This is a genomic window from Streptomyces sp. WI03-4A (genome assembly GCF_033792105.1).
GTDB lineage: Bacteria > Actinomycetota > Actinomycetes > Streptomycetales > Streptomycetaceae > Streptomyces > Streptomyces collinus_A.
Window position 1 is genome coordinate 111816 of the sequence record NZ_JARAUO010000001.1, and the last position, 113446, is coordinate 225261.

At 72.8% G+C, this 113446-nt stretch carries 103 protein-coding genes and 1 pseudogene (2 of these 104 only partly in view); 51 read left to right on the forward strand and 53 right to left on the reverse strand.

Going from position 1 to position 113446, the window contains the following annotated elements:
* The 4 genes from PV343_RS00545 to PV343_RS00560 all read left to right on the forward strand — a co-directional run.
* Positions 1–2544 carry the 3' portion of a LuxR family transcriptional regulator gene (locus tag PV343_RS00545; protein WP_319144713.1) on the forward strand. Its footprint begins 324 nt before the window's first position, so only the last 2544 of its 2868 coding nucleotides appear in the window; its start codon lies off the left edge, out of view; its stop codon occupies positions 2542–2544.
* Positions 2545–2907: 363 nt separating this feature from the next.
* Entirely contained in the window at positions 2908–3522 is a 615-nt protein-coding gene (locus PV343_RS00550) for a hypothetical protein (protein ID WP_319144714.1), read from the forward strand.
* The gene (locus PV343_RS00555) at positions 3522–5765 is read left to right on the forward strand and encodes a bifunctional serine/threonine-protein kinase/ABC transporter substrate-binding protein (protein ID WP_319145157.1); all 2244 of its coding nucleotides are present in this window, start codon (positions 3522–3524) and stop codon (positions 5763–5765) included. Before PV343_RS00550 ends, PV343_RS00555 begins: the two co-directional genes overlap by 1 nt.
* Before the next feature lie 10 nt (positions 5766–5775).
* Positions 5776–7944, forward strand: a complete 2169-nt coding sequence (locus PV343_RS00560) for a bifunctional serine/threonine-protein kinase/ABC transporter substrate-binding protein (RefSeq protein WP_319144715.1) — start codon at positions 5776–5778, stop codon at positions 7942–7944.
* Between the two features lie 50 nt (positions 7945–7994).
* Here the strand turns inward: PV343_RS00560 and PV343_RS00565 are convergent, their stop codons facing one another.
* Positions 7995–8495 carry a hypothetical protein gene (locus tag PV343_RS00565; protein ID WP_319144716.1) on the reverse strand — a complete coding sequence of 167 codons (501 nt, stop codon included), beginning with the start codon at positions 8493–8495 and terminating at the stop codon, positions 7995–7997.
* A 1211-nt stretch (positions 8496–9706) separates the two neighbouring features.
* Here PV343_RS00565 and PV343_RS00570 point away from each other — a divergent pair.
* Positions 9707–10597, forward strand: a complete 891-nt coding sequence (locus PV343_RS00570) for a glycoside hydrolase family 19 protein (protein WP_319144717.1) — start codon at positions 9707–9709, stop codon at positions 10595–10597.
* A gap of 386 nt (positions 10598–10983) precedes the next feature.
* On the opposite strand, the gene PV343_RS00575 is transcribed toward PV343_RS00570, so the two are convergent.
* On the reverse strand, positions 10984–11688 hold the full coding sequence (locus PV343_RS00575) for a helix-turn-helix domain-containing protein (RefSeq protein ID WP_319144718.1): 705 nt from the start codon (positions 11686–11688) through the stop codon (positions 10984–10986).
* A gap of 89 nt (positions 11689–11777) precedes the next feature.
* Here PV343_RS00575 and PV343_RS00580 point away from each other — a divergent pair, with 89 nt between their 5' ends.
* On the forward strand, positions 11778–12830 hold the full coding sequence (locus PV343_RS00580; protein ID WP_319144719.1) for an alcohol dehydrogenase catalytic domain-containing protein: 1053 nt from the start codon (positions 11778–11780) through the stop codon (positions 12828–12830).
* 43 nt (positions 12831–12873) lie between these two features.
* Positions 12874–12969 (forward strand): annotated as a pseudogene (locus tag PV343_RS00585) (antibiotic biosynthesis monooxygenase); the annotation flags it as partial.
* A gap of 6 nt (positions 12970–12975) precedes the next feature.
* On the opposite strand, the gene PV343_RS00590 reads toward PV343_RS00585, so the two are convergent.
* The 6 genes from PV343_RS00590 to PV343_RS00615 form a co-directional block, all read right to left on the reverse strand.
* Complete coding sequence (locus PV343_RS00590; RefSeq protein ID WP_319144720.1) at positions 12976–15396, reverse strand: SpoIIE family protein phosphatase; 2421 nt, start codon at positions 15394–15396, stop codon at positions 12976–12978.
* Positions 15397–15866: 470 nt separating this feature from the next.
* Positions 15867–17144 carry an ABC transporter substrate-binding protein gene (locus tag PV343_RS00595; protein WP_319144721.1) on the reverse strand — a complete coding sequence of 426 codons (1278 nt, stop codon included), beginning with the start codon at positions 17142–17144 and terminating at the stop codon, positions 15867–15869.
* 5 nt (positions 17145–17149) lie between these two features.
* A complete protein-coding gene (locus PV343_RS00600; RefSeq protein WP_319144722.1) occupies positions 17150–18337 on the reverse strand; it encodes a branched-chain amino acid ABC transporter permease in 1188 nt (395 codons plus the stop codon).
* The gene (locus PV343_RS00605; protein ID WP_319144723.1) at positions 18334–19215 is read right to left on the reverse strand and encodes a branched-chain amino acid ABC transporter permease; all 882 of its coding nucleotides are present in this window, start codon (positions 19213–19215) and stop codon (positions 18334–18336) included. Before PV343_RS00605 ends, PV343_RS00600 begins: the two co-directional genes overlap by 4 nt.
* A gap of 5 nt (positions 19216–19220) precedes the next feature.
* Positions 19221–20030 (reverse strand): ABC transporter ATP-binding protein, encoded by an 810-nt coding sequence (locus tag PV343_RS00610; protein ID WP_319144724.1) that lies wholly within the window; start codon positions 20028–20030, stop codon positions 19221–19223.
* Positions 20027–20785 (reverse strand): ABC transporter ATP-binding protein, encoded by a 759-nt coding sequence (locus PV343_RS00615; RefSeq protein ID WP_319144725.1) that lies wholly within the window; start codon positions 20783–20785, stop codon positions 20027–20029. Before PV343_RS00615 ends, PV343_RS00610 begins: the two co-directional genes overlap by 4 nt.
* 187 nt (positions 20786–20972) lie before the next feature.
* Between PV343_RS00615 and PV343_RS00620 the strand changes: the two genes are divergently transcribed.
* Together PV343_RS00620 and PV343_RS00625 are read left to right on the forward strand one after the other, a co-directional pair.
* Positions 20973–22268 (forward strand): PucR family transcriptional regulator, encoded by a 1296-nt coding sequence (locus tag PV343_RS00620; protein WP_319144726.1) that lies wholly within the window; start codon positions 20973–20975, stop codon positions 22266–22268.
* Entirely contained in the window at positions 22265–22930 is a 666-nt protein-coding gene (locus PV343_RS00625) for a TetR/AcrR family transcriptional regulator (RefSeq protein WP_319144727.1), read from the forward strand. Before PV343_RS00620 ends, PV343_RS00625 begins: the two co-directional genes overlap by 4 nt.
* A gap of 320 nt (positions 22931–23250) precedes the next feature.
* Here PV343_RS00625 and PV343_RS00630 read toward each other — a convergent pair whose 3' ends face one another.
* From PV343_RS00630 to PV343_RS00655, 6 genes are all read right to left on the reverse strand, one after another.
* Complete coding sequence (locus PV343_RS00630; RefSeq protein ID WP_319144728.1) at positions 23251–24033, reverse strand: SDR family oxidoreductase; 783 nt, start codon at positions 24031–24033, stop codon at positions 23251–23253.
* 1 nt (position 24034) lies between these two features.
* Positions 24035–25264 (reverse strand): acyl-CoA dehydrogenase family protein, encoded by a 1230-nt coding sequence (locus PV343_RS00635; RefSeq protein ID WP_319144729.1) that lies wholly within the window; start codon positions 25262–25264, stop codon positions 24035–24037.
* Positions 25265–25396: 132 nt separating this feature from the next.
* Entirely contained in the window at positions 25397–26089 is a 693-nt protein-coding gene (locus PV343_RS00640; RefSeq protein ID WP_319144730.1) for a TetR/AcrR family transcriptional regulator, read from the reverse strand.
* A 94-nt stretch (positions 26090–26183) separates the two neighbouring features.
* Positions 26184–27710 (reverse strand): AMP-binding protein, encoded by a 1527-nt coding sequence (locus PV343_RS00645; protein WP_319144731.1) that lies wholly within the window; start codon positions 27708–27710, stop codon positions 26184–26186.
* A 114-nt stretch (positions 27711–27824) separates the two neighbouring features.
* Positions 27825–28451 carry an HAD family hydrolase gene (locus tag PV343_RS00650; RefSeq protein ID WP_319144732.1) on the reverse strand — a complete coding sequence of 209 codons (627 nt, stop codon included), beginning with the start codon at positions 28449–28451 and terminating at the stop codon, positions 27825–27827.
* On the reverse strand, positions 28451–29650 hold the full coding sequence (locus PV343_RS00655; RefSeq protein WP_319144733.1) for an acetyl-CoA C-acyltransferase: 1200 nt from the start codon (positions 29648–29650) through the stop codon (positions 28451–28453). The genes PV343_RS00650 and PV343_RS00655 overlap by 1 nt, the downstream gene beginning before the upstream one ends.
* A gap of 435 nt (positions 29651–30085) precedes the next feature.
* Between PV343_RS00655 and PV343_RS00660 the strand changes: the two genes are divergently transcribed.
* The 12 genes from PV343_RS00660 to PV343_RS00715 all read left to right on the forward strand — a co-directional run bounded on the left by PV343_RS00660 (position 30086) and on the right by PV343_RS00715 (position 42103).
* Positions 30086–30286 carry an alpha/beta fold hydrolase gene (locus PV343_RS00660; protein ID WP_319144734.1) on the forward strand — a complete coding sequence of 67 codons (201 nt, stop codon included), beginning with the start codon at positions 30086–30088 and terminating at the stop codon, positions 30284–30286.
* A gap of 445 nt (positions 30287–30731) precedes the next feature.
* Entirely contained in the window at positions 30732–31631 is a 900-nt protein-coding gene (locus PV343_RS00665) for a LysR family transcriptional regulator (RefSeq protein WP_319144735.1), read from the forward strand.
* Between the two features lie 191 nt (positions 31632–31822).
* Positions 31823–32287: a cobalamin B12-binding domain-containing protein gene (locus PV343_RS00670; RefSeq protein ID WP_319144736.1), complete on the forward strand. Its 465-nt coding sequence runs from the start codon at positions 31823–31825 to the stop codon at positions 32285–32287.
* Entirely contained in the window at positions 32284–33630 is a 1347-nt protein-coding gene (locus PV343_RS00675) for a methylaspartate mutase (protein WP_319144737.1), read from the forward strand. Before PV343_RS00670 ends, PV343_RS00675 begins: the two co-directional genes overlap by 4 nt.
* Positions 33631–33739: 109 nt before the next feature.
* On the forward strand, positions 33740–34678 hold the full coding sequence (locus tag PV343_RS00680; RefSeq protein WP_319144738.1) for a transporter substrate-binding domain-containing protein: 939 nt from the start codon (positions 33740–33742) through the stop codon (positions 34676–34678).
* Between the two features lie 36 nt (positions 34679–34714).
* Positions 34715–35707: a DMT family transporter gene (locus tag PV343_RS00685; protein WP_319144739.1), complete on the forward strand. Its 993-nt coding sequence runs from the start codon at positions 34715–34717 to the stop codon at positions 35705–35707.
* Complete coding sequence (locus PV343_RS00690) at positions 35704–36747, forward strand: aspartate-semialdehyde dehydrogenase (protein WP_319144740.1); 1044 nt, start codon at positions 35704–35706, stop codon at positions 36745–36747. Before PV343_RS00685 ends, PV343_RS00690 begins: the two co-directional genes overlap by 4 nt.
* On the forward strand, positions 36744–37883 hold the full coding sequence (locus PV343_RS00695) for an aspartate kinase (RefSeq protein ID WP_319144741.1): 1140 nt from the start codon (positions 36744–36746) through the stop codon (positions 37881–37883). Before PV343_RS00690 ends, PV343_RS00695 begins: the two co-directional genes overlap by 4 nt.
* 5 nt (positions 37884–37888) lie before the next feature.
* Positions 37889–38929 carry a TauD/TfdA family dioxygenase gene (locus tag PV343_RS00700; protein ID WP_319144742.1) on the forward strand — a complete coding sequence of 347 codons (1041 nt, stop codon included), beginning with the start codon at positions 37889–37891 and terminating at the stop codon, positions 38927–38929.
* Between the two features lie 256 nt (positions 38930–39185).
* A complete protein-coding gene (gene leuC / locus PV343_RS00705; RefSeq protein WP_319144743.1) occupies positions 39186–40586 on the forward strand; it encodes a 3-isopropylmalate dehydratase large subunit in 1401 nt (466 codons plus the stop codon).
* 15 nt (positions 40587–40601) lie between these two features.
* Complete coding sequence (gene leuD / locus PV343_RS00710; RefSeq protein ID WP_319144744.1) at positions 40602–41210, forward strand: 3-isopropylmalate dehydratase small subunit; 609 nt, start codon at positions 40602–40604, stop codon at positions 41208–41210.
* A complete protein-coding gene (locus PV343_RS00715; protein ID WP_319144745.1) occupies positions 41207–42103 on the forward strand; it encodes a LysR family transcriptional regulator in 897 nt (298 codons plus the stop codon). The genes leuD and PV343_RS00715 overlap by 4 nt, the downstream gene beginning before the upstream one ends.
* A gap of 46 nt (positions 42104–42149) precedes the next feature.
* Here PV343_RS00715 and PV343_RS00720 read toward each other — a convergent pair whose 3' ends face one another.
* Positions 42150–42560, reverse strand: coding sequence for a cupin domain-containing protein (locus PV343_RS00720; protein ID WP_319144746.1), 411 nt, complete (start codon positions 42558–42560; stop codon positions 42150–42152).
* 63 nt (positions 42561–42623) lie between these two features.
* Positions 42624–44492 (reverse strand): FAD/NAD(P)-binding protein, encoded by a 1869-nt coding sequence (locus PV343_RS00725; protein WP_319144747.1) that lies wholly within the window; start codon positions 44490–44492, stop codon positions 42624–42626.
* A gap of 141 nt (positions 44493–44633) precedes the next feature.
* Here PV343_RS00725 and PV343_RS00730 point away from each other — a divergent pair, with 141 nt between their 5' ends.
* Positions 44634–45287 (forward strand): cysteine hydrolase family protein, encoded by a 654-nt coding sequence (locus PV343_RS00730; RefSeq protein ID WP_319144748.1) that lies wholly within the window; start codon positions 44634–44636, stop codon positions 45285–45287.
* Positions 45284–46465 carry a pyridoxal phosphate-dependent aminotransferase gene (locus PV343_RS00735; protein WP_319144750.1) on the forward strand — a complete coding sequence of 394 codons (1182 nt, stop codon included), beginning with the start codon at positions 45284–45286 and terminating at the stop codon, positions 46463–46465. Before PV343_RS00730 ends, PV343_RS00735 begins: the two co-directional genes overlap by 4 nt.
* 22 nt (positions 46466–46487) lie before the next feature.
* On the opposite strand, the gene PV343_RS00740 is transcribed toward PV343_RS00735, so the two are convergent.
* Complete coding sequence (locus PV343_RS00740) at positions 46488–47963, reverse strand: MFS transporter (protein ID WP_319144751.1); 1476 nt, start codon at positions 47961–47963, stop codon at positions 46488–46490.
* Positions 47964–48027: 64 nt separating this feature from the next.
* Between PV343_RS00740 and PV343_RS00745 the strand changes: the two genes are divergently transcribed.
* Together PV343_RS00745 and PV343_RS00750 are read left to right on the forward strand one after the other, a co-directional pair.
* Positions 48028–48867, forward strand: coding sequence for an ArsR/SmtB family transcription factor (locus tag PV343_RS00745; protein WP_319144752.1), 840 nt, complete (start codon positions 48028–48030; stop codon positions 48865–48867).
* 113 nt (positions 48868–48980) lie between these two features.
* Entirely contained in the window at positions 48981–49988 is a 1008-nt protein-coding gene (locus PV343_RS00750; protein WP_319144753.1) for a TauD/TfdA family dioxygenase, read from the forward strand.
* A 32-nt stretch (positions 49989–50020) separates the two neighbouring features.
* On the opposite strand, the gene PV343_RS00755 is transcribed toward PV343_RS00750, so the two are convergent.
* From PV343_RS00755 to PV343_RS00785, 7 genes are all read right to left on the reverse strand, one after another.
* Entirely contained in the window at positions 50021–50746 is a 726-nt protein-coding gene (locus PV343_RS00755) for a response regulator transcription factor (protein ID WP_319145158.1), read from the reverse strand.
* 92 nt (positions 50747–50838) lie between these two features.
* On the reverse strand, positions 50839–52020 hold the full coding sequence (locus PV343_RS00760) for a LeuA family protein (RefSeq protein WP_319144754.1): 1182 nt from the start codon (positions 52018–52020) through the stop codon (positions 50839–50841).
* A 378-nt stretch (positions 52021–52398) separates the two neighbouring features.
* Positions 52399–53382: an enolase C-terminal domain-like protein gene (locus PV343_RS00765; protein WP_319144755.1), complete on the reverse strand. Its 984-nt coding sequence runs from the start codon at positions 53380–53382 to the stop codon at positions 52399–52401.
* 356 nt (positions 53383–53738) lie between these two features.
* The gene (locus PV343_RS00770) at positions 53739–54725 is read right to left on the reverse strand and encodes a helix-turn-helix transcriptional regulator (RefSeq protein ID WP_319144756.1); all 987 of its coding nucleotides are present in this window, start codon (positions 54723–54725) and stop codon (positions 53739–53741) included.
* Positions 54726–54882: 157 nt separating this feature from the next.
* Positions 54883–55566: an HAD family hydrolase gene (locus tag PV343_RS00775; protein ID WP_319144757.1), complete on the reverse strand. Its 684-nt coding sequence runs from the start codon at positions 55564–55566 to the stop codon at positions 54883–54885.
* Positions 55563–56678 carry an oxidoreductase gene (locus tag PV343_RS00780; protein ID WP_319144758.1) on the reverse strand — a complete coding sequence of 372 codons (1116 nt, stop codon included), beginning with the start codon at positions 56676–56678 and terminating at the stop codon, positions 55563–55565. The genes PV343_RS00775 and PV343_RS00780 overlap by 4 nt, the downstream gene beginning before the upstream one ends.
* On the reverse strand, positions 56672–57655 hold the full coding sequence (locus tag PV343_RS00785) for a ScbA/BarX family gamma-butyrolactone biosynthesis protein (RefSeq protein WP_319144759.1): 984 nt from the start codon (positions 57653–57655) through the stop codon (positions 56672–56674). The genes PV343_RS00780 and PV343_RS00785 overlap by 7 nt, the downstream gene beginning before the upstream one ends.
* 125 nt (positions 57656–57780) lie before the next feature.
* Here PV343_RS00785 and PV343_RS00790 point away from each other — a divergent pair, with 125 nt between their 5' ends.
* Positions 57781–58461: a ScbR family autoregulator-binding transcription factor gene (locus PV343_RS00790; protein ID WP_319144761.1), complete on the forward strand. Its 681-nt coding sequence runs from the start codon at positions 57781–57783 to the stop codon at positions 58459–58461.
* A gap of 388 nt (positions 58462–58849) precedes the next feature.
* A complete protein-coding gene (locus PV343_RS00795; protein WP_319144762.1) occupies positions 58850–60229 on the forward strand; it encodes an MFS transporter in 1380 nt (459 codons plus the stop codon).
* Positions 60230–60279: 50 nt separating this feature from the next.
* Here PV343_RS00795 and PV343_RS00800 read toward each other — a convergent pair whose 3' ends face one another.
* The 4 genes from PV343_RS00800 to lnt all read right to left on the reverse strand — a co-directional run bounded on the left by PV343_RS00800 (position 60280) and on the right by lnt (position 65340).
* Positions 60280–62232 (reverse strand): helix-turn-helix domain-containing protein, encoded by a 1953-nt coding sequence (locus PV343_RS00800; RefSeq protein ID WP_319144763.1) that lies wholly within the window; start codon positions 62230–62232, stop codon positions 60280–60282.
* Between the two features lie 76 nt (positions 62233–62308).
* Positions 62309–63127, reverse strand: a complete 819-nt coding sequence (locus PV343_RS00805; RefSeq protein ID WP_319144764.1) for a 3-hydroxybutyrate dehydrogenase — start codon at positions 63125–63127, stop codon at positions 62309–62311.
* Between the two features lie 54 nt (positions 63128–63181).
* The gene (locus tag PV343_RS00810) at positions 63182–63661 is read right to left on the reverse strand and encodes an NUDIX hydrolase (RefSeq protein WP_319144765.1); all 480 of its coding nucleotides are present in this window, start codon (positions 63659–63661) and stop codon (positions 63182–63184) included.
* Positions 63662–63729: 68 nt separating this feature from the next.
* Positions 63730–65340 carry an apolipoprotein N-acyltransferase gene (gene lnt, locus PV343_RS00815; RefSeq protein WP_319144766.1) on the reverse strand — a complete coding sequence of 537 codons (1611 nt, stop codon included), beginning with the start codon at positions 65338–65340 and terminating at the stop codon, positions 63730–63732.
* A gap of 325 nt (positions 65341–65665) precedes the next feature.
* Between lnt and PV343_RS00820 the strand changes: the two genes are divergently transcribed.
* Positions 65666–66631 (forward strand): O-antigen polymerase, encoded by a 966-nt coding sequence (locus tag PV343_RS00820; RefSeq protein ID WP_319144767.1) that lies wholly within the window; start codon positions 65666–65668, stop codon positions 66629–66631.
* A 40-nt stretch (positions 66632–66671) separates the two neighbouring features.
* Here the strand turns inward: PV343_RS00820 and PV343_RS00825 are convergent, their stop codons facing one another.
* Together PV343_RS00825 and PV343_RS00830 are read right to left on the reverse strand one after the other, a co-directional pair.
* Positions 66672–67217 carry a hypothetical protein gene (locus PV343_RS00825; protein WP_319144768.1) on the reverse strand — a complete coding sequence of 182 codons (546 nt, stop codon included), beginning with the start codon at positions 67215–67217 and terminating at the stop codon, positions 66672–66674.
* A gap of 94 nt (positions 67218–67311) precedes the next feature.
* Positions 67312–68106, reverse strand: coding sequence for a glutamate racemase (locus PV343_RS00830; RefSeq protein WP_319144769.1), 795 nt, complete (start codon positions 68104–68106; stop codon positions 67312–67314).
* A 39-nt stretch (positions 68107–68145) separates the two neighbouring features.
* Between PV343_RS00830 and PV343_RS00835 the strand changes: the two genes are divergently transcribed.
* Positions 68146–69339, forward strand: coding sequence for a glycosyltransferase (locus tag PV343_RS00835; RefSeq protein ID WP_415923435.1), 1194 nt, complete (start codon positions 68146–68148; stop codon positions 69337–69339).
* A 5-nt stretch (positions 69340–69344) separates the two neighbouring features.
* Here the strand turns inward: PV343_RS00835 and PV343_RS00840 are convergent, their stop codons facing one another.
* Positions 69345–70658, reverse strand: a complete 1314-nt coding sequence (locus PV343_RS00840; protein WP_319144771.1) for a TerD family protein — start codon at positions 70656–70658, stop codon at positions 69345–69347.
* Between the two features lie 286 nt (positions 70659–70944).
* Here PV343_RS00840 and PV343_RS00845 point away from each other — a divergent pair, with 286 nt between their 5' ends.
* The 4 genes from PV343_RS00845 (at position 70945) to PV343_RS00860 (ending at position 75626) form a co-directional block, all read left to right on the forward strand.
* A complete protein-coding gene (locus tag PV343_RS00845) occupies positions 70945–71391 on the forward strand; it encodes a DUF6643 family protein (protein WP_319144772.1) in 447 nt (148 codons plus the stop codon).
* Positions 71392–71433: 42 nt separating this feature from the next.
* Positions 71434–72258, forward strand: a complete 825-nt coding sequence (locus PV343_RS00850) for an MOSC domain-containing protein (protein WP_319144773.1) — start codon at positions 71434–71436, stop codon at positions 72256–72258.
* A 214-nt stretch (positions 72259–72472) separates the two neighbouring features.
* A complete protein-coding gene (locus PV343_RS00855) occupies positions 72473–73078 on the forward strand; it encodes a hypothetical protein (protein ID WP_319144774.1) in 606 nt (201 codons plus the stop codon).
* A 109-nt stretch (positions 73079–73187) separates the two neighbouring features.
* Positions 73188–75626 carry a right-handed parallel beta-helix repeat-containing protein gene (locus tag PV343_RS00860; RefSeq protein WP_319144775.1) on the forward strand — a complete coding sequence of 813 codons (2439 nt, stop codon included), beginning with the start codon at positions 73188–73190 and terminating at the stop codon, positions 75624–75626.
* A gap of 34 nt (positions 75627–75660) precedes the next feature.
* Here PV343_RS00860 and PV343_RS00865 read toward each other — a convergent pair whose 3' ends face one another.
* Positions 75661–77982, reverse strand: coding sequence for a hypothetical protein (locus PV343_RS00865; RefSeq protein ID WP_388235326.1), 2322 nt, complete (start codon positions 77980–77982; stop codon positions 75661–75663).
* A gap of 294 nt (positions 77983–78276) precedes the next feature.
* Here PV343_RS00865 and PV343_RS00870 point away from each other — a divergent pair, with 294 nt between their 5' ends.
* Both PV343_RS00870 and PV343_RS00875 read left to right on the forward strand, forming a co-directional pair.
* Positions 78277–79107 carry a DeoR/GlpR family DNA-binding transcription regulator gene (locus PV343_RS00870; RefSeq protein ID WP_133920711.1) on the forward strand — a complete coding sequence of 277 codons (831 nt, stop codon included), beginning with the start codon at positions 78277–78279 and terminating at the stop codon, positions 79105–79107.
* Positions 79108–79187: 80 nt separating this feature from the next.
* Positions 79188–79652 carry an SRPBCC family protein gene (locus PV343_RS00875; RefSeq protein ID WP_319144776.1) on the forward strand — a complete coding sequence of 155 codons (465 nt, stop codon included), beginning with the start codon at positions 79188–79190 and terminating at the stop codon, positions 79650–79652.
* 46 nt (positions 79653–79698) lie between these two features.
* On the opposite strand, the gene PV343_RS00880 is transcribed toward PV343_RS00875, so the two are convergent.
* Positions 79699–80823: a PLP-dependent cysteine synthase family protein gene (locus PV343_RS00880; protein WP_319144777.1), complete on the reverse strand. Its 1125-nt coding sequence runs from the start codon at positions 80821–80823 to the stop codon at positions 79699–79701.
* A gap of 382 nt (positions 80824–81205) precedes the next feature.
* Here PV343_RS00880 and PV343_RS00885 point away from each other — a divergent pair, with 382 nt between their 5' ends.
* Positions 81206–81529, forward strand: coding sequence for a hypothetical protein (locus PV343_RS00885; RefSeq protein WP_319144778.1), 324 nt, complete (start codon positions 81206–81208; stop codon positions 81527–81529).
* 206 nt (positions 81530–81735) lie between these two features.
* The gene (locus tag PV343_RS00890; RefSeq protein WP_319144779.1) at positions 81736–82371 is read left to right on the forward strand and encodes an ATP-binding protein; all 636 of its coding nucleotides are present in this window, start codon (positions 81736–81738) and stop codon (positions 82369–82371) included.
* A gap of 129 nt (positions 82372–82500) precedes the next feature.
* On the opposite strand, the gene PV343_RS00895 is transcribed toward PV343_RS00890, so the two are convergent.
* The gene (locus tag PV343_RS00895; RefSeq protein WP_319144780.1) at positions 82501–82782 is read right to left on the reverse strand and encodes an SHOCT domain-containing protein; all 282 of its coding nucleotides are present in this window, start codon (positions 82780–82782) and stop codon (positions 82501–82503) included.
* Positions 82783–83008: 226 nt separating this feature from the next.
* Between PV343_RS00895 and PV343_RS00900 the strand changes: the two genes are divergently transcribed.
* Positions 83009–83554 (forward strand): SMI1/KNR4 family protein, encoded by a 546-nt coding sequence (locus PV343_RS00900; RefSeq protein ID WP_319144781.1) that lies wholly within the window; start codon positions 83009–83011, stop codon positions 83552–83554.
* A gap of 27 nt (positions 83555–83581) precedes the next feature.
* Here PV343_RS00900 and PV343_RS00905 read toward each other — a convergent pair whose 3' ends face one another.
* Entirely contained in the window at positions 83582–84820 is a 1239-nt protein-coding gene (locus PV343_RS00905) for an ROK family protein (RefSeq protein ID WP_319144782.1), read from the reverse strand.
* A gap of 31 nt (positions 84821–84851) precedes the next feature.
* Here PV343_RS00905 and PV343_RS00910 point away from each other — a divergent pair, with 31 nt between their 5' ends.
* Positions 84852–84980: a hypothetical protein gene (locus tag PV343_RS00910; RefSeq protein ID WP_319144783.1), complete on the forward strand. Its 129-nt coding sequence runs from the start codon at positions 84852–84854 to the stop codon at positions 84978–84980.
* Here PV343_RS00910 and PV343_RS00915 read toward each other — a convergent pair.
* The gene (locus PV343_RS00915) at positions 84977–85627 is read right to left on the reverse strand and encodes an alpha-ketoglutarate-dependent dioxygenase AlkB family protein (RefSeq protein ID WP_319144784.1); all 651 of its coding nucleotides are present in this window, start codon (positions 85625–85627) and stop codon (positions 84977–84979) included. The two genes, PV343_RS00910 and PV343_RS00915, sit on opposite strands and share 4 nt — an antisense overlap.
* 78 nt (positions 85628–85705) lie before the next feature.
* Here PV343_RS00915 and PV343_RS00920 point away from each other — a divergent pair, with 78 nt between their 5' ends.
* A complete protein-coding gene (locus PV343_RS00920; RefSeq protein WP_319145160.1) occupies positions 85706–86842 on the forward strand; it encodes a methyltransferase in 1137 nt (378 codons plus the stop codon).
* Here PV343_RS00920 and PV343_RS00925 read toward each other — a convergent pair.
* Entirely contained in the window at positions 86829–87707 is an 879-nt protein-coding gene (locus tag PV343_RS00925; RefSeq protein WP_319144785.1) for a class II fructose-bisphosphate aldolase, read from the reverse strand. The two genes, PV343_RS00920 and PV343_RS00925, sit on opposite strands and share 14 nt — an antisense overlap.
* Before the next feature lie 25 nt (positions 87708–87732).
* Complete coding sequence (locus PV343_RS00930; RefSeq protein ID WP_319144786.1) at positions 87733–88614, reverse strand: SIS domain-containing protein; 882 nt, start codon at positions 88612–88614, stop codon at positions 87733–87735.
* 122 nt (positions 88615–88736) lie between these two features.
* Between PV343_RS00930 and PV343_RS00935 the strand changes: the two genes are divergently transcribed.
* Complete coding sequence (locus PV343_RS00935) at positions 88737–89516, forward strand: DeoR/GlpR family DNA-binding transcription regulator (RefSeq protein WP_319144787.1); 780 nt, start codon at positions 88737–88739, stop codon at positions 89514–89516.
* A gap of 108 nt (positions 89517–89624) precedes the next feature.
* On the opposite strand, the gene PV343_RS00940 is transcribed toward PV343_RS00935, so the two are convergent.
* Positions 89625–90020 carry a luciferase family protein gene (locus PV343_RS00940; protein WP_319144788.1) on the reverse strand — a complete coding sequence of 132 codons (396 nt, stop codon included), beginning with the start codon at positions 90018–90020 and terminating at the stop codon, positions 89625–89627.
* A 373-nt stretch (positions 90021–90393) separates the two neighbouring features.
* On the opposite strand from PV343_RS00940, the gene PV343_RS00945 reads away from it, so the two are divergent.
* A complete protein-coding gene (locus PV343_RS00945; RefSeq protein ID WP_319144789.1) occupies positions 90394–91560 on the forward strand; it encodes an MFS transporter in 1167 nt (388 codons plus the stop codon).
* Positions 91561–91695: 135 nt separating this feature from the next.
* Positions 91696–92436 (forward strand): maleylpyruvate isomerase family mycothiol-dependent enzyme, encoded by a 741-nt coding sequence (locus tag PV343_RS00950; protein ID WP_319144790.1) that lies wholly within the window; start codon positions 91696–91698, stop codon positions 92434–92436.
* A 69-nt stretch (positions 92437–92505) separates the two neighbouring features.
* Here PV343_RS00950 and PV343_RS00955 read toward each other — a convergent pair whose 3' ends face one another.
* Complete coding sequence (locus PV343_RS00955) at positions 92506–92916, reverse strand: MarR family winged helix-turn-helix transcriptional regulator (RefSeq protein WP_319144791.1); 411 nt, start codon at positions 92914–92916, stop codon at positions 92506–92508.
* 85 nt (positions 92917–93001) lie between these two features.
* Here PV343_RS00955 and PV343_RS00960 point away from each other — a divergent pair, with 85 nt between their 5' ends.
* On the forward strand, positions 93002–94498 hold the full coding sequence (locus PV343_RS00960; RefSeq protein ID WP_319144792.1) for an MFS transporter: 1497 nt from the start codon (positions 93002–93004) through the stop codon (positions 94496–94498).
* Positions 94499–94552: 54 nt separating this feature from the next.
* On the opposite strand, the gene PV343_RS00965 is transcribed toward PV343_RS00960, so the two are convergent.
* From PV343_RS00965 to PV343_RS00975, 3 genes are all read right to left on the reverse strand, one after another.
* A complete protein-coding gene (locus tag PV343_RS00965) occupies positions 94553–95218 on the reverse strand; it encodes a response regulator transcription factor (protein ID WP_319144793.1) in 666 nt (221 codons plus the stop codon).
* Positions 95215–96429: a sensor histidine kinase gene (locus PV343_RS00970; RefSeq protein WP_319144794.1), complete on the reverse strand. Its 1215-nt coding sequence runs from the start codon at positions 96427–96429 to the stop codon at positions 95215–95217. The genes PV343_RS00965 and PV343_RS00970 overlap by 4 nt, the downstream gene beginning before the upstream one ends.
* 141 nt (positions 96430–96570) lie before the next feature.
* The gene (locus PV343_RS00975) at positions 96571–97275 is read right to left on the reverse strand and encodes a TetR/AcrR family transcriptional regulator (protein ID WP_319144795.1); all 705 of its coding nucleotides are present in this window, start codon (positions 97273–97275) and stop codon (positions 96571–96573) included.
* 182 nt (positions 97276–97457) lie between these two features.
* On the opposite strand from PV343_RS00975, the gene PV343_RS00980 reads away from it, so the two are divergent.
* Positions 97458–98492: a medium chain dehydrogenase/reductase family protein gene (locus PV343_RS00980; protein WP_319144796.1), complete on the forward strand. Its 1035-nt coding sequence runs from the start codon at positions 97458–97460 to the stop codon at positions 98490–98492.
* 36 nt (positions 98493–98528) lie between these two features.
* Here PV343_RS00980 and PV343_RS00985 read toward each other — a convergent pair whose 3' ends face one another.
* Positions 98529–99224, reverse strand: coding sequence for a TetR/AcrR family transcriptional regulator (locus PV343_RS00985; RefSeq protein WP_319144797.1), 696 nt, complete (start codon positions 99222–99224; stop codon positions 98529–98531).
* Between the two features lie 146 nt (positions 99225–99370).
* Between PV343_RS00985 and PV343_RS00990 the strand changes: the two genes are divergently transcribed.
* Complete coding sequence (locus PV343_RS00990; protein WP_319144798.1) at positions 99371–99826, forward strand: nitroreductase/quinone reductase family protein; 456 nt, start codon at positions 99371–99373, stop codon at positions 99824–99826.
* On the opposite strand, the gene PV343_RS00995 is transcribed toward PV343_RS00990, so the two are convergent.
* Positions 99816–101057 (reverse strand): geranylgeranyl reductase family protein, encoded by a 1242-nt coding sequence (locus PV343_RS00995; RefSeq protein WP_319144799.1) that lies wholly within the window; start codon positions 101055–101057, stop codon positions 99816–99818. The two genes, PV343_RS00990 and PV343_RS00995, sit on opposite strands and share 11 nt — an antisense overlap.
* A 131-nt stretch (positions 101058–101188) precedes the next feature.
* Here PV343_RS00995 and PV343_RS01000 point away from each other — a divergent pair, with 131 nt between their 5' ends.
* On the forward strand, positions 101189–102544 hold the full coding sequence (locus PV343_RS01000) for a dipeptidase (protein ID WP_319144800.1): 1356 nt from the start codon (positions 101189–101191) through the stop codon (positions 102542–102544).
* 62 nt (positions 102545–102606) lie between these two features.
* Positions 102607–103323, forward strand: coding sequence for an MBL fold metallo-hydrolase (locus PV343_RS01005; RefSeq protein WP_319144801.1), 717 nt, complete (start codon positions 102607–102609; stop codon positions 103321–103323).
* Between the two features lie 62 nt (positions 103324–103385).
* Here the strand turns inward: PV343_RS01005 and PV343_RS01010 are convergent, their stop codons facing one another.
* From PV343_RS01010 to PV343_RS01020, 3 genes are all read right to left on the reverse strand, one after another.
* On the reverse strand, positions 103386–104441 hold the full coding sequence (locus PV343_RS01010) for an NUDIX hydrolase (protein ID WP_319144802.1): 1056 nt from the start codon (positions 104439–104441) through the stop codon (positions 103386–103388).
* Between the two features lie 135 nt (positions 104442–104576).
* Positions 104577–104768, reverse strand: a complete 192-nt coding sequence (locus PV343_RS01015; protein WP_319144803.1) for a hypothetical protein — start codon at positions 104766–104768, stop codon at positions 104577–104579.
* Between the two features lie 113 nt (positions 104769–104881).
* Entirely contained in the window at positions 104882–105835 is a 954-nt protein-coding gene (locus PV343_RS01020; protein WP_319144804.1) for an ROK family protein, read from the reverse strand.
* Positions 105836–106047: 212 nt separating this feature from the next.
* Here PV343_RS01020 and PV343_RS01025 point away from each other — a divergent pair, with 212 nt between their 5' ends.
* Both PV343_RS01025 and PV343_RS01030 read left to right on the forward strand, forming a co-directional pair.
* Positions 106048–107097: a LacI family DNA-binding transcriptional regulator gene (locus PV343_RS01025; RefSeq protein ID WP_319144805.1), complete on the forward strand. Its 1050-nt coding sequence runs from the start codon at positions 106048–106050 to the stop codon at positions 107095–107097.
* Positions 107098–107104: 7 nt separating this feature from the next.
* Complete coding sequence (locus PV343_RS01030) at positions 107105–107863, forward strand: hypothetical protein (protein WP_319144806.1); 759 nt, start codon at positions 107105–107107, stop codon at positions 107861–107863.
* 512 nt (positions 107864–108375) lie between these two features.
* Here PV343_RS01030 and PV343_RS01035 read toward each other — a convergent pair.
* From PV343_RS01035 to PV343_RS01055, 5 genes are all read right to left on the reverse strand, one after another.
* Positions 108376–109674 (reverse strand): DUF6986 family protein, encoded by a 1299-nt coding sequence (locus PV343_RS01035; protein ID WP_319144807.1) that lies wholly within the window; start codon positions 109672–109674, stop codon positions 108376–108378.
* Between the two features lie 184 nt (positions 109675–109858).
* Complete coding sequence (locus tag PV343_RS01040; RefSeq protein ID WP_319144808.1) at positions 109859–110821, reverse strand: electron transfer flavoprotein subunit alpha/FixB family protein; 963 nt, start codon at positions 110819–110821, stop codon at positions 109859–109861.
* 54 nt (positions 110822–110875) lie between these two features.
* Complete coding sequence (locus tag PV343_RS01045; protein ID WP_319144809.1) at positions 110876–111661, reverse strand: electron transfer flavoprotein subunit beta/FixA family protein; 786 nt, start codon at positions 111659–111661, stop codon at positions 110876–110878.
* A 218-nt stretch (positions 111662–111879) separates the two neighbouring features.
* A complete protein-coding gene (locus tag PV343_RS01050; RefSeq protein ID WP_319144810.1) occupies positions 111880–112389 on the reverse strand; it encodes a flavin reductase family protein in 510 nt (169 codons plus the stop codon).
* Positions 112390–112597: 208 nt separating this feature from the next.
* A complete protein-coding gene (locus PV343_RS01055) occupies positions 112598–112969 on the reverse strand; it encodes a TlpA family protein disulfide reductase (protein ID WP_387950271.1) in 372 nt (123 codons plus the stop codon).
* A gap of 223 nt (positions 112970–113192) precedes the next feature.
* Between PV343_RS01055 and PV343_RS01060 the strand changes: the two genes are divergently transcribed.
* Positions 113193–113446, forward strand: partial view of a lysophospholipid acyltransferase family protein gene (locus PV343_RS01060; RefSeq protein ID WP_319144812.1) — the beginning only. Its footprint extends 475 nt past the window's final position; only the first 254 of its 729 coding nucleotides appear in the window; its start codon is at positions 113193–113195; the stop codon falls past the right edge of the window.

The window sequence follows — 113446 nt, forward strand, 5'->3', positions numbered from 1 at the left end:
GGCACCGCCGCCCGGTTCGGGCTGCATCGGGCGATCGCCGCTTCCCTGACGCACCTGGGCGAGCAGGGGCTGGTGCTGGCCCTGGACGACCTGCACTGGGCGGATCCCGCCTCCCGCGAGCTGGTGGACCACCTCATCCGGCACCCCCCGCGCGGACCCGTCCTGCTGGTGGTGGCCCGCCGGGACCGGCAGACGCCGGCCTCGCTGACCGCGGCGCTGACACGCGGCGCGGTCGGCGGAGCCGTGCTCCAGCTCGCCCTGGAGCCGCTCTCCGAGCAGGAATCCGTCCTGGCGCTGGCTCCCGACATACCTGGGGAGCGGGCCAGGCGGCTGCACGCCGCAAGCGAGGGCAACCCCCTGTATCTGTTCGCCCTGGCGCACGCCCACCGCACAGGGGGCCTACCGCACGGCCCCACGCCCGACGGACACGGCGACGCCGTGGAGCCGGCCGGCCTGCCCCGAGGGCTCACCGTGCTGCTGCTCGACGAGTTGACCACGCTCACCGAGCCGCAGCGCCGGCTCGTCGAGGCGGTGGCGGCGCTCGGCGACCACGCGACGCCCGCCCTGGTGACCGCGGTGACCGGGCTGTCCCTCAAGGACGTCGAGAACGAGACCGGTGCCCTGGTCGCGCGGGACCTGCTGCGCGCCGGGCCGGGCGGCCGGTGGGCGCTGCGCCATCCCCTGCTCCGGACCCTGGTCCACGAGGGAACCGCGCCGGGGTGGCGGGCCGAGATCCACCGCCGTGCCGCGCGCGAACTGGCCCGCGCCGGCGCTCCCGTCACCGACCGGGCCCGGCACGTGGAACGGTCGCTGACCGGCTGGGACCCCCAGGCCGCCGAGGTGCTCGTCGAGGCCGCCGCACGGTTCACCTCGACCGCCCCGGGCACGGCCGCCCATCTGCTGGACGTCGTCCTCACCCACCTGCCGGACACCCCCGACCGTTTCGCGCGGCGCGGCGAACTGGTCCTGGCCCGCGCCCGCGCACTGGGCGTCAGCGGGAACCTCCAGGAGAGCCGGGACCTGCTGCACATCCTGATCGAGACGGCCGGCAAGGACCATCCCGAACTGCGCACGCAGGCCGTCGCGCAGTGTGCCGTGATGGAACGGCACCTCGGCCATTCTCCCGAGGCCACCGCGCTGCTGCGCCGGGAGCTGTCCCGCGATCCGGGCCCGTCCCCCGCCCAGGCGGTCTCCCTGCGGCTGGCTCTCGGGATGTCCGCCCTGCTGACCGCGTCCTACCCGGACGCACGCGAGGACGTCGCCCAGGCCGTCGCCCTGGCACGCTCCCACGACCATCCGACCGGCGAGGCGGCGGCGCTGGCCCTGGCGGCCCTGGGCGAGGCGTACGAGGGGGAGACCGAGGCGGCGGCCCGGTTCGCGGACGCCGCCGGTTCGCTGGCGGACGCGCTGACCGATCCCGGTCTCGCGGATCCGTGCGAGGCACTGGTCTGGCTGGCCTGGGCGGAGACCCTGCTGGAGCGCTACGACGACGCCGAGCGGCACCTCACCCGGGGGCTCCGCATCGCCCGCCGCACCGGACAACTCCACGTTTTGCCCCACCTGTTGACGAGCCGGGCCTTCGTCCACCTCACCACCTGCCGGCTGCCGTCCGCGCTGGAGGCCGCGGAGGAGGCGGAGTCCATCGCCCGGGCCGCGGGCAGCGACGAGCTTCTGGGCTTCACCCTGGCGATCAAGACACTCGTGCTGTTGCTGGTGCGTCCGCTGGGGGACGCCGGCGCGCTGTCCACCGGCGAGGAGGCCGTCGCCGCGGCCGGCCGCAGCAGGGGCTGGTGGTCGTCCCTGGCCTGGTGCATGCTCGGGCACGCGGCCTACGCGAGCGGCGACCCCCACCGGGCGCGGGAGGCCATCACGACGGCGGGCGGCGGCGCCGCGCTGCCGCTGCTGCAACCCTCGATCCGCCCTGGGCAGCTCGACACCCTCGCGGCCGCGGCCCTCGCCGCCGGTGACGCGGACGCGGCCGGTGACTGGATCGACCGGGCGACCCGCGAGGCCGACCGGCTCGGCCTCGCCGGCCAGCGCGCCGCCGCCCTGCGCGCCCAGGCGACGCTGGCCGAGTACCACGGCGAGCCCGCCCTGGCCGTGCGGCTCCTCGAAGCGGCGGCACAGGAGTACGTCCGCTGCGGCCAGTCCCTGTGGGAGGCGTACTCCCTGCTGCGGGCGGCACCCCTGGCGCGGCGCACCGGGCAGGGAGCACATGCCGCCGCGATGTGGCGCCGGGCGCACCGGATCGCCGTCGGCGGCGGCGCCCGCCTGCTGGTGGACCTCGCCGAACTCATCCGGCCCGAGGTGACGGAGGAGACGCCGACGCTGCCGGCACAGCTCGCTGAGCTGACGGCCCGCGAGCTGGAGGTGGCGGAGCTGGTGGCGCGGGGGCTGAGCAACCAGGACATCGCCGGCCGGCTCCACCTCAGCCGGCGCACCGTGGAAACCCACCTGTCCTCGGTCTACCGGAAGGCGTCGGTGCCCTCCCGCGCGGCCCTGGCCGGACTCATGACCCGCGTCGGGCTGGGAGCCGGATCCTGAACCGTGCCCGGTGAGCGGTCCACCACCTCACCTCCCATCCGGCCACTCGGGACGAGGCGGAACACGTAGGGAGTTACGTGTTTCCACGGAGGCCCCTCGTCCCGACGGCGTCTACCTTCGGCAGTCGGACGGGACGAGTGGTGCAGAGGGGACTGCGTGGAGAGCAACACCCGGGGGAAACGGGGAAGTTGGGTGACGCTCATGGTGGCGGGGAGCCTGCTGGCCGGGTGTTCGGCGCAGGGGGCGGACGGCGGCTCCCCGCCTCGGGAGGGCTCGCGCACGCACGCCGCGACGCCTGGAGCCGCGGCGCGTCCGTCGGGCGGCCCTTCCGCCACTCCCGTCTTCACACCCGACGCCGGCCTCGTGCCCAGGACTTCGAAGGAGGGGCGGGGCCTGGTGGGCGCCGTGGTGTTCGCTCCACAAGACTGGGGCCGGCGCTTCGTCGCGCAGGACCCGGCCGAGAGCACCCCGGGCACCTGGGCCGTGCTGGACGACGACTGCCGCTGGGAGCGGCGGAAACTCCCCCCGGGCGTGCTGGCCAGCCTGTCCCGCTACAGCAGGCTGCCCGCCGGCCAAGGCAAGGGTGCCGTCAAGGTGACGGCCGCGGCCACCGCGCACTCCTCCGTCCTCGGCGCCGACGAACAGCTCAGCACCACGCTGGAGGAAGTCCTGCGCTGCCCGGAGCAACAGCCACGGGCCGACGCGCGGATCACGGGCCTGAACTCCCTCGGCACCCCCTTCGGTGCCCGCGAGCAGGACTACGCCGACGACTCGGTGCTGGAAGCCGGTCAGTACGTGAGGAAGGGCGGCGACGCCCAGCCGTACCTGTGGATGGTCGCCCGGCTGGGCACCGTCGTCGTGGCCGTGTCCGTGACGGGCGGCACAGGGCACACCGAGCCGGAACTCCAGCAACTGGGAGCCACCGCCCTCGGTCAGATGCTGGGGCGCGTTCAGCAGCGCCTGAAGGAGAGCAAGTGATGGAGCCGCTGCGCACTTCGGATCCGTCCAGCCTGGCGGGCCACCGGCTGCTCGGGCGCCTCGGCGCGGGCGGGATGGGCGTGGTGTACCTGGCCCGCTCGGCCGGCGGTGCCCTGGTCGCGCTCAAGGTGATCCAGGCCGAGTACGCCGAGGACGCCGACTTCCGGGAGCGGTTCCGGCGGGAGGCGGAGACGGCCCGCCGGATGACCAGCCCGTGGGTGGCGTCCCTGGTCGACGCCGACCCGGAGGCGTCGCAGCCCTGGCTGGCCACGGACTTCGTACCGGGGCCCTCGCTCGGTGAGGCCGTCGCGGCGCACGGGCCGTTGCCCGTGCGCGGCCTGCGCGTGCTGGGAGCGCGGCTCGCCGAGGCGCTGCGGGACCTGCACGGGGTCGGGCTGGTGCACCGGGACGTCAAGCCCGGCAATGTGCTGCTGGCGCTCGACGGACCACGTCTGATCGACTTCGGTGTGGCCCGCGATCCGCGGGACACCGGGCTCACGTCGACCGGTGTCGTGGTCGGCACGCCCGGCTTCCTGCCTCCGGAACAGGCGGGGGGCGGCCACGAGCCGGGTCCGGCCGGCGACGTCTTCTCGCTGGGCTGCGTACTGGCCCACGCGGCCCACGGCCGCCCGCCCTTCGGCACCGGCTCGCTCGACGCGATGCTGTACCGCACGGTGCATGACGCGCCGGACCTGGACGGTGTGCCGCGGGAGCTCGCCGAGGTGGTGCGCGGCTGCCTGGAGAAGGATCCGCGGCTGCGGCCCACCGCCGAGGAGTTGTCGCGAACGCTCACGGCCACCCCGCCCGCTGCCCCTGCCGACCCGCGGGAGGCGCTGCGTGCGGACCCCCGGCCGGCGCGCGAGGAACGCGAGCCCGGTGACCGGGCATGGTTGCCCGAGCCGCTGGTCCGGCTGATCGCCGAACGGGCGGCGGCCGGGCTCGCGCTGCCCGCCGTGGACGAGACCGAGGTGGACCCCGGGTCCGCCGGCACCGCGCGGGACGACACCGCCGGACAGCCGTCGGACCGTGCCGTCGGCAGGCGCCGTCTCCTCGTCCTGGCCGGTGGTGCGCTGGCCGTGGCCGCGGGCGGCGGTGTGGCCGCCTGGGCCGCGCTCTCCGGTGACGGCGAGGGGAACGGCGGCACGGGCGCCCCGACCGGGCCCGTGCACACGATCGGCCTGCACGCCGATCTGAGCGGTGACCACCGGGCGGTGGGCCGGGCTCAGGAGCGGGGGCTGCGGCTCGCCGTCGAGGAGTTCAACTCCCGTACGGACAGGCCCTTCACCCTCGCTGTCCGGGCCGTGGACGACGGCGGCGACCCGGCCGGAGCAGTCGCCGCGGCCAAGCGGCTCGTCGCCGACCCTTCCGTGCTGGCCGTCATCGGCCCCACCACGGACGACACCGCCCTGGCCGCGCTGGCCACGTACGACGCCGCGTCGCTTCCCCTGATCGCGGTGTCGCCCGGCGCCACCGTGCTGACCGTCACGGGCAGCCGGTCCTTCCTCCACGCCCGCGTGACGGACACCGTCCTGCCGTTCTACCTCAGCGCCTATCTGCGCGGCACCGCGAAGTCGCGCACGATCGGGATCGTCGACGACCGGGCGGCGGACGCGTACGCCTGGGAGATCAGCAGTTCGCTCAGCCGGGCTCTCCGGGACGCCCGGCAACCGGCCGTCCCGAAGGTGGTCAGCGCTCTGCGGACGGACTTCGGGCCGACCCTCGACGCCCTCCTCGACGGCGGCGCGGACTCCGTGGTCTTCGCCGGCTACCACGACCGGGCCGCGCTGCTGGCCCGGGAACTGAGGCACCGTGGCTTCCCGGGCGCACGGGCCGCCGCCCAGGGGGTGCTCGACAGCCGGTTCCTGACCGCCGCCGGCGACGCGGCCGACGGCTGGGTGATCGTCGCTCCCGTCATGGACGCCTCCGTGGCACCCGAGGCCAAGGCGTTCGCGGCCGCGTACCGCAAACGGTTCGGCACCGAGCCGGAACGGTACGCCGCCGAGGCGTACGACGTGGCCCGGCTGACCGCGCGGAGCCTGAGCTCGTCGGCCGCCGGACGCGCCACCCGGCACGACCTGACGACGGCGCTGCGGGGAGCCTCCTACCGGGGGATCACCAAGAACTTCGCCTTCGACAGGAAGACCGGGGCCCTGGTCATCGACGGGCGCGGGGTCTACCTGTGGACGGCCGGCGGCGGCCGGTTCCGGTACCAGGGCGCGGCGCCCTTCCGGGTCTCCACCTGATGGGGCGCTGATGGAGCCGCTGCGCGGCGCCGACCCGGCCGGGATCGCGGGCTACCGGCTGCTGCGCCGGCTGGGCGCGGGCGGCATGGGCGTGGTGTACCTGGCGCGTTCCGGCGGGGGCTCGCTGGCCGCGCTGAAGGTCATCCGAGCCGCGCACGCGGACGATCCGGGCTTCCGGGCCCGTTTCCGCCGTGAGGTGGAGACGGCGTCCCGGGTCGTGAGCCCCTGGGTCGTACCACTGCTCGACGCGGACCCGGACGCCGAGTCGCCCTGGCTCGCCACGGCGTTCGTGCCGGGCCCCTCGCTGGCGGAGGCGGTCGAGGAGCGCGGGTCGCTGCCGCACGGTTCGGTGCGGTTCCTGGGGGCACGCCTCGCGGAGGCGCTGGAGGCCGTGCACGAGGCGGGTCTGGTGCACCGGGACGTCAAGCCGGGCAATGTGCTGCTCGCGGTCGACGGGCCCCGGATGATCGATTTCGGCATCGCCCGGATGCCCGAGGACACCGCGCTCACCGCCAGCGGGATGGTGGTCGGCTCCCCCGGGTTCCTCTCCCCCGAACAGGCCCAAGGGCGCGGCCGGGAGATCGGCCCGGCCGCCGACGTCTTCTCGCTCGGCTGTCTGCTGGCGTTCGCGGTGACGGGCGAACGCCCCTTCGGCCGGGGCTCCGCGGCCGAGGTGCTGGTGCGTACCGTCCACGACGAACCGGACCTGGACGGCGTACCGGCGCCGTTGCTGCCGCTGCTGCGGGACTGCCTGGCGAAGGAGCCCGGCGCCCGCCCCACCGTGGCCGAGGTGCGGGCGGCGCTGGACCAGGGGCACGAGGCCGGGGGCTGGTTGCCGGAGTCGCTCACCGGGCACATCGCGCGCCGTTCGGCCGCCGCGCTCGCGCTGCCCGCGGTCGAGGCGACCGAGGTGTCCGGCGCTCCGGCGGACGTCGCCACGGTGCCGGTCGCGGAGGGGACGCCGAGGGGCGCCGTACGACGCCGTTCCCTGGTGCTGGGCTCGGCCGCCGGGGTGGTGGCGGCGGCCGCCACGGCGGCCTGGTGGACGGCGGACCGACCCGGCCGCGCCGCGGCGCGCGGTACCGGCACACGGCTGCCACGCCTGGCCGTCGCCCTGCACGCCGACCTGACGGGTGGTCAGAAGTCGACCGGACTGGCGCAGCGCGACGGTGTCCGACTGGCCGTCGACCACGTCAACTCCCGGGCCGGCCGCGGCTTCGACCTCACGCTCCAGGTGCACGACGACGCGGGCAGCACGACCCGGGCGCGGCAGGTCGCGCGGCGGCTCGCGGCCGACGACCGGGTCCTGGCCGTGATCGGCCCAACCACCGACGCCTGCGCCGGAGCCGTCCTCAAGGACTATCTGAAGGCGCTGCTCCCCATGGTCTCCGTGTCGGTCGGGCTCGACGACTTCTCCGCCCTCGGGTACCGGACGTACGCGGCCACCCGGCCCCCCGACCGCGACCTGGCGGCACCGCTGGTCGCCTACCTCGTCCGCACCGTCGGGGCCCGCCGGACGGTGCTGATCGATGACGCGGCCGAGGGCGACTTCAGCTGGGAGATCTGTGCGGGCGTCGCCGACGCGGTCGGCTCGGGACGGGCCACCACGACCCGGCGCACCCTCGCCGCCGGGGACGACGGGGCCGCGGCCTTCCGTGCCCTCGCCGCGTCGGTGACCGGCGCGGACGCGGACGCGGTGGTGTTCACCGGAGGACCCGCCCGTGCGGCGGAACTGGCCCGTGCGCTGCGCGCCGCCGGCTACTCCGGTGCGCGACTGGCCACCCAACGCGCCTTCGAGCCACGCTTCCTCACCTCGGCGGGCGACGCCGGGGAGGGGTGGGTCTTCGCCACCGCCTTCCTCGACCCGACCCGTGTGACGGCCGCGAAGCCTTTCGTAAGGGCCTACCGCGAGCGCTTCGGCGGCGCCCCGCCCCGGTACTCCGCGGAGGCCTACGACGCGACGCTCTTCGTGGCCCGGGCGATGACGGCGCTGGGCGCCTCCCGCGCGGAACGGGGCGCGCTCGTGGGGCGGCTGCGCGAGACGGACTACCGGGGGATCACCAAGCGGCTGAGCTACACGTCGTCGACCAGGAGCTACTCCACGAAGGCGCTGTACCTCTTCCAGGCGTCCGGTGGCCGCTTCCGCTTTCTCGGCCAGTACGAGGACGCCACGGCGTGAGCCGGCGCCGGGCCGGGAGCCGGACGGACCGGACCGACCGTCCGCCCCCCTCAGGCGTCCCCCGCCGACGGCACGCAGGTCCAGCCGTGCCGGACGTTTCCGCGTTCCCCGCCCTCGACCCGGGTGACGTCGGGCCCTCCGTCGCCGCGCGAGAGCAGTGCGCTGACCAGCGTGCGGTACGCGAAGAAGAGCGTCGCGGCGACGGTGACGGCGAAGGCGACCCCAGGCCCGTACCCCGTGCCCGTCGAGGTGCGGATCACGTGCAGGAAGCCGTAGCCGCTGAGGACCGTCGCCACCGCGCACACCTTCCACCACCAGCCGTGCCTGCGGCGCTCACCGCGCACGTCGGCGAACGACGGGAGCGCCACCAGGAGCCGGGCGCCACAATGGTCACACGTCGTACGGGTCTCGTTCCTGCCCTCCTCGAAACGCTCCAGACGGCCCGCGTCGGCGTTGGTCAGGGCGATCGTCCGTGCCTGGTAGGGACCGCCCTCCCGGCTGACGATGTGCGTGATCCTGTACTCGAAGGTCCCCGACACCTGTGCGGCCACGGCTCCCGCTCCTTCCCCCTGGTCCGGTTCACGTCCGATTGTCGGTGCGCCATGGCTCCGTACCGCCGCGAACCCACCACCCGGGACCGCCTTGTGACGCCCTCGGGAACTACCGCTGACGAACGACTTCGCCGCTCGGTGAGCCACTGCCGGTGGGAGAGGGGCTGACGCTGCCGGAGGCAGTGGCGGAAGGGCTGGCGGAGGGCCGTGCGGAAGGAGCCGCCGTCCGCGGGGGCGAGCTGGGGCGGCGGCCGCTGGTGGCGCGTGGGGTCGGCCTCGCCTTCGCCGAGGGGGGCGCACTGGTGGGGGCGGACGACCGGGGGGCCGGCGACGTGCCGCGAGTCGCGGGCAGCGGCCGCCGGGTACCGTCGCCGTCACGGTCCTGGACGCCCTTTCGCGCCGGGTGCGTACTCGCTCGCTCCGGTGACGCCTGCACATCGGGAAGGCGGACCTCGGGCCCCTCCAGGGACGGCTGTTCCGGGGTCGACGCCGCCCGTGGGGCCGCCGCATGGGGGAACACCGACGCGGTGGCCAGACCTCCGAGGAGCGTGAAGGTGGCTGCGGCGAGAGACCGGACGGCGTACTTCCTCAGACGCGCGGGACGGCCGTTCCGGTCGGCCGCCGGGTCCTGCGAGGCAGTCGGCGCCCCGGGAATAAACGGCCCGGAGGAGCTCGGCACGCCGTTCGAGTGGACCCACGGTATCGCGGTCTCGACGGTCGGAGCACTCTCCTTCCCCTCGCTCGACTGCGCCGCGCCGGGGTCATAAGCCCCGCACTCCGGGCAGGTCACGGCGCCGTTGAGCGTGCGGCTGCACGGGCTGCAGTAGTCCATGAAGCGACCCTTCTCGGTCCTTGAATCGACGGGAGCGCGGGGGCACCCAGCCCGGAGAGCGGGTGGGCCACCGGTTACTGGGGCCAACGGGGCGCGTAGCGGGGACGCTCACCCGCAGGCGGAAGAGTGGGGTATGTAACTCCGCCCGGCCGGGTGTTGACGACCGGGGCGGGGCGGTCGGGCGGGGAGTGCTCGCGGGCGGAGCGAGTGACTGGTCTACACCCTTGACTGGTACAGACCAAAGCGGTTGAGTGTGCCTCCACACCCCCACCACGGCCGCGCCCGCGCCATGGCCGATCCGCTCGGCACGTGCGCACAAGGCCCGGCTTCGCGCTGCCCTCGTCCGGGTACGGCCGTGCTTCGCCTAGGAGTTGATCCTGTGTCGAAACGCCGTCTCTCCGCCGTGCTGACCGCACTCGTGCTGGGAAGCACCGTGCCTGTCCTGCTGCCGGCCACGGACGCGTCCGCCGCCGCGTGTTCGAGCTACCCGAACTGGGTCGCCGGAAGGTCGTACAAGACCGGCGACGTCGTGCGTTACTCCGACGGCAGGGCGTACATCGCCGAGCACGACAACCCGGGCTACGACCCGGTCATCAGCACCTGGTACTGGGACCCGTACGCCTGCGACAGCGGCTCCGGGACCCCCGTCGGCACCTTCGTGGTGAGCGAGGCCCAGTTCAACCAGATGTTCCCGAACCGGAATTCCTTCTACACCTACAGCGGCCTCACCGCCGCTCTCAGCGCCTACCCCGCCTTCGCGAACACCGGCAGCGACACGGTCAGGAAGCAGGAGGCCGCGGCCTTCCTCGCCAACGTGAACCACGAGACCGGCGGCCTGGTGTACGTGGTCGAGCAGAACACCGCCAACTACCCGCACTACTGCGACTGGAGCCGGCCCTACGGCTGCCCGGCCGGCCAGGCGGCCTACTACGGGCGCGGCCCCATCCAGCTCAGCTGGAACTTCAACTACAAGGCCGCGGGCGACGCACTCGGCATCGACCTCCTCGACAACCCGTGGCTGGTGCAGAACGACGCGGCCGTGGCGTGGAAGACGGCTCTCTGGTACTGGAACACCCAGACCGGGCCCGGCTCGATGACGCCCCACAACGCCATGGTCAACAGCGCCGGCTTCGGCCAGACGATCCGCAGCATCAACGGCTCCCTCGAGTGCGACGGCAAGAACCCGGCGCAGGTCCAGAGCCGCGTGGACGCCTACCAGCGGTTCACCCAGATCCTCGGGACGTCACCCGGCGGCAACCTCTACTGCTGATCGCCTCACACGAGGTCGCCCGGTGATGTGAAGCAGGAGCCGGACCGGCCTGGTCGGAGCCGCCGCGGGGAAGCCGTGGGCATGGGGAGACCAGGCCGGAGTGCCGGGGCGCGAGGTCATGGTGGCGGCACACACAGCCACCACATCACCGTGAGACCAGGCACTCTCGGGACAGCCATATCGACCGTGCCGTGGCTGGGGGTGCGTCGCGGGTCGCGCGGCAGGGGAACCGGCCGCGCCGCCGGCTCGTCCGGAGTCCGGGTGTACAGGGAAATGACGCGCGTCCGGCCGGCGAAAAGACCGGGGCCCGGCTCTTCGAGGGGCCCGGAGCGGTGCTCCCGGTCCTCGGGCTTCACTTCGCCCACGGGGCGGGCCGGCCGGACCGGTCAGCGCGCCGCGGCCTTCCGCTCGGACCGGCCCTTGCGGTTTCGGTCCTGCAGCAGTCGCGCGGTCTGCGCGGACACCGGCGTGGCCAGCAACGCGGTGACCAGGTCGACCAGCCGGCTGGTGAACAACCGGTCGTCCCTGCGAGGGCGTCCGGCGGCCCGGGCGGCGAGTTCGGCGTGACAGAACCGCATGACGGTGAAACGAGTATGGAACACCGCGACGGACTCGGGAGCCAGCAGCGGCTCCACCAGGCGCCGCCAGGGATAGATGCTCGACCCCTCCGTCACGACAACCTCGACCAGGGGTTCGGGGCGGTTGAGCAGTTCGGCCACGATCTGCAGGAACTCGCGGCCGCCGTCGGGCTCGGCGAGTTTCGCGGCGGCGGGCAGCACCAGTGCGGCGGCAAGGGTCCGGAGATCCACGGCGCCACTGTCCTCGTACTGCTGCAGCAGTACCTCCCGGCGGCCGTCCACCGCGGGAAGGTGCTTGTCGAGTACGGCGCGCAGCAGACCCGCGCGGTCGCCGAAGTGGTACTGCAGGGCCGTCGCGTTGCGCTGGCCGGCGGCCCGCTTGATCTCGTTGAGCGACGCACCGTCGATGCCCTTCGCCGCGAACAACTGCTCGGCGGCCCGGATGAGTGTGGCGCGCGTGTCACCCGCCTTCCGGCTCCGAGGCGACGTGGCATGCGTCTCATGTGCTGTCACGGATGCCCATGCTAGCGTCGCCCCGCCGAAGTAATACACATGCATTAATGACTGATGAAGGCGCCTTGGCGCCCGCGGGAGTCAATCCAGTGAAGGCACTGACCTACCACGGCCCCCACGACATCCGTTTCGAGGATGTCCCCGACCCTGCCGTCACCGACCCCACCGACGCGGTCATCCAGGTCACCACGGCCGGCATCTGCGGCAGCGACCTGCACATCTACGGCGGCCACGGATTCAGCCCGGAGACCGGTTACACCCCCGGGCACGAGAGCGTCGGCGTGGTCGCCGACACCGGCGCCCGGGTCACCCGTTTCAAGCCCGGTGACCGCGTCCTGGTTCCCGCCTCGGTCGGCTGCACCCTGTGCGCAACCTGCGCGAGGGGCCTCACCGCCAGGTGCGAGCGAGCCCAGACACCGACGGACCTCTGCTACGGAGTGAGCCCGCACCTTCCGGGAAGTCAGGCCCAGTTCCTGGCCGTGCCCCATGCCGATGTCAACCTGGTGCACCTGCCGGAAGGCATATCGGACGAAGCGGCCATCGTCCTGACGGACAACGCCCCCACGGCCTGGTACGGCTGCCGCCGAGCCCGTATCCAGCCCGGCGAGACGGTTCTCGTCATCGGCCTGGGCCCCGTCGGCCTCATGGCCGCGCAGTCCGCCTTCACGATGGGTGCAGCCCGTGTGCTGGGCGTGGACCTGGTCGCCGAGCGTCGGGCCTTCGCCGAAACCCTGGGCGTCGAGCCCGTCGAGGGCGAGGACGCACGAACGGCCGTACGGGAGATGACGGCGGGGCGCGGACCGGACGCCGTGGTGGAGGCCGTGGGCTCGGACGCCACCATCGGGCTGGCCCTGAAAGCCGTCCGGCAGGCAGGACGGGTCAGCGTCATCGGCGTCAGCCAGAGCAAGGCCTTTCCCTTCCACATGGGAATGGCCCAGATCAAGGAGCTGGAGTTCGCCATAGGGCTGTGCTCGATCCATTACGAGCTCCCCGCACTGATCCCCCTCACCCAGGCCGGCCGGATCACGCCGGAGGCCGTGGTCTCCCACCACTTCGCTCTCTCCGACGGCGCCGCCGCATACGAACTGTTCAACAGCCGCACCGCCGGTGTCCGTAAGATCCTTCTCGACCCCGCACGTTGATCCGCCGAGGGAACCGCATCGTCCCCGCACCGTGACCCAGTGCTCAACGGATGACCCGACGGAGTACGTCCTGGTCGAGGCCTTCCGCGACGACCAGGCCGGTGCCGCGCATGTGCAGTGCGTGCGCTTCAAAGCCAGCGGTCGGTCAGGTGAACATGCCGGCCAGTGACTGTTCGGTCCACACGGTCTTGCCGTCGCGGGTGTAGCGAGTGCCCCAGCGTTCGGTCATCTGGGCCACCAGGAACAGGCCGCGGCCGCCCTCGTCGGTGGTGCGGGCGCGGCGCAGGTGGGGTGAGGTATGGCTGGTGTCGCTGACCTCGCACACCAGAGACCGTTCCCGGATCAGCCGCAGGGTGGCGGGGCCACTGGCGTAGCGGTAGACGTTGGTGACCAGTTCGCTGACGATCAACTCGGTCGTGAACGCCAAGTGCTCCAGACCCCATTCGGTCAGCTTGGCCGAGGTCAGTTCCCGGGCCCGCGCGGCGCTGGCAGGCTCCGGTGGCAGACACCACGAGGCGACATCGTCCGGTGGCAGCATGCGGGTGCGGGCGATCAGCAACGCGACGTCGTCTGCGGGGTGCGCCGGCACGAGCGAGTCGACCACCGCTTGGCATGTCCGTTCCAGCGCGTCCGCGGGGCGGGTGAGCGCCTCGCACAGCTTGGCCAGGCCGGTGTCGGCATCGATGTGGCGTTCGCCGATGAGTCCGTTGGTGTACAGGCACAGCAGACTGCCCTCGGCCAGTTCGACGTCCCGAGCCTCGAACGGCAGCCCGCCCAGGCCGAGCGGTGGGCCGGCGGGCAGCTCGAGCGGAGCCGGCTGTCCGTCCGGAGAGGTCACCACGGGCGGCGGGTGGCCGGCTCGGGCCATGGAGCACCGCCCGGAGACCGGGTCGTACACGGCGTACAGGCAGGTGGCACCGACGACCTGCTCGCCCACGGGCCGTTCGGCGGCCTCTTCCTGTTCGGCGGCCAGCAGGAGGACCAGATCGTCCAGGTGGGAGAGGACCTCGTCCGGTTCCAGGTCGAGGCTGGCGAGCGTGTGTACGGCGGTACGCAACCGGCCCATGGTGGCGGCGGCGTGAATGCCACGTCCCACCACGTCGCCCACGACGAGCGCGACCCGAGCCCCGGACAGCGGAATGACGTCGAACCAGTCGCCGCCCAGGCCCGGGGCCGCGCTGGCCGGCAGATACCGCAGGGCCACCTCCACGGCCGACTGGTCCGGAACCGCCCGGGGCAGAAGGCTGCTCTGCAAGGTGAACGCGGTCTGCTGCTGCTCGGTGAAGCGCCGGGCGTTGTCGACGGCCACGGCGGCGCGCGAGGCCAGTTCCTGGGCGAGGGTGAGGTCGTCCGCCTCGAAGGGATCGGGGCGTCGCGCACGCCACAGGGTCATCACGCCCAGCACCAGGCCCCGTGCGGCAAGAGGCACCACGATCAGGGAGTGGACGCCCAGGTCCGGAGCGTGGATCCCCTGACGGCCTTCCGTGGAGAACCAGTCGGGCGTGAGCACCGGTTCCAGGAACGGCCTGCCCTCGGCCAGGCATCTGGCCTGCGGCGTGTCCGGCGCGAACTCCACCGGCTCGCCCTGGGGGTGGGGCGGACCGGGCTGCTGGGCACCGACGCTGCTGGCTCCCACGCGCACCAGGGGCCCTGCCAGCGCGCGCGCCAGTTCCTCACCGCGTGTCACGGGCTGCAGCAGGTCCACCGACGCATGGTCGGCGAGGTGAGGCACCATCACCTCGGCGAGTTCCCGGGCGGTCTCCGCCACGTCGAGGGTGGTTCCGATACGGCTGCCCGCCTGGTCGAGGAGCGCGAGCCGCCGCTGGGCCTGATGGCGTTCGGTGATGTCCTCGATCATCTCGGCCACACCCAGGATGCGGCCGGAGGGATCCTCCATCGGGAAGGACGAGACCATCGCGACCCGCTCTCGTCCCGGATCCCACTCCAGGCGGACGAACTGCTCGGAGTAGACCGTCGGCCTTCCGGTCGCCATCACCTGGCGCACACGCTCCACGGCCCTGCGCGCGTCGTCCGAGAGGAGGAAACTGCCGGTGGGCAGCCCCCGGAACTCCGCTGCCGGGACGCCGCTGAAGCGTTCGATGGCCCGGTTGACCCGGAGAAGCCTCAGGTCGGGACCGTGGACGACCAGGCCGATCGGGCACCGGCGGTACAACCCGTCGAGCACCGCGCGGTCCCTTTGCCACTCCAGCACGTCCACCGCAAGGGCCGCGGCAAGAAGCCACTCACGGACCCGGCCGTCGCGGGAGAGCGCGTGGGCCCTGAGCCCCACCTCCACGAGCCGCCCGTCGCGGTGCCGCAGCGTCAGCACCCCTGACCAGCCGCCGGTTCTCCTGCACTGCGCCGCGGCCTCCCTGGCAGCCGGCAGATCGCGGGGATCGACCAGGACCTCGAATGCCCGGCGACCGATGACGGATGCGTCCGGATGGCCGAACAGTTCCTGCGCCCGCCGGCTCCATCCGACCACGACTCCACGGTCGTCCAGCACCGCCAAGGCGGCGAGGTGCAGGGCGAAGGGACCGTCGTGGCCTTCGCTGAGCTCCGTCATCCGCTTCTCCACCGCTGGACACCGCTCTGACCTGCTGCTGTAAGCCTATTGAAACCCGGCGGGAGCCGGGCCGCGTGGCGGAGTGCCCAGCTCGCGCGCCGCCACGGCCCCGCTGAGCTCCACCGCGGTGTCCGGAGCGTCCAGGCTGGTGCCGGTGAGTTCCTCGAACGACGCAGCCGGTAACGGACAGCGTTGACGTAGACATGTCCACTGCGGCGCCCGCGCGGACGTGCCGTCCCGTCTCCAGGTATCCCCGCGCCGACTCCTCGATGAGCGCACCGAACTCCCCCTCCGCCTCCAGAGGGCGCAGACAGCGGTCGAGCAGCAGCTCGGCGTCCGGTTCAGCGACGACCGCCACCCGCCAGGACAGGTCACTCAGGTCGTGGATCGCCGCACCGCTGTGGATCTCCGTTCCGCGGGGCGGGGGCGGTCCCGGAGGGCCGGGTGTCGACCGGGACCGCCCCGCCGGCTCACTTGGTCAGCGGGCCGAACTCCTTGCGGGTGTCCACCGGCTTGCCGAACAGCCGCCAGCGCTCGCCCTTGAACCGCATGAGCTGCATCGTCTCCAGCGGGAAGGCGTCGCCGGGGCCGGTGGACAGCGTGACACCGGGCAGCAGCATGCCCACCCGCACGTCCTTCAGGTTGCGCACCGCGTCCCGCAGCCCTTCCCTGGTCGGGCACTTCATCGCGGCCAGCGCCTGGTGCAGGCTGGCGGCGACGGCCCAGCCGTAGGCGTTGAACTGGTTGGCCGGGTCGGCGTCGGGGGCGTACCTGTGCAGGGCCTCCTTGTACGTTTTCACATCGGGGTCGTTCGCCCACCGCGGGTCGGCGGGGTCCTTGAAGTAGGTCGCGGAGACCACGCCCTGCACGTTCTTGAACCCGACGGGCTTGAGCACCGCGGCGGACGACGCCACGTTGTTCACGATGTGCAGCGGGTTCCACCCGGTGTTCCTGGCGTCGGCGGCGAGGGCCTGACTGCCGAACTTGGGGGTGGTGACGTCGAGCAGCACGTCCGCCCGGGAGCGGGCGAGGCTCGCCATCTGGGCCGACACGGACGGGTCGGTGACCTCGTAGCTCTCCGCGGCGACCACCTTGACGCCGCTGCCGGCGACGGCCTTCCGGAACCCGCCGAGCAGGTCCTTGCCGAAGTCGTCGTTCTGGTAGAGGACCGCGACCTTGGCCTTCGGCCTCGTGTCCTTGAGGTACTTGGCGTACACCCGGGCCTCGGCCACGTAGTTGGGCTGCCATCCGATGGTCCAGGGATGCTTGTCGTCCGTGCCCCAGACGGAGGCGCCCGTGGCGACGAACGGCTGAGGCACCTTCCGCTGGTTGAGGTAGTCCCACACCGCTGCGGTGGACGGGGTGCCCAGCGTCTGGAAGACGGCGAAGACCTTCTCCTGCTCGACGAGTCTGCGCGCCTCCTCGACCGCCTTGGGCGGCTGGTAGCCGTCGTCGCGGACGATGAACCGCACCTTGCGGCCGTCTATGCCGCCCTTGTCGTTGACGTGCCGGAAGTAGGCGGCGACCCCCTTGCTGATCGTGCCGTACGCGGAGGCCGGTCCGGACAGCGGGTAGATCCCGCCCAGGGTGATGGTCCTGTCGGTGATGCCGGTGGTCTGCTGGCCCTTGCAGGCACCACCGGCGGCGGTGTCCGTGTCGTCCTGCCCTCGCCGGCTGCTGCAGGCGGTCACGGTGAGCAGGGCGGCGGTCGCGGCCGCGGCCGCCCGCAGAACGGTCGTCTTGCGCATGTGGATCATTCCTTTTCCGTGCGGGGCGGTGCGCCCACGGGTTCGGCGTCGGCAACTGCGGGGTCCGCGGGAGTGAGGATCGCGGAGGGTTCGGACGGGGCCTGGGCCTTCGGCTCGGCATCCGGCGCTGACACGGCCTGGGACGTCGACTCGGTATCCGGTGCGGATACGGCCCCGGGCGTCCGGTCGGGCACGGCCGTGGTGGTGCGGGGCAGGCGACGGGTGACAGGGCCCAGGACACGGCCCGGCAGACCGGCCAGTCCCGTCGGGGCCACGAACATCACCACGATGATCAGCAGGCCGAACACCACGCCCGGTGCCGCCTCGCTGAGGTCCTGGGACACGCTCGGCACGTACATCACGAACGCCCCACCCAGCAGGGGCCCGTACAGCGAGCCGAGCCCCCCGACCACCAGGCCGGCGAGCAGCGTGATGGACAGCACGAAGCTGAAGGAGTCGGGCGAGACGAAGCCGATCACCCAGGTGTACAGACACCCGGCGACTCCCGCGAACATCGCGCTCCACGCGAAGGCGAGGGTCTTGTGCAGGGACAGCCGTACGCCCATGACCTCGGCGGCGCCCTCGTTGTCCCGCATGGCGCGCAGTGCCCGGCCGACCCGGGACCGCAGCAGGTTGCGGCCGAGCAGCAGGATCACCGCGGTGACGGTGAGGACGACGAAGTACGTCCACTGGTCTGCGGCCAGCCCGCTCCACGCGGGCGGCCGCAGTTTCTCCACGGTCAGGCCCATGGAGCCGCCCGTCACCGGTTCCAGCCGCTTGAGCAACGGCGGCAGGAACACCGCGAACGAGAGGGTGACCAGCGCCAGGTACAGCCCGCGCAGCCGCAGGGCGGGCACGCCGAACCCGAGGCCCAGCAGGAAGCATCCGGCAGCCGCGACCGGCAGCGTGGCCAGGTGGCCGGTGCCGTACCGGTCGAGCATGACCGCCGCCGTGTAGGCCCCCGCCGCGAAGAACGCGCCGTGCCCGAGCGAGATCTGCCCGCCGAAACCGACCAGCAGGTTCAGGCCGGCCAGCGCCACGGCGTACACCAGCACCATGGTCAGCTGGAAGACCTGGAACGGGGCGAAGTAGAACGGCGCTCCGACGGCGACCGCCGCCGCGAGCAGCACGGTGAGCGCGGCCCGCAGGCGCCGGGCGCGGTCGGTGCGGAGGGTTGCGACGATCGTGCTCATGCGCGCTCCACCGCCGCCCGTCCGAAGAGGCCCTGGGGCCGTACCAGCAGCACCGCCAGGATGATCACCAAGGGGACGCCCACCTTCAGATCGGGACCGATCACGTCGACGTAGGCCCCGGTCAGCGTCTCGGCGACGCCCACGACCAGGCCGCCGACGACCGCTCCGACGGGGCTGTCGAAGCCCCCGAGGGTGGCGGCGGCGAACGCGTAGATCAGCACCCCGCCCATCATGTTGGGCTCCAGGAACAGCACCGGGGCGACGAGCACGCCGGACACCGCGCCGACCGTCGCGGCCAGCCCCCAGCCGAGCATCAGCACCCGGCCCACCCGGATGCCCGACAGCCGGGCGGAGACGGGGTTGCAGGCGACCGCCCGCATCACCAGGCCGAGGGAGGTGTGCTGGAACAGCAGGTACAGCAGGCCCATGACGACGGCCACCACGCCGAGGATCCCGAGCGTCGACCAGTCCAGACGCACCCCCGCCAGGTCGAGGCCGCCGTCGGGGAACGGCTGCGGGAAGTCCTTCACGGCGAACGACCAGACCAGACCGGCCAGCGCGTTGACGAAGATGAACAGGCCGACCGTGACGATGACCACCGTCAGCTCGGGCGCACCCTGGACGGGGCGGATGACGATCCGCTCGACCAGCACGCCGCCGGCGAAGGACACCGCGAGGGTCACCGGCAGCGCCAGCCAGAACGGCATCCCCGACGCCACCAGTTGCCAGGCGACGTACGTCGAGAGCATGGCCAGCTCGCCCTGCGCGAAGTTGACGATCCCCGTGAACCGGTGGATCAGCACCAGGGCCAGCGCCAGGCTGGCGTACACCGCCCCCGCGCCCAGTCCTTCCACCACTTGCTGCAGAAGATCGGTCACGGCACTCACCCGGTCTTCCGGGCGTGGACGGAGACACCGAGGTACACCTCGGCGACCTGCCCGTCCTCGCGGATCCGTGCGGCCGGTCCGGACAGCACCAGGCGGCCGGCCTCCAGTACGTGCGCCCGGTGGGCGATGTCCAGCGCGAGCTGGGCGCTCTGCTCGACGACGATCACAGTGGTGTGTTCCTCCTCGTTGACGGCACGGACGATCTCGAACAGCTCACGGGTGACCAGCGGTGCGAGCCCCAGGGACGGCTCGTCCAGGAGCAGCAGGGAGGGGCGCAGCATCAGTGCCCTGCCGATGGCGAGCATCTGCTGCTCACCGCCGCTGAGGCTGCCGGCGGCCTGCCCCGACCGCTGGCGCAGTCGGGGGAAGTAGCCGTAGACCCGTTCCAGATCGGCCGCCACGGCTGCCCGCTCGGCGCGGCCCCGCCGCAGGTGGCCGGTGCGCAGGTGGGCGCCGATGCGCAGGTTCTCCTCGACGGTCAGGTCGTTGAAGGTGCCCCGGCCCTCGGGCACATGTGCCACTCCGAGCCTGGCGGCCTGCTCGGGCGAGCGGCCCAGCAGCTCCGTCCCGTTCAGGGTGACCGAGCCGTGGCCGCGGACCATGCCGCTCAGCGCCCGCAGCGTCGTGGTCTTGCCCGCGCCGTTGGGTCCGAGGATCGCGCACACCTCGCCGCGGGCGACGGCGAAGTCGAGGCCCTGCAACACGCGGGCCTGGCCGTATCCGGCATGCAGGTCGGCAACCCTCAGGAACTCCTCCGGCTCCGCGCTCTCCTGGGCCTCGGTGCGCTCGGGGGTGAGCTCGCTCATGCGGCCACCCCCAGGTACGCCTCGACGACCGCCGGGTCGCGCTGGATCTGCTCCGGGGAGCCCTCGGCGATCGTGCGGCCGAAGTCGAGACAGACCACCTTGTCGCACAGGCCCATCACGAACCCCATGTGGTGTTCGACCACCACGAGGGTGAGGTCGAACTCCTGACGCACCGAGCGGACCAGATCCGCGAATTGCCCGACCTCGCCGTGGCTGAGCCCGTTGACGGGTTCGTCGAGCAGCAGCAGCCGGGGCCGTACGGCGAGTGCCCGGGCGAGTTCGACGCGTTTGAGCGTGCCGAACGGCAGCCCGGAGGCGGGGTGGTCGGCAACGTCCGCCAGGTCGAGCCGCCGTAGCAAGTCGTCCGCCTGGTCACGCAGTTCCCTTTCTTCCCGCCGGACGCGGGGCAGCCGGAGCGCCGCGGTGAGATGTCCGGTGCGCCCCCGGCTGTGGGCGCCGACCATGACGTTCTCCCGGACCGTGAGCTGCGGGAACAGGCCCAGGTTCTGGAAGGTGCGGGCGATGCCGCGCCCGGCCACGGCGTGCGGCGGAAGGGCGAGCAGGTTCTCACCCTCGAACCGCACCGTTCCCGCATCGGGGGTGCAGCGCCTGGTGAGGCAGTTGAACAAGGTGGTCTTGCCGGCTCCGTTGGGCCCGATGAGCCCTACCGCGGTGCCCGGCTCGACGGTGAATGCGACACCGTCCAAGGCCGTGATTCCGCCGAAGCGCACGGTGATCCCGTCGACCGTGAGCATGAGTGACGCCCTTTCCGACGTGCTGGGGGGTGGGCGAGCGTCACAGTAGGCGGGCGTGTTCCACGCGCACATTGGGTGCGAGCACCCAACTTCCAGGGCGCCGCACTGTGCGCCGCGCACAGTCCGCCGGAAATGAGGCCGCGGAGGCTGTTGACGGAGCACGAGGCGGAGGGCGACGATCGGTCCCATGCCGCACGGCCCCGCCCTGGGCACCCCCCGACTCTCCGAACCGCTCCAACGGGAACGGTGGCGGGTCCTGCACGCCGTCCACGACCGGATCGAGGAGGTGGCGGACACCGCCGTCGCCGTGATGCGCGCGGAGATCCCGTCCTACGCGCTGCAGGACGACCCGTTCTTCGTCGAGGTACGGGAGCAGGTGCTCGAGCACTACCGGATGCAGTTGGCGGCACTTGCCGGCGACCGCGACATCGCCGCCGAGGACCTCGTCTTCAGCCGCGCGGCGGCCATGCGCCGGGCGCGCGCGGGGTTCGCCCTGGAGGACTGGATCAGTGCGTTCCGGGTGGGCCGTCAGGTGATGTGGGACGCGCTGCTGGACTGCGCGGGCACGTCCGCCGAGGCCCAGCAGGCCGCGCTGTCCCTGGTCACCCCGCTGATGCGGTACGTCGACTACGCCAGCACGCATGCCGCGCAGGCGTACGTCGAGTACCAGCAGCACGTGGTGGCGGACGCGGACCGGGAGCGAAGGGATCTCCTGGATCAGCTCCTGGCCGGTGTGGCGCCGACGCGCGGTGCCCTGTCCGCCGCCGCGCAAGCGTACGGCATCGGACCGCGCTCACCGATGATGGCGGTCGTGGCGGTGTGCGTCGGCGACACGCACGCGGGCGACCACGGCTGGGCCGCGAACGGGTATGCCACCAGCGCGTCGATCAGCGTCGCCGGGCCCTGGGCCGGCAGAACCCTGGTCGTGGTGCGCCACGGCGAGGTGGTGGCCGTGCCCGTGCTACGGGCCGGCATGGACGCGGACGACATATGCGCCCACTTCGAGGCCGTGCAACGGCGGCTCGCGCGGGAGGGAACCATGCTCTCCATGGGCATCAGCACGGTCGCCCAGGGCGCGTCCGAACTGCCGCGCGCCTACGAGGAGGCAAGGGCCGCCCTGGACCTGGTGCCGAGCGGGGGCGGGGTGGCGGCGCTGCCGCGGCTGTCCCCCTTCGACTACCTGGCGCTGCGCGCCGACGACCTCGCCCGCCAGCTGGTCGATCCCCGCGTGCGGGCGATGCTGGCGGAGGACCGCGGACGCGGCGACACACTGGCCGCCACCATACGGGCCTTCGCGGAGGCGGACCTCAACCTGCGGCTGGCCGCCGACCGGCTGCAAATACATCACAACACGGCGCACTACCGGCTGCGCCGGATCGAGGAACGCACCGGCCGCAATCCGCGCCGGATCGCCGACCTCCTGGAACTACTGGTCGCCCTCGCCATCCGCGACGGGGACGGGGAAAGCGAGGATTGCTCGTGAGCGGCATCGTGGAGTCCGCCGGGACCGAGACGGCACGTCAACTGCCGCAGGGGCAGGGGCACATCGGCCTGCCGGAGGAGCACGCCGCGCAGGACCGAACGGTCCGGGGCGCGCTTCTGGACGCCGCGCTGGACGTGTTCACCGAGCGCGGTTACACCGACGCCGGCCTCACCGAGATCGCGGCACGCTCCGGGATCCCGGCGGGCACCCTCTTCCAGCACTACGGCGGCAAGCGGGGGCTCTACCTCGCCCTGTGGGAGGAGTTCCGGGAGGAACAGGAGCACCGGACCGCGGCCACGCTGACCGCCGAGCGCGGCCGTGGCACGGCCGACCCCGTCGCCCTCTTCATGGCGGGAGCCAGGGCGTACCTGGAGGGCGCCTGGGACAACCGGAAGCTCGGCAGGCTCCTCGCCCGCGACGACGGCCCCGCGAGCTTCGACGCGCTGCGCCGCCAGTGGGACCGCGCGTGGGTACGGCGCAACGCCCGGCTGCTGGAGGTGGACGAGCGGCGACGCGCCGGCCGGGTCCGGGTGAGCGTGCTGACCACCGTCATCGGAGGGGCGGCGCGCGAGCTGGGCGACTGCGGGGACGAGACGGAGGCGCGGGAGATCATGGACGAGGTGTGCGGCATCCTGATCCATCTGACGGCACCGCCGGGCTGAACCGCCTGACGCATGCCTCGACGCAGCGCCTCACCTTCTGGGGTCCGTCGGCGCCTTCTGAGCCCTCGACGGCGCACGCGCCGCTGTGCGCCGGGGAGGGCCCGTGTGCGCCGGGCTCCGAAAGGCCGCTGTGGGGAAGCGATGTGCGCGCCGAAAAGTCCCGGCCCACCGCGAGTGGCGCACGACCCGCCCGTGCCGGGCGGCCGGCGGCGCCCCCGCTGCGCCGCGGAAGGCCGCCGCCGCAAGACCGGCTCGCTCGGCCACCCCACAAGGCCGGGCTCCGACCCGTCGAGCCGGTGTCGCTTCCGCCACTGTCCGGGCTAGAGACCGACTCCGGCTTGTTGTCTGAACGGCAGCGCGTCACCGAGCAGTTGGCCGCCGTCGATCACCATCGTCTCGCCCGTTATCCAACTCGCGGCGTCCGAAACAAGGAAGGCGACCGCCGAGGCGATGTCGGCCGGCTCCCCTATGCGCCCGAGCGCCATCGAGGCGGACACGGCCTGCTCGTGCTCCTTCCACAGAGCCTCGGCCAGCTTGGTGCGCACCACACCCGGTGCCACCGCGTTGACCCGGATCTTCGGCGAGAGTTCCAGGGCGAGTTGCTTGGTGAGATGGATCAGTGCGGCCTTCGACGCGTTGTACAACCCGATGTTGGCCTCGCTGGCCAGGCCGCCGACCGACGCGGTGTTGACGACCGCGCCGCCGTGCTCGCCCATCCAGGCCCGGGTGGCCAGACCCGTCCACAGCACGGGAGCCCACAGGTTGACGTCGAAGGTCTTGGCGAACCGACCGTGGTCCTGGTCGATGACCGGACCGAAGGCCGGGTTGGTCCCCGCGTTGTTGACGAGGATGTCCAGGCTCCCGAAGCGCTCGAGCGTCAGATCCACACAGCGCCGGGCCGCGTCTTCGTCGACCGCGTGCGCACCGACGCCGACCGCTGCGCCGCCGACCTGGGCCGCGGCGGCGTCCGCCGCCTCCTGGGAGCGGGAGGTGAGGACGACGTCGGCGCCGGCGGCGGCGAGAGCCCGGGCGATCGCCAGCCCGATACCGCGCGAGGCACCCGTGACGACGGCGGTGCGACCGGTGAGATCGAGTCCCGCCATCTCAGTTCACCGCCGCCGTCGCGGCGTCGCGGTACTGCCGCAGTTCGTTCTTGGCGATGGCCCGCTTGTGAACCTCGTCGGGACCGTCCGCTATCCGCAGCGTCCGCAGGTACGCGTACATCATGGCCAGCGGGAAGTCGTCGGTAACGCCCGCTGCTCCGTGCACCTGGATCGCCCGGTCGATGATCTTGAGCGCGATGTTCGGGGCCGCCACCTTGATCGCCGCGATCTCGGTGCGCGCCTGCTTGTTCCCGACGGTGTCCATCAGATAGGCGGCCTTGAGCGTGAGCAGGCGGATCATCTCGATGTCGATACGCGCTTCCGCGATCCAGTCCTGGATGTTGGCCCGTTCGGCGACCGGACTGCCGAAGGTCACCCGTGACTGCGCGCGCCGGCACATCAGCTCCAGCGCCCGCTCGGCCGCGCCGATGGCCCGCATGCAGTGGTGGATACGACCGGGCCCGAGCCGGGCCTGGCTGATCGCGAAGCCCTCTCCCTCACCCTTGAGGAGGTCCTTGGCGGGCACCCGTACGTCGTGGAAGTCGATTTCGGCGTGCCCCTCACGGTCCTGGTAGCCGAACACCGGCAGGCCGCGCAGTACCGTGATGCCGGGAGCGTCGATCGGGACGACCATCATCGACTGCTGCCGGTGCGGAGCGGCGGTGGGGTCCGTCTTCCCCATGACGATGAGCACCTTGCAGTTGCGATGCAGGGCATTGGACGCGAACCACTTGCGGCCGTTGAGCACGTACTCGTCGCCGTCGCGCTTCATCCGCAGCTCGATGTTGGTGGCGTCGGAGCTGGCGACACGCGGCTCGGTCATCGCGAAGGCCGAGGCCATGGTCCCGTCGAGCAGGGGCTTGAGGTACTTCTCCTTGTGCTCGTCGCTGCCGAAGAGGGTGAGCACCTCCATGTTGCCGGTGTCGGGAGCGTTGCAGTTGCACGCTTCGGACGCGATGTGGCTGCGCCCCATGATCTCCGCCAGCGGCGCGTACTCGAGGTTCGTCAGCCCCGGGCCCCACTCGGGGTGCGGGTGGAAGAGGTTCCACAGTCCGCGCCGGCGCGCCTCCGCCTTGAGGTCCTCGAGGATCGGCGGGTGGAAGTGCGGGTCGCCCGACGCGAGCATCTGCTCGTGGTAGACCGCCTCGGCGGGGTAGATGTGCGCATCCATGAACTCCAGCAGATCAGCCCGGTACTTCTGGGCGCGGTCCGACATCTCGAACAGGGACATATGAACTCCTGACGGTTGACTGACCTTCTTCATACTTGAATCTGGCGTCAAGTTCAATACAGGGGTATGCGGCAGCCCGCGGCGAAGACCGTGGAATCACCCGGCGTTACCGGGCCTGACAAGGCGGGCGGATCAGCGGTGACCGGGGAACCGCAGGGCGTTCGCCCAGAGCCGGGTGACCGTGGACACAAGTTCCTCGAAGTCCACCGGCGTACCTTCTTCCTGCCCTTCACTGACAACGAAGGCGTTGTACGCCATGACGCTGACCATGCCCGACAGCGCACGGGAGGCCATCATCGGATCGACCTCACGGTCCGCGACCCCCCGCGCCTGCAGGTCGGCGATGCCGCGGGCGTTGCGGCGGATGAAAGCGTCCCCGCGCCGGCTTCGGAACTCACGGAACTCGGGCTCCACCTGTGCGACCTGCTCGAGCAGGGCCATCAGCTTGGCGTTGCGCCTGTACGCCGCGAGATACGCGCGATTGCTCGCCTCGAGTACCGCATAGGGATCGTCGGTGCTCTCCACCCGGCCCATGCCCGGGTGCATCATGTCCTCCTGCGCCTCCAGGAGGACGGCGGCGAGGACCTCTTCCTTGTTGGCGAAGTAGGTGTAGAAGGATCCCGCCGCGCATCGGGCCTCTTTGGTGATGTCGGTCAGGCGGGTGTCGAGGTAGCCGTCCCGTTCGAACACTTTCCGCGCGGCCTTCACCAAAGCGGCCCGCGTCCGCGCTCCGCGCTGCGTCGTCGGCGGCTCGCGAAGTTGTGAAAAGGGCGCCACGGGCGGTGCCGTCTCGCTGTCGATCTCCTCGGGCACAGTCCTGTCCATCCGCGCAACTCTAGTTGAATCCGACGCCACAGTCACAAGCGCTGCGGCGCGCGGGCATACCGGCCGCGCCGGTGGATGTCCCGGTGTGCGAGGTTCAGGGGCGGCGGGTGGCAACGTCGCCCAGCGCGGGGTCGCGGGTCAGAGCGGTGCGGTCGATGGACCGCTTGAGGATCTTCCCGGTCGGGCCCTTGGGCAGCGCGTCGACGAACCGGACGATGCGCGGGATCTTGTAGGCGGACAGCCGCTCCCGTGCCCAGCTCGACACCTCGGCCGCATCGAGCTGCGAACCGGGCCGTGCCGCGATCAGCGCGGCGACCTCCTCGCCGTAGTGGTCGTCGGGAGCGCCGATCACAGCTGCCTCGACGATGTCGGGGTGCTCGTAGAGAACCTCCTCGACCTCACCGGGGTAGACGTTGTAGCCGCCGCGGATGATCAGGTCCTTGATCCGGTCGACGATGCGCAGGTCGCCGTCCGTGTCGGTTTCGCCGAGGTCGCCGGTCCGGAGCCACCCGTCGGGTGAGAGGGCCGCGGCGGTGTCCGCGGGGCGGTTCCAGTAGCCACGCATCACCGTGGGCCCCTTGATGTGGACCTCGCCGACCGTGCCCGGCGGGCACTCGTGGCCGTCGTCGTCCCGCACCTGGACCTGCATCCGCGGGACCGCTCTGCCGGTGTACCCGGCCTTGGCGCCACGGTCGAGGTCGTTGAACGTGCCGAACGCGGCGGTCTCGGTGAGCCCGTACCCTTCGAGGAGGGTGCAGCCGAAGTGGGCCTCGAAGGCCCGGGCGATCTCACCGGGCAGCGACGCGCCGCCGGAGACGGCGACCCGGAGCCCGGCGAAGTCCGCCGGGCTCGCATCGCCCGCCGCGTGCAGCATCGCGTTCCACATGGTCGGCACGCCGGCCATGATGGTGAGCCGGTCGCGGCGCAGCATCTCCAGCATCGACGCCGGATCGAACCGGGCCAGCAACGACATCGAGGCGCCCACGGTCAGGGCCGCCATCAGGACCGATGCCTGGCCGAACACATGGAACAGCGGGAGTCCGGTGCCGATACGGTCGGCGTTCGAGACGCGGCTGCACTCGGCGCCGATCTCCCCGGCGGACAGCAGGTTGCCGACGGTGAGTTGGGCGCCCTTCGGCCGCCCCGTGGTGCCCGAGGTGTACAGGATGGCCGCAGTCTCGTCGCGGTCGCGGTCGACGACGTCGGCAGGAGGCGCACCGGCGACCGAGGCGCTCGGGGACAGCGTCCAGAAGGGCGCCTCGAGCGCTGCGGCCGCCTCCGCGACGGCGGGGCCGAGGGCGTGCCATGCGATCGCCAGGGAACACCCGGCGTCACCGAGAACGTACTCGGCCTCGGCCCGGGTGACCATCGTGTTGACCGGCACCACGACACAGCCCGCGGCCTGGATCCCGAGGTAGGCCACCACGAACTCGGGCACCGACGGGGCTGCCACCAGCACCCGGTCGCCGGGGGACAGCCCGGCGGCGGCCAAGGCGCCCGCGTACCGTGCGCTCGCGTCACGCAACTGACGATAGGTCCACTGGTCCACGGCGCCGCGCAGCGCGACGCTCTCGGGAGCAGCGGCGGCGTGGCGGCAGACGGGATCGAAGACGCTGGTCATGGGCGGTGCCTTCCGGGGAGGTGAGCAGGTGGCGATGTGGGGCTCCGCTTCGCCGATCGGTCGACTCGGCCCGGCCTGGACATCGGCCGTCGTGGCCGTAGGTGCGCCGACCGGTCAGGTGGTGATCGCGAAGCGTTCGGCGAGTTGGCGGCGGGTGTCGGCGGCACTCGTGTGCAGTACGCCCCCGATCCCGAGCCGTGCCGCTCCGTCGAGGTTCTGCTGCAGATCGTCGATCATGACCGCCTCCTCGGGGTCGATACCGAGGCGTTCACAGGCGATCGCGTAGATCCGCCGGGACGGCTTGCGGATCCCGACCTCGGAGGAGATGACGACCACATCGGCGACAGCGGCGAGGTCGACGCCGTCGTAGGTTCCGGTACCGAACGAATTCGATACCAGCCCAAGGGGACGGCCCGCGGCCCGAAGATCAGCGAGCAGCGTGAGCATGTCCTGGTCGATCGATACGCTCGCCAGCATCCGGGCCGTGAGCCCCTCGGCCGGTACGTCGGCTCCGTGGGCGCGGAGCCGTTCGGCGAATCCTCGCTCGAAGGCCTCGGCGTCGATACGGCCGCGCTCGTGGTCGGCCAGGAGGGTGCGCGCCGGCTGGTCGCGGGCGAGGAGGTCCAGCGGCAGGCGCGGGTCTCCGCCGAGTGAGGCGCCGAAGTCGGTGAAAGCGTGCAACACGCTGGAGGTGATGACCCCGCCGAAGTCCACCAGGACCGCTGTGCGATTCCTTCCCATCAGGCGACCTCGAACAGTCCGGCTGCGCCCATTCCGCCGCCGACGCACATCGAGATCACCACATAGCGGACACCGCGGCGCTTGCCCTCGATGAGGGCATGCCCCACCAGACGGGCACCGGTCATTCCGTACGGATGGCCGACCGAGATCCCGCCGCCGTTGACGTTGAACCGCTCCGGGTCGATGTGCAGTTCGTCGCGGCAGTACAGCGCCTGGGAAGCGAACGCCTCGTTGAGTTCCCACAGGCCGATGTCGTCGATGGTGAGGTTGTGCTGCTTCAGCAGTTTCGGGATGGCGAACACCGGGCCGATGCCCATCTCGTCCGGCCCGCAACCGGCAACGGTCATGCCCCGGTAGACGCCCAGCGGTTGAAGTCCGCGGCGCTCGGCCTCCTTCGACTCCATCAACACCGACGCCGAAGCCCCGTCCGACAGCTGCGAGGAGTTGCCCGCCGTCACGCTGGAGTGCGTGGTCACCTGACCGTCGGGCAGCACCGGCGCCAAGCCGGCCAGGCCCTCGAGCGTGGTCGACGGGCGGTTGCCCTCGTCCCGGGTCAGGGTGACCTCCTCCTCCCGCACCTCCCCGGACTGCTTCTCGCGCACCTTCTTGACGCTTTTCAGCGCGACGATCTCCTGGTCGAACCGGCCGGCCTCCTGCGCCGCCGCGGTGCGCCGCTGTGACAGCAGCGCGAACTCGTCCTGTCGTTCCCGACTCACGCCGTAGCGTTCGGCGACGATCTCCGCCGTCTGCAACATCGGCATGTAGACGCTCGGCTTGTGCTCGACCAGCCAGGGATCCGATGCGCGGTGGGTGTTCATGTGCTCGTTCTGCACCAACGAGATCGACTCGACACCGCCGCCGACAGCCACCTGCATGCCGTCCGCGACGATCTGTTTGGCGGCCGTCGCGATGGCCATGAGGCCCGACGAGCACTGCCGGTCGATCGTCATCCCCGACACGGTGTCCGGAAGTCCGGCACGAAGTGCGGCCTGCCGGGCGACGTTGAAACCGGAGGCCCCCTGCTGCGCGGCGCAGCCGAAGATCACATCCTCGACCTCGCCCCCTGCCAGTCCGGCGCGCCGCACCGCGTGCGACAGCGCATGAGCGGCGAGTTCCTGCGACTGGGTGTCGTTGAACGCGCCTCGGTAGGCCTTTCCGATCGGCGTCCGTGCCGTCGAAACGATGACTGCTTCTCGCATGGCGTCTCACTGCTTCCTGTGGGTCCGGTGCAACCGGGAGCTTCGGGGCCGCAACTCCGAGCTCCGCCAGCCGGGCTCGGCGTCGGTGGCGGGGCCGAACGCCGACTGGCGCCTCTGTGCGCGGTCATTGACCGTCTCCTGCGTCGACGAGGACATGAGCCGGGGCCGCAGGAGTGACGGGAGTCGGCCTCCCGACTGGTTATAGTTGAATTCGGCGTCAGGTTCAACCATGGGTCTCGGGCCCCGCGGTCTTGACAGCCGCCCCTGCGACTGAAGGCTACCGACCAGTCGGTACGATGGCTGGTCGTGGCAGCGCGGGCACCTCCCCTGCGGCCCGAGGACACGGCATCGGCACCTCGTCGACGACGTAGTCGCGATCACCGAGGAACTGGGCTGGGCAGTGTTCGAGCTCGCTGCACTACATGATCGACCGGCGTGACACACCCGCGACCGAAGAGCGCACGCACGGAGGACAACGCGTTCGGCCCGGCGGCAGCGCAGGACACAGGGCGGTGGGGCAACGGGCCGTACCGGTTCGAGACCCTGAGGGGCGTCAGCCACTGGCTCCCCGAAGAAGCACCCGAAACGCTCAACCGCCTGCTGCTCGACCATCCGCGCGCCCACGGCGCGTACTGAGCCGCGGCGCATACCCCGTTCGCGCAATCGAATGACATCGATCGCCACAGCCGTCCTCGCCCTTGAAGGGCAACGCCGGGAAATCCCGGAGCACCATGGAAAGAGAGTGCCACTACTTAACAGCAACCGACGGCCGGCGGCACCCGATATGACCAATGAGGTACACCTGATTCGGATGCGCGCGAAATGAGTGACGAGTTTGCCAATTGATGGCCTGAGCGAGCTCACCTCGCCGATAGCGGGGGTATTCAATCTTGAATGGACGAAACGGGGTTGACAGGGGCGCGGCAGCGGCCCCACAACCCGGTTGTGAGGGTCCGGCACATTGGTGCCGTGGGCACTCTGTGCCAGGTGAAGGTCCTTCCACGGGAGGGGGGTGGTCGGCAGGCTCGAGGTGTCGACCACTGCGGGTCGCCTCCGTCGAGCCCCTCCGGGAGAGACCAAAATGGACATCCGGCAACTCCGAACATTTCACCGTGTGGCCGCGCTGGGGAGCTTCACCCGAGCCGCGGCCGAACTGAACTACGCGCAGTCCTCGGTGACTGCGCAGATCCAGAGTCTTGAAGTGTCCCTGGGGGGCGAGCTGTTCGAGCGGTTCGGGGGCAAGGTGAAGCTGACCCCGGCGGGGACGCGGCTGCTGCCCTACGCCGGGCAGATGCTGGCCCTGGCGGACGAGGCGCGAGGCGCTGCGTCTCCGGACGCGCAGCCCGAGGGTGTGCTGACCATCGGCACGATGGAGAGCATCACCTCCTACCGGATGCCGCCGGTGCTGGAGTTCTTCCACCACCGCTACCCCCGGCTGCAGATCGCGCTGCGACCGAGTCTGTGCGCGGAGACGCTGCACTCTCTGCGTCAGGGGCTGTTCGACGCCGGCTTCCTGATGGAGGCCGAGACGCAGCACTCCGGGGTGCACAGCGAGGTTCTCGGCGTGGAGCGGCTCGTCGTGGTGGCCTCGCCGGGGCATCGGCTCGCCCGGGCGTCGAAGGTGGAGACCGACGATCTGCGGCAGGAGACGGTGCTGGCCCCGGAGGCGGGGTGCGCCTACCGGGAGTTGCTGGAGGCGGAGCTCAACGAGGGCACGGGGGAGCCGGTGCCTTTTCTGGAGTTCGGCAACATCGAGGCCATCAAGCGTGGTGTCGGCGCCGGCCTCGGGATCAGTCTGCTGCCGCGGATGGCGGTCGGCCAGGAGCTGTCGGCCGGGACGCTGGTGCCGCTGGCGTGGGAGCCGCCCTTCGAGCTGTTCACGCAGCTGGCCTGGCGCAAGGGGGCGCAGCTGTCGCGGGAGCGGCGCGTGTTCGTGGAGCAGGTCATCGACTTCCTGAGCCGGGAGTACCAGGAGTCCTGAACGGCATCCGCAAAACGGGGAACTGTCGGGATTCCATGAGCGGCCTGCATGCCGCACATGAATGTATTGGTTTTATCGATCGATGGAGTCGATAAAGGCCATCTGCAAAGCCGAATGGGATGTGTGGACTTCCAGGTCGGACGGCACGAAGAATGTTTTGCAGTCCCAGTATTCGGCAAGGAGAGGTTCCTATGTCACAGGTCATGCTCCCGGCTAAGCGGTTTGTCGTGTCGAGCGTGTCGTCCGACGCCCACATGTGGAATCTGGTTTTCCTCCAGCTGATGCTGGAGGAGCAGGGCGCCCAGGTCACCAATCTCGGCGCTTGTGTGCCCGACGACCTCATCATCGAAGAGTGCCGAAGGTCGCGGCCGGATGCGCTCATCATCAGCACGGTCAACGGACATGGCCACCTCGACGGCCTCCGGCTCATCCGCCGTATCCGCAGTGAGCCGGACCTGATGGACCTGCATGTTGTCATCGGCGGGAAGCTCGGGGTGCGGGGAGCGGAGAACATCGTGTTCGCCGAGGAGCTGGCGCTCAGCGGGTTCGACGCGGTGTTCGAGGCAGACGGCGGGATCGAGGCCTTCCAGGAGTTCCTGGGCTCGCTCGACAGTGGCGAGCGCCCCGCGCTGGAGTCGGCGAGGGCAGCCGCATGAACAGTCCCGCCAGGATTCCCGAGCGGTACGCGCCCCAGGTCGCTCCCAACGGACGTTTCTCGCGTCACGTCCGACGGGCACATGCCCGGGGCCGGCTGGTGGTGCAGCCTCGGATGGGGTTCGCGGATCTGGCCACCATGCGTGAAGGGCTGCTGGGCGTGAGAGGCGCCGAGGCCACGGCGATCGGCACGATCACCCTGGACAGCTACACGCGTGTCAACGACCACGACTCCGCCCGTCAGGCCCTGCGTACGGGAGCCGAGCTGAACGGGTTCCCGTTGGTCGCCCATGGTCCTGACGCCACCCGGCAGCTGCTGGGTTCGGTGTCGGGGCCGGACTTCCCGGTGCAGGTGCGCCATGGCTCGGCATTGCCGTACCCGCTGTTCCGGGCGATGGTCGAGGCCGGCGTGGATGCCACCGAGGGCGGGCCGGTGTCGTACTGCCTGCCTTACAGCCGGGCGCCGATCAGTGAGGCGGTCAAGGCCTGGGCACAGTGCTGCGAGCTGATCGCGGAGCAGCCCGATCCGATGCATCTGGAGAGCTTCGGCGGTTGCATGCTGGGGCAGTTGTGCCCGCCCAGTCTGCTGGTGGCTCTCAGTGTGCTGGAGGCGTTGTTCTTCCGGGAGCACGGACTGAGCGACATCTCCTTGAGTTATGCGCAGCAGACCCATCCGGGGCAGGACATGGAGGCGATCGCCGCGCTGCGGCGGCTGGCCGGCGAACGGCTGGCACAGGCCGACTGGCATGTCGTGCTCTACACCTTCATGGGGGTCTTCCCCCGTACGTCGGTGGGTTCGTACCGGATTCTCGAGGAGAGTGTGCGGCTTGCCGTGCGCACCGGCAGCGAGCGGCTGATCGTGAAGACACCGGCGGAGGCGCACCGCATCCCGACGATCACCGAGAACGTCGACGCGCTGGAGTTCGCGGCGTCCATCGCTCGGGACGAGGCGGAGCGTCCGCCGGAGGTCGTGGCGACCGACTCGGGGATCTACGAGGAGGCGCGGCTGCTGGTGGACAGCACGCTGGAGATGGCGCCGACGGTCGGCGAGGCGTTGGTGCGGGCCTTTGGCCGAGGTCATCTGGATGTGCCGTACTGCCTGCATCAGGACAACGCCAACAGGTCCCGGGCCTACGTCGATCCGGCGGGCATGCTGCAGTGGGCGGAGCCGGGCCGGATGCCGCTGCGCGTGGTACGCGGCGCCTCGGGACGGCCGGTCAGCGCGAAGGGGCTGCTGACGATGCTCGGCTTCAACGAGCGGCGTTTCGACCGGGAACAGATGACGCAGGGGCATCTGCGCGGGCTGCAGTACGCGGCGCCCGAGAGGCGAAGGAGCCTGCGGTGAAGCCCCACACCGGGCTGCCCTCTCCGGCCCTGCACCGTGTCCGCCGTCCGCGCATCCCTGCCCTCGACAGTCTCGTCCGCAGTGCCTGTTCTCGACCGAGGAGCGTCCTGTGACCATCACTCCCACTCTCGATGCGGTACGGGAGCGCGGCGCCCTGCGTGCCGTGGTGAGCCGCGGTATTCGTGGGTTGTCGCTGTGCGGTGACGACGGCCGCTGGCGCGGGCTGGACACCGATGTCGCCCGGGCCGTGGCCGCCGCCGCCGTGGGTGACGGCGAGGCGGTCGAGTGGGTGCCGTCCGATCCCGCGGACCGGTTGACGCGGCTCGCCGGGGGCGAGGCGGAACTGACCGTCGCCAACGTGAGCTGGACCCTGGGCCGCGAGGCGTCCCTGCCGGTGCTGTTCACCGGCGTCACCTGCTACGACGGTGAGGGTTTCCTCGTGCCCGCCGAAAGCGGCGTGACCCGGCCCGAACAGCTGGCCGGGCGGCGGGTGGCCGTGCAGGCGGGCACGACCAGCGCGGCCAACCTTGCGGCCTGGTTCGGCGGCCGGGGCCTGGCCGTCGAGCCGGTCGCCCACGCGACGCCGGCCGAGACGCTCGCGGCGTACGCGGCGGGTGAGTGCGCCGCCTACGTCCTGGACCGGGTCGCCCTGGCCGGGGAGAGGGCCGGGCTCGACGATCCGGCGGCGCACCGGATCCTGGACGAGGCGATCTCCCGCGAGCCGATGGCGGCCGCCGTGCGCGACGGTGATCCGGCGTGGTTCCGGCTGTGCCGGTGGGTGCTTCAACTGCTGGTCTCCGCCGAACAGCACGTCGTCGAGATGGGCGAGCGGGACAAGGCGCTGGCGCAGGCCGCCGAGATGGCCGGCGCCCACGGGCCCGCCGTCGGCCTCGACCACGACTGGGCGGCCCGTGTCCTGGCCGCCGTCGGCACCTACGCGGAGGTGTACGACCGCAACCTCGGACCGGCCACGGGGCTGGCCGTGCCGCGAGGACTCAACGACCTGTTCACGCGAGGTGGCCTGCAGTACGCCGTCCCCCTCCACTGACCCCTACCCCCTCCCCCCTTGGAAAGGCATCTCACCATGAGCATTGGCACCCGGCCGGCGAGCACCGAGACGAAGGGAGCGATCGAGCTGACCCTAGCCATGGTGCTCTCCGGCACCCTCGGCGTCTTCGTCATCGAGTCCGGCGCGTCGCCCTTCAACGTGGTCTTCTTCCGCTGCCTGTTCGGCACCGCCACACTCGGCCTCTACTGCCTGGCGCGCGGCTTCTTCAAGAACCACGGCTTCACCCCGAAGAAGCTCGGACTCGCCGCACTGGGCGGTGTCTTCATCGTCTTCAACTGGGCGTTCCTCTTCCAGTCCTACGAGGACACGTCGATCTCCGTGGCCACCGTCGTCTACCACACACAGCCGTTCTACGTGATGCTGCTGGGTGCCGTGCTCTTCCGCGACAAGCTCACGGCCGCGAAGTTCGGCTGGCTGGGTGTCGCGTTCGTCGGTCTGGTCCTGGTGGCGGGAGTCTCCGCGGCCGATCTGACCGGCGGTGGGGACAGCACCTATCTGACAGGCCTGGGGTACGCGCTGCTGGCGGCGGTGTTCTACGGGATCTCGACGGTCATCACCAAGCGGGTCACCGGGGTACGGCCGCATCTGGTCGCGCTGGTGCAGCTGGTGCTGGGCATCTTCCTGCTGCTGCCGTTCACCCGGTTGGGTGAGATGAAGGGGCTGGGCGGTGACTGGGGCTGGCTCGTGGGCCTCGGCGTGATCCACACCTGCGTGATGTACGTCCTCATGTACTCCGCGTACCAGAAGCTGCCGACCCCGAAGATCGCCGTCCTGGCATTCGTCTATCCGGCGGTCGCCATGCTCATGGACTGGGCCGTGTACGGGCACCGTGTGAGCCTGCTGCAGGCCCTGGGCATTCCGCTGATCGTGGCGGCGAGCCTGGGCATCAACCTCGGCTGGTCCTTCGGCGGGCGCCGGACGTCCGTCGTCTCCGCCGAGGAGCCCGCACCGGTCGCCGGTGCGGTGGCCGCGTCCAAGACCGAGATCAAGACCGGAGGAACCCGATGACCCTCGTGACCGACCCCGCGGCCCCGCGGATCGCGATCGTCGGCGCTACCGGCGCCGTCGGCAACACGCTGATCGAGCTGATCGAACAGCGGGGTCTGCGCTACCGCGACATCCAGTTGGTGGCGTCGGCGCGTTCGGCCGGCACGGAGCTGAGCGTGGACGGCGTGTCCTATCCGGTGCAGGCGGTGGAGGAGTTCGACTTCGCCGGTGTGGACCTGGCGTTCTTCTCCGCCGGCACCGAAGCCAGTGAGCAGTGGGTGCCCAAGGCCACCGCGGCCGGTGCCGTCGTCATCGACAACACGATCGCCTTCCGCATGGACCCGGACACGCCGCTGGTGGTGCCGCAGGTCAACGCTTTCGAACTGGACGCCCGTCCGAGGTCGGGTGTGATCGCCAACCCGAACTGCTCGACCATTCCGCTGGTGCGGCTGCTGCACGGCATCGAGCGGCGGTACGGCGTCCGCCAGGCTGTGGTCAGCACCTACCAGGCGGCCTCCGGGCTGGGGCATCCCGGTGTCGAGGAACTGATGGACGCAAGCCGGGCGACGCTGGAACATCCCGAGGAGGTCTACCCCAGCAAGGAGTTCTCGCCGTCGCTCGCCTTCAACGTCATCCCGAAGATCGACCGTTTCCTGGACTCCGGCTTCACGCTGGAGGAGCAGAAGATGCTCCAGGAGTCCCGCAAGATCCTCGGCATGCCTCATCTGGACGTGACCACCACGTGTGTGCGGGTGCCGGTCGTCAACGGCCATTCGGAGGCCGTGTGGATCGAGACCCAGGGTGTCGTCGACCGGGAAGAGCTGGTGGAGTTGCTCGCCGCGCTGCCCGAGGTGACCCTGCACGACCGCGGGTCGCGGCATGAGTTCCCCACGCCCGCCACGATCGACGATCCCTACCGGGTGCACGTCGGCCGGGTCCGGGTGAACCCCAACAACCCGCGCGCCTTCTGGCTGTGGCTGGTCGCGGACAACCTCACCATCGGCGCGGCACTGAACGCGATCCAGATCGCCGAGGAGCTCATAGCCCGGGGGACGCTGTGACGCGACCGCCGCTGGACCCGTCCCAGCGCCCGCCGGCGGTGGTGAAGTTCGGCGGTTCGAGTTTCCGGACCCTGGCGGCGTACGGGCAGCTGGCCGAGGCGCTGTCCCGACGGGTCGAGGAGGAGAACACCCGCCTGGTGGTCGTGGTGAGCGGCCAGCCCGGCGAGACGGAGCAGTTCCGGGACCGTCTGAGCAAGGTGAACCCGCATCCCGAGGACGAGACCGTCGCGGGTCTGCTGACCCTGGCCGACACGGTGGGCGCGCAGCTGCTGGCGACGGCCCTGCACCGGGAGGGGCGTAGCTCAACGGTCCTGGCGGGGCACCAGTTGGGACTCACCACGGACTCCTCGTTCATGTGGGCCCGCCTGGAGCACACCGATCCCGAGCCGTTGCGCTCGGCCGTGCGGGACCACGACGTGGTCGTGGTCCCGGGCGGCCAGGCCGCCGACAGGGAGGGCCGGCCGACCTGGCTGGGCAAGAACAGTTCGGATCTGTCGGCGGTGGCCGTCGCGGCGGCCGTCGGATCATCTCGCTGCGAGATCCACTCCGACGTCGACGGCATCTACAGCTCCGACCCGCACCTGATCACCGGGGCCCGGCTGCTGAACGAGGTCTCGTACAACACGGCGGCGCTGATGTCGCTGTACGGCGCGAAGGTGCTGCACCGCCGGGCGGTGCGGCTGGCGCAGCGCAACCGGATCGAGATCGTCTGCCGCTACAACAGGCCGCCGTTCCCCACCGGTTCGGTCATCGGCAGCGCCGGCTCCTCGGTGGCCGCGGTGGTGCTCAACCAGCGTTCCGTGGCTCTGCGTTACGCGACGGAGGAACTCGCCGACCGCGCGTACACGGCCTTCCACGGCGCCAACATCGATGTCGTGCGGCTGACCGCGGGACCGCTGGTCGCGGTCACCGGGGGGTTCGTGGACCTTCCGGAGTTCCAGCGGCGCAACGGTCTGGTGCCCGGCGAGTACGCGGGGGTGCCGGTGACCGCGGTGCGCGGCAGCCAGGTGGTGACCCAACTGGCGGCCGACGAGGAGGACGCGCTGCATCTGACGCAGCGCCTGCACGACCACGTGAACCGTCCCGGCGCGGGGTCCGACCCGAACGCGCCACTGCTCGAGTTGCAAGGAGTGTGAACACCATGACCGCCACCACCGACCACGGTGTGCTCGCCACGGCCGGCGCCGCCACGCCGACCTTCAGTGAGATCGTCCTGCCCGACGCGGTGCGGGACGCACTCGGCGAACAGTTGCGCGGCCTGCCGGATCCGAACATCGACATCGACCGCTCGTCCGCCGGCCTCCTGCAGATCTTCGCCACGCTGCCGACCGATCTGCTGCAACAGCTCCTTGACTTCGGCCGACACATCGACACGCCGGGGGTCAGCCTCGTCAGCAACCTTCCAGTGGATCCGGTGATGCCGGACACGCCGTCCGACGGCGGCCCCAGCACCGAGAAACGGTCGTTCGTCGCCGAAGGGGTGCTGCTCGGGCTGAGCGGTCTGCTCGGCGAGCCGATGGGGGTGCTGACGGAGAAGGCGGGACAGCTGATCCACGACGTCATCCCCGTCGCGGGGGGCTCACGGACCCAGACGAACCAGGGTTCGGAAGTCTTCCTCAACTTCCACAGCGACATCATGCACGACGTGATCGGCCGCTACGACGTCGCCAACCCCGACTTCCTGGTGCTGTCCTGCCTGCGTGCCGACCACGAGGGCGTCGCCGGCACCTACTACGCCGACGCCCGTGACGTCTCGGCCGCACTCGCCCCCGAGGTCCTCGAGACACTGCGCAGTCCGCTGTTCCGGCTCAACGCCCCGGGCAGCTATGTCCGTGACGTCGCCGGCGGTCAGGACGTGCTGTCCGAGCCCGTGCCGCTGATCAACGGTCACTTCGACTACCCCGAGATCGCGATCTCCGCCAACGGGGTGCACCCGCTCACCAGCGGCGCCCGCGCGGCGATGGACACCCTGCAGACGGTGTGCGGCGAGGTCGCGCACCACGTGCGACTGCGTCCCGGCCAGGCCCTGCTGATCAACAACCGCAAGGGAGTGCACGCACGGTCCACGTTCACGGCCCGCTACGACGGCAGGGACCGCTGGCTGCAGCGCACATATGTGCGCCGCAGCCTGTGGAACGTGCGCTACCGGGTCACCGAGGACAACCGCCGGGTCCACTACTGACCGGCCGTCCCGGCCCTGGCCGTCCCGCGTCACCGCACGGATCCGGTGACGCGCCGGGCACCGGAGAGCCCCGTGTCACGCCGAGCGACCCTCGGCGCGCCACGGGGCTTTCGCGTGCCCTGTCCCGGCCGCCCCGGCCACCGACTGGCCGGGACCGGTCAGGCCCCACACGGCCACTCGCCGGCCCGTGCCTGCGGCGTCCACGCGTCCGATGATCGACGTGTCGGCAGCAACCCGCAGCGACGTGAGGGAGACCATGGGCAGGACACTGGCGCAGAAGACGTGGGACGCCCACGTCGTGCGGCGCTCCGGTGGCGGCGACGATCTGATGTACATCGATCTGCAACTGCTGCACGAGGTGAACACGCCCCAGGCGTTCGACCGGCTGCGCGCGGCGGGTCGTACGGTCCGCCGCCCGGATCTGACGGTGGGCACCGAGGACCACAACACACCGACGCTGGCCCTGGACCGGGTCATCAGGGACCGCGAGGGCCGCCGGCAGGCGGAGCTGATGCGCTCCAACTGCGCCGAGTTCGGCATCCCGCTGTACCGCTTCGGGGACCCGGACCAGGGCATCGTGCATGTCATCGCGCCCGAACTCGGTCTGGTGCGGCCGGGGATGACGATCGTGTGCTGCGACTCGCACACCACCACGCTCGGCGCCTTCGGCGCGCTGGCGTTCGGCATCGGGTCCAGTCAGGTGGAGCACGTGCTGGCCACCCAGACGCTGCCCATGCGGCCGCTCAAGCAGATGTCCGTGACCGTCGACGGCGTCCTTCCGGCCGGGGTGAGCGCCAAGGACCTGGTGCTCGCGCTGATCGCCGAGGTGGGCACGGCGGGCGGCCAGGGACACGTCATCGAGTACCGCGGTGAGGGTGTGCGGGCGCTCTCCATGGAGGCGCGGATGACACTGTGCAACATGTCGGTGGAGGCCGGATCCCGTGCCGGGATGGTCGCCCCGGACGAGACGACCTTCGCCTACCTCGCCCGCTGCCCCGGAATGCCGCGCGGCGCCGACTGGGAGCGCGAGGTCGCCCACTGGCGCGGGCTGGCCGGTGACGCGGACGCCCGTTTCGACAAGGTCGTCACCCTGGACGCGCGCACCCTGAGTCCGTACGTGTCGTGGGGCACCAATCCCGCGCAGAGCGTCCCGCTGGACGGGCGGGTGCCCGCGCCCGCCGACTTCGCGCCGGGCGCGCAGCGGGCCGCGGCGGAACGGGCGCTGGCCTACATGGATCTCAAGCCGGGGACGGCGCTGCGGGATGTCGCCGTGGACACCGTCTTCCTCGGGTCGTGCACCAACAGCCGTATCGAGGACCTGCGGGCCGCCGCGGACGTCCTGCGGGGCCGGAAGGTGGCGGACGGCCTGCACATGATGATCGTGCCCGGCTCGGCGCGGGTGCGTCGGCAGGCCGTCGACGAGGGTCTGGACCGGGTGTTCGCGGAGGCGGGCGCGGACTTCCGGGCGGGCGCGGGCTGTTCGATGTGCGCGGCTCTCAACGAGGACCGGCTGCTGCCGGGGCAGCGCGCCGCCTCCACCAACAACCGCAACTTCGAGGGCCGGCAGGGTCGCGGGTCGCGCACCCACATCGTGTCGCCGGCGGTGGCCGCGGCCACCGCGGTCACCGGCACCCTGTCCTCCCCCGCCGACCTGTAAGACGAAAGGCCCGCCATGGAGAAGTTCACCGTGCACGTCGGTACGGCCGTCCCGCTGCGCCGCACCGACGTCGACACCGACCAGATCATCCCCGTCCGGTTCTGCGCGAGTACCCGCCGCACCGGGCACGCGGACGCACTGTTCGCCGACTGGCGGGCCGAGCCCGGCTTCGTCCTGGACCGGCCCGAGCGGGCGGGCGCCAGCGTTCTGGTGGCCGGCCAGGACTTCGGGACGGGTTCGTCGCGCGAGTACGCGGTCTGGGCCTTGCAGGACTTCGGGTTCCGGGCCGTCGTCGCACCCCGCTTCGGTGACATCTTCCGCGGCAACGCGCTGATGAACGGCCTGCTCACGGTCGTGGTGCCGACGGAGGCGGTGGAACGGCTGTGGGAGCTGACGGAGAGTGATCCGCGGGTCGGGGTCACGGTCGACCTGGAGCGCCGGGAGGTGCGGTGCGCCGGTCTCGTCCAGGCCTTCGACATCGACCCGGAGGTGCGGCGCAGGCTGCTGGGCGGCCTCGACGGCATCGCCGACACTCTGCGGTACGAGGCGGACATCGCCCGCTACGAGGCCGGGCGCCGGCCCGCGCTGCCGGTGACGCGCCCTGCGGTGACGGTGGCGCCGTGAAGCTCAACCAGTGCGCGGCGTTCGTCGCGATCGCCGACACCGGCAGTTTCACCAACGCCGCTCGGGCGCTGGGCGTCAGCCAGTCCGCCATCAGTCACGCCATCGCCGGTCTGGAGACCGAGTTGGGGGTGACGCTGATGGTGCGGGACCGCTCCGGTGTGGAGCTCACCGACGCCGGGCGCCGTGCCCTGGAGCCCGCGCGGGGCGTGGTGACGCAGGCGGACCGGGTGCGGCGGGCGGTGCGCGGCACGGACACCGAACCCGAGGGCACCTTGCGCATCGGCACCAGTCAGAGCTTCGCGGCACGGCTGCTTCCGGCGCTGATGTCGGAGTTGCACATGCGCTATCCACGGCTGCGGATCGAGTTGCGCGAGGCTGGTGACGCGCAGATCGCCCAGTGGCTGCGCGCTCGTGGCATCGATCTGGGCATCGTGTCGCTGCCCAAGCGTGGCCTGGCCACGGCGCCGCTGCTGCAGGACGAGATGTTCGCGGTGCTGCCGGCGCACCATCCGCTGGCCCCCCGGCCGGAGCTGCGGATCGCCGAGCTGGCCGGGGAGCCGTTCCTGATGCCGGTCGGGGGGGTCGAGACGATGGTGCGCGCCGCGTTCCGTACGGCCGGCCTCGAGCCCGAGGTCAGCCATCACGTGCGGGACACCAACGCGCTGCTCGCGATGGTCGCCGCCGGGCTCGGCACGACGGTCATTCCGTGGCTGGCCCTGCCGCCGTCGCTGCCGGAGGTGCGGCTGGTGCCGCTGTCCCCGGCGGTCGTGCGCCATCTGGGCATCGGCACCCGTCCGGGGGCCGAGGACTCCCCGGTGGTGGGGGCCTTCGTGCACGCGGCGCGGTCCCTGGCGCTGCGCAGCGACTGGAGGAGGCTTCCCCTTGCCGCGTAGCCGGGGTTCGCGCGGGCCGCGGGCAGCGGGGGCGACGGGCGGGCGGTCAGCCCACGAGGCGGGTCGGCGCGTGCCGGACTCCGAGCACGGTGCAGCCGGTCTCCGTGCTGACCCGGTGGACGCTTCCGGGCCGCTCGATGACGAGGTCACCGGGACGGTAGCGGTCGCCGTTGTCGTTGAGGAGCTCCCCCTCCAGGACGAGAATCAGCTCGTGGCCGAGGTGTTCGTGCAGGTCGCCGTGGGCGCCGGGAGCCATCCGGGTGATCATCGCCGCGCCCGCTTCGGTGCCGTCGGTCACGTAGAGGCGGTGCAGGTCGACGCCGACGCGACCGGGTTCCTCCCAGCGCTCCCAGGGCAGGGCGTCCAGGCCGACGGGGTCGAAGATGTCGCGCAGGACGGTCACTTGGCGTATCTGGGGCGAGGCGGCGGGAGCGGCGGAGCGGGTGACGACGGACATGGGGGCGCTCGCTTTCGGGAGGCTGGGACGGGACGTGGTGCGGGGGCGGGTGCCTGGCGGGCGTCAGCCGGTGCGGGCCGGGAGCGGGGGTGCGGCGGCCAGGGCCGGGGCGACGATGTCCGCGGCGACGGCGTCCGCGTTCTGGACGAAGTCCGTCCAGAAGCCGGGCCTGCTGCTGCCGCCCTGCATGAACCAGCGGGTGTGCTCGGTGGGGATGCCGAGGACGTACAGGCCGCGGTCGGGCCGGCCGGCACGGTCCACGGGGTGGAAGGGGGCGCCGGTCACGGCGACGCCGCCGGTGTCGAAGCGGTCCCCGTCCGTGCCGTGGTTGACGTACGACGTCCAGATGCCCTGTTCACGCAGACTGCGGGTGAGGGGGTGGGGGTCGAGACGCATGTCGGGAGTGGGGACGCGGGCGTCGATGACGGTGTCCACGAGGATCTCGGAGCCGCTCACGTAGGGCGAGTGGACGCTGAAGCGTCCGGAAGGGTGCGGGCGCAGGCGGGTGTCGGGGCCCACGACGCGCAGGACGCCGCAGCGCAGCAGGGCGTCGGCCTGCCGCAGCCGCCTGCGCGGGGGCCCGGCGGCGAGGAAGGAGCTGCGCGGGACGTACCAGCCGAGGAACTCCTCGCGGTGCGAGACGGGGGTCAAGCCGGCGAAGTCGACGAGGGAGCGGATCACGGCGCGGGAGTCGCGGATGACGTCGAGGGCGGCCTTGAGCGGGTCGTCGACGTTGCCGGCGTCGGCATGCGCCAGGTCCTCGGCGAGCGCTTCGGTCAGCGCCCTGGTGAACTCCTCGGGTCCGGCGAAGTGCCTGCCGGCGAAGGGGCGGGCCTGGGCGTCCAGGTCGATGCGGGGCACGTCGCCGAGGCCGTATCCGGCGGCGACCGCGGGGACGTCGGGGACGCCGCTCTCGGCGGCGGCGACGACCTCCGCCTCGAACGCGGCGGCCTTCCCCGGCTCTCCGCGGGCGGTCAGCGTCGTGGCGTAGTAGACGAGTTCGACCTCGGCGAGCAGCCATGGCAGGGCGTCGTCGGCGAAGGAGAGAGCGCCGTGGCGGCCGCGGGCCAGGACCCGTTGGGTGGTGAACAGCACGTGGCGGTGGCGGTGGTCGTGGTGTTTCTGGTTGCGGCCCCGGCCCGGCAGGGGCATACCGCTGCGGGAGCCGGCCACGATGACGGGTTCGCTGCCGGTGGGCCGGTAGACGAGCCGGCCGCCGTCCTCGTCGTAGTGTCCTCCGCGGCCCTCGGTGAGCGCGGCCATCACGTCGTAGAAGGACAGGCCGAGTCCGAGGACGCCGACCGCCGACCCGGCGGGTATCTCGTCCAGGGGCATGTCTGCGGCGCTGTCACCGGCGATGTGGCGCAGGCCGGGGTGACGGGCGGCGTGGGCGGCGAGGCGGCGCTGGTTGCCGGTGAGTTCGGGCGTGGTGTGACCGGTGGTCAGCACGACGCGGTCGACCGTGAGACCGGAGCCGTCCCGAAGCGTGAGCCGGTATCCGTCGCCGGTGCGTTCGAGGGCGTCCACGGTCGCGTGGACGGGAATCAGCCGGACTCTTTCGGGAAGGTTCTTCTCGATCGCGTCGAGGAGAAAGCGCATATAGCGTCCGTGAAGGGCGCGCGGCGCGTAACTGTTGGGCCCCGGGTATTCCGGGTCGACGGAACTCCACCACTGGGCGAGCGACGGGCCGGCGCCCGGTCTGGCGGGTCCGCCGTCGGGTGGTCCGGAGAACGCGGAGACCTCGTCGGCGACCGTGTTCATCAGGAACCACCGTGGCTGGTCCGTGCGCCAGATGCGGCCGGTGCCGACCCGGTGGGAGTCGATGAGGTGGATCTCCACCACCTCGTGCACGGGCCCCTCGGCGAGGCGCGCCGCCATGCGTTCGAGGACGGACACCCCACGCGGACCGCTGCCGATTATGGCCACCTTCATGTGTACCCCTTCCGGGAATCGAATTTCCGTCCTTTGGCATTCCGAAGGTAGGAGTTCCGGCTTCCGGGTTCAACACTGATTCATTGATTCATCGCATGAGTGTTTCTCATGCAATTCACGAGCGGAAGGAAAGAGAAGGAAATGGACTGGGCTGGGACTCCGGAACAGGGCTCGGGCGAGCGCCCCGCGCTGCTCGTGCTGGACCTCATCAACGAGATCGTCCATCCGGACGGCAAGTACGCGGCCGACGGTTATGGCGCGCAGGCGCGTGAACGGGGTGTCCTGGCACGGGCCGCCGAAGCGATCCGCAGGGCCCGTGCCGCGCGGATACCGGTGATCTACGTCGTCGTCGGCTTCTCCCCCGGTCATCCGGAGTGGCCTGCCGGGTCCCCGGTCTTCGAGAAGGCGAAGGACGACGGCCGTCTGGTCCTCGGGACGTGGGCGACGCGGGTGCACGACGCGCTCGCACCCCGGCCGCAGGAACCGGTGGTCGTCAAGCACCGCATCAGCCCGTTCCACGGCACGAACCTGGAGGTCCTGCTGCACACGGCGGGCATCGACACGCTCCTGCTCACCGGCGTCTCCACGGAGCTGGTGGTGCTCACCACCGCCCAGGCCGCCCATGACCGGGACTACCGCGTGCGGGTCCTGGAGGACGCGACACTCGCGGGCGACGCCGAGGTCCACGAAGCCGCGCTGAAGATCCTGTCCCGGATCTCGACCGTCACCACCGTCGCCGAGGCGCTGCCCGCCGGGCCGGTCTCCGTCACCGAGCCGCAGGGCCCCCGGTCATGACGGCGCGAGCCGCGGCCCGCTTCCACGCGATCGAGGAGTCGGCGACCTACGCGGTCTTCGACATGGTGGCGCGGATGCGGGCGCAGGGCCTTGAGGTGGTGGACCTGGGCGGCGGTGAGCCGGACTTCGACACCGCCGGCCACGTCGTGGACGAGGCGGTGGGCGCGCTGCGCGACGGTTTCACGCACTACACGCCGAGCCGCGGGCTGCCCGCGCTGCTGCGGGCGGTCTCCGCGAAGCTGGCCGAGGACAACGGGGTCGTTGCGGACGCGGCCACCGACATCGTCGTCACGCCGTCGGCGAAGCACGCCCTGTTCGCCGCGCTGGTGACGGTGCTCGATCCCGGTGACGAGCTGCTCGTGCCGACACCCAGCTGGGTCAGCTACACGGAGATGGCGCGGCTGATCGGCGCACGGCCCGTGCAGGTCGCGCTCGACGGCGCGGACGGCTTCCGGATCACGGCGGAGCTGCTGGAGCGGCACGTCTCCCCGCGGACGAAGGCGCTGCTGGTCAACTCGCCGAACAATCCCACGGGCCGGTCGCTGACCGCCGAGGAGGCGGCCGTGATCGCCCGGTTCGCGCAGGAGCACGACGTCCTGCTGATCTCGGACGAGATCTACGAGAAGATCCTCTACGACGGCCGCGCCCATCTCAGCCTGGCCGCGCAGCCGGGCTGCGCCGACCGCACGATCACGGTGAACGGCTTCTCCAAGGGCTACGCGATGACCGGCTGGCGCCTGGGCTACGCGGCCGGGCCCACCGATCTGATGGCGCAGCTGCTGAAGGTGCAGCAGCACACGGTGGGCTGCACGGCGTCGTTCGTGCAGCGGGGCGGGATCGCCGCGCTCACCGGCTCGCAGGAGCCGGTCGAGTGGATGGGCGCGCAGTACGCCGCCCGCCGGGATCTCGTCGTGCAGGGGCTGAACTCGCTTCCGGGGGTGTCCTGTTCGCCGCCCGACGGCGCGTTCTACGCCTTCGCCGACATACGCGGCACGGGGTTCGCGGACTCGGCGTCGTTCGCGCAATGGCTGCTGCGGGAGGCCGCGGTGGCGGTGATGCCCGGTTCGGCGTTCGGGGCGGGCGGCGAGGGGTTCGTCCGGCTGTCGTTCGCGACGTCGCCGCAGGTGCTGCGGACGGCGCTGGACCGCATGGCGCGGGCACTGGCCGCGCGGAGCTGACGCTCCGCGCGCGGACCGCGGGTCACGTGGTGCGTCCGGCGGCACGCCGCCGGACGCCCAGGGCCAGCACGGTGCCCGTGGCGAAGGCCGCCGCCGCGATGCCCGCCGAGAGCCGCAGCCCCGAGGTGAAGTCGCCGGCCGCGGCGGCGAGGGTGCCGAACAGGGCGACACCGACGGCGCTGCCGACCTGCCGGGCGACGTTGAAGACGGCGGATGCGATGCCCGCGCCGGAGGCGGGGGCGCTCTCGATGATGGCGGCGGTGGCGGCGAGGGCGGTCATGGTCTGACCCAGCCCGGTGGCGATCAGGGCGAACAGCAGGACCGGGTACGGAGTGTCGGGCCGGGCCGTCAGCCAGCCGAGGAAGCCCACGGTGCCCAGGGCGAGGCCCCCGGCCATCGGGACGTAGGGGCCGGTGCGGGCGGCCAGGCGGCTGAAGAGCGGGGCCGCGACGAGCCCCATGCACACCGAAGGCAGCAGGGCGAGGCCGGTGGTCAGGACGGTGAAGCCGCGCTCCTGCTGGAAGTAGAGGGTGGTCAGGAAGAGCATGCCGTAGTAGCCGAGGCTGATCAGCAAGCCGATCGCGGCGGTCGCGGTGAACGCGCCCGAGCGGAACAGGGACGGCGGCAGCAGCGGCGCACGGCGGCCGCGTCCGGCCTGTTCGCGTGCTTCCAGGGTGCGTTCGACCAGGGCGAAGGCGGTCAGGCAGGCCGCGCCCGTCCCGAACGCCGCCAGGACCAGCGGGGAGGTCCAGCCGTGCGAGCCGGCCTCGTTGAGGCCGCCGGCCAGGGCGACGAGGCCGACGATGCCGAGCACCTGGCCGGCCGGGTCCATGCGGCGGACGGGCGTCTTGCGGGCGGTGGCCGGGACGTGGCGGAGGGTCAGGGCGACGGCGAGCGCGGCGACCGGCAGGTTCAGCCAGAACACGGAGCGCCAGTCGAGCCCGGAGACGAGAAGGCCGCCCACCGCGGGCCCGGCGCCGAACGCGATCGACGCGACGGCTCCCCACACGGCGATGGCCCGGGCCCGCACCGCGCGGTCGGGGTAGGTGGCCTGGAGCAGCGCGAGCGAGGCGGGCACGAGCAGGGCGGCGCCGGCACCCTGGGCGAGGCGTCCGGCGATCAGGGTGCCGGAGCCGCCGGCCAGGCCACAGACCAGGGAGGCCGCGGTGAAGACGCCGAGCCCGGTGAGGAACGTGCGACGGTGGCCGAGCCGGTCGGCGAGCCCGCCGCCCAGGAGCAGCAGCCCGGCGAAGACGGTGCTGTAGCCGTCGACGATCCACTGGAGGGCCGAGGGCCCGGTGTCGAGGGCGGTGCGGATCTCGGGGACGGCGACGTTGACGACGGTGACGTCCAGCATCACCAGGAAGTAGCCGAGGCTGAGGGCGATCAGCGGGGGCAGGAAGAGGGCGGGCCGGCCGGCCGGGGCGGGCGAGGAGACGGCGGCGGCGCGCGGTGCGACGGCCCGCCCGTCTTCGGGGGTGAGGTCGGTGGTGGTCATGGCACCAGCTTCGACGCCGGATACTTCGCCACACGACGAAGTGTCGTTGTCGTACGGTGGTGTCATGCCGAACACCAGCCGTACCACGGGGACGTCCGCCCGAGGCGCGGGCGCGTCACGGCGCCCGGGCCCCGCATCCGATGAACACACCGATGCGCCGCTCAAGCACCAGACCGACATCGCCCGCGCCGCGGCCCTCATCGCCGATCCCTCGCGCGCCCGCATCCTGAAGTGCCTGGCCGACGGCCGCGCCCTGCCGGCGAGCGCGTTGGCCGGTGAGGCGGGAATCACCGCCGCCACGGCCAGCGCGCACCTCGCCAAGCTGGTCGAGGGAGAGTTCGTCACCGTCGAGGCACGGGGCCGGCACCGTTACTACCGACTGTTCGGGCCGGACGTGAGCGCCGCGCTGGAGGCCCTCGCCCTGATCGCCCCGCCGCTGGCCATCACGTCCCTGAAGCAGAGCAGTCGCACCAACGCCCTGCACCGCTCCCGCACCTGCTACGACCATCTCGCCGGACGGCTTGGCGTCGCCCTGATGCAGTCGCTGCTCGACCTCGGGGTGCTCACCGGCCACGACGGCATCCACCGGCCCGCCGAGGCCGTACGGGACCGGCCGTCGTCGTACGGCCGCGACATCGTCTACGAACTCTCCGACGAGGGCCCGTCGATCCTCGCCGAACTGGGCGTGGACACACGCCGGTTGCCACCGCGCCGGCCCGCGGTCCGCTACTGCGTCGACTGGAGCGAGCACCAGCACCACCTCGCGGGCGGGCTCGGCGCGGCCCTCACGGCGCGTCTGTTCGCCCTCGGCTGGGTGCGCTGGGGCGCCGCGCCGCGCGTGGTGCACCTGACGGACGAGGGCGCCGTCGGCCTGGAGCGGACTCTGGGGCTCGTGGTCGGGTGAGCGGGCCCGGCCTCCACTTCGGTGGAGGCGCCGTACGACATCGGCGGACGCGGTGGACGCAGCCTCCTCCGAAGGCCGATGTGCGGCTGCGGCGCGGCGGCGAGGCTCGGGGTATGGAACCCATCTACGAACTGTCCGGGCCCGAGCGCGAGCAACTGACCGCAGTGCTGCGCTCCGTGGCCAAGAACCCGTACGAGGACTACGAGGGCTTCTCGCGTGCCGTCGGCGACCTGATCGCACGGGGCGAGGTGCCCGCCTTCTTCGCCGACGTCTGTGCTCGTATCCACCACGACCGGACGACGGGCGCCTCCGACGCGCACGTGCTGCGCAACTGCCCGCTGGACGAGGACATCCCGCTGCTGGACCTGGACGACCCGGTCGCGGACAAGCACGCGCGGAAGAAGACATTCATCGGCGAGGCGTTCCTGGAGCTCTTCGCCCAGTTGGTCAAGACTCCGCTGCTGTCCTACGCCACCCGTTTCAACGGGGACTTCTTCACCGACGTCGTCGCCATCAACCGCTACAGCGGGATGCAGACGGGTTTCAGCGACAGCGAACTCGTCTACCACAACGACCGCACGGCCCATCCCGTGCGGGCGGACTTCATCTCGCTGCTCGGCATGTACTGCCCCGAAGGCGAGTTCGTCTACACCGGGTTCGTCGACGGTCGTGACCTGCTCGCGCATCTGACGGACGAGGAACAGCGACAGCTCAGGACGGCCCAGTTCGTCACGCCGTTCGACGTGTTCTCGCGGGACAACAACAAGGAACTGACCGTCTCCGAGGTCCACCCGATCCTGGAGAACCACCACAGCTTCCGCTACCTGGACACGTGCACGACGGCCGCGCCGGACGCTCCCGAGTCCGCGAAGGACGCGCTGCTGGCGCTCAAGGACGCGCTGGTGCGCGCGGACAAGACCCGTCACCGCATCCGCACCGGTGACCTGTTCGTCTTCGCCAACCAGGACGGGCTGCACAGCCGCGACAAGATGGAGATCAACGATGCGGCGCGGGCGCGGCAGCGCTGGCTGTTGAAGACGTACGCCTTCCGCGACGAGGCCGCCGCCGAGCGGCACGCGGACCGCTGGCTGGACGGCGTGCGCGGACGCGTGGGCGACTGACGTCCCGGGTGCGCCGGTCCACGTCCGCGCCGTCATGACCAGGGTGGGCGGTCCTCGTCGAGCGCTTGGCGCATCAGCAGGACCGCCTCCAGGCGGTTGCGCACGGACAGTTTCGTCAGCGCGTGCGACACATGACTCTTGACGGTCGCCGGCGTGACCTTCAGCCGCCGGGCCGCCTCGCGTGTGGACATGCCCTCCGCGAGCACCGTGAGCACCTCGCGCTCACGTTCGGTCAGGGAGCGCAGACGCAGGCCGACCGTGCGGTCGCCGCGCGGGCGCGCGGGCGCGGTCGTGGTCGCGCGGCCCGCCGGCGTGCACAGGCCCACCAACTCCGGCGACACCACGACGTATCCGACGGCCACCGCCCGCACGGCGGCAGCGAGCCGTCCGATCGCGGCGTCCTTGACCAGTACCGCCGCGCAGCCCGCGGCCAGCGCGTCCCCGACGGTGCGCGCCGTCCACCGCGTGTCGAGGAGCACGACGCGCACCCCCTTGTGCACCAGGTCCGGCACGAGGGATGCCGGCCTGGGCCGGAAGGCGTCGGCGAGCACGACGACGTCCACTCCGTCCAAGGGCCAGCGATGCAGCGGCCGGCCGCTGTCGGCGGTGCCCAGCACCCTGATCCGGTCGGCTCCGTCCAAGGCCCCCGCCAGGACGTGCCGGGACACCGGATCGGCGTCGGCGAGCAGGACGCTGACGTCGGCGGCCTCCGGCTCGTACAGCAGGACGCGGCCGTTCTCGGTGCCGCGCACGGTCATCTCCACGCGCTGTCTCCTTTCTCACTGGACAGCCTGCGCCACGCACAGGCGGACCGGGGCCGGCGTGCGGCGGGCCCCGGTCCGTGCGTCGCTCAGGCGGCGGCCGGCTGCCGTGTCGTCAGTTCGCGGGCCAGTCGGGCCTTGACGACGGAGATGTCCTCGCAGTCGGCGCCGGTGCGCTCGGCGATGTGCGTCCGGTAGAGCCCGGCCAGGTCCTGCTCGCTCACGGCGATCCCGAGCTCGTCGAGGATGTGCCGCAGCACGGCCCGGCCCGAGTGCCGTCCGATCAGCAGGGACCGTTCACGGCCGAAGCGGGCGGGCTCCACGTACTCGTACGTCGCCGGGTTGCGCAGCATGCCCTGCTGGTGGATGCCGGCCGCCGTACCGAAGGCGTAGGTGCCGAATATCGCCTTGTTGCGGGGCTCCTCCAGTCCGATCACCGCGCGCAGCGCGGTGTAGGCCTCGTACATCCCGGCCACGTCGATGTCGGTGTGCAGGCCGAGCAGAGCGCCCTTGTAGGTCAGCAGCGCGGCCACTTCCTCGAGCGGGGTGTTGCCCGCGCGTTCACCGACGCCACCGAGCGTGACCTGCACCTCGTCGGCGCCGGCGGCCAGGCCCGCGACGGCGTTGGCGAGGGAGAGCCCGAAGTCGTCGTGGCAGTGGGTGGCGACGCGAACCCCGTCGGGGAGCCAGGAGCGGAACTCGGTGATCAGCGCCCCGTACTCCTGGGGGAGGTGGCATCCGGAGGTGTCGGCGACGGCGAAGCACACGGCCCCCGCCTCGACGGCGCCCAGGGCGATGGCGCGCAGCAGGTCCCGTTCGCCACGGCTGGCGTCCTCGATGCCGACGGACACCTCCTCGACGCCGAGGGCGTAGGCATGGGCGACGGTGTCGGCGACCTCGTGGACGGCCTGGTCACGGCTGATGCCGCGTTTGTGGGCGAGGTGCAGGTCGCTGCCCGTGGCCATGACCTGCACCTGGTGGCGCTCGGTGCCGCCCGCCTCCACGGCCGTGTCCACGTCGGACCGTACGGCCCGGCAGAACGTGGTGAAACGCGCGGAGGTCAGGTTTCCGGAAATGAGCCGGGTGGCCTGGAACTCGCTGGGCGAGGAGGCGGGGAACCCGGATTCGATGTAATCCACACCGAGCGCTTCTATGCGCAGTGCTGTATCGAGTTTCTGACGTGGGGTCATCGCGTTTCCGGGTGCCTGCTCACCGTCGCGGAGGGTGGTGTCGAAAATAGACACCCGGCGTGATTCCCTTTTCACTGACATCGTGTCCTCTTCCTCGGCCGATGCTGCTCGCGCAGCGCAACACCGGTGAGGCTAGGCGGATTCGGTGCCGTTGAGGGCCGGTTGCGCTGGCCTCTGGGGGCCATGACCCGTATGAGTCGTGCAGGCCGCCGGGAATCACCGGAACGGTGGCCCGTGGCCGGTTCGGGCCACGTCACTTCTGGGTCAGCTCCACCGCTTGCCGAGAGGTGGAGGTGGAATGCGAAAGTTTTGGCGAAGGCGCCGCAACGCGTCCGGACTTCTCGAACGAAGGGGCATCCCTGATGCGTAATTCCATGGCCGAACCGACTGCCTTTGCCATCCATTGCCTCAGCGACGACGATCTGATCTGGGGTTGAGGAGCGGGCCGCGGGTGAGGGGCTATCCCCACAGCGCAGGGGAGGGCGGGACCAGCATCCCACCCTCCCCTTGCAGTGTCGGAGCACCCGCTCCGGAGGCGTCCAGCCACCGCGGCAGGGTGACGTGGTCGGCGCCCGGCGCCGCGTGCAGCGCGGGCGCGCAGGACAGAGCGGTCGCCGGGGGCGAGTCCAGCAGCACCGCAAGGCCCCGCTGCCCGGCCTGTTCCATGATTCCCAGGGCCGCCGTCAGGCCGCCCACGGCGTCGAGTGAGAGGTTGATGCCGTCGTAGCGGTCCCCGAGGCGCCCCAGGTCGGTGCTCTGCTCGTAGGTCAGGTCCGCGATGATCGGGAAGGGGCGCGGCAGTGCGGCGAGAGCCGCGGACCGGGCCCGCGGCAGCGGCTGTTCGAGCATGCGTACGCCGTGGGCGTGGAGGATCGGCAACATCACGTGGAGCCGGTCGGCGTCCCAGGCCCCGTCGGCGTCGACCATCAGCCAGGCGTCAGGCCGCAGCCGGCGTACGGCCGTCAGCCGGGCGAGGTCGTCGTCGAGGCCGCCCGCGCCGAGCATGAGCTTGAGGTTGGCGAAGTCCTCACCGTCCGTCAGCTCCCGCTCCAGCAGCTCGGTCGCCACCGGGGAAACCGTGCGGACGGCGGGCACCGGTCGTGGCGGAGGCATGCCCAGCAGCTCCCACGCGCGCTGTCCGCTGCGCTTGGCGAGCAAGTCCCAGAGGGCGGAGTCGAGGGCGCTGCGCAGGGGGCCCGGCGACAGCAGCCCGGGCAGTTGAGCGGGGCTGATCATCCGCTCCAGGCCGTCCCTGACGGAGGCGAACTGGTCGCGCAGGACGTCCGGTGCGTGTGTGTCCAGCGCGGGCTGGAGGGCCGCCTCGCCTTGTCCGGTGCTGCCCGCGTTGCGCACCGTCACCCGCAGTACGGCCCACCCGCCCGCGCCCGGTTCGGCACCTGCGGGGGACAGCCTGGCGGGCAGGACGGCACACCGGACCTGCATCGGGGTACCCGTAAGGGATCGGAGGAGTGCGGGGTTGAACACGAGGGCTCCTGACTCGCGGGCGTTCAGCCGAAACCCCATCGTGTGAGCGGCAGCGGTGGGCCGCCAGACAGCGGGCGTGGCACCCTGCGGCGTGGCCGGTAGCGGACAGGGCGCCCCGGGCAGGATGCGGAGCCGCGCGGCGGGGCGCGGTGCGGCGCAGGAGTGAGCGGCGCGGGCCGGGCGGAGGTCGCCTGATCGGTGCCGGTGAGTCGGCAACCGACGACACGCCGCCGGAGTCCCTCTCCGGGGGTGGGGGTGCCCCCTGGGGGAGCGTGCCACACTCCGCGTCTGCGCCGTGATCGACCGGACAGGTCCTAGTCGAGAAGTCCCGTCCTCGCGGCCGTGATCCCTGCCTGGAAGCGGCTCGCCACGCCGAGCTGGGCCATCAGGTCGGCCATCACGCGACGCAACGTCCTTACCGAGACGCCGAGTTCACGGGCGATGGATTCATCCTTGCGTCCGGTGGACATGAGCCGCAGCACACACAGCTGCTGGGAGGTGAGCCCGGATTCCTTACCGGCGCCGGTGTCCTCCAGAGGCACCGAGGAGGCCCAGCACATCTCGAAGACCTTGACCAGCAGGGCGGTGACGGCCTCGCCGCGCAGCACCATCATGGCGTTGCCGGCGTTGGTGTGGAGCGCGGGCACCAGGGCCTGCACCCGGTCGACCAGGATGAAGCGGAACGGCACGATGTTGGCGATCCGGACCTGGGCGCCCGCGGAGCTCAGTTCCTGCAGATGGTTCATCGAGTGCACGATGCGGGTCATCGGCCGCAGGTGGATGCTGCGCATGGTCACACCGCGTTCCAGGACCTGCAGGTCGCGCCGCAACCCCTCGGCGAGCACCTCCGACGGCCGGACGGGACCGGGGTGCATGCTCAGGATTTCCGAGGTCGCGATGTCGGCGGTGTCGCCGAGCACTCGCGCGATGCGGTCGGCACCGGTGATCACTTCGTCGCTGAGCGTGCCGCTGCGGGCGACGTGCAGCGGCAGGAACACGTCGCGCATGGCGTGGATCTGCTCGCGGGTGCGGCGGATCTGGTCGGTCAGGCGGGCGGTGGCCTCCTCCTCGGCGGTGAGCAGCCGCAGCAGCGCGGCCTCGGGGGCGGTGGCCTTGGCGGTCGGTTCGCCGTCGGACGATTCGACGAGCAGGCCCAGGCCGATCAGTTGGCGGCGGGCGTGCTCGATCTCGTCGACGGTGGTGTCGAGTTGCTCGCAGGCGCTGCGGACGGTCCAGTCGCTGCGGGCCGAGGCGTACTGGAAGAGTCTCAGGGCCTGCGGCCCGATGCTCGGTGCGCTCATGTCCGTCTGCTGCCTTCCTACAACGGGTGTACCGGGGCTGGGGATGCCGATGACGGGTCGTCGTCTCTGCTCTTGGTCAACAAAAAACCCTCCCGAAGGTATGTTTTACTCGCACGTCCCTCCCCGGGCGGCCCTCGGCCCCCGGGGAGGGAAAGACTCAGCTCACTTGCAGCAGCGCACTCCGCTCGAAGCGCGGACCCGTCCGGGTGCCGAGGAAGTGCCAGTCCTGAGCCATGCCCCGGGCAGCGAGGACCGGGTCGTCGCCGACCACCACGGGATGGCCCACCAGGGACAGCAACGGCAGATCGCTTTCATGGTCGCCGTAGGCCCAGCAGTCCCGCGCACGGACGCCGAACCGGCGGATGAGGGCAGCCGCGGCGTCCTGCTTGGCCGCTCCGATCATCGGTCGGCGGACCTCACCGGTCAGCACCCCGGCCGCGTCGGCGAGCTGCTCGGTGGCCAGCACATGGCGCACGCCGAGGTCCTCGGCGACCGGCCGGGCCAGAGCCACCCCCGAGCCGGTCACGAGGACGACCTCGTCACCCTCGCCCTGGTGGCGGCGCAGGGCATCCAGGGTCTCGGTCAGATAGGCGTGCGGACCGCTCCTGAACTGGGCGTACCACTGGCGGGCCGCCTCGTCGAACGACGAGCGGCGCGCTCCGGCGAAATGTGCGAAGTAGGCGCGGTTCAGCGTCTCCCGGTCGGCGCCGGAGGTGCGCGGGACGCCCGGCGTCCACCCCTCCCCCACGAGCCGCGCGGCATGCGCATGCCAGAACTCGCGCAGGGTCTTGCCCGCGAGCAGGGTCTCGTCCACGTCGAAGAAGGCGATGCGCCGGGTCATCGAACCTCCTCCCCCGCTCGCGCCGCCAGCAGAGCGTCGGCGTAACTGGTCGCCGCCGCAGTGAAGTTGAGGGTGCCGTGGGTGCGTGCCGCGGTGATGTCGCGCCAGCGGCGCTGGAGTGCGTCGTCCTCCTCCAGTGCGCGCAGCCCCGCCGTACGGAAGAGCTCGTCGACGGCCGTGCCGCACAGCTCCACGGCCACGGTGACGTCCCGCTGGTTCTCGGCGACGAGAACGGGAGTCACGGGCGCGTGGTCGGCGCGCTGCGCGACCCGCTCGAGGAGCAGTCGCGCGGCCTGGATGTGAGCCGACGCCCTGGCCAGAACCAGCGGCTGGACGGCGGTGCCGCCGTCGGGGCGCGCTCGCCGGGTCTGCGTCTCCCACCAGGTGCGCAGCGCTCCCTCGGCGGCGCCGAGCACGGGCGCCGCGAAGATGAGGGTGGCCACCAGGGAGAACGGCACGGTGTGGCAGCGGGCGGCGTGCGGTTGAACGCGCCCGAGGTCGCTCAGCGTGAAGGTGAGGTGGTCGGGGACCAGGACGTCGCCCTCCACGGTGTTGCTGCCGGTGCCGCGCAGTCCCACAGGGCGCCAGGTGTGCAGCACCTTCATCTCCGAGCGCCGCACGGCGAAGATCCGGTGCTCTCGCGTCTCGCCCGCAGGGGCGTCGTGCTGCGCGGTCCAGGAGGCGAGCAGGACCCATTCTGCCTGGTCGACACCGCTGGCCGTGGCCCACCTGCCGGTCAGCCGCCAGCCGCCGTCCACCCGGACGGCGCTGCCTTGCGGCGGCACGACGGACGCGGCAACGCGCACGTCGGGCCCCTCGCCCCAGATCTCGCGCTGTCCGGCCTCGGGGAGATAGCCGGCGAGCCTGCCGTGTGCCGCGTACAGCGCGGCGCACCAGGCGGTGGACGCGCAGGTCTCGGCCAACTCGGAGACGGCGTCCAGGAGTGCGGTGAAGGTGCCGGCGCCGCCGTTCCAGCGCTCGGGCACGAAGTGCCGGGCGAATCCGTTCTCCACCAGGGAGTCCGCCAGCCGGTCGGTGAGTCGGCACGTCTCGTCCAGGACGATGCGGTCCTCGCGGGCGGTGACCAGCGTCTTGTCCAGGTCACTCAGCACGCGGCAGCACCGACTCCGGCAAGGAGGCCGTCGAGCGGGGAGGCGGCGGAGCGGGCGGCCAGCGCGGTGGCCAGGGTGCGCGTGCCCTGGCGGGCCGCGAGCAGGTATGCACCGGCGCCCTCGGGGGCCGCGGTGATGGTGACGGGCTGCCCGAGTTCGCCGAACGAGAGGAACGACGCCTGCAGGGAGTCGATGGCCCAGGCGCCCGGGGTGTCCTCGGCGGCGCGGACGAGGACGGCCTGCCGGAACCCCTCGACGATCACCATGCCCGGGATGTGGTCACTGGCATGGTCGAAGAGTGCGGGGTGCCCCGTGTCCGGTCTGAGCTGCCATCCGGCCGACGCGTCACCCAGGCTCGCGAGCAGCACGGCGTCGTCGTGGTCGCGGCCGACGGCGGCCGGCGAAAGGGTACGCGCCTCGACGGTGAGGTCGGTGACGTCGAATGGGGCCGCCGCGGCGGCGCTGCGGCTGCGCACGAGGGCGTACTGCGCAGGCGGGAGCGCGTCCCAGCGCATGCTCGCCCGGCCCACCGTGCGACCGTCGATCAGGAGGTCTGCCTCGGACGTCAGACGGAAGCGTCGCGGGCTGCCGGGTACGCGGCGCACGGTGACGTGGAAGGAGACGTCGGCCCCGTCGCCGCTGTCGCGCAGCGGCGCGTCGAGGTGGAAGTCGAAGCCGTGCAGGACGAACATGTGGTCCGCCGGGACACCGTGGAAGCGGTGCGAGAGGCAGATCCCCGCCTGCCGCATCGTCTCGACGACGACCAGGGAGTCCCGGGTCCCGTCGGCGGCGCGGTGGTGCAGGAGATGGTCGTGCGGCCAGCGCACAAGGACCGCGAAGCGATCCCCGCCCAGCGGACGAACGGCCGATAACAGGACTTCCCGGTCCGCGGCCTTGTGTACCAGAGCGCGCGGAACATGCGCATCGGCACAGTGCCCGGCGGTCGTGCCGCCGGGCGCTATGACGGTGTCATCCATGATTGCCCCCCTACAAAAGTGGCTGTACCGCAAAACAGTGACCTTGCGTGGTGGTTGGTCACCGGCTGCTGGGGAAAAATATACCTGCGAGAAGGTATATTGCAACGGGGGGCTGGAGACGAGCCGTGAGCGGAGACATCATGGAACTGAAGAAGAGCCGGGCCACCTTCCCGGTACCCGAGCGCAGCGCGGGGAGCATCGCCCTTCATGGCCGCAGCCCGGAGTTGCAGCAGGAACGGGCCGCGCACACCCGCAAGCAGATCCTGGACGCTGCCGCGCAGCTCTTCGACGAGCGCGGGTACGGCAAGACGTCCGTCAAGGACGTCGCCGACCACGTGGGGATGACCAAGGGGGCGGTCTACTTCCACTACCCCACCAAGGAAGCGCTCACGATCGCGGTCGTCGAGGCGCACTACCACCGCTGGCCCGTGCTCCTCGAAGCCGCCCAGGCCAAGGGGCTCGGCCCGTTGGACACCGTGAGGGAACTGCTCGACCAGACCGCGGAGGCCTTCCGGGACGACGTGGTCGTACAGGGCGGGGCGCGGCTGCAGATGGAGCAGCCCCTGCCGGAGGGCCTGTTGCCGCAGCCGTACGTCGGCTGGATCAGCCTGCTGACGGAGCTGCTGGTGGAGGCGGCGGAGGCCGGGGAGCTGCGCGAGGGGGTCTCGCCCTCCGCTGCGGCCTACACGCTGGTCTCCGCGTTCTTCGGCACCCAGCACATCTCCGCGCGGCTGAGCCGTCGCGCTGACCTCGTGCAGCGCTGGTCCGACGCCCGGGACCTGATTTTCTCAGCCTTGCAGCCGTAGGACCGCACTGAACGGTGCGACCCCGAGCCGCCCCGGGGATGCCACGGCTGCTCCCCCGGGGCCCATGGGGGTGCGCCGACTCGGGATCATCGCGGTCGAGGACGCGCGCCCTGCGAACCATCAGCCGGTCAGGCGGCATGGTACGTGTCCACCGAACCGGCACGGGAGTCAGCACCGCACCGTCGCATCACCCTGAACTGCGCGTCCCGGACGGCACTCGTTTCGACACCATCGATCCCCTGAACCGCCTTTCCACGAGCCGGCATGGTGGCCGCACGCATAGCGAACCCCCGAACTATGTTGCCCCGCCACATGTGCGGCTGACCTGCGGATTCCTACGGTGTGGCGACACGCAAACGTCCCCGTCACACCCCAGGAAGTGGTGCCGATGTCGTCGCCCGCAGCCGCTCCACCAGCCCCCACCAGCCTCAAGCGCATCGTCGCCGCGTCCCTCATCGGCACCACCATCGAGTGGTACGACTTCTTCCTGTACGGCTCCGCCGCCGCGCTGGTCTTCAACAAGCTGTTCTTCCCCGACTCCGATCCGCTCGTCGGGACGCTGCTGTCGTTCCTGACCTACGCCGTCGGCTTCGCGGCCCGCCCGCTGGGGGCGCTCGTGTTCGGGCACTACGGTGACCGGCTGGGGCGCAAGAGACTGCTGGTGCTCAGCCTGGTGATGATGGGCGGAGCGACCTTCGCCATCGGGCTGCTGCCCACCCACGCGTCGGTGGGAACGGCGGCGCCGGTCCTGCTGACCGTGCTGCGCCTCGTCCAGGGCTTCGCGCTCGGCGGCGAATGGGGCGGCGCCGTGCTGCTGGTCTCCGAGCACGGGGACGCGCGGCGGCGCGGGTTCTGGGCGTCGTGGCCCCAGACCGGCGCCCCGGCCGGGCAGTTGCTCGCGACCGGTGTGCTGTCGCTGCTCACCGCCGTCCTCTCGGACGACGCCTTCGGCACGTGGGGCTGGCGCATCCCCTTCCTGCTCTCCGGTCTGCTGGTGATAGTCGGTCTGTGGATTCGTCTCTCTGTCGACGAATCGCCTGTGTTCAAGGAGGCGCTCGAGCGCTCGGAGTCCCGGCGCAAGCAGGGCGAGGCGGAGAAGCTGCCGCTCGTGTCGGTGCTCCGGCACCACTGGCGGGACGTGCTCGTCGCCATGGGCGCCCGCATGGCGGAGAACATCAGCTACTACGTCATCACCGCCTTCATCCTCGTCTACGCCACCACCTCCGCCGGCGTCTCCAAGCAGACCGCGCTCAACGCCGTCCTCATCGGCTCCGCCGTGCACTTCGCCGTGATCCCCGCCTGGGGCGCGCTCTCCGACCGGGTCGGGCGGCGGCCGGTGTACCTGCTCGGCGCGGCCGGGATCGGCCTGTGGATGTTCCCGTTCTTCGCGCTCGTCGACAGGGGGAGCTTCGGGTACCTGCTGCTCGCCGTGACCGTCGGGCTCATCCTGCACGGGGCCATGTACGCCCCCCAGGCGGCCTTCTTCGCCGAGATGTTCGCGACCCGGATGCGCTACTCCGGCGCCTCCATCGGTGCCCAGTTCGCCTCGGTCGCGGCCGGTGCGCCCGCCCCGCTCATCGCGACCGCGCTGCTCGCCGACTACGACAGCTCCACGCCGATCGCCCTGTACGTGATCGCGGCCGCCGTGCTGACGCTCGTCGCCGTGGGCGTGGCCCGGGAGACCCGGCACCGGGACCTCGCCGAGGTGACCGCCGAGGACGGCGAGCAGGCCGGGACGAGCCCGGCGGCCGAGGCCCGGACCGTCTGACCGGCCCGCACGACGGCTCCCTGACCGGCCGGCCCCCACGCGGGGGCCGGTCAGTGCCGTTCCGGTGCCGCCAGCCGGTGCAGGCGCAGGGCCAGTTGTATCTCCAGGGCGCGGGACGGGCTCTGCCAGTCCTCGCCCAGGAGGCGGCCCACGCGTTCCAGCCGCTGGGCGACCGTGTTCACGTGCACGTGGAGCGCGTCCTTGGTGCGGGCCGGGCTCATCCCGCAGGCGAAGTAGGCCTCCAGGGTGCGCAGCAGCTCCGTCCCCCGGCGCTCGTCGTACGTCACCACCGGCCCGACGGTGCGGCCGACGAAGGCGCCGATGTCCCGCTCACCGGCGAGGAGCAGGCCGAGGAAGCCGAAGTCCTCGGCGGCCGCGCCGTCACCGGCACGGCCGAGCAGGTGCAGGGCGTCCAGGCAGCGGCGGCCCTCGGCGTAGGCGGCGGTCACCGTGTCGGGATGGGTGGCGAGGCCGGTGACGGGGGCGGAGGCGCCGACGGTGACGGGCTGCTGGACGGCCGTGCCGAGGTCGCGCGCGGTGCGGCGGGCCAGGTCCGTGGCGGTGTCCGAGGCGGCGAGCGGGAGCAGCAGGACCGTGCCGCCGTCCCGGGCGGCGGCCAGGCCCTGCCGGGTGGCGGCCAGGTGGGACGCGGCGGACCACAGCCGGCGGCGGGCCGCGGCCTCCTCGTCGGCGTCGGACGCCGGGCCGTCGATCCGGGCGGCCAGGACGACATGGGTGGCGTCCAGGTCGGCGCGCAGGCGGGCCGCGCGCTCGCGCAGCAGGCGGGGGTCGCGGTCGCGGGCGTCCAGGAGGTCGTCCAGCAGCTCGCCCCGCACGCGTCGTTCGGCCTCGGCGGCGGAGCGGCGGGCCAGCAGGAGCAGCGAGGTGACCATGGCGGCGCGTTCCAGCGTGCGCTGGTCCACCGGGTCCAGGTCGCGGTGGCCACGCAGGACCAGCGCGCCGAGCAGTTCACCGCCCGCGGCCACCGCGGCGATCCAGTCGCTGCCGTGCCGTACGGCGTGCCCCTCGGCACGGGACGCCTCCAGCGCCGCGGCCGGTGCCGTGCCGGCCTCGGTGAACTCCACCGTGCCGGCGAGGACTTCGGAGACGGCCGCGGCCACGTCGTGCACCCCGCCGCCGCGCAGCACGAGTTCGGCGAGCCGGTCGTGCACGTCGGAGGCGCGCTCGATGACGGCACTGCGGTCGCGGATGATCTCGTTGGCCCGTTCCAGACCGGCGAGCGCCGCACGGGTCTCGGTGAGCAGGTTGGCGGTGTCGATGGCGGCCGCGGCGAGCGCGGCGAACGAGCCGAGCAGGGCGATCTGCCCGCGTTCGAAGTGGCGGGCCCGCCGGTCCGAGGCGAACAGGACACCGATGACGTGCGGGCCGAGCATCAGCGGCACGCCGAGGATGGCGACCAGGCCCTCGTCCCGCACCCCGGCGTCGATGGTGTGGGTGTGCTGGAAGCGGGCGTCCTTGAAGTAGTCGTCGGTGACGTACGGCCGCGTGGTCTGGGCGACCAGTCCGCCGAGCCCCTCCCCCATGCCGAGGCGCAGTTGCTGGAAGTGGGCCGAGACGGACCCCTCGGTCACCCGCATGTAGGTGTCGCCGCGCGCCGGGTCGTTCAGGGTGAGGTAGGCGACGTCCGTGCCCAGCAGTGAGCGGGCCCGCTGCACGATCGCCTGGAGGACGGCGTCCAGGTCCCGCAGTCCGGCCAGGTCGTGCGCTGTCTCGAAGAGCGCCGACAGCTCCGCCTCGCGCCGCCGGCGCCCCTCCAGCTCGGAGCGCACCCGCAACGCGAGCAGCTTGGCCCGCTCCAGCGCGGCGATCCGGTCGGCCGGCCCGCCCTCCGCACGGGCGAGCAGCACCGGCTGCTCGTACGCCTCCACGGGGGCGTCGCGGGCGAGCAGTGCGAGGAACGGGGCCTCCGGGCCGCCGTCGGGCAGGCCGGCGGCGCCCCCGGTGCGGGGGCGCTCGGCCGGCTGGACGTGATCGCGGGACATGGTCACAGGATTCCGTATCGGCCGCCCGGCACGTCAGGCCTGTGGAAAACTCCCGGGCCGGGCGCCGCGGGCCGGCTCAGTGGGCCGTCCAGCCGCCGTCGAGCACCAGCGAGGTGCCGGTGACGAAGGAAGCCTGCGGGCCGCACAGGTAGGCCACGGCGTCGGCGACTTCCTCGGGCTCGATGAGCCGCTGGACGGCGCTGTCCTTGAGCAGGATCTCGGTCAGGACGCGTTCCTCCGGGATGCCGTGCGCCTGGGCCTGGTCGGCGATCTGCTTCTCCACCAGTGGGGTGCGCACGTAAGCGGGGTTCACACAGTTCGAGGTCACGCCGTGGGGGGCGCCCTCCAGGGCGGCCGTCTTGCTGAGCCCTTCGAGGCCGTGCTTGGCGGCGACGTAGGCGGCCTTGAAGGCCGAGGCGCGCAGTCCGTGGACGGAGGACACGTTCACGATCCGGCCCCAGCCCTGCGCGTACATGTGCGGGAGGGCGCCGCGGATGAGCCGGAACGGGGCCTCCAGCATGACGGTCAGCACGGTGTGGAAGACGTCCGGCGGGAACTCCTCCAGCGGGCGGACCAGCTGCAGGCCGGCGTTGTTGACCAGCACGTCGGTGCCGGCGGCGGCGCGTTCGGCCGCGTCGAGGTCGGTGAGGTCCAGGACGTGGGGCTCGACCGTGCCCGAGAGGTCACCGGCCCGCTCGGCGAGCGCCGTCAGCTCGGCCAGGCCCGCGGCGTCCCGGTCGACGGCTCTCACCCGGGCCCCGGCGGCGGCGAGCCGCAGCGCGCAGGCGCGGCCGATGCCGCTGGCGGCGCCGGTGACGAGGGCGGTACGGCCGCCGAGGTCGAGGGGGTCGGAGGCGGCGGGGTGGGACCCGGGCAGCGGGCTGGACGCGGTCATGGCTCGACCCTAAGTCGGACCCACCCCTCACCACATGTGGTGACCACCCATACTTCAGCCAAGACTCATAGGGTCGAACCATGTGGGTGCCTCGGACATGGCCTGCTTGATCCGGAACAGCCCGAACTCGTTCAGGTCGGGCAGCGCGTCGACCGCGAACCAGCCCACCTCCAGCGACTCGTCGTCGTTGACGCGGGCCTCGCCGCCGGTGGCCCGGCAGCGGAAGGTGATGTCCATGTACTGGCAGACGTCCCCGTTCTCGTAGGTCACCGGGGTCAGGGCCTGGACGAGGACGACGCGCTCGGGGACGCAGTGCACGGCCGCCTCCTCGAAGACCTCCCGCACCGCGCAGGCCGCGGGCTGCTCGCCCGGCTCCGGGATCCCGCCGAGCACCGACCACTTACGCGTGTCGGAGCGCCGGTTCAGAAGCACTCTGCCCTCGTCGTCGAAGACGATCGCGGTGACCCCGGGGAGCCAGAGCAGTTGATGGCCGGCGGAAGCCCGGAGCGTGCGGATGAATTCGGGAGTAGCCATGGGCCGACCCTAACGGGTGGGCCCGTGGCCACCCGCTTCCTCACCGGCGGCGTACGGCGGCCGCACGGTTATGCGCCGGTGGCGCGCCGCCCGCGCAGTCCGGAGCCGATCGCCCAGCCCAGACCGCCCGCCGCGACCAGCACCACGGCGATCTCGGGCAGGATGCCCAGCTCGGTGGCGGGCGTCTCGGAGGTGCGCAGCGGCACCTTCTGGACGAGGTAGGCGGGCACGAACATGCCCGTCTTCTGGGTGATCCGCCCGTCGGGCATGATGAAGGCGCTGACGCCGCTGGTGACCGGCACCGTCACGGTCCGGCTGTGCTCGACGGCGCGGATGCGGGACATGGCGAGCTGCTGGTAGGTCATCTCGCTGCGGTCGAAGGTGGCGTTGTTGCTGGGTACGGAGATCATCTCGGCGCCGTGGGTGACGGTGTCCCGCACAGCCCAGTCGAAGGCGGCCTCGTAGCAGGTGGCGAGGCCGACCTTGGCGCCGCGGATGTCGAACACGCCCGGCTCGCTGCCGCGGCTGAAGTCCTGGCGGACCATGCTGGTCCAGTTCTTGTTGATGGCGCCGACCATCCCGCGCAGCGGAAGGTACTCACCGAACGGCTGCACCTGGCGCTTGTCGTAGGTCTGGGTCGGTCCCTTGACCGGGTCCCACAGGATCTGCTCGTTGAGCAGCCTGCCGTCCTTCTCGACGACGCCGCCGACCGAGATGGGCACCCCGACGGCCCGGGCGGCACCGCTGATGACGGCGGCGGCGTCGGGGTTGGTGAACGGGTCGATGTCGGAGGAGTTCTCCGGCCACAGCACGTAGTCGGGGCGGGCCACCTTGCCCGCCTTGATGTCGGCGGCCAGCTTGAGGGTCTCGCGGACGTGGTGGTCGAGGACGGCGCGGCGCTGCGCGCTGAACTCGAGCCCGGCGCGGGGCACGTTGCCCTGGATGAGCGCGACGGTCGCGGAGCCGGCCTCCGCCTCGTCGCTCACCAGCGGGCGGGCGGCGACCGCTCCCACCACCGGGACGGCCACGCTCAGCAGGGCGGCGGCCGCGGCCCCGCGCCGCAGCACCCGGGTGCGGCGCCGCTCGGCGACCAGCCGCCCCGCCTCGTACAGACCGAACCCGCACAGCACGACGGCGAAGCCGAGCACCGGGGTGCCGCCCACCGCGGCGAGCGGCAGGAACACGCCGTCCGCCTGGCCGAAGGCGATCTTGCCCCAGGGGAAGCCGCGGAACGGCACGCGCGCGCGTGCCGCCTCTCCGGCGATCCAGACCGCGGCCGCCCACACCGGCCAGGCCGGCAGCTTGGAGACCGCCGCGACGCCCACGGCGACCAGAGCCACGAAGATCGCCTCGATGGCGACCAGGGCGAGCCAGGGGCCGGGTCCGACCTCTACTCCGGTCCACACCAGCAGGGGCAGCAGGAAGCCGAGCCCGAACAGGTAGCCGAGGCCCAGTGCCGCCTTCCAGGTGCGGTCGCGCAGCACCCAGGCGAAGCCCGCGAAGGCGGGCAGGGCCAGCCACCACAGGGTGCGCGGCGGGAAGCTGATGTAGAGGAGCACTCCGCAGAGCACGGAGGCGAGGGCCGGGACCAGACGCAGCAGCCGCCGGCCGCGCGCGGAGGGCGCGGAGGACGGCTGGAGCTGGTCGGACTGGTCCACGGAGGTTGCGGTGACGGTCACCCGGGGAGTGTACGGCGGTCGACGCCGCCGCCGACAGCACGGACCGTCCGGCCCCCGCCCGCGGCCGCGGTGTGCCGGGAGCGCGACGTTTCTGCGCAACTCGTGCCCAAATCGGTCATCAGCCGTTACGGTGTGCCCAGCCTCAGCGGTGCGGCCGTCCACCGGTGCGCGCGGCCGGGGTCTGCCACAGGTCGGGGGACCGGGGTGCGAGGGGCGACGGGTGGGGTCGACGGGGACGAGATCCGCGGCCGGTGCGGACGGCACGGACGGAACGTGCGGCACGGACGGCGGCAGAGGCGGGCGAAACGTTTCTGACGGGGCGGGGATGATCCTGCTCGGGGCGTGCGCGGCATGGGCGCTGGTCACGGCGGCGGCCCACGACGGCCGTCCCGAGGGAGTGCTGCTCGCGGTGCTCGCCGTGGCCGCGGGTCATGCCGCGGGCCGGATCTCCGGGGCCCTGCTGCCGCTGGCCGCGCCCTGTGCCGGTGCCGCGGCCGGACTCGTCCTGGCGCTGCTGATGCCCGACCTCTCCCCCGGCCCCCGGTACGCGGCCCCGCTCGGGCACGACGGTGCCGTGGCCGCCCTGCTCGCGCTGGCCACCGGCGCGGCCTGCTGCGCCGCCTGGATCGCCCGCCGGACCGCGACCCGTCTCGGGCTGCGGCTGTCGGCGGTCGTGATCGCGCTGACCGGGGCCGCCCTGGGCTCGGCGGCCGGGTGTGCGGCGAGCGCGGCGGTCCTGCTCTGCTCCCTCGCGGCGGGCCCGATGCGGCGCCGGGGCCTCGCCCTCGCCGGTCTCGCGGTCGTGGCGGCCCTGGCGGCGGGCACGGTCTGGGCGGCCGCCGCCGGAGCGCTGCCGGGCGGGCTCGCCGAGGCACTGGGCGGCCGGCTGGCGCCGCACCGGGTGCAGTTGTGGCGCGACGCCCTGCGGATGGCGGGCCGGCACAGCGGGCTCGGGGTCGGACCCGGCCGCTTCGGCGTCCCGGACGGTACGCCGCCACGGGGACTGACGGCCGACGGCAGGCCGCACTCCGCCCCGCTCCAGCAGGCGGCCGAGCAGGGACTGGCCGGGCTGCTCCTGCTGGCCGCCGCGTTCGGCTGGGCCCTGCACGCCCTGTGGCGGACCCCACGCCCCACCCCGGTCGCCCTGACGACGGCCGCCGCTCTGACCGCCCTGGCCGCGATCGCCTCGGTCGGCGACGCCCTGAGCTTCACCACGGTGACGGCGGGCGCGGGCTTCCTGACCGGCTGGGCGACGGCCCGGCCGCTGAGCGGCGACGGCACCCGTCCATAGAGAGAGGTGTCGGGTCGGCCGTGGCTCGGAACCGGGTGGTTCAGTGGGCCGTGCCGGGTGTGATCGCTCGCAGCCGGTCGCGGATCACCCGGACCGCCGACTCGGCGTTGTCCACGGTGATCGTGAAGGTGTGGCCGTCCCACAGGCTCAGCACGACGCCCTCGCCGCGCCGCACGACGACCGCGGTGCCCTTCTCGGGGCGCCAGCGGTAGCCCCAGCCGCCCCACTGCCGGGGGGTGACCACCGGGGTGAAGTCGGCGCCGGCGACCTCGGTGAGCGGGATGCGGCGGCGCGGCACGCCGATGTGGCCGCAGCGGACCTCGACGCACTCCCTGTCGAGCTTGAGGTCGACGTGCACGAAGGCGAGGGTGCCGAAGAGGACCAGCAGACCGGCCGCGATGCAGCCCACGACGGACATGGCCAATGCGGCGCTGCCCGAGGTCCAGGCCGACTCGACGGCCAGTTCGATACCGAGCGCCAGGCAGGCCGCGCCGACGAGCGCGAGCAGCCATTGGACCCGGTTGGTGGCGCGTCCGGTCCAAACGTCGGGGTGCGAGGCGTCCTCGGCGTGGCGGTGCTCCCTCATGTTTATGAGGTTACTCAGGTTTCGCTGCGCCGGTACCCGCTCGCGCAGAGTGACTCCTCCGGGCGGCCCAGTGGGAAGCCGGCCCAGCCCCGGGTCAGCGACGGTCGGCGAGTGGACCGGCGGCGGGCAGCAGCCGGCCCTCGGCGTAGTGCAGCGCGGCGGCGGGCAGCGCGCCCTCGCGCCCGCTGAGCAGGACGGTCAGCGCGCCCTCGGCCGGGGCGTCGGGCGCGGGCAGCTCCCCGAGGCGGCGCAGCGCCTGGGCGGCGACGGCTCCGGCGGAGCCGTGCAGGACGAGCGGGGCGGCACCGGGCTGCTGGACGGCGGCGCGGATACGTTCCGCCACCAGCTCGTAGTGGGTGCAGCCCAGGACGACGGTCGTCACGTCCCGCGGGGTCAGCGCGGCCGCAGCGGCGACGGCGGCGTCGATGGCCGCCTCGTCCGCGTGCTCGACCGCCTCGGCCAGCCCCCAGCAGGGCACCTCGGTGACGTGGACGCCGCCGGCGAAGTCCGCGATGAGGCCGCGCTGGTAGGGGCTGCCGGTGGTGGCCGGTGTCGCCCAGATGGCGACGGGGCCGCCGCCCGCCGCGGCCGGCTTGATCGCCGGGACGGTGCCGATCACCGGGATGCCGGGTTCCAGGCGGGCACGCAGGGCGGGCAGGGCGTGCACGGTGGCGGTGTTGCAGCCGATGATCAGGGCGTCGGGCCGGCGGGCCGCGGCCGCCTCGGCGACGGCCAGCGCGCGCCCGGTGAGGTCCTCGCTGGTCCGCGGCCCCCAGGGCATCCCGTCGGGGTCCAGGGAGAGGACGAGATCGGCGTCGGGGCGCAGGCGCCGTACCGCTGCGGTGGCCGCCAGCAGACCGATTCCGGAGTCCATGAGCGCGATCTTCACCCGGCCACGATAGACGATGGGGCCTCGCGGGCCGCCCGGGTGGGGCAGACTGCGCCCGTGAGCGCGCTCGTGTGGATCACCGTCGTGTCCCTCGCCGTCTGGGGCTGGCTGCTGCTGTGCCAGGGCTTCTTCTGGCGCACGGACGTCCGGCTGCCAAGCCGCCGGGACCCGGGTGCGTGGCCGTCCGTCTGTGTCGTGGTCCCCGCCCGTGACGAGGCCGCCGTGCTGCCCGCGAGTCTGCCGTCGCTGCTCGCGCAGGACTATCCGGGCCGGGCGGAGATCTTCCTGGTGGACGACGGCAGCACGGACGGCACCGGGGAGCTGGCGCGCGAGCTGTCCCGGCGGCACGGCGGGCTGCCGCTCACGGTGGGCTCCCCCGGGGAGCCGCCCGCCGGCTGGACGGGCAAGCTGTGGGCGGTGCGGCACGGCATCGGCCTCGCACGCGCGCGTGATCCCGAATACCTGCTCCTGACGGACGCGGACATCGCGCACGCGCCGGACAGCCTGCGCGAGCTGGTGGCGGCGGCCCGTACGGGCGGCTTCGACGTGGTGTCGCAGATGGCGCGGCTGCGGGTGGAGAGCCTGTGGGAACGGCTGGTGGTCCCGGCGTTCGTCTACTTCTTCGCGCAGCTGTATCCGTTCCGGTGGATCGGCCGGCGCGGTTCACGGACGGCGGCAGCGGCGGGCGGCTGTGTCCTGCTGCGCGCGGAGACGGCCCGGAGGGCGCGGATCCCGGACGCGATCCGGCACGCGGTCATCGACGACGTCGCGCTGGCACGCGCGGTGAAGGCCGTCGGCGGTCACGTCTGGCTGGGTCTGGCGGACCGGGTGGACAGCGTGCGTCCGTATCCCCGGCTGGGGGACCTGTGGCGGATGGTGTCGCGCAGCGCCTACGCCCAGTTGCGGCACAATCCGCTGCTGCTGCTCGGCACGGTGGCCGGGCTGGCCCTGGTGTACCTGGTGCCGCCCGCGGCCGTGGTGGCCGGGGCGGCCTCGGGCGGCGCGGCGACGGCGGTGACGGGCGCGGCGGCGTGGGCGGTGATGGCGGGGACGTACGCGCCGATGCTCCGCTACTACCGGCAGCCGCTGTGGCTCGCGCCGCTGCTGCCGTTCACCGCCTTCCTCTACCTCCTCATGACGGTCGACTCCGCCGTGCAGCACTACCGGGGCCGGGGGGCGGCCTGGAAGGGCCGTACCTACGCGCGCCCCGAGGCCGTGGGCGACGAGGGCTGAGCCGGCTACTTGCGCCCCGGCGTCCAGTTCATGCCCCATCCGTAGGCGCGGTCTATGGTCCGCTGCGGGCTCACTCCGCGCTCCGGCACCAGGTAGCGCGCCTCGCGCTGCACGACGAGGTCGCCGCCGGTGCGGGTGATCAGCGCGAGCGCGCACACCGTGGAGGGGACCGTGCACTCGTCCAGGGAGAAGTCGATCGGGGCGCCGTGCTGGGGTTGCAGGGTGACGGTGGCGTGCAGGTCGGCGAAGGAGGCGGCGCCCTCGTAGATCGTGACGAAGACCAGGATGCGGCTGAAGTCCTGTAGGTGGTCGAGGTTGACGGTGAGGTTCTCGCCGCTGGCGACGGCGCCCGTGCGGTCGTCTCCGTCGAGGTGGATGTACGGCGGCCGGTGGAGTGAGCCGAAGGCGTTGCCGAGCGCCTGGACGACGCCCTTGCGGCCGTCGGCGAGTTCGTACAGGGCGCACAGGTCGAGGTCGACGTCTCCCTGCCCGGTGCCCCACCGGCCGCCCCAGCCGGTCAGTTGCTTGCGCACCTGCCAGTTGAGGTTGACGCGCAGGGAGCCCGAGGTGCCGCCCTGCTTGGCGAGCGAGACGGAGGGCGCGGCCTTGGTGAGGGTGACTTTGGACAGGCGTACCGGTGCGGACGGCTGCGCGGCCGGGGGCGGCGGCGGGGGCACGGCGGCGGTGACCGGCGGCGGCATGGTGACCGGGGGTGGGACCGGCGGGGCGGCGGGCGCGGGAGGCGGGGCGAGGGGCGGCGCGGAGGGCGGTGCGGCCGGCGTGGGCGCGGCGTGCTGCGGTTCGTCGACGGTGATGCCGAAGTCCGTTGCCAGTCCTTCGAGTCCACTGCTGTAGCCCTGGCCGACGGCACGGAACTTCCAGCCGCCCTGGCGGCGGTAGAACTCGCCGAGCACGAAGGCGGTCTCCACGGTGGCGCCGGGGCTGTCGAAGCGGGCGACGACGGCGCCGCCGCCGTCGGTCACCTCGATGTAGAGGTCGGGGATCTGCCCGAAGGTCCCGCCGTCCGCGGAGGCCGCGAGCACGATCCGCTCGATCCCGCCCTCCACGCGCGCGAGGTCGACGAGAAGGGTGTCGGTGACCTGGGCGCCGGACGTCCGCTTGCCCTCGTGGCGGACCGCGCCGGAGGCGTGCGCGGGCTGGTTGTAGAAGACGAAGTCCGCGTCGGAGCGGACCTTTCCGGCCGCCAGCAGGAGCGCCGAGGCGTCCGCGTCGGGCACGCCGGGTCCGGAGCGCCGGCCCAATTCGACGCGCAGTGCCGCCGTCGGCACCGGCGCATTCGAACCCTTCGGCATTGTCATGTCCGCCCCCATCCTGTCGGCGTCCCGGGCGTTCCCGGGCTCCCGGATCATCCCTGCCCGCCCAACCTATTCCCGGTCCCGGGGAACAGCGGCCGACGGCGCGGGAAGATCGCCGGTCAACCGCCGGTAACCCGTCGGGAGCTCGCCTTTTACAGGATTGGAAGGTTGAACGACGTCCATTTTTGCCAAGTTCGCTCTGATTGAGGATCCCTGAGCACTGCCGACACGGAAAACAACCCTCTTATCGGTCTCCCCAACCAGCACATCGTGGGCTTAACTTATGGCCATGACCTCCCCCCGCTCCACTTATGGTGGCGGCTACTACTCCGCCTCCTTCCCGGACACCCCGATCTACGACTCCCTCGTGGCCGAGCGGGGTACCCCGCAGATCGCCCCGATCCGGGTCCCCGCCGCGTACGACACGGGCAGCAGCCTGCCCGCGCTGCCCTCGGCGCTGCCCGCCCTCCCGGCGGCACCCTCCCCGCAGGTCCCCTCCTACGGCTCCTACGGCTACCCGCAGATGCAGCAGCCCGCACCGCTGCAGCAGGCGCCCACCGCGTACATCCCGCAGCAGGCGAGCGCTCCGCGCGGTTATCCCGGCCCGCAGGGCCCGCAGCCGCAGCGTCCGATGGCCGGCGGCACGGGCTACGAGGCCATGCGCCCCGCCGCACCGCGTCCGGCGCCGGCCCCGTATCAGGACCCGTACAACAACCAGCAGTACCGCGGCTACTGACCGACGCTCCCGGCGCCCGGTGCCACCTGGCACGATGGCGCCATGGGGAACGCGATACTGCAGTCGATCCACGTCCATCCGGTCAAGGCGTTCCGGGGCGTCTCGCCCCGGGAGGCCGCGGTGGAGCCCTGGGGTCTGGCTGCGGACCGACGCTGGACGCTGATCGACGACGGGGGAAAGGTCGTCACGCAGCGCGAGCAGCCACGCCTCGCGCTGGCCGCCGCCGAGCCGATGCCCGGCGGCGGCATTCGTCTGTCCGCGCCCGGACGGGAACCACTGACGGTCGCGCCGCCGGAGCCCGGGGCGACCGTGCCGGTGATCATCTTCGGCACGAAGGTGGAGGCGGTCCCGGCCGCCGGCGCCGCGGACGCGTGGTGCTCCGCGTATCTCGGCACCGGTGTCCGGCTGGTGCACATGGACGATCCGGCCGTGCGCCGTCCCGTCGACCCCGAGTACGCGCTGCCCGGCGAGACGGTGAGCTTCGCCGACGGCTACCCCCTGCTGGTGACCACCACCGCCTCGCTGGACGCCCTGAACTCCCTGATCGCCCAGGGTGATCACGCCGCCGAGGGCCCGCTGCCCATGAACCGCTTCCGGCCGAACGTGGTCGTCGCGGGCACCGAGGCGTGGGCCGAGGACCACTGGCGGCGCGTCTCCATCGGCGAGGTGGCCTTCCGGGTCGTCAAGCCCTGCGGGCGCTGCGTCGTGACCACGACCGACCAGAACACCGCCGCACGCGGCCGCGAACCCCTGCGCACGCTGGCACGGCACCGCAGGGTCGGCACGGGCCTCCTCTTCGGCCAGAACCTCGTGCCCCTCGCCCCGGGCACGATCCGGACCGGCGACCCGGTTCGGGTGGAGGCGTAGCGCCCGGGACGGCACGGTCCGGGCGGCCGCCCCGGCACACCGGCTCCGGAACGACGCGTGGAGCGGGAACCGGGCGGCGGGTGCCGGTCGTTGGGGAGGACGACATGAGAATTTCGTGAGAGGCCCCGGCCGGGAGTGACACCGCTTCCTCCCGGCCCCGGCCAGGGGACGAGCGGCTCCGCCGGGGGTAGGACGGAGCCGAAGGGGGTGGGGCGTGCGAGCGATCAGTGGCCTGTGGCGCTGGCGGCGCAACCCGCTGTGCCGCGCGACCGACCTGGCCGAGGCATGGCTGGCCCTCGCGGCGCTGGTGCTGGTCACCGTGGCCGCGCCCGTGATCGGCTCGCTGGCCGGCGCGGCCGCCGACGACTCCCTGCAGCGGACCGTGCGGGAGCAGCGCCACTCCCGTCATCTCGTCACCGCCACCGTGGTCCGCCGCCTGGGCGGCGCCTCGGCGGATTCCGACCCGGACACCAGCGCGGCGCACGACTCCGGCAGACGGGTCTTCGCCGACTGGACGGCACCCGACGGCACGGCGCACCACGGAGCGGCCCTGACCCGGCTGAAGTCACCGCGTCCGGGTGACCACTTCCCTCTCTGGACGGATCCGCACGGCCGCATGACGACGCGTCCGCTGGACTCACCGACGGCGACGACGCACGCCGTGCTCGCCGGCCTCGGCGCGGCGCTGCTGACCGCGGGCCTGGTGGAGGCCGGGCGGCGGCTGGTCGCCTGGCGCATGGTCCGGCGCAGGTACGCGCGCTGGGACCAGGCCTGGGACCGGGCGGGTCCGGACTGGGGCAAGGCGGGCACCGGCAGTTGACGGCCTTGCGGCTCTGGTCAACCCATCAGCCGCGCGCACGCTACGGTGGACCGGCCGACTCGCTTTCGGCAACGACCCGCGTTCGACGAGGTGGGGGCACAGCAACGCCATGGCACAGGGCACGGTCCAGGTGACGCACACCGGTACATCGCGGTGGCGGCGCCGCACGGGTGAGTACGCTTCGCTCGCCGCCGCCCTGGAGGCCGCCGCCGACGGTGACGTCCTCACCGTCGCCCCCGGCACCTACCGGGAGAATCTCGTCCTCGAGCGGGCCGTGACGCTGCGCGGCCCCGAGGGCTCGCCGGGCTCGGTGCGGATCGCGCCGGCCGACGGGGTGCCGCTGACCGTGCGCGCCTCAGCGGTGGTCCAGGACCTGCACGTGGAAGGCCAGGACGCGGCCGCGCCCGCCCTGCTGGTGGAGGAGGGCACGCCCGAGCTGATGGACCTGCGGATCGTCACGCGGTCCGCCGCGGGCATCGAGGTGCGCGGCGGGGCCCGCCCGACCGTCCGGCGCTGCACCGTCGACAACCCGGCCGGCATCGGCATCGCCGTCCTCGACGGCGGTGGCGGGGTCTTCGAGGAGTGCGAGATCGTGGCGGCCGGGCAGGCGGGGGTCGCCGTCCGCGGCGGCGCCCATCCGCGTCTGGACCGCTGCCGGGTGCACCACGCCTCCGGCACCGGACTGACCGTGACCGGGGAGAACTCCGCTCTGGAGGCGTTCGGCTGCGAGGTCTACGAGGTCCGGGGCGCCGGGGTGCAGGTCACCCAGCGGGCCACCGCCCACCTGACCGACTGCGATGTGCACCGCACCACCGCCGACGGCGTCACGCTCGACACGGACGCCGTCCTCACGCTCGCCGACTGCCGGATCCACGACGTCCCCGAGAACGCGGTGGACCTGCGGTCCCGTTCGGTGCTGACGCTGACCCGGACGACGGTCCGTCAGTTCGGGCGCAACGGCCTGTCGGTGTGGGACCCGGGCACCCGGGTGGACGCCAACCAGTGCGAGATCTTCGACAGCACCGGCGACTACCCGGCGGTGTGGGTGAGCGACGGCGCCACGGCGGTCCTCGACTCCTGCCGGGTGCACGACGTGCCGGACGCGCTGTTCGTGCTGGACCGCGGTTCCCGCGCGGACGTCGTGGACAGCGACCTGTCCCAGGTGCGCAACACGGCGGTGTCGGTGAGCGACGGCGCCACCGCGCAGCTCGACGACTGCCGGATCCGGGAGGCGGCCACCGGCGCCTGGTTCCGCGACCACGGCAGCGGCGGCACGCTCGCCAACTGCACGATCGACGGCACCCAGACCGGTGTGATCGTCACCAAGGGCGCCGACCCGACCATCGAGCGGTGCACGGTCGACTCCCCCGCCGAGGCCGGCTTCTACGTCTCCGCCGGGGGCCGCGGCACCTTCCTGAACTGCCGGGTCAGCGGCAGCGGCGGCTACGGCTTCCATGTGATAGACGGCTGCCGTACGACGCTGCGCAAGTGCCGTACGGAGCGGTGCGCGCGCGGCGGTTACGAGTTCGCCGACCCGGGCCCGGACGCGGGCGCCGGCACGGGGCCGGTCGTGGAGGACTGCACCAGCGACGAGGGCGGCGGACTGCGGCCGCCCGCTGCCCGGGAGCCGGCCGTGCAGTCGGTGCCGTCGTCAGCCGGTCTGCTCGGTTCCATCCCGGGGCAGCGCGTCACCGAGCAGGAACCGCTGATCACCCCGGCCGAGCCGGAGCAGCAGGCCCGTACGTCGAAGGACGTGCTCGGCGAACTGGACGCCCTGGTGGGGCTGGAGAGCGTCAAGCGCGAGGTGCGGGCGCTGACCGACATGATCGAGGTGGGCCGGCGCCGGCAGCGGGCGGGGCTGAAGGCCGCCTCCGTCAAGCGGCATCTGGTCTTCACCGGCTCCCCCGGCACCGGCAAGACGACGGTCGCCCGGCTGTACGGCGAGATCCTCGCCTCCCTCGGGGTCCTGGAGAAGGGCCACCTGGTCGAGGTCTCCCGGGTCGACCTGGTCGGCGAGCACATCGGCTCCACCGCGATCCGCACCCAGGAAGCCTTCGAACGGGCGCGCGGCGGTGTGCTGTTCATCGACGAGGCCTACGCGCTGTCTCCCGAGGACGCCGGGCGCGACTTCGGCAAGGAGGCCATCGACACGCTGGTGAAGCTGATGGAGGACCAGCGCGACGCGGTCGTGGTGATCGTCGCCGGCTACACGGCCGAGATGGAGCGCTTCCTTTCGGTCAACCCCGGTGTGGCCTCCCGCTTCTCGCGGACCATCACCTTCGGCGACTACGGACCCGACGAACTGCTCCGGATCGTGCAGCAGCAGGCCGACGAGCACGAGTACCGGCTGGCGCCGGGCACCGCCGAGGCCCTGCTGAAGTACTTCACGGCGATCCCGAAGGGGCCGGCGTTCGGCAACGGGCGCACGGCACGCCAGACGTTCGAGGCGATGGTGGAGCGGCACGCGAGCCGCGTCGCCCAGCTCGCGGACCCCAGCACCGACGACCTGACCCTGCTCTACGCGCAGGACCTGCCGGAACTGCCCTGAGGCCGGCGCCCCGGCGGGCGTCCGGCGCGGCCCGTCACCCGGGCGTCCCCTCGTCGGGGCGCTGTCCCGGCAGGCCGGGCCGCAGACGCGCCAGCAGCAGGGCCCGCTCCCGGGCGAACGCGGGATCGGCCTGGTAGTCGGAGTGGCCGAGGAGGGGCGCGGGGAGCGGATGCTCGGGGGTGCGGCCGTAGGCCAGCGGGTCCTCGAGGGGCCCGTGGTCCACTTCCGGACCGCAGTCGCCGGGCAGCCGGACGGGCCCGCCGATCGGATCGGTGCGGCGGTGCAGATTGCGCCAGCAGGCGACGTCGCGGTGCAGCGCGGCCAGGGCGCGCGGGCCGAAGTACGCGGGGAACCAGCGGCCGTACAGGCGCTCCAGCGGTGAGCCGTAGGTGAGCAGCGCGACGCGCCCGCGGACGGCGGGGGTCAGTTGCCAGGCGGCGGCCGCGGCCAGGACGCTGCCCTGGGAGTGGCCGGACAGCACCAGACGGCCGCCGGTGCGGCCGGTCCAGGTCGCCATCCGCCAGGTGAGGTCGGGCACCGCGCGTTCGGCGTAGCAGGGCGGGGCGAAGGGGTGGGCGGCGCGCGGCCAGAACGTGCCGACGTCCCACAGGATGCCGATGGTGCGGCGGGCGGAGGCGTCCTTGTAGGCGCGCCGGCCCCAGGTGACGAAGAGCAGGAAGCCGAGACCGACGAGCCAGGAGCCGAGCGCCTGCGAGGTCTCGGCCGCCGCGTGGACGACGGGGTACGCCCGCCGGGCCGCTCCCTGCGGGGTACGGCCGGTGGCCAGGGAACCGGTCAGCGCGGCGGCCCCCAGCAGCAGGGTGGTGGCGGAGAGCACGGCGAGCAGCAGCGGCGCCCGGTCGGTGAGGGTGGCCATGGCCCGGACATGGGCGATGCGGCGGGTGCGGGAGGGGTCCTCGGGCTCGCCGGGGTGCTCATGGCGTACGCGGTCGCGTTCGGCTCGGGCCATCCGCGCGGTGCGCAGGGCGAGTACGGCGGTGGGGGCGAGCAGCACCAGCAGCAGCGGCGGGATCAGGGACGCCTGCCAGGTCAGCAGCACCGGCGGCCCGTCCAGCAGGGCGCGGGTGCCGTCCAGCCAGTCGGCTACCCGCTGGGCGAGTCCGCCGGTCATCACCCCGCCGAGCGCGCAGCCGAGCAGCGCGACCGCCGGGCCGCCGAGACCGCGCATCCCGGCGCGCGGGTCCGGACGGCGGCGGTGCAGGTCGTGGGCGACGGCCGCGAGCACGACGACGAGCAGGCCCTGGGCCAGCATCAGGGCGCCGAAGGCCGGGTCGCCGGGCAGCCGGCCGGTGGAGCGCCAGCCGGGGCGCGCCCAGCCCGCGTACAGCACGGCGAGCAGCAGCAGGACGAGCGCGCCGAGCGGCAGGCGGCGGACGAGGTGCCGGTCGAGACGCCGGTCGAGGCGGTTCTCGCTGCGACCCCGGCGGCAGACCACGCCCACCACGGCGGCCGCCCAGCCGGCCAGGGCGGCGATGAGGGCCCAGCCGAGGGCGTCCAGCGGGGCGGGGCCGCCGGGGCGGTGGTCGAAGCGGGCCGCGGGTGTGGCGACGGCGGCGGCCACGGTGAGCAGGCCCGCGGCGGTGTGGGCCGCGCGCAGCCGGGCCACCAGGCGGCGGCCGTACCAGAAGCCGGGGCGGGCCAGGGCGTTGTCGTCGCTCCGCGGTTCCGCGTCGTGGTCCATCGGCCGGTGCGACTCGTAGGCGCTCCAGGTGCGGTGGGAGAGGTACCAGAGCAGGGCGGTGAGCGCGGCCGGCGCGGCCGCGGCGAGGGCGAGCCGGCGGCCGGGCGGGCTCCACCAGCCGTCGCCCGAGGCGGCCGGGGAGAGGAAGCCGAGCCAGGAGTGGCGGCCGGCGCAGGCGGTGACGCCCGCACACTGCCAGGCGACCAGGTCGAGGGCCACCTCGCAGGCGGCGGCCATCAGCAGCACGGTGAGGGTGAGGGCGGCCAGGCGCACGAGGAGGCCGTAGCACCGGACGGTGCGGCCGCGGCCGTCGGCGGCGGGCCGCATCCAGTGGGCGAGGTTGACCACCATGAAGGGCAGTAACAGCAGCCACAGGGCGCGGCCGGCGTCGCCGGAGGTCAGGTTGCACCACACGTACGCCTCGCGCACCGGGCCCCGTCCGGCGGGGGCGTCCCCGATGTGGTCGGCGCGCCGGAAGACCGCGGCGGTGTCGTCGCCGGTGATCCGGACCGTGCGCGGGTCGCCGAGCATCTTCTCCGGGGTGGCGCCGCCGACCCCGTGCACCAGGAGTTCCAGCTCGGTCCCCGCTCGCGTGGGTCGCGGGGCGGGTGGGTCCGGCTCCCGGCCCGTGATGTGCCCGTGCGCACGCTCCACTGTTCTCGCACTTCCCCCGTGACGCGCCTGGCGGCCTGTGTCCGTGCGGCATCAGGATCCCGGTCGCGGGGCCGCCGCGCACCTCCCGGCGCGAAAACTCCCCGATCCGTGTGACGCCGGGCGGGGGGCAGCGGGGCGCGGTGTGCCGGATGGCATGTGCGCGTCGTGACGGGGAGTGGCGCAACCGGTGCCCTGCCGTGAAAGGATGGACGCCCCGCGCCCGAGGACCGCTGGACGTCCAGGTCGGAGCCGGTGCGGCGGACGACGGATCACGGCGAGAGGACCGGAGCTTACGTGAGCGAGAATCAGAACCTCCTCGCGGAGCAGCGCCGCGCCCTGATCCTGGACGAGGTCCGGCGCCGGGGCGGCGTCCGGGTGAACGAACTAACCCGCAAGCTCGGTGTGTCGGACATGACCGTCCGCCGTGACCTCGACGCGCTGGCCCGTCAGGGCATGCTGGAGAAGGTGCACGGCGGCGCGGTCCCGGTGGTCGAGGCGAGCACGCACGAGCCGGGCTTCGAGGCCAAGTCGGGCCTGGAGCTGACCGCCAAGGAGGACATCGCGCGGGCCGCGGCCCGGCTGGTCAGCCCGGGTTCGGCGATCGCCCTGTCGGGCGGCACCACGACCTACGCGCTGGCGCAGCACCTGCTGGAGGTGCCGGACCTGACCGTGGTGACGAACTCGGTCCGGGTAGCCGACGTCTTCCACGCGGCGCAGCGCACCTCGGGACAGCGCCAGGGCGGGGCCACGGTGGTGCTGACCGGCGGGGTGCGCACCCCGTCCGACTCGCTGGTGGGCCCGGTCGCCGACCAGGCGATCGCCGCGCTCCACTTCGACCTGCTGTTCCTGGGCGTGCACGGGATATCGGTGGAGGCGGGCCTGTCCACGCCGAACCTGGCGGAGGCCGAGACCAACCGCCGGCTGGTGCAGTCGGCGCGGCGGGTCGTGGTGGTCGCCGACCACACCAAGTGGGGCACCGTCGGGCTCAGTTCGTTCGCCGCGCTGGAGCAGGTGGACACGCTGGTCACCGACGCGGGTCTGCCGGGCGAGGCCCGCTCGGAGATCTCCGAGCACCTGCGCCGCCTCGTGGTCGCGGGTGAGCCCGAGGACGACGAGGACCTCTGACGACTTCTGACGGACCGTCGGCTAGCCTGGCGGCGCAACGCCCCGGTTCGCCCGAGGACTTCACGAGGGGGTTCGTCGCCATGGCTCACCGTCTGCGGCCGGAGGGGCTCGACTTCGTCGGGACCGCCCCCGCACGGCTCGTCTTCACCCGCGAGATCGCGGCCGCTCCGGAGGCGGTGTTCCGGGCGCTCGCGGAGGACGTGCCGGGCTGGCCGGAGTGGTTCTCCGCCGTGTCGTCGGCCCGGCCGACCGAGGGCGGCCGCGAGGTGCGGCTGCGGGGCGGGACTCGCTTCCTGGAGTCGGTGCTGGTGGCGAAGGCTCCCGAGGTGTACGCGTACCGGGTAGACGTGACGAACACCCCGGGGGCCCGGGCGTGGATCGAGGAGTGGCGGCTCGCCCCGGCCGGGACCGGGACGCGGGTGCGGATGACCTTCGCCCTCGACGGTACGGCCGCGTTCCGGCTGGTGTGCCGTCTCGTCCGGCCGGGCGTGGGCCGCGCGTTCCGGGACGCCGTCACCGCGCTGGACCGGCGGCTCGCCGGATAACGGCGCCCGGGAGGGGCGGGGCGCGAGGGCGGGAGTCGGGTGCGGCTCAGTCCGTCCACATGCCGGTGGCCAGCAGCGAGTCGATCGCGGCCGTGTACGGGGCGATGTCCAGTCCCTGCTCCCCCAGCCAGTCGTCGGAGTAGTACTTGTCGAGGTAGCGGTCCCCGGGGTCGCACAGCAGGGTGACGACGCTGCCGGTGCGGCCCTCGGCGACCATCTCGGAGACGATCTTCAGCGCGCTCCACAGGCCGGTGCCCGTGGAACCGCCGGCCTTGCGGCCGATGGCCCGTTCCAGGGCGCGTACGGCGGCCACGCTGGCGGCGTCCGGGACCTTCATCATCCGGTCGATGGCGCCGGGCACGAAGCTCGGCTCCATGCGCGGTCTGCCGATGCCCTCGATGCGCGAGCCGCAGTCACAGGTGACGTCCGGATCGCCGGCGGTCCAGCCCTCGAAGAAACAGGAGTTGTCCGGGTCGGCCACGCAGATACGGGTGTCGTACTGCATGTAGTGCACGTACCGCGCGAGGGTCGCCGACGTGCCGCCGGTGCCGGCCGTGGCGACGATCCAGGCGGGCTCCGGGAACCGCTCGAGCTCCAGCTGGCGGAAGATCGACTCGGCGATGTTGTTGTTGCCGCGCCAGTCGGTGGCCCGCTCGGCGTAGGTGAACTGGTCCATGTAGTGGCCGCCGGTCTCCACCGCGAGGCGGGCGGACTCCTCGTACATCTTGCGGGAGTCGTCCACGAAGTGGCAGCGGCCGCCGTGGAACTCGATGAGACGGCACTTCTCGGCGCTCGTCGTGCGCGGCATGACGGCGATGAAGGGCACGCCGATCAGCTTGGCGAAGTACGCCTCGGAGACGGCCGTCGAGCCGCTGGACGCCTCGATCACCGGGCGGTCCGGGCGGATCCAGCCATTGCACAGGCCGTAGAGGAACAGGGACCGGGCCAGGCGGTGCTTGAGGCTGCCCGTCGGGTGCGTCGACTCGTCCTTCAGGTACAGGTCGATGCCCCACCGCTCGGGCAGCGGGAAGCGCAGCAGGTGCGTGTCCGCCGAGCGGTTGGCGTCGGCCTGGACCTTGCGCACGGCCTCTTTCAGCCATGTGCGGTAGGCGGCGTCGCTGCGGTCGACGTCGAGGGTGGCGCCGGTCCGGGTCTGCGGGGTGGTGCTCACGGCGGGGCTCCTTACAGTGGGCGCCGACGGCGGCTCACGCGCCTGGCACTTCGAGCATAGGCGTCTTCCGCACCGCTTCCCACCTGCATAAACGCATCTTTGAGCCACTCAAAGCGGGGCTGGGGCACACACGTGGGGCGCGCGCGGGGGCGCATTGGCGCGAGTGCTCCGGAGGCCCGTCGCACGCGCCCCGCGTGTACTGGTGCTCCCGGCCGCATCGGGGCAGACTGCACCGGGCGGGACGATCGTCCCGAACGGGGGCGCACGCCGCACCGGGGCACGACGACCGTACGGTCCCGGGGCGGCAGGACCGGAACACGGGCCGGAACCGGACCCACGCGGGCCGGCGGCCGGCGAGCGACGCGCAAGGGGGCGGCAGGGAATGGCGGAGCCGGAGTTCACGGCCACGGGCGTGCAGATAGGCAAACGTCTGCGTTCGCTCACCCGGGCCGGACAGGTCCGGATCAGCGACGGCAGGGTGGAGTTGCTCACCAGCTACGGCAGCGAGATCGACAGCGCGCCGGTGCAGGCCGTGCGGGCCTCCAAGCCGTGGTTCGGCACGGAGGACCGGGCGACGGCGGACCTCAACGGCAACCGTTACCTGCTGCGGCTCGGCGAGCACGATCCGGCACCGGGCGAGCCGGGGCCGCCGGCGGCGCGGCGGTTCATCGAGGCGGTGCGCCGCGCGGCCGGACGTGACGGCTGAGCGGGGTTCCGGGCGGGGCGAGTTGCGGGAGCGCATCCGCTGCGTCACGCTGGTCTCACGTCACTCTGGGTTTACCGGCGATAACGCTGCGAACCAGCCCGCCGGCCACGACAGCAGGCGGACGTTTGGACGCAAGCACCCTGCTGGATCCGTTGTTCTCCGTGTTCCTCCGGTTCGACCGGACCTCACATCGGGGAGTCGCAGCCGTGATCAGTCATCCAAGCAGGCACTGCACGGTGGAGCTCCAAGCCCTGCCGTCGCGGATCGGCCAGGTCCGCAGAATCGTATCTGCGCAGTTGCGCTACTGGCATCTCGACCCGTTGATAGACCGCGCCGCACTCGGTGTGACCGAGCTGCTCAGCAACGTCCACCGGCACGCCCGCCCGGACAAGTCGTGCGTCGTCGAGCTGGAACTGCTGGTCGACCGGCTCACGGTCTCGGTGCGCGACCACGATCCACGCCTTCCGGTGGTGGCGGACGCGGCGGAGGACGCCGCGCTGTCCACCTGCGGCCGGGGGCTGGCGATGGTGGCCGCGATGAGCGAGAGCTGGGGCGCGCGCCCGGAGGGCGAGGACGGCAAGGTCGTCTGGTTCACCCTGCCGGCGACCACCACGTCCCGCCCGCAGCCGGCCCGCTCCCCCCGCCGCACCCCCGAGCAGCAGCCGGCCCCCCGCCGCGCCCAGACGCACCCGACCCCCACACCGGTCACCGCGGCTCCGGTCGTCACAGCTCCGGTCACCGCGCCCGTCGTCACCACCCCGGTCGTCACCGCTCCGGCCCCCGCCGTGGCCCACGCGGCGACCGCCCCACCGACCCCCGCCCGGTCCGCTGTCCCCGGCTGACCGGGCGGTGACCACGCCGACACGAACGCGCGGACGGTGAGCCATGACGACCTGCCGCCCGCGCGCCGTGCTGCGGCGCTGACATGGGCGTGCCCGACGGGCTGCGCCGCGTCAAGACAGCCGGTGTGCTCACGCGGTGCCCCGCTTGCCGGCGGGGCCGAACTGTTCCTCCAGTACGGAGAGGCGGCGCCAGTACTCTTCCTCGTCGATCTCGCCGGAGGCGAAGCGGCGGCCGAGGACGGCGAGGGGTGAGTCGCCCGTCGGGCGGCCGCTCATCGGTCCCCGCCAGGGGCCGCCCCGGCCGGTGCGGCGCAGCAGGGTGACGGCGCCCACCACCACGAGCGCCCAGATCAGCGGGAAGAACAGGATCCACGGGCCGGGTCCCCCGTGCCAGTTCGCGAGCGTCTGCATCTCGGTTCATCTCCGTAAGTCGTCGGGGATTTCGGGTGATGCCACGAGGTTCCCTCCGGCAGGGGGTCCGGGTCGTCGTGCGGCCGGCGGCAGTACGGGTACCTCAGCGGGAGTACGGCCGCAGGGCACGGCTGCTCCCGGCGGACGCGGGCCGCGCAGCACAGGGGGCCCGCAACGCCCTGGGGGCCCGGCCGGCGTTGTCAGTCCCGCTGGCTAGTCTGCGCGGATGACCACCACTGACGACACCGTCACCGCCGACGACCGCCGCTTTCCCGCGGCGCTGGCCGCGGCGCTCGCCCTCCCGTTCGACTACGCCGACGGTGACGGGGTCGATTTCGAGCCGTTCGACAGCTTCGTCTCCGCCGAGGAGACGACCGACTGGTTCCGGTCGTGGACCGGCAACAAGGAGGTCGGCGGCGACGGCTTCCGGGTGTTCGGCATGGACGGCACCGGCGGGTACGCGGCGTTCTGGCTGGTCCGCCCGGACCGGGAACTCGCCGCCCAGCCCGTCGTGTTCCTCGGGTCGGAGGGCGAGACGGGAGTGGTGGCCCGTGACCTCGCCGACTTCCTGTGGGTCCTGGCCGACGGGGTCGGGCCCCAGGAGGCGATCGACCACTACGAGCTGGGTCTCACCTCACGGCCGGACGCCGAACGGACGGCGCTGGCGGAGCGGTCCGCCCCCGGGCGCGGCCGTCCGGCCGAGGAACTGGTGCGGCTGGCCCGGGAGGAGTTCGCCGACTTCGACGACGTGATCATGGCCCTCTGCGGATGAGGCGGCAGCACCCCGCACAGCGGTTCGTCACCGGAGCGCGCCCAGCGGGTCGTCCAGGACCGGCTGCCAGGCCAGCTCGGCCGCGCCGACCAGGCTGTTGTGGTCCAGGGTGCAGGCCAGGATGGGGACACCGCCGCTCTGGCCCCACAGGCTGCGGTCGGCGACGACCGCGCGCAGCCGGTCGGGGTCGGTCTCCAGCAGGGTGCGGTGCAGGCCGCCGAGGATGATGCGGTCGGGGTTGAGGAGGTTGACCAGACCGGCCAGGCCCAGGCCGAGACGGTCGATGAGGGTGTCGGCGGCGGCGCGGACGGCCGGTTCGGCGTAGCGCGTGCGCAGCAGGTCGTCGGCCTGCTGGAGCAGGGAGACCTCGGGGCCGGGCGCGCGGCCCGCCTCGACGAGCAGCGCCAGCGGATCGGTCTCGACGTCGAGGCAGCCCCGGCTGCCGCAGTGACAGGGTCGGCCCCCCGGGTTGACGGGGAGGTGACCGACCTCCAGGGCGAGACCCGAACTGCCCGTGTGCAGGCGGCCGTCGAGAACCAGGGCACCGCCGACGCCCCGGTGCCCGGAGGCCACGCACAGCAGGTCACGGGCGCCCCGGCCGGAGCCGTGCCGGTGCTCGGCGAGTGCGGCGAGGTTCACGTCGTTGCCCGCGAACGCGGGACCGGTGATGCCCGCCTCGCGCACGCGTTCGGCGAAGATCCGGCGCACCGGGGCGCCGGCCGGCCAGGCCACGTGGAGGGGGTTGAGGGCCAGGCCGTCGGGTTCGGCGACGGCCGAGGGGACGGCGAGCCCGGCGCCGACGCAGCGGCGGCCGGTCGTGCGCAGCAGTTCGGCGCCCGCCTCCACCACGGAGCCGAGCACCTTCGCCGGGTCGGCGTCGACGGTCTCGCGGCCCGGCGCGGTCGCCACGATGCGTCCGCCGAGGCCGACCAGCGCGGCCCGGAAGCCGTCGGCGTGCACCTGTGCGGCTAGCGCCACCGGCCCGTCCTCGGCGACCGCGAGCCGGTGCGAGGGGCGCCCCTGGGAGCCGGCCGCCGCGCCCGGCCGGGCGTCGACACGGATCAGCCCGAGCGCCTCCAGCTCGGCGGCCACCGCCCCGGCCGTCGCCCGGGTGACCCCGAGTTCGGCGGTGAGCACGGCCCGGGTCGGCGCCCGTCCGGTGTGCACGAGCTCCAGCGCGGGTCCGAGCGCGCCGCGCCCCCGGTCAAGCCGCGCCCTCGGGGTGGTCCCTTCCCCCGCCGGCCGGGGGTCCGCCTTGCCGCTCATGACGTGGAGTCTCCCATGATCCGCACCCCTCGTGGCCTGCCCCCTGATCTTCGGCACCGCCGTGGCCCGCGCCCTGATCTGGAGCCCGCTCACCCGCACGGTGACGTTCGGCGTGGTCTGGAGCCCGCTCACCCGCCCGGTGACGTTCGGCGTGGTCTAGAGCCCGCTCACCCGCAGGGTGATGTTCAGCCGCCCGGTGAGCCCCAGCTCCGGCGGCGCCGTACCGGGGAGCATGCGCGGCACCCCGTGGTACGCGAACCGGGACGGCCCGCCGAAGACGAAGAGGTCCCCGCTGCGCAACTCCACGTCGGTGTAGGGCTTCGTGCGGGTCCGCGGGTTGCCGAAACGGAAGACGCAGGTGTCGCCGAGGCTCAGCGACACGACCGGCGCCGGCGCCCGCTCGTCGCTGTCGCGGTGCATGCCCATGCGGGCCTCGCCGTCGTAGAAGTTGATCAGCGCGATGTCGTACGGCTCGGCCGGTACCGCCCGCGGGCCGAGCGCGTCGGCCACCGCGTCCCGGCTCAGCTCGCCCAGCCAGTCCGGGAAGGGCTTCACCGGGGCGCCGTCGCCGTCGACGACCGTGCGGGCGTAGGCGTACGGGTACCAGTGCCAGCCCAGGCAGACCTGCCGGGCGGACATCGTGCCGCCGCCCGGGGTGCGGACGGTGCGCAGCCCGGCCGGGGGGCGCGCCCACTCCCGGCAGGCGGCCAGCAGCGCACGCTGCCGCTCGGCACCGAGCCAGTGCGGGACGTGCACGGCGCTCGGCGCGACCTCGGCCCGCCCCCGTTCGAACAGTTCCACGTCCATGCGCTCCATCCTGCCCGAGCGCCGGGCGACCGGCCCTGAGCTGCGGCTCGGCTAGCCTGGAGCACGATGAACGACCGTATGACGACTCCGTGGGCCGAGTTCGAGCTGTCCCGCTTCCCCGAGGACCCCCGCGACCGGCTGCGCGCCTGGGACGCCTCCGACGCGTACCTGCTGCGGCATCTGGCCGAGGAGGGGGTGCCGCTCACCGGCGCGGTCGTGGTGCTCGGCGACCGCTGGGGCGCGTTGGCGACGGCCCTCGCGGAGCACCGGCCGACCCAGATCACCGACTCCTTCCTCAGCCAGGAGGCGACCCGGGCGAACCTGGCGCGGGCCGGTGTCGAACCCGGTGCCGTGCGCCTGCTGACCACCCAGGACCCGCCGCCGGAGCGGGTGGACGTGCTGCTCGTGCGCGTACCCAAGAGCCTGGCGCTGCTGGAGGACCAGCTGCTGCGGCTCGCGCCGGCGGTGCACGCGGACACGGTGGTCGTGGGCACCGGGATGGTGAAGGAGATCCACACCTCGACGCTGCGGCTGTTCGAGCGGATCCTCGGGCCGACCCGTACCTCGCTGGCGCGGCAGAAGGCGCGACTCGTCTTCTGCGCCCCGGACCCGGCGCTGCGGCGGCCGGCCAACCCGTGGCCGTACAGCTACGCGGTCCCGGACGGGGTCGGCGCGGTCTCGGGGCACACGGTGGTGAACCACGCGGGTGTCTTCTGCGCCGACCGGCTCGACATCGGCACCCGGTTCTTCCTGCGGCACCTGCCGGCCGGTCCGGGTGCCGGGCGCGTGGTGGACCTCGGCTGCGGGAACGGGGTCGTCGGTACGGCGGTGGCGCTGGCCGACCCGGAGGCCGAGGTGCTGTTCGTCGACGAGTCGTTCCAGGCGGTCGCCTCGGCGGAGGCGACCTACAAGGCCAACGGGGTTCCCGGACACGCCGAGTTCCGGGTCGGGGACGGCCTGGCCGGGGTCGCGCCGGACAGTGTGGACCTCGTCCTGAACAACCCGCCGTTCCACTCGCACCAGGCGACGACGGACGCGACGGCGTGGCGGATGTTCACCGGGGCGAAGCGCGCGCTGCGCCCCGGTGGCGAGCTGTGGGTGATCGGCAACCGGCACCTGGGCTACCACGTCACGCTGAAGCGACTGTTCGGCAACAGCCGGCTGGTGGCGAGCGACCCGAAGTTCGTGGTGCTGAAGGCCGTCAAGCGAGGCTAGCGCGCCCGCTCCGGGCCCCGCCGAGGACGCCGATGATGCGGGCCACCTCCCGGGCCATGGCGTCCCGGCCCACGCTGAGGTACTTGCGGGAGTCGACGGCCTCCGGGTGGGTGGCGAGGAAGTCCCGGACGGCGCCGGTCATGGCCGCGTTGAGGGCGGTGCCGACGTTGACCTTGGCGATGCCGCCCGCGACCGCGGCGACCAGCCCGTCGTCCGGCACGCCGGAGGAACCGTGCAGGACGAGCGGGACGGACAGGGCGGCGGACAGCCGCTTGAGCAGCCCGTGGTCGAGGGTGGCGGTGCGGGTGGTCATGGCGTGCGCGCTGCCGATGGCCACGGCGAGCGCGTCGACCCCGGCGCCCGCGACGAAGTCGCGCGCCTGGTCGGGGTCGGTGCGGGCGCCGGGCGCGTGGGCGTCCAGCGCGGGCAGACCGGCCTTGCCGCCGATCTGTCCCAACTCGGCCTCGATCCACAGACCTTGGGCGTGTGCCCAGTCGGCGGCCGCTCGGGTGGCGGCGAGGTTGTCGGCGTAGGAGAGCCGGGCGGCGTCGTACATCACCGAGCTGAACCCGGCCTCGGGCGCCTGGCGCAGCAGGTCGGCGCTCTGGACGTGGTCGAGGTGCAGGGCGACGGGCACGTCCGCGCGTTCGGCCGCCGCGACGGCGGCGCGGGCCAGCGGCAGCAGTCGTCCGTAGCGGAACTTGACGGCGTTCTCGCTGACCTGGAGGACGACGGGGGCACCGGCGGACTCGGCTCCGGCGATGACGGCCTCGACGTGTTCCAGGGTGATGATGTTGAAGGCGGCGACCGCGGAGCGGGCTCCGGCGGCCCCGCCGACCAGTTCGCCGGTGGTCACGAGGGGCACGGCTTGTCTCCCTTCCGGGGGTGGGTCAAGGAGCGAGGATCACCGAGCGGGTGAGGTGGCGCGGCCGGTCCGGGTCGAGTCCTCGGCGGGCGGCGACGGCGACGGCGAGGCGCTGGACGCGGACGAGTTCGGCCAGCGGGTCGAGGGTGCCCTCGACCCAGTGGCCGCCGGTGGCGCGCACCTGTTCGGCGAGGCCGGCGGGTGCCTCGCCGAGCATCCAGGTCGCGGTGCCCTCGGTGGTGATGCTGATGGGCCCGTGCCGGTACTCCATCGCCGGGTAGGCCTCGGTCCAGGACAGGGACGCCTCGCGCATCTTGAGGCCGGCCTCGTTGGCGAGTCCGACGGTCCAGCCCCGGCCGAGGAAGGTGAACTGCGCGCAGTCGACGAGTCCTTCGGGCAGGGGGGCCGACAGGGCGGTGCGGGCGTCGGTGACGGCCGCTTCGGTGTGCAGGCCGAGGTGGGTGCGCAGGAGGGTGAGCGCGGTGGTGGCGAACCGGGTCTGGACGACGGAGCGTTCGTCGGCGAAGTCGAGGACGACGAGGTCGTCGGCGGCCGTCGCCACGGGGGTGGCCGGGTCGGCGGTGACGGCCGTGGTCCGCGCGCCGCCGCGCACCTTGCCTAGGAGGTCGAGCACTTCGGTGGTGGTGCCGGAGCGGGTGAGGGCGACGACCCGGTCGTAGGACCGGCCGCGCGGGAACTCGGAGGCGGCGAAGGCGTCCGTCTCGCCCTGCCCGGTGGCCTCCCGCAGCGCGGCCACCGCCTGCGCCATGAAGTACGACGTCCCGCACCCGACGACGGCGACCCGCTCCCCCGCGTCCGGCAGTGCGGCGGCGTACCGACCGGCCTCGTGGGCCGCGCGCGTCCAGCATTCCGGCTGGCTGTTCAGCTCGTCCTCGACATGGCTCATGCCACACCCTCCCTTGCTGATTGTTCTTGCAAGATATAGCGCATTTTCGAGCACAATCAAGCAGACGCGCGCGGAGACAGGTGCGCTAGGGTCGCCGGGAGGACGGAGAACGGAGGCTGCGGATGTCCCGGGACGCCCGCTGGAAGGCGCTGCTCGAACTGCTCGTCGAGCGCGGGCGGCTGGAGGTCGAGGAGGCGGCGGCCGAGCTGGGCGTGTCGGCGGCGACGATCCGCCGGGACTTCGACCAGCTCGCCGAGCAGCAGATGCTGGTGCGCACCCGGGGCGGCGCCGTGGTGCACGGGGTGTCGTACGAGCTGCCCCTGCGCTACAAGACGGCCCGCCGCGCCTCCGAGAAGCAGCGGATCGCCAAGGCGGTGGCGGACCTCGTGACACCCGGCGAGGCGGTCGGGCTGACCGGCGGAACGACCACCACGGAGGTGGCCCGCGCGCTGGCCGTGCGCGGCGACCTCGGCTCCGGCTCGCCCGCGCTGACCGTGGTGACGAACGCGCTCAACATCGCCAACGAGCTCGCGGTGCGGCCCCAGTTCAAGATCGTGGTGACCGGCGGGGTCGCCCGCCCGCAGTCCTACGAGCTGATCGGTCCGCTCGCGGACGGCGTGCTCGGCCAGATCACCCTCGACGTCGCCGTCCTCGGCGTGGTCGCGTTCGACGTCACGCACGGCGCGGCGGCGCACGACGAGGCGGAGGCCGCGATCAACCGGCTGCTGTGCGAGCGCGCCGCCCGGGTGGTCGTGGCCGCCGACTCCAGCAAGCTTGGCCGGCGGGCGTTCGCCCGCATCTGCGCGACGGAAGCGGTGGACACGCTGGTCACCGACGCGGCGGTGGACGAGGACACCGTGCGCCGCTTCGAGGACGCGGGGGTCCGGGTCCTCGCCGTCTAGGCCGTGTCGGCAAAGTCCCGTCGTCCGCCCGGGCGCCGTGGGGCAGGCGGGGCGTTGTGGACACGGCCCAGGGCCCGTCGCCCGGCCGCCGGTGTCCGCCCCGCCGCGTCAGACGCCCCCGTGGTCGGCCTTCACGAATCCCGCCCCGCGCTGGTCGTTGCAGCCCGACACCGCCCGGCCGACCGGGTCGGGCCAGGACTGCCGCGCCTGGAGCGCCACGCTGACCAGGGTCAGCAGGAGGTCGACGTCGCTCGCGGCGTCGAGGCGGAGGGTCACCCAGGGCGAGCCGGGGACGATCCTGATGGCACCCGAGCCCTTGAAGTCCTTGGTGAACCGCCGGACGGCCCGGTCGGTCAGCAGGAGGTCGACGTCACGGTCCGAGTGGAAGTGGGCGATCTCGCCCTGGGCCGAGCGCACGGCCTGCCCCAGGCCGCAGCTCGGGACGGACTGTCTCAGGTCCGGCCAGGTCGCCAGTTGCGCAAGTGCGCGCGAGGCCAAGGTCATGGGCCCATCATGACCTGCTCACCCCTCCGCAACCAGCGCGTGCGCAAGCATTAACCGACCTGTTTCCGACGGCGGATCGCCCGGGCCCCGGCAGGTGGACCCCCGAACCGACCCCTCCGCGGACGGGGTTGACCGACCGCGACCCGGCGCTCACCGTGAAGTGTCCGCTGGTCGGGAGTACTTCGGGGCGCTTTCCGCCTACGGGACTCCGCCCGACGAACAGCCGCACGCGCGACAAACACGAACGATCGTTCTCCGGCACCCGCGCCCGGCACCCGCAACCCGGCCATCGGGACCCCTCTTGCCCGACCCCGGCACCCACACCTAGCCTGATTTTGTGCCGCAAATAAACAAAACCCGATCGCACAGCGTCGTGCCGGGCCCCGACCTCACCGCGCTGCGCGTGGCGATCACCGCCTTCTTCGCCCTGGACGGCTTCGTCTTCGCGGGATGGGTCGTCCGCATCCCCGACATCAAGCACCAGACCCACGCCTCCGTGGGCTCCCTCGGCCTCGCCCTGCTCGGCGTGTCGGCCGGCGCGGTCGTGACCATGACGCTCACCGGACGGCTGTGCCGCCGCTTCGGCAGCCACCTGGTGACCGTCGTCTGCGCGGTGCTGCTCTCGCTCGGCGTAGCCCTGCCCCCGCTGACCCACTCCGCCCTGACCCTCGGCGCCGTACTGCTGGCCTTCGGCGCGGCCTACGGGGGCATCAACGTGGCCTTCAACAGTGCCGCCGTCGATCTGGTGGCCGCCCTCGGCCGGCCGGTGATGCCCAGTTTCCACGCGGCGTTCAGCCTGGGCGGGATGATCGGCGCGGGCCTCGGCGGACTGGTCGCCGGCGCGCTCTCCCCCACCCGCCACCTGCTCGGTCTGACCCTCACCGGCCTGCTGGTCACCCTGGTCGCGGGACGCGCCCTGCTCCGGCACGAGCCGCCGCCCCCGGCTGACCGCACCCGCCCGGAACCGGCGGGCGGCCGGCGCCCCGGCAGCCGGGTCCGCGGCCTGGTCCTCGTCCTCGGTCTGATCGCCCTGTGCACCGCCTACGGTGAGGGCGCCATGGCCGACTGGGGCGCCCTCCACCTCAAGCAGGACCTGGCGGCGTCGTCCGCGACGGCGGCGGCCGGCTACGCGTGCTTCGCGCTCGCCATGACCGTCGGCCGGCTGAGCGGGACGCGGCTGCTGGAACGCCTCGGCCGCACCCGGACCGTGATCGCCGGCGGTACCACCGCGGCGACCGGCATGCTGCTCGCCTCGCTCGCCCCCGCGCTGTGGGCGGCACTGCTCGGTTTCGCGGTCACCGGTCTGGGACTGGCGAACCTGTTCCCCATAGCCGTGGAGCGCGCGGGCGCGCTGGCCGGCCCGTCCGGCGTCGCCGTCGCCTCGACGCTCGGCTACGGCGGCATGCTCCTCGGACCACCCGCGATCGGCTTCATGGCCGACTGGTCCTCCCTCCCCACTGCCCTCCTCAGCGTCGCCGTACTGGCCGCGACCGCCGCGGCGGTCGGGGGGCTGATGACCCGCAGGGTGACGAGCACCTGAGGTGCCACACCTCCCGGGTCACGCCACCGGGCGGCGCGTGCCGCCGCGAACGCGGGCGGGAACAGCGGCGGGTCGGCGGAAACCGGTGCAGCGGACCGGCACCGCCGGGCCCCGCCGTCCGGCACACTCACCCCCATGGAGACTGCCGAATTCCTCACGACCCTGGACCGGGAGGGTCGCCTGCTGGCCGCGGCCGCCGCCGAGGCCGGTACCGACGCCAAGGTGCCCACCTGCCCCGAGTGGCAGGTCGCGGACCTGTTGCGGCACACGGGCGCGGTGCACCGGTGGGCCGCCGCGCTGGTCGCCGACGGACACACCGCTCCCCGGCCGCTCGGCGACGGCCCGGACCTGGACGGCGCCGAGCTGGTGGCCTGGTACCGGGACAGTCACCGGCTGCTGGTCGACACCCTGGCCGCCGCGCCGGCCGATCTGGAGTGCTGGACCTTCCATCCGGCGCCCTGCCCCTCGCCGCTGGCGTTCTGGACCCGGCGGCAGGCGCACGAGACGGCCGTCCACCGCTACGACGCGGAGAGCGCCCGGGGCGGCACGGCGTCCCCGATCGACGCCGGGTTCGCGGCCGACGGCATCGACGAGCTGCTGCGCGGCTTCCACGCCCGCCCCAGGAGCCGGGTGCGCACCGAGCGGCCGCGGGTGCTGCGGGTGCGGGCGGTGGACGCCGGGGCGGACGCCGTGTGGACGGTACGGCTCTCCGCCGAACCGCCGGTGACCTCGCGGGACGCGGCGGGCGACGCCGAGGCCGAACTCATCGGCCCCGCCGAGCGGTTGTACCTGGCGCTGTGGAACCGGGGACCCGTGCCGAGCGTGACGGGCGACCGTTCGCTGGCGACGCTGTGGCGGGAGACCTCGGGGATCTGAGGCCGCGGCCGGCCTCCGGCGGACAGCGCCGAAGCCGACGTCCCGGGGAAGTCCGCAGCCGACGCCGGCTCAGCCGGCGTCCGGACCGGCCTCGGCGAGCATCCTGGCCAGCACCGCGCGCTGCACGGGCCGCACCTCACCGTGCAGCGCGCGCCCCTTGGCCGTGAGCGCGACGCGGACCCCGCGCCGGTCCTCCGGGCACATGGCACGCTCCACGAGGCCGTCCTTCTCCAGGCGGCCGATGAGGCGGGAGAGCGCGCTCTGGCTGAGGTGCACCCGTTCCGAGATCTCCTGCACGCGGTAGGCGCAGCCGCCGTCCGCCGCCGCGCCCTCGGAGAGCAGGTCCAGGACCTCGAAGTCGCTGGCGCACAGGCCGTGTCCGTGCAGCGCGCGGTCGAGCTCGCACTGGGTGCGGGCGTGCAGGGACAGGATGTCCCGCCACTGCTCCACGAGCGCCCGCTCGGGCATGTTCGCCGCCATGCGCGCACCGTAGCAGAGAACAGGTTTCATTGCATCGACATTAAATGCGCTTGCATTGAATGCATGCGCATGTAGTCTCTTCGCCATGACCTCTCCGCTCACCATCCCCACGGCCCCGTCCCCGGCGGTTCGCTGGACCCCCCGGCTGTGGGGCACGCTGCTGGTGCTGTGCGCCGCGATGTTCCTGGACGCGCTCGACGTGTCGATGGTCGGCGTCGCGCTGCCGTCCATCGGCACCGACCTCCATCTGTCCACCTCGACGCTGCAATGGATCGTCAGCGGCTACATCCTGGGATACGGCGGACTGCTCCTGCTCGGCGGCCGCACCGCCGACCTGCTGGGCCGGCGCCAGGTGTTCCTGGTGGCGCTCGCCGTCTTCGCGCTCGCCTCGCTGCTCGGCGGGCTCGTGGACTCCGGGCCGCTGCTGATCGCCAGCCGCTTCGTGAAGGGCCTGAGCGCCGCCTTCACCGCGCCCGCGGGCCTGTCCATCATCACCACGACCTTCCCGGAGGGCCCGCTGCGCAACCGCGCGCTCTCCATCTACACCACGTGCGCCGCCACCGGCTTCTCCATGGGTCTGGTCCTCTCCGGGCTGCTCACCGAGGCCAGTTGGCGCCTCACCATGCTGCTGCCCGCGCCCATCGCGCTCCTCGCCCTCGCCGCCGGCCTCAGGCTGCTGCCGCGCAGTTCCCGGGAGGAGAACCACGCCGGTTACGACGTCCCGGGTGCCGTCCTCGGCACCGCCTCGATGCTGCTGCTGGTCTTCACCGTCGTCCAGGCGCCCGGGGCCGGCTGGGCCTCGGCCCGCACGCTGGGGTCGTTCCTCGCCGTCGCCGTCCTCCTGACCGCCTTCGTCCTGGTCGAGCGGCGCTCGCCTGGCCCGCTGATCCGGCTCGGCGTGCTGCGCTCGGGCAGCCAGGTCCGCGCCCAGCTCGCAGCGGTGGCCTTCTTCGGCTCCTACGTCGGCTTCCAGTTCCTGACGACCCTGTACATGCAGTCCCTGCTGGGCTGGTCGGCGCTGCACACGGCACTGGCCTTCCTGCCGGCGGGCGCACTCGTGGCGGTGTCCTCGACGAAGGTCGGCGCCATCGTCGACCGGTTCGGCACCCCGCGGCTGATCGCGGCCGGCTTCGCGCTGATGGTCGCCGGGTACGCGCTGTTCCTGCGGATCGACCTGGACCCGGTGTACGCGGCCGTGATCCTGCCGTCGATGCTGCTGATCGGCGCGGCCTGCGCCCTGGTCTTCCCCTCGCTCAACATCCAGGCCACCAACGGGGTCGAGGACCACGAACAGGGCATGGTCTCCGGTCTGCTCAACACCTCGGTGCAGGTGGGCGGGGCGATCTTCCTGGCCGTCGTGACCGCCGTGGTCACCGCGGCCGCCCCGGCGCACCCCACCGCGCACGCCGTCCTCGACAGCTACCGGCCGGGCTTCATGGTCGTCACGGGCGTGGCCGTGGCCGGTCTGCTGATCACCCTCACCGGCCTGCGCGCCCGGCGCCCCCGCCCGTCCGTCGTGGTCGCCACATCCACCGTGGAGGCGCCGGCGGAGCAGACGGAGCGCGTGGCGGTTCGCGACTAGGGCCTGTTGCGAAAGTGGCCTCGTCGCCCGGTCCTCTCGGCCGGGAGAACCGGGTCAGCCCAGCCAGCCCGGCCGCACCAGCCCCGACTCGTAAGCGAGGACGACGAGTTGGGCGCGGTCCCGGGCGCCCAGCTTGACCATGGTGCGGCTCACGTGGGTCTTGGCCGTGAGGGGGCTGACCACCAGGCGGCGGGCGATCTCCTCGTTGGACAGGCCGATGCCGACCAGGGCCATCACCTCGCGCTCGCGCTCGGTGAGCAGGGCGAGCGCGTCGGCGGCGGCCGGTTCCTTGGAGCGGGCCGCGAACTCGGCGATGAGGCGGCGGGTGACGCCCGGGGACAGCAGCGCGTCACCCGCGACCACCGCCCTTACGGCGCGCAGGAGTTCGTCGGGCTCGGTGTCCTTGACCAGGAACCCCGAGGCGCCCGCGCGGATCGCCTCGAAGACGTACTCGTCGAGTTCGAAGGTGGTCAGCATGACCACCCTCACCTCGCCCAGCTCCGCGTCCCCGGTGATGCGCCGGGTCGCGGCCAGGCCGTCCAGCCGCGGCATGCGGATGTCCATCAGGACGACGTCGGGCCCCCGTTCACGCACCAGGCGCACGGCCTCCTCGCCGTCCGCGGCCTCCCCCACCACCTCGATGTCCGGCTGCGCGTCGAGCAGCGCCCCGAACCCGGCCCGCACGAGCGACTGGTCGTCGGCGAGCAGTACCCGGATCACTGGTCCTCCCTGGTGTGCGCGGGCAGTACGGCGAGCACCCGGAAGCCGCCGTCGGGGCGCGGGCCCGCCTCGATGGTGCCACCCAGCGCGGCGGCCCGCTCCCGCATGCCGGCCAGCCCGTTGCCGCTGCCGCCCGCGTCGGTGGCGGTCGCGGGTCCGTCGTCGTCGACCCGCAGCCGCAGCAGGGCGCCGTCGTGTTCGAACCGCACGCGCGCGTGCCGTGACCCCGAGTGCCGTACGACGTTGGTCAGGGCCTCCTGCACGATGCGGAAGGCCGCCAGGTCGGCGCCGGGCGACAGCTGCGGGGGTTCGCCCCGGACGTCGACGGTGAGGCCGGCGGCGGCCGCCTGTTCGACCAGTTCCGGCAGCCGGTCGAGGCCGGGGGCGGGGGCGCGCGGCGCGGCACCGGGGGCGCGCAGGGTGTCGAGGACCTGGCGCACCTCACCGAGCGCCTCCTTGCTGGCGGCCTTGATGGTGGTGAGTGCCGTGCGCGCCTGCTCCGGGTCGCTGTCGAGCAGGGCGAGGCCCACGCCCGCCTGGACGTTGATGACGGAGATGCTGTGCGCGAGCACGTCGTGCAGCTCGCGGGCGATCCTCAGCCGTTCCTCGTCCGCGCGGCGCCGGGCGGCCTGGGCCCGGTCGGCGCGCTCCCGGGCCCACTGCTCGCGGCGCACCCGGGCCAGTTCGCAGACGGCCACGACGGCCAGCACCCAGGTGGTGACGACGATCTCCTGGCCCACGGTCGCGGCCTTGTCGCCCGGCGGTGGCAGCACGCGGTAGAGCCAGAGCGCCACGAGCGCGTGCCCCGCCCAGAGCAGGCCGAGCGCCGTCCAGGCGGCCCGCCGGTGGCCCGCGACGACCGCGCAGAAGCAGGCGACCACGACGGGCAGCAGGACCGGGCCGTAGGGATAGCCGGCGGCCAGGTAGACCAGCGCGGCCGTCGCCGTGCCGAAGACCACGGCCACCGGGTGGCGGTGGCGCCACAGCAGCAGGACCGCGCCGGCGAGCAGCAGCACGCGCGCGTAGCCGTCGAGCGGCTCGCGGTGCGGCTGCGCGTGCGCGGCGAAGTTGGCGCCGACGAGCACGAAAGCGGTGATCAGCGCGGTGGACCGCCAGGGCGTGCGGGCCGCGGACGGCTCCGGGTCGTCGGGGCGTGGCCACCACGGCGGCCCGTGCCGCCACCGGTCCGTGGCGCCGCGCTGCTCTTCCATGCCCGCCACGCTAGACGCCGTCGGCCCGCGCGGACGTCAGCCGGGCGAGGTGAGCACGGGTACTCCCCGGGGAGTACGGCAGCCCGCCCGCGCGGCCGGCCGCTGTGCGTCCACGCCGTCAGTCCCTGGCCGCCCTCGCGGTCAGCCTCTGCCCTTCAGCCCCTCGCACTCGGCGGTGAACAGCACCTCGGGGTCGAAGCCCATGCCGGTGAAGTGACCGGCGAGTTCCAGGGAGAGGACGCCGTGCAGGCGGGTCCAGTAGGCCAGGGCCCGGCGCAGGATGTGCGGCGGGGCCGGGTGGTCGCCCGCCCACTGGCGGTGGTCCGCGAGATGGGCCTCCAGCGCGTCCGCCGGCGCGGGCAGGCCCTCCCGGGCCGCGTCCGCCGTGCCCGCCCCCGCTGTCTCCGGTGTCCCCGCCGCGTCCTCGGCCGCGCACACGTCGAGGAGGGTCGCCATGATCTCGCGGGCGGTCGCGGTGGTGTCGTCGGGGGCCCGGTAGCCGGGGACCGGGGTGCCGTAGACGAGGAAGTAGCGCTGGGGGTCCTCCAGCGCCCAGCGGCGCATGGCCCGGGCGAGGCCGGCAAGCCCCGTGCCCGCGTCGGCCGCGGCGCCGAAGGTGTCCGCCAGGCTGCGGTAGGCGTCCCTGACCAGCTCGGTGATCAGGTCGTCCCGGCCGCCGAAGTACCGGTACAGGGCCGGGCCGCTCATGCCCAGTTCCTTGGCGATGGCGTTCAGGGACAGTCCCGACGCCCCGGCCGTGGCGATCTGGTCCCAGGCCCGTGCCTTGATCTCGGCCCGCACCTGGCTGCGGTACCGCTCCCGGGGGCTCGCCGCGCCTGCCGCCATGGCCTTCACGCTCCTCGTCGTCGGGTTGCCCTCAGGGTTTCAACCTATCACTGGCGAGAGAGCCCGTAACGAATCTCGCCCTGACGCCTTGACACAACCAGAAGGGGCCGTCATGTTAGTTATAGCTTCTAACGCAAGCGACTGATTATCACCCCTGACTCTCACCCGACCTGGAGGTCGTGATGGACGGCAAGGAACTGCTGGAGGTCGTACTGCCGGGCACGGTCGAGCCCGAGGGCCTGGAACTGCGTCACCGGGCCGTCCCCACGCCGGGCCCCGGGCAGATCGTGGTCCGCGTCGAGGCCACCGGCGTGTCCTTCGCCGAGCAGCAGATGCGTCGCGGCCGGTACTACGACCAGCCGCCGTTCCCTTTCGTGCCCGGCTACGACCTGGTCGGCACGGTGCTCACGGCGGCCACCGGCGTCCCGGCCGGCCTCGTGGGCCGGCGGGTGGCGGCCCTGGTCAAGGTCGGCGGCTGGGCCAGCCACGTACTGCTCGACGCGGCCGACGCGGTCCCGGTGCCGGACGGCATCGACGCGGCGGAGGCGGAGACGCTGGTCGTCAACGGGATCACCGCCTGGCAGATGCTGCACCGCAAGGCCCGGGTGCGCGAAGGCGGGACGATCCTCGTCCACGGCGCGAACGGCGGGGTCGGCACGGTGCTCGTGCAGCTCGCCCGTGCGGCCGGCCTGAAGGTGATCGGCACGGCGTCCACGCGCCACCACGAGACGCTGCGCGCCATGGGCGTACTCCCCGTCGACTACACGCAGGACGTCCCGGCCCTGGTCCGGGAGCTGGCACCGGGTGGCGTGGACGCGGTCTTCGACCACCTCGGCGGGCGCAGCGTGACCGACTCCTGGCGGCTGCTCGCACCCGGCGGGACCCTCGTCTCCTACGGCAGCGCCACCACCCGGGACGACACCGGCTCCAAGCAGTGGCCGGTGCTGAAGATCCTCGGCCGGGTGTGGCTGTGGAACGCGCTGCCCAACGGCCGCCGCGCGTACTTCTTCAACGTGTGGGCGGGCCGCGCGCTGAGCAAGGACCGGTTCCGCTCCCGGCTGCGCGCCGACCTGACCGAGGTGTTCCGGGCGCTCGGCCGCGGCGAGGTGACCGCGCGGATAGCGGCCCGGCTGCCGCTCACCGAGGTCGCGGAGGCGATGCGGCTGGCCGAGTCGGGCACGGTGGCCGGCAAGGTCGTCCTGGTTCCGGAGGCGTAGGTGGAACCGGTCGACGGGCCCGGCCGCCGCCGGCCGTCAGGGCCGGGCCAGGCCCACACTGCCGGCGAGCCGGACGGCCGCGTTCCGGAAGAACGTCTCCCGGTCCTCGACCACCCGGTGGAACTGCCCGAACAGCTCGAACCCGACCAGACCGAACAGCTCGGCCCAGGCCGCGACCAGGGCCACCGCCGCCTCGGGCGGCAGGTCGGGGGCCAGGTCGGCCGCCATCCGCTCGGCCTCGGGGCGCAGTTCGGCGGGCAGCGGCAGGGCGGCGAGCCCCGGGCTCCGGTGAGCGTCACGGACGATGCCGACGAGGAGCAGACCGACCCGGGCGGCGGCCGGCACGGTGGTCTCGGGGGCGGCGTACCCGGGCACCGGGGAGCCGTAGATCAGGGCGTACTCGTGCGGATGGCCGAGCCCCCAGCCGCGCACCGCCTCGCAGACGGCCGTCCAGCGCCGCACGGGGTCGGCCGCCTCCCCCGCCTTCGCGTGGGCCGCCTCCGCCGCCTCGCCGAGGGAGTCGTAGGCGTCGATGATCAGCGCGGTCAGCAGGTCGTCGCGGCTCGGGAAGTAGCGGTAGACCGCCGAGGAGACCATGCCCAGTTCACGGGCGACGGCCCGCAGCGAGAGCTTGGCGGCGCCCTCCGCGGCGAGTCGGCGGCGCGCCGCGTCCTTGATCGCCGCCGTGACTTCGGCCCTGGCTCGCGCGCGGGCGCCCTGTGCGGTGCTCATGGCAGCAGTGTGCCACGCGTGCAGAGCAGTGCACACGAATCGGAGCACCGAACCAAAAAGAGAGCACTGCTCTTGCTTTGGAGCACCTGTCTCCCCCACACTGAGGCCGAGCGAGAGCACCGCTCTCCCAAACTGTGGGGGTCACCATGTCGTCGTCCGCGCCGTTCTACGTCGAGAGCAGCCCGCTGGCCGTCCGGATGAACGGGATGGTCGGCTGGCTCGCCCGGCACGGGCTCAGCTTCGCGGGGAACGCCGAGCTGTCGGTGCGCGGCCGCAAGAGCGGCAAGATGCAGCGCGTCCCGGTCAACCCGCACACCTACCAGGACGGCCAGTACCTCGTCTCCGCCCGCGGCTACTCGCAGTGGGTGCGCAACATGCGGGTCGCGAACGGCGGAGAACTGCGGGTGGGCCGCAAGGTGCGCGCCTTCACCGCGGTGGAGCTCCCCGACGAGGAGAAGCTCCCGATCCTGCGGACCTACCTGGAGAAGTGGGGCTGGCAGGTCAAGCAGTACTTCGCGGGCGTCACGGCCGACTCCACGGACGAGGAGATCCTCGCCGTGGCCGCCGACCACCCGGTGTTCCGGATCACGGTCACGAAGTGACGGGTTCCTCCGCGGGGGCGGCCGGCGTCCGGTCGAACGCGGTCAGGGCGCGCTGGGCGAGGGGGTGCGACCGGACCAGCTCCCCCAGGGAGGTCGAGCCGCGCGTGATGTCGCGGAACGCCCGCCAGGCCGGACGGAAGCCGGTGAGGGCCGCGTGGAAGAAACCGGGACGCCGCTCGAACGCGGCCAGCATGCGCTTGCCGACGCTCATCTCCACGCCGAGCCCCGCCTTGATCGCGAACGCGTAGTTCAGGGCCTGGCGCCGGGCGTCGACCGCGTCGTGCGCCTCGGCGATCCGCACGGCCCACTCCCCCGCCAGCCGGCCCGAGCGCAGCGCGAAGGAGATGCCCTCGCGGGTCCACGGCTCCAGCAGTCCCGCCGCGTCGCCGCAGACCAGCACCCGGCCGCGGGACAGCGGCGAGTCGTCGGCGCGGCAGCGGGTCAGGTGCCCCGAGGAGATGCTCGGTTCGAAGCCCGAGAGGCCGAGCCGCGCGACGAAGTCCTCCAAGTACCGCTTCGTCGCGGCGCCTTCGCCGCGGGCCGAGATCACGCCGACCGTCAGGGTGTCGCCCTTGGGGAACACCCAGCCGTAACTGCCGGGCATCGGGCCCCAGTCGATGAGCACCCGCCCCTTCCAGTCGTCGGCGACCGTCGCCGGGACCGGGATCTCCGCCTCGAGGCCGAGGTCGACCTGGTCCAGCTTCACCCCGACGTGCGCCCCTATCCGGCTGGCGCTGCCGTCGGCCCCGACGACCGCGCGGGCCAGCACCGTCTCGCCGCCCTGGAGCACCACGGCGACCGTGCGCCGGTCCGGCACCGCGGAGCCGTGCTGCTCGACGCGCTGCACGGTGACGCCCGTCCGCAGCTCGGCGCCCGCCTTCTGGGCGTGCTCGACCAGCTGCTGGTCGAACTCGGGCCGGTTGATCAGCCCGAACAGCATCTGCTTGGAGCGCCGGGTGCGTGTGAAGCGCCCGTTGTGGGAGAACGTGACGGCGTGCACGCGGTCCTGGAAGGGCAGTTCGAACCCGGGGGGCAGCGCGTCGCGCGAGGGGCCGATGATGCCGCCGCCGCACGTCTTGTAGCGGGGCAGCTCGGCTTTCTCCAGCAACAGCACGCGTCGCCCCGCGACCGCCGCCGCGTAGGCCGCCGAGGCCCCCGCGGGTCCCGCGCCCACCACGACGACGTCCCACACCCGCTGCACGTCGTCCGCCGAAGAGTTCTCGCCGCTCACGATGGTCTACTGCTCCGATCAAGCCGCTGCCGCACCTGTCCCCCGCATCCTACGGCGACGATCGCCGCAGGCCACTGTGGGAGGATCGGTGTACTCAGCTGTACAACGTCGCACCTACGAGGAGCGTGCCCATGTCGTCGAATCCGGTCGCCGAGACCGTCGTCTCGCTGCTGCCCCGGGCGAAGACGGAGCTGACCGAACTGGTCGCCTTCAAGTCGGTGGCGGATTTCGCGCAGTTCCCGAAGAGCGAGAGCGAGGGCGCGGCGAACTGGATCGCCGAGGCCCTGCGCGCCGAGGGCTTCGTGGACGTGGCCCTCCTCGACACCCCCGACGGCACGCAGTCGGTGTACGGGTACCTGCCGGGCCCGGAGGGTGCCAAAACGGTTCTGCTCTACGCGCACTACGACGTCCAGCCGCCGCTGGACGAGGCCGGCTGGACCACTCCGCCGTTCGAGCTGACCGAGCGGGACGGCCGCTGGTACGGCCGCGGGACCGCCGACTGCAAGGGCGGTCTGATCATGCACCTGCTCGCGCTGCGCGCGCTGAAGGCGAACGGCGGCGTACCCGTCCACGTGAAGGTGATCGTCGAGGGCTCCGAGGAGCAGGGCACCGGCGGCCTGGAGCGGTACGCCGAGCAGCACCCCGAGCTGCTGACGGCCGACACCATCGTGATCGGCGACGCGGGCAACTTCCGCGTGGGCCTGCCGACGGTGACCACGACCCTGCGCGGCATGACGCTCGTCCGGGTCCAGGTCGACACCCTCGGCGGCAACCTGCACTCGGGCCAGTTCGGCGGTGCCGCCCCGGACGCGCTGGCCGCGCTGATCCGGGTCCTGGACTCGCTGCGCGCCGAGGACGGCTCGACCACGGTCGACGGCCTCGACGCCGGCGCGCGGTGGGACGGCCTCGAGTACACCGACGAGCAGTTCCGCAAGGACGCCAAGGTGCTGGACGGGGTGGGCCTGATCGGTGACGGCTCGGTGGCCGACCGCATCTGGGCCCGGCCGGCCGTCACCGTGCTCGGCATCGACTGCCCGCCGGTCGTGGGCGCCACCCCGTCGGTGCAGGCGGGCGCCCGCGCCCTGGTCAGCCTGCGGGTGCCGCCGGGCGTGGACGCGGCCGAGGCCACCAAGCTGCTGCAGGCCCACATCGAGGCGCACACCCCCTGGGGCGCCCGGGTGACCACCGAGCAGATCGGCCAGGGCCAGGCGTTCCGCGCCGACCCCTCGAGCCCGGCCTACCAGGCCATGGCCGACGCGATGGCCGTCGCCTACCCGGGCGAGACCATGCAGTACGCGGGCCAGGGCGGCTCCATCCCGCTGTGCAACACGCTCGCCGGCCTCTACCCGCGGGCGGAGATCCTGCTGATCGGCCTCAGCGAGCCGGAGGCGCAGATCCACGCGGTCAACGAGAGCGTGTCCCCCGAGGAGCTGGAGCGGCTGTCGGTCGCCGAGGCGCTGTTCCTGCGCAACTACGCGGCGGGCTGACCCCTTCTGCCCACGGCAGAGCGCCCTCGCCCACGGGCGGGGGCGCCGCCTAGCGTCGGCGTATGGACGTCGTCGAACTGCTCCCCCGCCTCCATCTGCTGCGCTTCCCCGTCGGCCAGGCCTACCTCTGGCACGACGGCACGGAGTCGACCCTGATCGACGCGGGCGCCGTCGGTGCGGGGCGGGCGATCGCCGGCGCGCTCACGGCGCTGGGCCGCGCACCCCGTGACGTCCGGCGGATCGTGCTGACCCACTTCCACGAGGACCACGCGGGCGGAGCGGGCGAGTTCGCCGCGCTCAGCGGCGCCGAGGTGCTGGCCCACCGGCTGGACGCGCCGTTCGTACGAGGTGAACGCCCCGGGCCGCCCCCGCGGTTCGAGGACTGGGAACTGCCCCTCCACGCGGCGGCCGCCGCACACCTGCCCGACGGCGAGCCGACGCGCCCGCCGGGCGTCACGGCGGTGTCCGACGGTGACGTGCTCGACTTCGGCGGCGGCGCCCGGGTGGTGCACGTCCCCGGGCACACGGACGGCAGCATCGCCCTGTTCCTGCCCGCCGAAGGCGTGCTGTTCACGGGTGACACGGTGGCCGCCTCGCCGGTCGACGGGGCGGTCATCCCGGGCGTGTTCAACCTCGACCGGCCCCGGCTGCTGACCGGCTTCCACCGGTTGGCCGCCCTGGACACGGGCGTGGCGTGCTTCGGCCACGGGGAGCCGGTGCTGAGCGGAGCGTCGGCGGCGCTGCGCCGAGCGGCGGACCGCCACCCGGCCGCCGGGTGAGGACGCGGGCTCCCTCCGGGCTCGGGGCGGGCTCGCCGCCCCGGCCTGCGCCCCCTTCCCGGTCAGGCCGGCCGGCCCGTGACCGGTATGCCGGCCTCCAGATAGAGCGCGGCGCCGCGCTCGCGGGCCCTGAGGGCCCAGCGCAGGCGTTCGTAGCGGACCGGCGGCAGCATGTCGGCCGCCTCCCGCTCGCTGGCGAACCGCCACTGCCGCAGTTCAGGACCCGGCAGGAGCACCCGGGCGGCCTCCGCGGAGTCCAGCCGGCCGCCGTCGAAGAGCAGGCGCAGTCCCCCGAAGCCGGGGGGCACCGGCCGCTCCCAGTCCACGACGAGCAGCCGCGGCACCTCGCTCAGGCGTATGCCGGTCTCCTCGGCGACCTCGCGCACACCGGCGCGGGCGGGGGCCTCACCCCGCTCGACCACACCGCCGGGGAACTCCCAACCGGGCTTGTAGGTGGGGTCCACGAGCAGGACCCGGTCCTGCTCGTCGAAGAGGAGCACTCCGGCGGCCAGCGTCTCGGCGGTGGGCTCGGGCGTCTGCACGATGTCGCACGGCGGGGCGGCGCCACTGCCCACGGCCTCGGCGACCCGGACGGCGGTCTCGTACGGGGTGAGCGCGCTGGTGTCGATCAGGTGGGCGTCGGCGGTGAGCCAGGAGGCCAGGGCGGCCCGGTACGGCTCGATCCGGTCGTACGCCCACGGCCGGTCCCGCATCTCGCCGTCCGGCACGTCGGGCGGGATCTCCCGCCCGGCTATCCGTTCGTGCAGGATCGTTTCAGCCGGGGCGAGCAGCACATGGCGCACGGGGATGCGGCGGGCGGCGAGGCCGCCGAAGATCTCGTCGCGGTACTCCTGGCGGAGCAGGGTCATGGGGACGACGAGGGTCCCGCCCAGCTCGGCGAGCATCGCGGCCGCCGTGTCGATCACCAGCCGGCGCCAGATCGGCAGGTCCTGGAAGTCGCCGGCCTCGGCGAGGCGTTTGGGCGGCAGCAGGTGCGAGAGCGCTCCACCGATGACCTCGGGGTCGAAGAGCGTGCTGTTCGGGATCAGTTCGATCAGTTCCCGTGCGGCGGTCGTCTTCCCCGCACCGAACGCGCCGTTGATCCAGACGACGGTCACGGACTCCCCCTCTTCTGTTGGCCCCCTGTGGCTTGCCCGCTCCACCCTGCCACGGAAACCACGTCCAGTTGAGGGCGCCCACACGGCTGTGCCGGTGCCCCCGGGCGGCGGGGACACCGGCACGGCCGGCCGGGGCTACTCCTGCCCGAGCGCGTTCTCGTCCACGGCGAAGCTGTCCTGGCTGACCAGGTGGTCGACGTTGTCGATGGTGCCGGAGACGTTGAGGTCGCGGAGGGGGCCCTTGTCGGCGGCGTGGGACGGGGTGACGGCCGCCACGACGAATCCGGTGGCGAGGGTGGCGAGGGCGAGCATGCTGCGCTTCTTCATGCCCGGCTCAACTGCGCAACCGCCCGGGAGTCACGCACGGCACCACGATTCGGCCCCACCGGCGGACGCGCCGGCCCCCGGCGCTGCCCCTCGGCCCCTGCGACCTCGGCCCCTCAGACTCCGGCCGTGGTCGCGTCGGTCGTGCGGGCCAGCGCGGCCGCGGCGGCGCCGACCAGCCCTGCGTCCGTGCCCATCTGCGCGGGCACCACGGTCAGCCGCTGGACGAAGGAGAGGGTCGCGTAGTCGGCGAGGGCCTGGCGCAGCGGGGTCAGGAGGATGTCGCCGGCCTTGCCCACCCCGCCGCCGACCACCGCGATGTCGATCTCCACCAGGGTCGCGGTGGCGGCGATCCCGGCGGCCAGGGCCTGCGCGGCCCGCTCGAAGGAGGCCACGGCGACCGGGTCGCCCCCGCGGGCGGCGGCCGCCACCGCCGCCGCGGAGGTGTCCCCGTCCGGGCCCGGCCGCCAGCCGCGCTCCAGCGCGCGGCGGGCGATGTTGGGGCCGCTGGCGATGCGCTCGACGCAGCCGCGCGCACCGCACGGGCACGGGTCTCCGTCGAGGTCGACGCTGATGTGCCCGATGTGCCCGGCGTTGCCGGTCGGCCCGGGGTGCAGCCGGCCGCCGAGGACCAGACCGCCGCCGACCCCCGTCGAGACCACCATGCACAGCGCGTTGTCGTGGCCCCGGGCGGCGCCCTGCCAGTGCTCGGCCGCGGTGATGGCGACGCCGTCGCCGATCAGCTCGACCGGGAGGCCGCCGGTGGCCGCGCGCACCCGCTCGACCAGCGGGAAGTCGCGCCAGCCCGGCACGTTGACGGGGCTGACGGTGCCCGCGGAGGCGTCCACCGGGCCCGCGCTGCCGATGCCGACCGAACCGGCGCGTCCCCACAGGGGCGATCCGGCGAGGTCGCCGAGCACCCCCTCGACGGCCCGCATGACCGTTTCGCCGTCCTGGCGCGCGGGCGTCGCGCGCTGCGCGCGGGCCTCGATCCGTCCGTGAGCGTCCACCAGCGCGCCGGCGATCTTGGTGCCGCCGATGTCCAGGGCCGCCACTAGGTCGGTGTGCATCAGAGTCAGTTCTCCCCGTCGAACCTCGAGAATCAGAAGAAGAGCAGGCCGGTCGAGCGGTGGGGGCGCGGGCCGGAGACAGCGGTGGACAGTCTCTCGCGCATCTGACAACGTTGTCCAGGCTCTATGCTCGACGCCACATCCTCATACAACCTGATGGATCGCCGCACCCCCTAGTGGACAACACGGACGACAGGACAGGACAGCGCATCGTGCCCGAGACCACCCGCCGCGCAGCACAGCTCACCGGGACCCGCTACGGCAACCGCCCGACCATGAAGGACGTGGCGGCGCGGGCGGGGGTGGGCCTGAAGACGGTGTCCCGCGTGGTCAACGGCGAGCCCGGGGTCACCCCGGACACCGAGCGCCGCGTCCAGGAGGCGATCGACGCGCTGGGCTTCCGCCGCAACGACAGCGCACGGGTGCTGCGCAAGGGCCGTACGGCCAGCATCGGCCTGGTCCTCGAAGATCTCGCGGACCCCTTCTACGGGCCGCTGAGCCGCGCGGTCGAGGAGGTGGCCCGCGCCCACGGCGCCCTGCTGATCAACGGTTCGAGCGCCGAGGACCCGGACCGTGAGCAGGAGCTGGCGCTGGCCCTGTGCGCCCGGCGGGTGGACGGTCTGGTGGTGATCCCGGCCGGGGACGACCACCGCTACCTGGAGCCGGAGATCCGGGCGGGCGTGGCCACGGTGTTCGTGGACCGTCCCGCCGGAAAGATCGACGCCGACGTCGTCCTGTCCGACAACCACGGCGGCGCCCGCGACGGCGTGGCCCACCTGATCGCGCACGGGCACCGCCGGATCGGGTTCATCGGCGACATGCCGCGCATCCACACCGCCGCCGAGCGGCTGCGCGGCTACCGGGCCGCCATGGAGGACGCCGGGATAGCGGTCGAGGAGCGGTGGATGTCCCTCGGCGCGACGGACCCGGAACGGGTGCGCCGGGCGGCCGAGGAGATGCTGTCCGGCCCCGCGCCCGTCACGGCGATCTTCACGGGCAACAACCGGGTGACGGTCACCGTGATCCGGGTGCTCGCCGGGCACTCCCGTCCGGTCGCCCTCGTGGGCTTCGACGACATCGAGCTGGCCGACCTGCTCCAGCCGGGCGTCACGGTCGTCGCCCAGGACGCGGCGGCGCTGGGCAGGACCGCGGCCGAACGGCTCTTCCGCCAGCTGGACGGCAGCCTCGTGGCACCGGAGCGTATCGAGCTGCCGACCCGCCTGATCACCCGCGGCTCCGGCGAGCTGCCGCCGGCCTGCTGAGGCGTCCGTGACCGGCCGCACGCTGGAGGAGCTGGGCCTCGCCGAGGCCCCGCTCGAGCATCCGCTCCTTTATCCGGGCGCCTGGCCGGCCGAGTCCGGGCTGCTGCACGGCGACCGCATGCTCCCGCTGGAGCGCCTGGTGTACGACGACCGGGTGCCGGTGCTCACGGTCGGGTCCAACGCCAGTCCCGCCCAACTCCGGCACAAGATGACGGAGTCCGGGATCGGCGCCCCGGTGCCGATGGTGCGGGCCCGGGTGCACGGGATCGAGGTGGGCGTCTCGGCACACGTCAGCCGCGCGGGTTACGTCTCGGCCTCGCCGGTCAAGGACCCCCGCGCGGCACGCGAGTTGTTCGTCATCTGGCTGGACGCGCCGCAGCTGACGGTGATCGACGCCAGCGAGGGCGTGCCGCTGCCCGACGGGAACTTCCGCCGCGCCTGGCTGCCCGCCCCGGACATACGCGTCGAGCTGCCGGACGGCCAGGTGCTGTCCGGCGCCCATGTGTACGTCAACCGGCACGGGGTGCTGCGCGACGGCACCCGCGCACGGCGCCGCCACCCCGGCGACCAGCACACGCTCCTCACCGACCTCCTGGGGATGTCGGCCGCGTTGCGGGAGCTGCTCGGGGTCACCCCGGAGGAGTTCAGCGCGCGGGCCCGCGGGGACGCGGCACTACGCGCCCGCGCCACCCGCCTGTTCGCCGAACACCGGTGGGTGACGAGGTCCGGCCTCGAACCGTACGTCGCCGGGTCGCCCCCGGAGTAGTCCCCGTTTCCGCACCCCCGCCCCCGGGCAGTCGGCGACCCGGAGCCGCAGGGCCCTGGCGGCTACGGCGCCGCCGATCAGTCGACCGGACAGTCCCCGCGGCAACCCGCACGCCTCGCCGCAGGCAGGCAGCGCCCTGGAGTCCATCGGCCCCCGACGGCCGCCTCGCCGATGACCAGCCGGCGGCCCGGCGCCCCGCAACCCGCACCCCGGGCAGCCGCCACCCCAGAGCCGGGCAGGGTCCTGACCGCCACGGCGCCGCCGACAGGACGGCCGGACACGTCTCCCGCAGCTCGGGCCTCGGCCCCGAAGCGACGGCGCCTGGCCCACCCGGCGGGGTCAAGCCCTGGCGCCGCCCGGAGAACACCAGCCCCAGCTCAGCCGGACACGGGCCCCGGGCAGCCCAGCGCCCGGCGGGCCGACTCGCCTGTACACGAACGCCGCCCGTTCGGCGAAAACCCCCGGCCGAGCGTGACCTCGTCAGGGTCGGCGACTCCCCTCGGGAACGCCCCCTACTTTCCCGAGACCGTCAGATCACCGCGCCGAGGGGCCGCGTAGCCCTCCAGGTCGGTACGGGTCAGGCCGGTGAGGCGGGCTACCTCGGCGATGTCGAGGGCGCCGCAGTCCAGGCCGCGCAGCAGGTAGCCGCTGAGGGCCTTGGCGGTGGCGGGCTCGTCCATGACGTCGCCGCCGGTGCGGTTGGCGTAGCGGGCGAGCCGGGCCGCCGCCTGCTCGAAGCCCTCGCGGTAGAAGGCGAAGACGGCGGCGTAGCGGGTCGGGAGGTGGCCGGGGTGCATGTCCCAGCCCTGGTAGTAGGCGCGGGCCAGGGCGCGGCGGGTGAGGCCGTGGTGCAGCCGCCAGGCGTCGTGGACCTTCGCGGTCGGGCCGACCGGCAGGACGTTGGTCGAGCCGTCCGAGACGCGGACGCCGGTGCCCGCCGCGGCGACCTGCATGACGGCCTTGGCGTGGTCGGCCGCGGGGTGGTCGCTGGCCTGGTAGGCGGCGGAGACGCCGAGGCAGGCGCTGTAGTCGAAGGTGCCGTAGTGGAGGCCGGTGGCCCGTCCCTCGGCGGCCTGGATCATGCGGGCGACGGTGGCGGTGCCGTCGGTGGCCAGGATGGACTGGCTGGTCTCGATCTGGATCTCGAAGCCCAGCCGGCCCGGCTCCAGACCGTGGACCTTCTCGAAGGCCTCCAGCAGCCGTGCGAACGCCGTGACCTGTTCGGCGTACGTCACCTTCGGCAGGGTCAGGACGAGCCCGTCGGGCAGGCCGCCCGCGTCGATCAGGCCGGTGAGGAAGACGTCGAGGGTGCGGATGCCCCGGTCGCGGACCGCCGCCTCCATGCACTTCGTGCGGATGCCCATGTAGGGGGCCGCCGTCCCGTCCCGGTACGCCTCGGCGATCAGCCGGGCCGCGCGGGCGGCCGCCTCGTCCTCCTCGGCGTCCGGGCGGGGGCCGTAGCCGTCCTCGAAGTCGACGCGCAGGTCCTCGATCGGCTCGCGCTCCAGCTTGGCGCGGACGCGGGAGTGGACGGGCTCGGCGAGCTCGTCGGAGAGGCCGAGGACGGCCGCGAACGCGGCCGCGTCCGGGGCGTGTTCGTCGAGGGCTGCGAGCGCCCGGTCGCCCCAGGTCCTGATGGTGTCGGCGGCGAAGGCGTCGCCGGGGACGTACACGGTGTGGACGGGCTGCCGGGAGCCGGGGTCTCCGGGGTAGCGGCGCTCAAGTTCCGCGTCGACCGGCGCGAGGGAGGCGCTGATCTCCTCGCTGACGGCGCCCGCGAGGCTCGTCGCCACCTTCTCCTGCTGACCCATCCCACACCCTCCATGTTTCCGCTCTACGGAATCAACAATCCGTAGAATGAAGTTATCCGGGGTGGTTCCCGCCGGTCAACACCCTCAGGAGCACCGGACAGGACCGGCCGGGACGCCTCCAGGATGCACCGAGGCCCCTGTGACCGCGCGGGTCACAGGGGCCTCGTACCGCTCTGGCGGAGGATCAGCCCTTGCGGGACTTGATCTCCTCGGTCAGCTGCGGGACGACGTCGAAGAGGTCGCCGACCACGCCGTAGTCGACCAGGTCGAAGATCGGGGCCTCGGCGTCCTTGTTGACGGCCACGATCGTCTTCGAGGTCTGCATGCCGGCGCGGTGCTGGATCGCGCCGGAGATGCCGTTGGCGATGTACAGCTGCGGCGAGACCGACTTGCCCGTCTGGCCGACCTGGTTGGTGTGCGGGTACCAGCCGGCGTCGACGGCGGCACGCGAGGCACCGACGGCCGCGCCGAGGGAGTCGGCGAGCGCCTCGATGATCGAGAAGTTCTCGGCGCCGTTGACGCCACGGCCACCGGAGACCACGATCGCGGCCTCGGTCAGCTCCGGGCGGCCCGTCGACTCGCGCGGGGTGCGGCCGGTGACCTTGGTGCCGGTCGCCTTGTCCGAGAAGGACACGGAGAGGGCCTCGACCGCGCCGGCGGCCGGGGCGGCCTCCACGGCGGCCGAGTTCGGCTTGACCGTGATGACCGGGGTGCCCTTGACGACACGGGACTTGGTGGTGAAGGACGCGGCGAACACCGACTGGGTGGCCACCGGGCCCTCGTCGCCGGCCTCGAGGTCGACGGCGTCGGTGATGATGCCGGAACCGATGCGCAGCGCCAGGCGGGCGGCGACCTCCTTGCCCTCGGCGGAGGACGGGACCAGCACGGCGGCCGGGGAGACGGCCTCGTAGGCGGCCTGCAGCGCGTCCACCTTGGGCACGACCAGGTAGTCGGCGTACTCGGACGCGTCGTGGGTGAGGACCTTGACCGCGCCGTGCTCGCCGAGCACGGCGGCGGTGTCGGCGGCGCCGTTGCCGAGGGCGACGGCGACGGGCTCGCCGATGCGGCGGGCCAGGGTCAGCAGCTCCAGGGTGGGCTTGCGGACGGCGCCGTCCACGTGGTCGACGTAGACGAGGACTTCAGCCATGGGATTTGCTCTCCTGCGTAACGAAGTTGAGGGGCGGTCAGCGGGAACGGGCCCTTAGATGAACTTCTGGCCCGCGAGGAACTCAGCGAGCTGCTTGCCGCCCTCGCCCTCGTCCTTGACGATGGTGCCGGCCGTGCGGGCCGGACGCTCGTTCGCGGCCTCGACCTTGGTGAACGCACCCTCGAGACCGACCTCCTCGGCCTCGATGTCCAGGTCGGACAGGTCCCAGGACTCCACCGGCTTCTTCTTGGCCGCCATGATGCCCTTGAAGGACGGGTAGCGGGCCTCGCCCGACTGGTCCGTCACGGAGACGAGGGCCGGGAGCTGCGCCTCGAGCTGCTCCGAGGCGGCGTCGCCGTCGCGGCGGCCCTTCACCGTGCCGTCCTCGACGGAGACCTCGGAGAGCAGCGTGACCTGCGGGACGCCCAGGCGCTCGGCGACCAGCGCCGGGACGACGCCCATGGTGCCGTCGGTGGAGGCCATGCCGGAGACGACCAGGTCGAAGCCGGCCTTCTCGATGGCCTTGGCCAGCACCAGGGAGGTGCCGATGGCGTCGGTGCCGTGCAGGTCGTCGTCCTCGACGTGGATGGCCTTGTGGGCACCCATGGACAGCGCCTTGCGCAGCGCGTCCTTGGCGTCCTCGGGGCCGATGGTCAGAACGGTGACCTCGGCGTCGTCCGCCTCCTCGGCGATCTGCAGCGCCTGCTCGACCGCGTACTCGTCCAGCTCGGAGAGCAGACCGTCCACGTCGTCGCGGTCGACGGTCAGGTCATCGGCGAAGTGCCGGTCGCCAGTGGCGTCGGGCACGTACTTCACAGTGACAACGATCCTCAAGCTCACGCCGGCTCTCCTACTGCATCGTCTTTTCCGGGCTGCCTCTTGCAGGCAGCATAGGCGCCTGAAGCGGCCGATCCCGGTCGGGGCGTCCGCGCGCTCCGACCGAAATATTACTCGTCAGTACACCCAGTTCATGCCCGCTAAGCAAGCGCTTTGAACTGTGACCTTCGCAACGCAGCGTAACCGGAATCGGACGACTGCGCAGGTGGGAGCGGGCGTGATCAATCCCGCAGGCTGCTGAACCGGCCCTGGTGGTAGAGGAGGGGCCGGCCGGCGCCCGTGGAGTCGCCGAGGACCACCTCCGCGAGCACGATGCGGTGGTCACCGGCGGGGACGCGGCCGACGATCCGGCAGACCAGCCAGGCCAGCACGTCGTCCAGGACGGGTACGCCGTTCGGGCCCTCGCGCCAGGCCGTGGGAGCGCCGAAGCGGTCGGCGCCGCTGCGGGCGAAGGTGGCGGCCAGATCGCGCTGGTGCTCGCCGAGTATGTGGATGCCGACGTGCTCGGTCTCGGCCACGGCGGGCCAGCTGGAGGCGCCCGTGCCGATGCCGAACGACACGATCGGGGGTTCGGCCGACACGGAGGTCAGCGAGGTGGCGGTGAACCCGACCGGGCCCCGGGCGCCGGCAGCGGTGATCACGGCGACGCCGGCGGCGTGCCGGCGGAAGGTGGCGCGGAGGAGGTCGGGGGAGGCGAGCTGGAAGGGAGCGAGAGGGGGCGTGGCCGTCATGGAGTTGTCCTTCTGCGAGGGGCGGGGCGCGGGTCCGTGACTGCTCAACAGCCCGGACAGCGCGCGCTCGCGGTGCGGGCCAGGTCGACGTGGACCCGCCCGAAGAGAAGGAGTTCGGTCGGCATACGGTCAGGCTGACGATAGCGGGCACGTACAGTCAAGTTCGTTCCGGTATCTGGGAGATGCCTCACCGTGGTTCCGGGCGCACTCACAACGCCTCGCCCAGGGCGGCGATGACGTCGGGCTTGCGGGGCTGACCGGTGGCGCGCCGCACCTCCGCGCCGTCCGCGTCCAGGACCAGCACGGTCGGCGTCTTGAGGATGCCCAGCTCGCGCACGAGGTCCAGCCGGGCCTCGGCGTCGATCTCGACGTGGGCCACGCCCGGGACCATCGCGGCGACCTCGCCGAGGACGCGCCGGGTGGCCCGGCAGGGCGCGCAGAAGGCGCTGGAGAACTGCACGAGCGTGGCCCGCTCCCCCGGTTCACCGCCCAGCTCGGCCGCCCCGAGCCGCTTGCCGTCGTCCCGCCCGCGCACCCGCGCGCTCCTTCCGCCGCCCTCGTTCTCAGCACAAGCATGCACCGGCGTGCGGGGTTTCCCTTCCCCGGTGTCCGGCGCGGGACGCTCGGCGTATGTCGACGGCTCCTGCGACGTGACGAGAATCTCGCCGCCGCGAGGCACCAGGACTGGCCCCCTGTCCGTTCTTCGGGCACGATGCGCGAGACGCCGTTTACCTACGGCTGCGTAACTTAGCCGCCGGGAGCCCCCTCTTTCCCGAGCAGAGCAGGAAGGGTCACCCTCACCCATGGCAGAGCTGGTCTACCGTCCCGTCATCGGTCTCGCCAGGACGATGTTCAAGGTCTGGGACCTGAAGATCGACTGCCAGGGCTCGGAGAACATCCCGCGCTCGGGCGGTGCGGTGCTGGTGAGCAATCACATCAGCTACCTGGACTTCATCTTCAGCGGCCTGGCGGCCCTGCCGCAGAAGCGCCTGGTGCGCTTCATGGCCAAGGATTCCGTCTTCCGGCACAAGGTCTCCGGCCCGCTGATGCGGGGCAT

Bases quoted from the DNA above. Each gene is read 5' to 3' on its own strand.
- PV343_RS00555 (WP_319145157.1), top strand. From the start codon at position 3,522: ATGGAGCCGCTGCGCACTTCGGATCCGTCCAGCCTGGCGGGCCACCGG.
- PV343_RS00560 (WP_319144715.1), top strand. From the start codon at position 5,776: ATGGAGCCGCTGCGCGGCGCCGACCCGGCCGGGATCGCGGGCTACCGG.
- PV343_RS00590 (WP_319144720.1), bottom strand. From the start codon at position 15,396: ATGACGGAGCTCAGCGAAGGCCACGACGGTCCCTTCGCCCTGCACCTC.
- PV343_RS00595 (WP_319144721.1), bottom strand. From the start codon at position 17,144: ATGCGCAAGACGACCGTTCTGCGGGCGGCCGCGGCCGCGACCGCCGCC.
- PV343_RS00600 (WP_319144722.1), bottom strand. From the start codon at position 18,337: ATGAGCACGATCGTCGCAACCCTCCGCACCGACCGCGCCCGGCGCCTG.
- PV343_RS00610 (WP_319144724.1), bottom strand. From the start codon at position 20,030: ATGAGCGAGCTCACCCCCGAGCGCACCGAGGCCCAGGAGAGCGCGGAG.
- PV343_RS00615 (WP_319144725.1), bottom strand. From the start codon at position 20,785: ATGCTCACGGTCGACGGGATCACCGTGCGCTTCGGCGGAATCACGGCC.
- PV343_RS00620 (WP_319144726.1), top strand. From the start codon at position 20,973: ATGCCGCACGGCCCCGCCCTGGGCACCCCCCGACTCTCCGAACCGCTC.
- PV343_RS00630 (WP_319144728.1), bottom strand. From the start codon at position 24,033: ATGGCGGGACTCGATCTCACCGGTCGCACCGCCGTCGTCACGGGTGCC.
- PV343_RS00635 (WP_319144729.1), bottom strand. From the start codon at position 25,264: ATGTCCCTGTTCGAGATGTCGGACCGCGCCCAGAAGTACCGGGCTGAT.
- PV343_RS00640 (WP_319144730.1), bottom strand. From the start codon at position 26,089: ATGGACAGGACTGTGCCCGAGGAGATCGACAGCGAGACGGCACCGCCC.
- PV343_RS00645 (WP_319144731.1), bottom strand. From the start codon at position 27,710: ATGACCAGCGTCTTCGATCCCGTCTGCCGCCACGCCGCCGCTGCTCCC.
- PV343_RS00650 (WP_319144732.1), bottom strand. From the start codon at position 28,451: ATGGGAAGGAATCGCACAGCGGTCCTGGTGGACTTCGGCGGGGTCATC.
- PV343_RS00655 (WP_319144733.1), bottom strand. From the start codon at position 29,650: ATGCGAGAAGCAGTCATCGTTTCGACGGCACGGACGCCGATCGGAAAG.
- PV343_RS00665 (WP_319144735.1), top strand. From the start codon at position 30,732: ATGGACATCCGGCAACTCCGAACATTTCACCGTGTGGCCGCGCTGGGG.
- PV343_RS00670 (WP_319144736.1), top strand. From the start codon at position 31,823: ATGTCACAGGTCATGCTCCCGGCTAAGCGGTTTGTCGTGTCGAGCGTG.
- PV343_RS00675 (WP_319144737.1), top strand. From the start codon at position 32,284: ATGAACAGTCCCGCCAGGATTCCCGAGCGGTACGCGCCCCAGGTCGCT.
- PV343_RS00685 (WP_319144739.1), top strand. From the start codon at position 34,715: ATGAGCATTGGCACCCGGCCGGCGAGCACCGAGACGAAGGGAGCGATC.
- PV343_RS00690 (WP_319144740.1), top strand. From the start codon at position 35,704: ATGACCCTCGTGACCGACCCCGCGGCCCCGCGGATCGCGATCGTCGGC.
- PV343_RS00700 (WP_319144742.1), top strand. From the start codon at position 37,889: ATGACCGCCACCACCGACCACGGTGTGCTCGCCACGGCCGGCGCCGCC.
- leuC (WP_319144743.1), top strand. From the start codon at position 39,186: ATGGGCAGGACACTGGCGCAGAAGACGTGGGACGCCCACGTCGTGCGG.
- leuD (WP_319144744.1), top strand. From the start codon at position 40,602: ATGGAGAAGTTCACCGTGCACGTCGGTACGGCCGTCCCGCTGCGCCGC.
- PV343_RS00720 (WP_319144746.1), bottom strand. From the start codon at position 42,560: ATGTCCGTCGTCACCCGCTCCGCCGCTCCCGCCGCCTCGCCCCAGATA.
- PV343_RS00725 (WP_319144747.1), bottom strand. From the start codon at position 44,492: ATGAAGGTGGCCATAATCGGCAGCGGTCCGCGTGGGGTGTCCGTCCTC.
- PV343_RS00730 (WP_319144748.1), top strand. From the start codon at position 44,634: ATGGACTGGGCTGGGACTCCGGAACAGGGCTCGGGCGAGCGCCCCGCG.
- PV343_RS00735 (WP_319144750.1), top strand. From the start codon at position 45,284: ATGACGGCGCGAGCCGCGGCCCGCTTCCACGCGATCGAGGAGTCGGCG.
- PV343_RS00740 (WP_319144751.1), bottom strand. From the start codon at position 47,963: ATGACCACCACCGACCTCACCCCCGAAGACGGGCGGGCCGTCGCACCG.
- PV343_RS00745 (WP_319144752.1), top strand. From the start codon at position 48,028: ATGCCGAACACCAGCCGTACCACGGGGACGTCCGCCCGAGGCGCGGGC.
- PV343_RS00750 (WP_319144753.1), top strand. From the start codon at position 48,981: ATGGAACCCATCTACGAACTGTCCGGGCCCGAGCGCGAGCAACTGACC.
- PV343_RS00755 (WP_319145158.1), bottom strand. From the start codon at position 50,746: ATGACCGTGCGCGGCACCGAGAACGGCCGCGTCCTGCTGTACGAGCCG.
- PV343_RS00760 (WP_319144754.1), bottom strand. From the start codon at position 52,020: ATGTCAGTGAAAAGGGAATCACGCCGGGTGTCTATTTTCGACACCACC.
- PV343_RS00765 (WP_319144755.1), bottom strand. From the start codon at position 53,382: ATGCAGGTCCGGTGTGCCGTCCTGCCCGCCAGGCTGTCCCCCGCAGGT.
- PV343_RS00770 (WP_319144756.1), bottom strand. From the start codon at position 54,725: ATGAGCGCACCGAGCATCGGGCCGCAGGCCCTGAGACTCTTCCAGTAC.
- PV343_RS00775 (WP_319144757.1), bottom strand. From the start codon at position 55,566: ATGACCCGGCGCATCGCCTTCTTCGACGTGGACGAGACCCTGCTCGCG.
- PV343_RS00785 (WP_319144759.1), bottom strand. From the start codon at position 57,655: ATGGATGACACCGTCATAGCGCCCGGCGGCACGACCGCCGGGCACTGT.
- PV343_RS00795 (WP_319144762.1), top strand. From the start codon at position 58,850: ATGTCGTCGCCCGCAGCCGCTCCACCAGCCCCCACCAGCCTCAAGCGC.
- PV343_RS00800 (WP_319144763.1), bottom strand. From the start codon at position 62,232: ATGTCCCGCGATCACGTCCAGCCGGCCGAGCGCCCCCGCACCGGGGGC.
- PV343_RS00805 (WP_319144764.1), bottom strand. From the start codon at position 63,127: ATGACCGCGTCCAGCCCGCTGCCCGGGTCCCACCCCGCCGCCTCCGAC.
- PV343_RS00810 (WP_319144765.1), bottom strand. From the start codon at position 63,661: ATGGCTACTCCCGAATTCATCCGCACGCTCCGGGCTTCCGCCGGCCAT.
- PV343_RS00820 (WP_319144767.1), top strand. From the start codon at position 65,666: ATGATCCTGCTCGGGGCGTGCGCGGCATGGGCGCTGGTCACGGCGGCG.
- PV343_RS00825 (WP_319144768.1), bottom strand. From the start codon at position 67,217: ATGAGGGAGCACCGCCACGCCGAGGACGCCTCGCACCCCGACGTTTGG.
- PV343_RS00840 (WP_319144771.1), bottom strand. From the start codon at position 70,658: ATGACAATGCCGAAGGGTTCGAATGCGCCGGTGCCGACGGCGGCACTG.
- PV343_RS00845 (WP_319144772.1), top strand. From the start codon at position 70,945: ATGACCTCCCCCCGCTCCACTTATGGTGGCGGCTACTACTCCGCCTCC.
- PV343_RS00850 (WP_319144773.1), top strand. From the start codon at position 71,434: ATGGGGAACGCGATACTGCAGTCGATCCACGTCCATCCGGTCAAGGCG.
- PV343_RS00860 (WP_319144775.1), top strand. From the start codon at position 73,188: ATGGCACAGGGCACGGTCCAGGTGACGCACACCGGTACATCGCGGTGG.
- PV343_RS00875 (WP_319144776.1), top strand. From the start codon at position 79,188: ATGGCTCACCGTCTGCGGCCGGAGGGGCTCGACTTCGTCGGGACCGCC.
- PV343_RS00885 (WP_319144778.1), top strand. From the start codon at position 81,206: ATGGCGGAGCCGGAGTTCACGGCCACGGGCGTGCAGATAGGCAAACGT.
- PV343_RS00895 (WP_319144780.1), bottom strand. From the start codon at position 82,782: ATGCAGACGCTCGCGAACTGGCACGGGGGACCCGGCCCGTGGATCCTG.
- PV343_RS00900 (WP_319144781.1), top strand. From the start codon at position 83,009: ATGACCACCACTGACGACACCGTCACCGCCGACGACCGCCGCTTTCCC.
- PV343_RS00905 (WP_319144782.1), bottom strand. From the start codon at position 84,820: ATGAGCGGCAAGGCGGACCCCCGGCCGGCGGGGGAAGGGACCACCCCG.
- PV343_RS00915 (WP_319144784.1), bottom strand. From the start codon at position 85,627: ATGGACGTGGAACTGTTCGAACGGGGGCGGGCCGAGGTCGCGCCGAGC.
- PV343_RS00920 (WP_319145160.1), top strand. From the start codon at position 85,706: ATGACGACTCCGTGGGCCGAGTTCGAGCTGTCCCGCTTCCCCGAGGAC.
- PV343_RS00930 (WP_319144786.1), bottom strand. From the start codon at position 88,614: ATGAGCCATGTCGAGGACGAGCTGAACAGCCAGCCGGAATGCTGGACG.
- PV343_RS00935 (WP_319144787.1), top strand. From the start codon at position 88,737: ATGTCCCGGGACGCCCGCTGGAAGGCGCTGCTCGAACTGCTCGTCGAG.
- PV343_RS00940 (WP_319144788.1), bottom strand. From the start codon at position 90,020: ATGACCTTGGCCTCGCGCGCACTTGCGCAACTGGCGACCTGGCCGGAC.
- PV343_RS00950 (WP_319144790.1), top strand. From the start codon at position 91,696: ATGGAGACTGCCGAATTCCTCACGACCCTGGACCGGGAGGGTCGCCTG.
- PV343_RS00955 (WP_319144791.1), bottom strand. From the start codon at position 92,916: ATGGCGGCGAACATGCCCGAGCGGGCGCTCGTGGAGCAGTGGCGGGAC.
- PV343_RS00960 (WP_319144792.1), top strand. From the start codon at position 93,002: ATGACCTCTCCGCTCACCATCCCCACGGCCCCGTCCCCGGCGGTTCGC.
- PV343_RS00970 (WP_319144794.1), bottom strand. From the start codon at position 96,429: ATGGAAGAGCAGCGCGGCGCCACGGACCGGTGGCGGCACGGGCCGCCG.
- PV343_RS00975 (WP_319144795.1), bottom strand. From the start codon at position 97,275: ATGGCGGCAGGCGCGGCGAGCCCCCGGGAGCGGTACCGCAGCCAGGTG.
- PV343_RS00980 (WP_319144796.1), top strand. From the start codon at position 97,458: ATGGACGGCAAGGAACTGCTGGAGGTCGTACTGCCGGGCACGGTCGAG.
- PV343_RS00985 (WP_319144797.1), bottom strand. From the start codon at position 99,224: ATGAGCACCGCACAGGGCGCCCGCGCGCGAGCCAGGGCCGAAGTCACG.
- PV343_RS00990 (WP_319144798.1), top strand. From the start codon at position 99,371: ATGTCGTCGTCCGCGCCGTTCTACGTCGAGAGCAGCCCGCTGGCCGTC.
- PV343_RS01000 (WP_319144800.1), top strand. From the start codon at position 101,189: ATGTCGTCGAATCCGGTCGCCGAGACCGTCGTCTCGCTGCTGCCCCGG.
- PV343_RS01005 (WP_319144801.1), top strand. From the start codon at position 102,607: ATGGACGTCGTCGAACTGCTCCCCCGCCTCCATCTGCTGCGCTTCCCC.
- PV343_RS01015 (WP_319144803.1), bottom strand. From the start codon at position 104,768: ATGAAGAAGCGCAGCATGCTCGCCCTCGCCACCCTCGCCACCGGATTC.
- PV343_RS01020 (WP_319144804.1), bottom strand. From the start codon at position 105,835: ATGCACACCGACCTAGTGGCGGCCCTGGACATCGGCGGCACCAAGATC.
- PV343_RS01035 (WP_319144807.1), bottom strand. From the start codon at position 109,674: ATGGGTCAGCAGGAGAAGGTGGCGACGAGCCTCGCGGGCGCCGTCAGC.
- PV343_RS01040 (WP_319144808.1), bottom strand. From the start codon at position 110,821: ATGGCTGAAGTCCTCGTCTACGTCGACCACGTGGACGGCGCCGTCCGC.
- PV343_RS01050 (WP_319144810.1), bottom strand. From the start codon at position 112,389: ATGACGGCCACGCCCCCTCTCGCTCCCTTCCAGCTCGCCTCCCCCGAC.